The organism is Microvirga alba, assembly GCF_015694465.1.
Taxonomy (GTDB): domain Bacteria; phylum Pseudomonadota; class Alphaproteobacteria; order Rhizobiales; family Beijerinckiaceae; genus Microvirga; species Microvirga alba.
Window position 1 is genome coordinate 57,672 of record NZ_JADQDO010000009.1, and the last position, 114,813, is coordinate 172,484.

The 114,813-nt window shown below is 61.8% G+C and carries 96 protein-coding genes, 3 tRNA genes and 2 pseudogenes (2 of these 101 running past the window's edge); 51 read left to right on the plus strand and 50 right to left on the minus strand.

Annotated elements, in window-relative coordinates; all coding sequences use genetic code 11:
- Positions 1 to 56, minus strand: the start of a protein-coding gene (locus tag I2H38_RS16405; RefSeq protein ID WP_196272952.1) for an FUSC family protein. It extends 1,072 nt beyond the left edge of the window; the window shows 56 of its 1,128 coding nt (coding positions 1–56); its start codon is at positions 54 to 56; its stop codon lies off the left edge, out of view.
- A gap of 188 nt (positions 57 to 244) precedes the next feature.
- Between I2H38_RS16405 and I2H38_RS16410 the strand changes: the two genes are divergently transcribed.
- A complete protein-coding gene (locus I2H38_RS16410) occupies positions 245 to 625 on the plus strand; it encodes a hypothetical protein (RefSeq protein WP_196272953.1) in 381 nt (126 codons plus the stop codon).
- Positions 626 to 1,045: 420 nt separating this feature from the next.
- Here I2H38_RS16410 and groL read toward each other — a convergent pair whose 3' ends face one another.
- The 3 genes from groL to I2H38_RS16425 all read right to left on the minus strand — a co-directional run bounded on the left by groL (position 1,046) and on the right by I2H38_RS16425 (position 4,095).
- The gene (gene groL, locus I2H38_RS16415; protein ID WP_196272954.1) at positions 1,046 to 2,680 is read right to left on the minus strand and encodes a chaperonin GroEL; all 1,635 of its coding nucleotides are present in this window, start codon (positions 2,678 to 2,680) and stop codon (positions 1,046 to 1,048) included.
- Positions 2,681 to 2,735: 55 nt separating this feature from the next.
- Positions 2,736 to 3,026 carry a co-chaperone GroES gene (gene groES, locus I2H38_RS16420; RefSeq protein ID WP_167673971.1) on the minus strand — a complete coding sequence of 97 codons (291 nt, stop codon included), beginning with the start codon at positions 3,024 to 3,026 and terminating at the stop codon, positions 2,736 to 2,738.
- Positions 3,027 to 3,249: 223 nt separating this feature from the next.
- A complete protein-coding gene (locus tag I2H38_RS16425; protein WP_196272955.1) occupies positions 3,250 to 4,095 on the minus strand; it encodes a DMT family transporter in 846 nt (281 codons plus the stop codon).
- Between the two features lie 211 nt (positions 4,096 to 4,306).
- On the opposite strand from I2H38_RS16425, the gene I2H38_RS16430 reads away from it, so the two are divergent.
- Complete coding sequence (locus tag I2H38_RS16430; RefSeq protein WP_229426755.1) at positions 4,307 to 5,113, plus strand: L,D-transpeptidase; 807 nt, start codon at positions 4,307 to 4,309, stop codon at positions 5,111 to 5,113.
- A 372-nt stretch (positions 5,114 to 5,485) separates the two neighbouring features.
- Complete coding sequence (locus I2H38_RS16435) at positions 5,486 to 5,815, plus strand: DMT family transporter (protein ID WP_196273067.1); 330 nt, start codon at positions 5,486 to 5,488, stop codon at positions 5,813 to 5,815.
- Positions 5,816 to 5,859: 44 nt separating this feature from the next.
- On the opposite strand, the gene I2H38_RS16440 is transcribed toward I2H38_RS16435, so the two are convergent.
- A complete protein-coding gene (locus I2H38_RS16440; protein WP_196272956.1) occupies positions 5,860 to 6,579 on the minus strand; it encodes a DUF2076 domain-containing protein in 720 nt (239 codons plus the stop codon).
- Positions 6,580 to 6,787: 208 nt separating this feature from the next.
- Entirely contained in the window at positions 6,788 to 7,369 is a 582-nt protein-coding gene (locus I2H38_RS16445; protein WP_196272957.1) for an NUDIX hydrolase, read from the minus strand.
- 169 nt (positions 7,370 to 7,538) lie between these two features.
- On the opposite strand from I2H38_RS16445, the gene I2H38_RS16450 reads away from it, so the two are divergent.
- Both I2H38_RS16450 and I2H38_RS16455 read left to right on the plus strand, forming a co-directional pair.
- Positions 7,539 to 7,898: an ArsR/SmtB family transcription factor gene (locus I2H38_RS16450; protein WP_196272958.1), complete on the plus strand. Its 360-nt coding sequence runs from the start codon at positions 7,539 to 7,541 to the stop codon at positions 7,896 to 7,898.
- Positions 7,891 to 8,430, plus strand: a complete 540-nt coding sequence (locus I2H38_RS16455; RefSeq protein ID WP_196272959.1) for an SRPBCC family protein — start codon at positions 7,891 to 7,893, stop codon at positions 8,428 to 8,430. Before I2H38_RS16450 ends, I2H38_RS16455 begins: the two co-directional genes overlap by 8 nt.
- A gap of 167 nt (positions 8,431 to 8,597) precedes the next feature.
- On the opposite strand, the gene I2H38_RS16460 is transcribed toward I2H38_RS16455, so the two are convergent.
- The 5 genes from I2H38_RS16460 to I2H38_RS16480 all read right to left on the minus strand — a co-directional run bounded on the left by I2H38_RS16460 (position 8,598) and on the right by I2H38_RS16480 (position 14,799).
- A complete protein-coding gene (locus tag I2H38_RS16460; protein ID WP_196272960.1) occupies positions 8,598 to 10,097 on the minus strand; it encodes a chromosome partitioning protein ParA in 1,500 nt (499 codons plus the stop codon).
- Positions 10,098 to 10,200: 103 nt separating this feature from the next.
- Positions 10,201 to 11,556, minus strand: a complete 1,356-nt coding sequence (gene glcF, locus I2H38_RS16465) for a glycolate oxidase subunit GlcF (protein WP_196272961.1) — start codon at positions 11,554 to 11,556, stop codon at positions 10,201 to 10,203.
- A 9-nt stretch (positions 11,557 to 11,565) separates the two neighbouring features.
- Positions 11,566 to 12,126 (minus strand): DUF2585 family protein, encoded by a 561-nt coding sequence (locus tag I2H38_RS16470; protein ID WP_407664098.1) that lies wholly within the window; start codon positions 12,124 to 12,126, stop codon positions 11,566 to 11,568.
- Between the two features lie 58 nt (positions 12,127 to 12,184).
- Positions 12,185 to 13,369, minus strand: a complete 1,185-nt coding sequence (locus I2H38_RS16475; RefSeq protein ID WP_196272963.1) for an FAD-binding protein — start codon at positions 13,367 to 13,369, stop codon at positions 12,185 to 12,187.
- Positions 13,366 to 14,799 carry an FAD-linked oxidase C-terminal domain-containing protein gene (locus I2H38_RS16480; RefSeq protein WP_196272964.1) on the minus strand — a complete coding sequence of 478 codons (1,434 nt, stop codon included), beginning with the start codon at positions 14,797 to 14,799 and terminating at the stop codon, positions 13,366 to 13,368. Before I2H38_RS16480 ends, I2H38_RS16475 begins: the two co-directional genes overlap by 4 nt.
- Before the next feature lie 239 nt (positions 14,800 to 15,038).
- Here I2H38_RS16480 and I2H38_RS16485 point away from each other — a divergent pair, with 239 nt between their 5' ends.
- The 8 genes from I2H38_RS16485 (at position 15,039) to I2H38_RS16520 (ending at position 21,019) form a co-directional block, all read left to right on the plus strand.
- A complete protein-coding gene (locus tag I2H38_RS16485) occupies positions 15,039 to 15,437 on the plus strand; it encodes a c-type cytochrome (protein ID WP_196272965.1) in 399 nt (132 codons plus the stop codon).
- A 162-nt stretch (positions 15,438 to 15,599) separates the two neighbouring features.
- Positions 15,600 to 16,187 (plus strand): calcium-binding protein, encoded by a 588-nt coding sequence (locus tag I2H38_RS16490; protein WP_196272966.1) that lies wholly within the window; start codon positions 15,600 to 15,602, stop codon positions 16,185 to 16,187.
- A 252-nt stretch (positions 16,188 to 16,439) separates the two neighbouring features.
- Complete coding sequence (locus tag I2H38_RS16495; RefSeq protein ID WP_324617421.1) at positions 16,440 to 17,219, plus strand: (Fe-S)-binding protein; 780 nt, start codon at positions 16,440 to 16,442, stop codon at positions 17,217 to 17,219.
- A 10-nt stretch (positions 17,220 to 17,229) separates the two neighbouring features.
- Positions 17,230 to 18,663: a LutB/LldF family L-lactate oxidation iron-sulfur protein gene (locus I2H38_RS16500; RefSeq protein ID WP_196272967.1), complete on the plus strand. Its 1,434-nt coding sequence runs from the start codon at positions 17,230 to 17,232 to the stop codon at positions 18,661 to 18,663.
- On the plus strand, positions 18,660 to 19,331 hold the full coding sequence (locus tag I2H38_RS16505; RefSeq protein WP_196272968.1) for a LutC/YkgG family protein: 672 nt from the start codon (positions 18,660 to 18,662) through the stop codon (positions 19,329 to 19,331). Before I2H38_RS16500 ends, I2H38_RS16505 begins: the two co-directional genes overlap by 4 nt.
- 118 nt (positions 19,332 to 19,449) lie before the next feature.
- Positions 19,450 to 19,707, plus strand: a complete 258-nt coding sequence (locus I2H38_RS16510; protein ID WP_196272969.1) for a (2Fe-2S)-binding protein — start codon at positions 19,450 to 19,452, stop codon at positions 19,705 to 19,707.
- A gap of 170 nt (positions 19,708 to 19,877) precedes the next feature.
- Positions 19,878 to 20,369, plus strand: coding sequence for a bacterioferritin (gene bfr, locus I2H38_RS16515; protein ID WP_196272970.1), 492 nt, complete (start codon positions 19,878 to 19,880; stop codon positions 20,367 to 20,369).
- Between the two features lie 116 nt (positions 20,370 to 20,485).
- A complete protein-coding gene (locus I2H38_RS16520) occupies positions 20,486 to 21,019 on the plus strand; it encodes a DUF3828 domain-containing protein (RefSeq protein ID WP_196272971.1) in 534 nt (177 codons plus the stop codon).
- Between the two features lie 115 nt (positions 21,020 to 21,134).
- On the opposite strand, the gene I2H38_RS16525 is transcribed toward I2H38_RS16520, so the two are convergent.
- Positions 21,135 to 23,858, minus strand: a complete 2,724-nt coding sequence (locus tag I2H38_RS16525) for a bifunctional acetate--CoA ligase family protein/GNAT family N-acetyltransferase (protein WP_196272972.1) — start codon at positions 23,856 to 23,858, stop codon at positions 21,135 to 21,137.
- 98 nt (positions 23,859 to 23,956) lie between these two features.
- Positions 23,957 to 26,662 carry a PAS domain-containing sensor histidine kinase gene (locus I2H38_RS16530; RefSeq protein WP_196272973.1) on the minus strand — a complete coding sequence of 902 codons (2,706 nt, stop codon included), beginning with the start codon at positions 26,660 to 26,662 and terminating at the stop codon, positions 23,957 to 23,959.
- A gap of 195 nt (positions 26,663 to 26,857) precedes the next feature.
- Here I2H38_RS16530 and I2H38_RS16535 point away from each other — a divergent pair.
- The 7 genes and pseudogenes from I2H38_RS16535 to I2H38_RS16565 form a co-directional block, all read left to right on the plus strand.
- A pseudogene (locus I2H38_RS16535) lies at positions 26,858 to 27,220 on the plus strand (phasin); the annotation flags it as partial.
- A gap of 51 nt (positions 27,221 to 27,271) precedes the next feature.
- Positions 27,272 to 27,742, plus strand: coding sequence for a phasin family protein (locus I2H38_RS16540; protein ID WP_196272975.1), 471 nt, complete (start codon positions 27,272 to 27,274; stop codon positions 27,740 to 27,742).
- 43 nt (positions 27,743 to 27,785) lie between these two features.
- Complete coding sequence (locus I2H38_RS16545) at positions 27,786 to 28,250, plus strand: NUDIX hydrolase (RefSeq protein WP_196272976.1); 465 nt, start codon at positions 27,786 to 27,788, stop codon at positions 28,248 to 28,250.
- A gap of 311 nt (positions 28,251 to 28,561) precedes the next feature.
- The gene (locus I2H38_RS16550; protein WP_196272977.1) at positions 28,562 to 29,269 is read left to right on the plus strand and encodes an outer membrane protein; all 708 of its coding nucleotides are present in this window, start codon (positions 28,562 to 28,564) and stop codon (positions 29,267 to 29,269) included.
- A 368-nt stretch (positions 29,270 to 29,637) separates the two neighbouring features.
- The gene (locus I2H38_RS16555; protein ID WP_196272978.1) at positions 29,638 to 32,145 is read left to right on the plus strand and encodes a sensor domain-containing protein; all 2,508 of its coding nucleotides are present in this window, start codon (positions 29,638 to 29,640) and stop codon (positions 32,143 to 32,145) included.
- Between the two features lie 212 nt (positions 32,146 to 32,357).
- On the plus strand, positions 32,358 to 33,458 hold the full coding sequence (locus I2H38_RS16560; RefSeq protein ID WP_196272979.1) for a hypothetical protein: 1,101 nt from the start codon (positions 32,358 to 32,360) through the stop codon (positions 33,456 to 33,458).
- Positions 33,459 to 33,590: 132 nt separating this feature from the next.
- Positions 33,591 to 34,568 carry a DUF5996 family protein gene (locus I2H38_RS16565; protein WP_196273069.1) on the plus strand — a complete coding sequence of 326 codons (978 nt, stop codon included), beginning with the start codon at positions 33,591 to 33,593 and terminating at the stop codon, positions 34,566 to 34,568.
- 698 nt (positions 34,569 to 35,266) lie between these two features.
- Here the strand turns inward: I2H38_RS16565 and I2H38_RS16570 are convergent.
- The 4 genes from I2H38_RS16570 to I2H38_RS16585 form a co-directional block, all read right to left on the minus strand.
- Positions 35,267 to 35,343, minus strand: a tRNA-His gene (locus I2H38_RS16570).
- Between the two features lie 122 nt (positions 35,344 to 35,465).
- A complete protein-coding gene (locus I2H38_RS16575; protein WP_196272980.1) occupies positions 35,466 to 36,434 on the minus strand; it encodes a tripartite tricarboxylate transporter substrate-binding protein in 969 nt (322 codons plus the stop codon).
- A 61-nt stretch (positions 36,435 to 36,495) separates the two neighbouring features.
- Complete coding sequence (locus I2H38_RS16580; RefSeq protein ID WP_196272981.1) at positions 36,496 to 37,998, minus strand: tripartite tricarboxylate transporter permease; 1,503 nt, start codon at positions 37,996 to 37,998, stop codon at positions 36,496 to 36,498.
- A complete protein-coding gene (locus I2H38_RS16585; RefSeq protein ID WP_196272982.1) occupies positions 37,998 to 38,660 on the minus strand; it encodes a tripartite tricarboxylate transporter TctB family protein in 663 nt (220 codons plus the stop codon). The genes I2H38_RS16580 and I2H38_RS16585 overlap by 1 nt, the downstream gene beginning before the upstream one ends.
- Positions 38,661 to 38,927: 267 nt before the next feature.
- Between I2H38_RS16585 and I2H38_RS16590 the strand changes: the two genes are divergently transcribed.
- The 3 genes from I2H38_RS16590 to I2H38_RS16600 all read left to right on the plus strand — a co-directional run bounded on the left by I2H38_RS16590 (position 38,928) and on the right by I2H38_RS16600 (position 40,766).
- Complete coding sequence (locus I2H38_RS16590) at positions 38,928 to 39,671, plus strand: TerC family protein (protein WP_196272983.1); 744 nt, start codon at positions 38,928 to 38,930, stop codon at positions 39,669 to 39,671.
- 73 nt (positions 39,672 to 39,744) lie between these two features.
- Complete coding sequence (locus I2H38_RS16595; RefSeq protein ID WP_229426756.1) at positions 39,745 to 40,443, plus strand: AzlC family ABC transporter permease; 699 nt, start codon at positions 39,745 to 39,747, stop codon at positions 40,441 to 40,443.
- Positions 40,440 to 40,766, plus strand: a complete 327-nt coding sequence (locus tag I2H38_RS16600) for an AzlD family protein (RefSeq protein WP_196272984.1) — start codon at positions 40,440 to 40,442, stop codon at positions 40,764 to 40,766. Before I2H38_RS16595 ends, I2H38_RS16600 begins: the two co-directional genes overlap by 4 nt.
- Here I2H38_RS16600 and I2H38_RS16605 read toward each other — a convergent pair.
- The 4 genes from I2H38_RS16605 to I2H38_RS16620 are packed head-to-tail and all read right to left on the minus strand — an operon-like array spanning position 40,740 to position 43,446.
- Positions 40,740 to 41,213 carry an arsenate-mycothiol transferase ArsC gene (locus I2H38_RS16605; protein ID WP_324617422.1) on the minus strand — a complete coding sequence of 158 codons (474 nt, stop codon included), beginning with the start codon at positions 41,211 to 41,213 and terminating at the stop codon, positions 40,740 to 40,742. The two genes, I2H38_RS16600 and I2H38_RS16605, sit on opposite strands and share 27 nt — an antisense overlap.
- 3 nt (positions 41,214 to 41,216) lie before the next feature.
- On the minus strand, positions 41,217 to 41,699 hold the full coding sequence (locus I2H38_RS16610; RefSeq protein WP_196272985.1) for a UPF0262 family protein: 483 nt from the start codon (positions 41,697 to 41,699) through the stop codon (positions 41,217 to 41,219).
- Between the two features lie 14 nt (positions 41,700 to 41,713).
- Positions 41,714 to 43,006, minus strand: coding sequence for a histidinol dehydrogenase (hisD, locus tag I2H38_RS16615; RefSeq protein ID WP_196272986.1), 1,293 nt, complete (start codon positions 43,004 to 43,006; stop codon positions 41,714 to 41,716).
- On the minus strand, positions 43,006 to 43,446 hold the full coding sequence (locus I2H38_RS16620; RefSeq protein ID WP_196272987.1) for a DUF2948 family protein: 441 nt from the start codon (positions 43,444 to 43,446) through the stop codon (positions 43,006 to 43,008). Before I2H38_RS16620 ends, hisD begins: the two co-directional genes overlap by 1 nt.
- Before the next feature lie 126 nt (positions 43,447 to 43,572).
- Between I2H38_RS16620 and I2H38_RS16625 the strand changes: the two genes are divergently transcribed.
- Positions 43,573 to 43,899 (plus strand): hypothetical protein, encoded by a 327-nt coding sequence (locus I2H38_RS16625; RefSeq protein WP_196272988.1) that lies wholly within the window; start codon positions 43,573 to 43,575, stop codon positions 43,897 to 43,899.
- A gap of 40 nt (positions 43,900 to 43,939) precedes the next feature.
- On the opposite strand, the gene murA is transcribed toward I2H38_RS16625, so the two are convergent.
- Positions 43,940 to 45,229 (minus strand): UDP-N-acetylglucosamine 1-carboxyvinyltransferase, encoded by a 1,290-nt coding sequence (murA, locus tag I2H38_RS16630; protein ID WP_196272989.1) that lies wholly within the window; start codon positions 45,227 to 45,229, stop codon positions 43,940 to 43,942.
- Between the two features lie 376 nt (positions 45,230 to 45,605).
- Here murA and hemA point away from each other — a divergent pair, with 376 nt between their 5' ends.
- The 3 genes from hemA (at position 45,606) to I2H38_RS16645 (ending at position 48,078) form a co-directional block, all read left to right on the plus strand.
- Complete coding sequence (gene hemA / locus I2H38_RS16635) at positions 45,606 to 46,832, plus strand: 5-aminolevulinate synthase (protein WP_196273072.1); 1,227 nt, start codon at positions 45,606 to 45,608, stop codon at positions 46,830 to 46,832.
- A 65-nt stretch (positions 46,833 to 46,897) separates the two neighbouring features.
- Positions 46,898 to 46,972, plus strand: a tRNA-Thr gene (locus tag I2H38_RS16640).
- A 104-nt stretch (positions 46,973 to 47,076) separates the two neighbouring features.
- Entirely contained in the window at positions 47,077 to 48,078 is a 1,002-nt protein-coding gene (locus I2H38_RS16645) for a tyrosine-type recombinase/integrase (protein WP_196272990.1), read from the plus strand.
- Between the two features lie 26 nt (positions 48,079 to 48,104).
- Here the strand turns inward: I2H38_RS16645 and I2H38_RS21060 are convergent.
- A pseudogene (locus I2H38_RS21060) lies at positions 48,105 to 49,151 on the minus strand (YaaC family protein).
- Positions 49,152 to 49,309: 158 nt separating this feature from the next.
- On the opposite strand from I2H38_RS21060, the gene I2H38_RS16660 reads away from it, so the two are divergent.
- From I2H38_RS16660 to I2H38_RS16670, 3 genes are read left to right on the plus strand one after another with little or no spacing between them, the layout of a single operon-like run.
- A complete protein-coding gene (locus I2H38_RS16660) occupies positions 49,310 to 49,822 on the plus strand; it encodes a DUF488 domain-containing protein (RefSeq protein ID WP_196272992.1) in 513 nt (170 codons plus the stop codon).
- Positions 49,761 to 50,525, plus strand: a complete 765-nt coding sequence (locus I2H38_RS16665; protein WP_210324838.1) for a hypothetical protein — start codon at positions 49,761 to 49,763, stop codon at positions 50,523 to 50,525. The genes I2H38_RS16660 and I2H38_RS16665 overlap by 62 nt, the downstream gene beginning before the upstream one ends.
- Positions 50,526 to 50,530: 5 nt before the next feature.
- On the plus strand, positions 50,531 to 51,187 hold the full coding sequence (locus tag I2H38_RS16670; protein WP_196272993.1) for a DUF2971 domain-containing protein: 657 nt from the start codon (positions 50,531 to 50,533) through the stop codon (positions 51,185 to 51,187).
- Positions 51,188 to 51,581: 394 nt separating this feature from the next.
- Here the strand turns inward: I2H38_RS16670 and I2H38_RS16675 are convergent, their stop codons facing one another.
- Positions 51,582 to 51,827 (minus strand): DUF6894 family protein, encoded by a 246-nt coding sequence (locus I2H38_RS16675; protein ID WP_196272994.1) that lies wholly within the window; start codon positions 51,825 to 51,827, stop codon positions 51,582 to 51,584.
- 533 nt (positions 51,828 to 52,360) lie between these two features.
- On the opposite strand from I2H38_RS16675, the gene I2H38_RS16680 reads away from it, so the two are divergent.
- The 4 genes from I2H38_RS16680 to I2H38_RS16695 all read left to right on the plus strand — a co-directional run bounded on the left by I2H38_RS16680 (position 52,361) and on the right by I2H38_RS16695 (position 56,236).
- Positions 52,361 to 52,906: a recombinase family protein gene (locus I2H38_RS16680; protein ID WP_196273075.1), complete on the plus strand. Its 546-nt coding sequence runs from the start codon at positions 52,361 to 52,363 to the stop codon at positions 52,904 to 52,906.
- 289 nt (positions 52,907 to 53,195) lie between these two features.
- Positions 53,196 to 55,055, plus strand: coding sequence for a hypothetical protein (locus I2H38_RS16685; protein WP_196272995.1), 1,860 nt, complete (start codon positions 53,196 to 53,198; stop codon positions 55,053 to 55,055).
- A 454-nt stretch (positions 55,056 to 55,509) separates the two neighbouring features.
- Positions 55,510 to 55,584: transfer RNA gene (locus I2H38_RS16690), tRNA-Thr, on the plus strand.
- 349 nt (positions 55,585 to 55,933) lie between these two features.
- The gene (locus I2H38_RS16695) at positions 55,934 to 56,236 is read left to right on the plus strand and encodes a hypothetical protein (RefSeq protein WP_196272996.1); all 303 of its coding nucleotides are present in this window, start codon (positions 55,934 to 55,936) and stop codon (positions 56,234 to 56,236) included.
- A 139-nt stretch (positions 56,237 to 56,375) separates the two neighbouring features.
- Here I2H38_RS16695 and I2H38_RS16700 read toward each other — a convergent pair whose 3' ends face one another.
- The 3 genes from I2H38_RS16700 to I2H38_RS16710 form a co-directional block, all read right to left on the minus strand.
- Positions 56,376 to 57,665: an NAD(P)/FAD-dependent oxidoreductase gene (locus I2H38_RS16700; protein WP_196272997.1), complete on the minus strand. Its 1,290-nt coding sequence runs from the start codon at positions 57,663 to 57,665 to the stop codon at positions 56,376 to 56,378.
- A gap of 52 nt (positions 57,666 to 57,717) precedes the next feature.
- Positions 57,718 to 59,835, minus strand: coding sequence for an adenylate/guanylate cyclase domain-containing protein (locus tag I2H38_RS16705; protein ID WP_196272998.1), 2,118 nt, complete (start codon positions 59,833 to 59,835; stop codon positions 57,718 to 57,720).
- Between the two features lie 116 nt (positions 59,836 to 59,951).
- Positions 59,952 to 60,458: a GAF domain-containing protein gene (locus I2H38_RS16710; protein ID WP_196272999.1), complete on the minus strand. Its 507-nt coding sequence runs from the start codon at positions 60,456 to 60,458 to the stop codon at positions 59,952 to 59,954.
- A 169-nt stretch (positions 60,459 to 60,627) separates the two neighbouring features.
- On the opposite strand from I2H38_RS16710, the gene I2H38_RS16715 reads away from it, so the two are divergent.
- Positions 60,628 to 61,344: a Crp/Fnr family transcriptional regulator gene (locus I2H38_RS16715; RefSeq protein WP_196273000.1), complete on the plus strand. Its 717-nt coding sequence runs from the start codon at positions 60,628 to 60,630 to the stop codon at positions 61,342 to 61,344.
- Here the strand turns inward: I2H38_RS16715 and cydC are convergent.
- Both cydC and cydD read right to left on the minus strand, forming a co-directional pair.
- Positions 61,331 to 62,995, minus strand: coding sequence for a thiol reductant ABC exporter subunit CydC (gene cydC, locus I2H38_RS16720; RefSeq protein WP_196273001.1), 1,665 nt, complete (start codon positions 62,993 to 62,995; stop codon positions 61,331 to 61,333). The two genes, I2H38_RS16715 and cydC, sit on opposite strands and share 14 nt — an antisense overlap.
- Positions 62,992 to 64,746: a thiol reductant ABC exporter subunit CydD gene (cydD, locus tag I2H38_RS16725; protein WP_210324839.1), complete on the minus strand. Its 1,755-nt coding sequence runs from the start codon at positions 64,744 to 64,746 to the stop codon at positions 62,992 to 62,994. The genes cydC and cydD overlap by 4 nt, the downstream gene beginning before the upstream one ends.
- A 145-nt stretch (positions 64,747 to 64,891) precedes the next feature.
- Here cydD and I2H38_RS16730 point away from each other — a divergent pair, with 145 nt between their 5' ends.
- From I2H38_RS16730 to hemN, 4 genes are read left to right on the plus strand one after another with little or no spacing between them, the layout of a single operon-like run.
- Entirely contained in the window at positions 64,892 to 66,481 is a 1,590-nt protein-coding gene (locus I2H38_RS16730) for a cytochrome ubiquinol oxidase subunit I (protein WP_196273002.1), read from the plus strand.
- Positions 66,482 to 66,505: 24 nt separating this feature from the next.
- A complete protein-coding gene (gene cydB / locus I2H38_RS16735; protein WP_210324840.1) occupies positions 66,506 to 67,657 on the plus strand; it encodes a cytochrome d ubiquinol oxidase subunit II in 1,152 nt (383 codons plus the stop codon).
- An 11-nt stretch (positions 67,658 to 67,668) separates the two neighbouring features.
- Positions 67,669 to 67,785, plus strand: a complete 117-nt coding sequence (gene cydX, locus I2H38_RS16740) for a cytochrome bd-I oxidase subunit CydX (RefSeq protein ID WP_196273003.1) — start codon at positions 67,669 to 67,671, stop codon at positions 67,783 to 67,785.
- The gene (gene hemN / locus I2H38_RS16745; RefSeq protein WP_196273004.1) at positions 67,785 to 69,122 is read left to right on the plus strand and encodes an oxygen-independent coproporphyrinogen III oxidase; all 1,338 of its coding nucleotides are present in this window, start codon (positions 67,785 to 67,787) and stop codon (positions 69,120 to 69,122) included. Before cydX ends, hemN begins: the two co-directional genes overlap by 1 nt.
- Positions 69,123 to 69,217: 95 nt before the next feature.
- Here the strand turns inward: hemN and I2H38_RS16750 are convergent, their stop codons facing one another.
- The 4 genes from I2H38_RS16750 to I2H38_RS16765 form a co-directional block, all read right to left on the minus strand.
- Positions 69,218 to 69,547 carry a PsiF family protein gene (locus I2H38_RS16750; RefSeq protein WP_196273005.1) on the minus strand — a complete coding sequence of 110 codons (330 nt, stop codon included), beginning with the start codon at positions 69,545 to 69,547 and terminating at the stop codon, positions 69,218 to 69,220.
- A gap of 168 nt (positions 69,548 to 69,715) precedes the next feature.
- Positions 69,716 to 76,666 (minus strand): calcium-binding protein, encoded by a 6,951-nt coding sequence (locus I2H38_RS16755; RefSeq protein WP_196273006.1) that lies wholly within the window; start codon positions 76,664 to 76,666, stop codon positions 69,716 to 69,718.
- A 258-nt stretch (positions 76,667 to 76,924) separates the two neighbouring features.
- Positions 76,925 to 79,027 carry a penicillin-binding protein 1C gene (gene pbpC, locus I2H38_RS16760; RefSeq protein ID WP_196273007.1) on the minus strand — a complete coding sequence of 701 codons (2,103 nt, stop codon included), beginning with the start codon at positions 79,025 to 79,027 and terminating at the stop codon, positions 76,925 to 76,927.
- Positions 79,024 to 84,270, minus strand: a complete 5,247-nt coding sequence (locus I2H38_RS16765; RefSeq protein WP_196273008.1) for an alpha-2-macroglobulin — start codon at positions 84,268 to 84,270, stop codon at positions 79,024 to 79,026. The genes pbpC and I2H38_RS16765 overlap by 4 nt, the downstream gene beginning before the upstream one ends.
- Positions 84,271 to 84,439: 169 nt before the next feature.
- Here I2H38_RS16765 and I2H38_RS16770 point away from each other — a divergent pair, with 169 nt between their 5' ends.
- On the plus strand, positions 84,440 to 85,846 hold the full coding sequence (locus tag I2H38_RS16770; protein ID WP_196273009.1) for a peptidoglycan-binding protein: 1,407 nt from the start codon (positions 84,440 to 84,442) through the stop codon (positions 85,844 to 85,846).
- A gap of 21 nt (positions 85,847 to 85,867) precedes the next feature.
- On the opposite strand, the gene I2H38_RS21430 is transcribed toward I2H38_RS16770, so the two are convergent.
- Both I2H38_RS21430 and I2H38_RS16780 read right to left on the minus strand, forming a co-directional pair.
- Positions 85,868 to 88,042: a calcium-binding protein gene (locus tag I2H38_RS21430; protein WP_196273010.1), complete on the minus strand. Its 2,175-nt coding sequence runs from the start codon at positions 88,040 to 88,042 to the stop codon at positions 85,868 to 85,870.
- A 203-nt stretch (positions 88,043 to 88,245) separates the two neighbouring features.
- Positions 88,246 to 90,057, minus strand: coding sequence for an ABC transporter ATP-binding protein (locus tag I2H38_RS16780; protein WP_196273011.1), 1,812 nt, complete (start codon positions 90,055 to 90,057; stop codon positions 88,246 to 88,248).
- A gap of 384 nt (positions 90,058 to 90,441) precedes the next feature.
- On the opposite strand from I2H38_RS16780, the gene I2H38_RS16785 reads away from it, so the two are divergent.
- Positions 90,442 to 90,744, plus strand: a complete 303-nt coding sequence (locus I2H38_RS16785; protein ID WP_196273012.1) for a putative quinol monooxygenase — start codon at positions 90,442 to 90,444, stop codon at positions 90,742 to 90,744.
- 20 nt (positions 90,745 to 90,764) lie between these two features.
- On the opposite strand, the gene I2H38_RS16790 is transcribed toward I2H38_RS16785, so the two are convergent.
- The 4 genes from I2H38_RS16790 to I2H38_RS16805 form a co-directional block, all read right to left on the minus strand.
- Entirely contained in the window at positions 90,765 to 91,304 is a 540-nt protein-coding gene (locus I2H38_RS16790; protein ID WP_196273013.1) for an MOSC domain-containing protein, read from the minus strand.
- A gap of 27 nt (positions 91,305 to 91,331) precedes the next feature.
- A complete protein-coding gene (locus I2H38_RS16795; protein ID WP_196273014.1) occupies positions 91,332 to 91,850 on the minus strand; it encodes a DUF488 domain-containing protein in 519 nt (172 codons plus the stop codon).
- Between the two features lie 15 nt (positions 91,851 to 91,865).
- The gene (locus tag I2H38_RS16800; protein ID WP_196273015.1) at positions 91,866 to 92,327 is read right to left on the minus strand and encodes a hypothetical protein; all 462 of its coding nucleotides are present in this window, start codon (positions 92,325 to 92,327) and stop codon (positions 91,866 to 91,868) included.
- A 146-nt stretch (positions 92,328 to 92,473) separates the two neighbouring features.
- Complete coding sequence (locus tag I2H38_RS16805; protein WP_196273016.1) at positions 92,474 to 92,899, minus strand: NUDIX hydrolase; 426 nt, start codon at positions 92,897 to 92,899, stop codon at positions 92,474 to 92,476.
- Between the two features lie 195 nt (positions 92,900 to 93,094).
- Between I2H38_RS16805 and I2H38_RS16810 the strand changes: the two genes are divergently transcribed.
- The 5 genes from I2H38_RS16810 to I2H38_RS16830 all read left to right on the plus strand — a co-directional run bounded on the left by I2H38_RS16810 (position 93,095) and on the right by I2H38_RS16830 (position 99,449).
- A complete protein-coding gene (locus I2H38_RS16810) occupies positions 93,095 to 93,889 on the plus strand; it encodes an inositol monophosphatase family protein (protein ID WP_196273017.1) in 795 nt (264 codons plus the stop codon).
- 237 nt (positions 93,890 to 94,126) lie between these two features.
- On the plus strand, positions 94,127 to 95,173 hold the full coding sequence (locus tag I2H38_RS16815) for an ABC transporter substrate-binding protein (RefSeq protein ID WP_196273018.1): 1,047 nt from the start codon (positions 94,127 to 94,129) through the stop codon (positions 95,171 to 95,173).
- A gap of 181 nt (positions 95,174 to 95,354) precedes the next feature.
- Complete coding sequence (locus I2H38_RS16820; RefSeq protein WP_196273019.1) at positions 95,355 to 97,547, plus strand: ABC transporter permease; 2,193 nt, start codon at positions 95,355 to 95,357, stop codon at positions 97,545 to 97,547.
- A gap of 5 nt (positions 97,548 to 97,552) precedes the next feature.
- Positions 97,553 to 98,659, plus strand: coding sequence for an ABC transporter ATP-binding protein (locus I2H38_RS16825; RefSeq protein ID WP_196273078.1), 1,107 nt, complete (start codon positions 97,553 to 97,555; stop codon positions 98,657 to 98,659).
- 130 nt (positions 98,660 to 98,789) lie between these two features.
- The gene (locus I2H38_RS16830) at positions 98,790 to 99,449 is read left to right on the plus strand and encodes an HAD family hydrolase (protein WP_196273020.1); all 660 of its coding nucleotides are present in this window, start codon (positions 98,790 to 98,792) and stop codon (positions 99,447 to 99,449) included.
- Between the two features lie 16 nt (positions 99,450 to 99,465).
- Here I2H38_RS16830 and I2H38_RS16835 read toward each other — a convergent pair whose 3' ends face one another.
- On the minus strand, positions 99,466 to 99,873 hold the full coding sequence (locus I2H38_RS16835) for a winged helix-turn-helix transcriptional regulator (protein ID WP_196273021.1): 408 nt from the start codon (positions 99,871 to 99,873) through the stop codon (positions 99,466 to 99,468).
- A gap of 112 nt (positions 99,874 to 99,985) precedes the next feature.
- On the opposite strand from I2H38_RS16835, the gene I2H38_RS16840 reads away from it, so the two are divergent.
- The 3 genes from I2H38_RS16840 (at position 99,986) to I2H38_RS16850 (ending at position 102,398) form a co-directional block, all read left to right on the plus strand.
- Positions 99,986 to 100,561, plus strand: a complete 576-nt coding sequence (locus tag I2H38_RS16840) for an NADPH-dependent FMN reductase (protein WP_196273022.1) — start codon at positions 99,986 to 99,988, stop codon at positions 100,559 to 100,561.
- A gap of 395 nt (positions 100,562 to 100,956) precedes the next feature.
- Positions 100,957 to 101,235: a metal-sensing transcriptional repressor gene (locus I2H38_RS16845; RefSeq protein ID WP_196273023.1), complete on the plus strand. Its 279-nt coding sequence runs from the start codon at positions 100,957 to 100,959 to the stop codon at positions 101,233 to 101,235.
- Positions 101,236 to 101,249: 14 nt separating this feature from the next.
- Entirely contained in the window at positions 101,250 to 102,398 is a 1,149-nt protein-coding gene (locus I2H38_RS16850) for a nickel/cobalt efflux transporter (protein WP_196273024.1), read from the plus strand.
- A 76-nt stretch (positions 102,399 to 102,474) separates the two neighbouring features.
- On the opposite strand, the gene I2H38_RS16855 is transcribed toward I2H38_RS16850, so the two are convergent.
- From I2H38_RS16855 to I2H38_RS16875, 5 genes are all read right to left on the minus strand, one after another.
- A complete protein-coding gene (locus I2H38_RS16855) occupies positions 102,475 to 103,638 on the minus strand; it encodes an iron-containing alcohol dehydrogenase (protein ID WP_196273025.1) in 1,164 nt (387 codons plus the stop codon).
- A gap of 11 nt (positions 103,639 to 103,649) precedes the next feature.
- Complete coding sequence (locus I2H38_RS16860; protein ID WP_196273026.1) at positions 103,650 to 105,041, minus strand: aldehyde dehydrogenase family protein; 1,392 nt, start codon at positions 105,039 to 105,041, stop codon at positions 103,650 to 103,652.
- A 107-nt stretch (positions 105,042 to 105,148) separates the two neighbouring features.
- Positions 105,149 to 106,540: a glutamine synthetase family protein gene (locus I2H38_RS16865; RefSeq protein WP_229426757.1), complete on the minus strand. Its 1,392-nt coding sequence runs from the start codon at positions 106,538 to 106,540 to the stop codon at positions 105,149 to 105,151.
- 59 nt (positions 106,541 to 106,599) lie between these two features.
- Positions 106,600 to 108,132, minus strand: coding sequence for an amino acid permease (locus tag I2H38_RS16870; protein ID WP_196273027.1), 1,533 nt, complete (start codon positions 108,130 to 108,132; stop codon positions 106,600 to 106,602).
- 65 nt (positions 108,133 to 108,197) lie between these two features.
- Complete coding sequence (locus tag I2H38_RS16875) at positions 108,198 to 108,968, minus strand: N-formylglutamate amidohydrolase (RefSeq protein WP_407664099.1); 771 nt, start codon at positions 108,966 to 108,968, stop codon at positions 108,198 to 108,200.
- 156 nt (positions 108,969 to 109,124) lie between these two features.
- On the opposite strand from I2H38_RS16875, the gene I2H38_RS16880 reads away from it, so the two are divergent.
- Complete coding sequence (locus tag I2H38_RS16880) at positions 109,125 to 109,991, plus strand: MurR/RpiR family transcriptional regulator (RefSeq protein WP_196273029.1); 867 nt, start codon at positions 109,125 to 109,127, stop codon at positions 109,989 to 109,991.
- A gap of 87 nt (positions 109,992 to 110,078) precedes the next feature.
- Here the strand turns inward: I2H38_RS16880 and I2H38_RS16885 are convergent, their stop codons facing one another.
- From I2H38_RS16885 to I2H38_RS16905, 5 genes are all read right to left on the minus strand, one after another.
- Positions 110,079 to 111,113 carry an AbrB family transcriptional regulator gene (locus I2H38_RS16885; RefSeq protein WP_196273030.1) on the minus strand — a complete coding sequence of 345 codons (1,035 nt, stop codon included), beginning with the start codon at positions 111,111 to 111,113 and terminating at the stop codon, positions 110,079 to 110,081.
- 101 nt (positions 111,114 to 111,214) lie between these two features.
- Positions 111,215 to 112,417: a pyridoxal phosphate-dependent aminotransferase gene (locus I2H38_RS16890; RefSeq protein WP_196273031.1), complete on the minus strand. Its 1,203-nt coding sequence runs from the start codon at positions 112,415 to 112,417 to the stop codon at positions 111,215 to 111,217.
- Positions 112,418 to 112,524: 107 nt separating this feature from the next.
- A complete protein-coding gene (mscL, locus tag I2H38_RS16895; protein ID WP_196273032.1) occupies positions 112,525 to 112,950 on the minus strand; it encodes a large conductance mechanosensitive channel protein MscL in 426 nt (141 codons plus the stop codon).
- Between the two features lie 58 nt (positions 112,951 to 113,008).
- Positions 113,009 to 113,539 carry a VOC family protein gene (locus I2H38_RS16900; RefSeq protein WP_196273033.1) on the minus strand — a complete coding sequence of 177 codons (531 nt, stop codon included), beginning with the start codon at positions 113,537 to 113,539 and terminating at the stop codon, positions 113,009 to 113,011.
- Between the two features lie 10 nt (positions 113,540 to 113,549).
- Positions 113,550 to 113,984, minus strand: coding sequence for a DoxX family protein (locus I2H38_RS16905; protein WP_196273034.1), 435 nt, complete (start codon positions 113,982 to 113,984; stop codon positions 113,550 to 113,552).
- Positions 113,985 to 114,089: 105 nt separating this feature from the next.
- On the opposite strand from I2H38_RS16905, the gene I2H38_RS16910 reads away from it, so the two are divergent.
- Positions 114,090 to 114,813, plus strand: the 5' portion of a protein-coding gene (locus I2H38_RS16910; RefSeq protein ID WP_196273035.1) for a LysR family transcriptional regulator. 191 nt of this gene lie beyond the right edge of the window; only the first 724 of its 915 coding nucleotides appear in the window; its start codon is at positions 114,090 to 114,092; its stop codon lies beyond the right edge, outside the window.

Genomic DNA, 114,813 nt, shown 5'->3' on the forward strand with positions numbered 1-114,813 from the left:
TCGGCGCGGCGGTTAACCAGCCAGTCCCGAAGTTGCGATGCCGCCGGAAGTGTCACCCTCGTCTCCGCTCCCTCTTCGGATTGCGCGCAAGCGTGCCCGCACCCACCCATCAGTAATGGCTCCCCGAGCTGTCAAGACAAGCGGCGGCGGGGCGGTAAAGGGGCAATCAAGCCACTTGCGGGAAGGCTCCCCAGAAACCTCGGCGTTTGTTATCAATACATGAACAACCGAGGAGAGCGTCACTATGGCGACGAGAAAAGAGCATGTGGCCGCCGTCATTATGGGGCTGTGCGCAGTCGCGGCCCTGAGCGCCTTCGTCTCGGCGATCCCGGCGGTCGGCACGGCGGCGGCGAGCGGCAAAATCGTCGAGGCGTGGCGATGCCTCGGCTTCTTTCTCTTCGCCGGCCTGTTCGCGCTCCTGGCCATCTATCCGCGACGATTGCCCGGCCTGTGGGAACTCGTGTTCCTGCACAAGGCGGGAATGGCGATCTTTGCCGTCTCCATCCTCGGAACCGCCGCTCTTGATGCACCGGTCACGGCCATCGCCGATGGAATCCTCGCCCTGCTGACCCTCGTCAGCTACGTCCTCGCGCGAGGCTATGAGGCGTGGCGGTTCAAGGCATGAGCAACTGAATAGGTCCACGAACGCTTCGGCCTGCAACGAAGCGTTCCCGGGTGCCCTTGCGCAGCCGTTCTGCCAGCCTGTGCGGACTTTCCAACAATCGCCCGAAAGTCCCATGCTCACTGACATCGATCTTACAGAAACCACGACTGCCTCAGCCCATCGGGTTATCACGCCGTCGGTGCTCTACTTTGGCACCCCTGTCGTGCTCGTCATGACGCTCAACCCGGATGGCACTCGCGCTCGCGAGCCGCGGCTAGGCGAATGTCCTGACGCATGACGCGCCAATAAAAAGGCCCCGGATCGCTCCGGGGCCTTTCTTGTTCAAGCTGTACGCTTGGAGTTGAAAGTCCATGCCGCCACTCAAGTCCGGCCTGCCGGACTTGAGCTTTCTTGAGTGGTGGGCGGCTTTTTAGGGGCTTCTTAGAAGTCCATGCCGCCCATGCCGCCGCCCGGCATTGCCGGAGCGGATTCCTTGCGCGGAAGCTCGGCGACCATGGCTTCGGTCGTCACGAGGAGACCAGCCACCGAAGCCGCGTCCTGCAGAGCCGTGCGCACGACCTTCGCCGGATCGACGATACCGGCCTGGAGCATGTCCACGAACTCTTCGGTCTGCGCGTTGAAGCCGTAGGTGGCCGACTTGTTGTCGTTGATCTTGCCAACGACGATCGAGCCTTCGACGCCCGCGTTCTCGGCGATCTGACGGATCGGAGCCTCGAGCGCGCGCAGGACGATGTTGATACCGGCCTGGACGTCGGGGTTGTCGGTCTTGAGCTTCGAAACCGCAGCCTTGGCGCGCAGCAGAGCCGTGCCACCGCCGGGAACGATGCCTTCTTCAACCGCAGCGCGGGTGGCGTTCAGAGCATCGTCAACGCGATCCTTCTTCTCCTTCACCTCGATCTCGGTCGCGCCGCCGACGCGGATCACCGCGACGCCGCCAGCGAGCTTGGCGAGACGCTCCTGGAGCTTCTCACGATCGTAGTCCGAAGTGGTCTCTTCGATCTGCGCCTTGATCTGAGCGACGCGACCTTCGATGTCCTTCTTCTTGCCGGCGCCGTCGATGATCGTGGTGTTTTCCTTCTCGATGCGAACGCGCTTGGCGCGGCCGAGCATCGGGAGGGTCACGGTCTCGAGCTTGATGCCGAGGTCTTCGGAGATCGTCTGGCCGGCGGTGAGGATCGCGATGTCCTCGAGCATGGCCTTGCGGCGGTCGCCGAAGCCCGGAGCCTTGACCGCAGCGATCTTGAGGCCGCCACGCAGCTTGTTGACGACGAGGGTCGCAAGAGCCTCGCCTTCCACGTCCTCAGCGATGATGAGGAGCGGCTTGCCGGTCTGCACCACGGCTTCCAGAATCGGGAGCAGCGACTGCAGCGAGGAGAGCTTCTTCTCGTGGATGAGGATGTAGGGGTCCTCGAGCTCGGCAACCATCTTCTCCGCGTTCGTGATGAAGTACGGGGAGAGGTAGCCGCGGTCGAACTGCATGCCTTCGACGACGTCGAGTTCGGTCTCGGCGGTCTTGGCTTCCTCGACGGTGATGACACCCTCGTTGCCGACCTTCTGCATGGCATGGGCGATCATCTCGCCGATGTCCTTGTCGCCGTTGGCGGAAATGGTGCCGACCTGGGCAACCTCATCCGACGACTTCACCTTCTTGGCGCGCGCCTGGATGTCCTTGACGGCTTCGGCGGCGGCGAGATCGATACCGCGCTTCAGGTCCATCGGGTTCATGCCGGCTGCAACCGACTTGGCGCCTTCGCGGACGATGGACTGAGCCAGAACCGTCGCGGTGGTGGTGCCGTCACCGGCGATGTCGTTGGTCTTCGAGGCGACCTCGCGGACCATCTGAGCGCCCATGTTCTCGAACTTGTCGGCAAGCTCGATTTCCTTGGCAACGGTCACACCGTCCTTGGTGATGCGCGGAGCGCCGAAGGACTTCTCGATCACGACGTTGCGGCCCTTCGGGCCGAGGGTGACCTTCACCGCGTCGGCGAGGATGTCGACACCGCGGAGCATCTTCTCGCGGGCTTCGCCGCCGAATTTCACGTCTTTAGCAGCCATAGGCTGAGCCTCCAGTTAGCTGAAAGGGATAAAGAGATTTGAAGACGGCGCGAAATTACTTCGCGATCACGCCCATGATGTCGGATTCCTTCATGATCAGGAGATCCTGGCCATCGATCTTCACTTCCGTGCCGGACCACTTGCCGAACAGAACGCGGTCGCCCTTCTTGACGTCGAGGGCAACGAGCTTGCCGCTCTCGTCACGAGCGCCGGAGCCGACGGCGACGACTTCGCCCTCTTGCGGCTTTTCCTTGGCGGTGTCCGGGATGATAATGCCGCCCTTGGTCTTCTCTTCGCTCTCAAGGCGGCGAACGACGACACGGTCGTGCAGCGGACGGAACTTCATGGAACTTCCTCTTCGACTGTTAGCGCAGCCCCCAATGGCCGCGTCCTGGTCTGTTGCTGTTAGCACTGTCGGGTGACGAGTGCTAATGATTTGCGAAATAAGTACGGCCCTGTCGGGAGTCAAGACGTCCTTCCCAATGAATAGGAGAGGCGGACGACGGGATGCCGGAAACGGCGGCTTTCTTTGACTTTCAGGGTTAACGCATGCCCTGGCAGAGGACGACCTAGCGCCGCGACGCCAAAAGGGCCGCCAGCACGATCAGCAATCCGCCGCCGAGGGTGGCCCAGGTCGGAATTTCGCTGAACACGCCGTAGCCGATGAGGGCCGCCCAGATCAGGGCGGTGTATTCGAGCGGCGCCAGACGGGCGGCCTCGGCCTTGGCATAGGCCGTCGCCATGAGGATATGGCCGATCACGCCCAACACGCCCATGACCATGAACCAGGCGAAGTGGACCGGCTCAACCGGCTGCCAGAAGAAAATCCCGAAGCCGGAAACCAGAAGGGCGGGTCCGATATTCTGGAACAGGACGATGTGCAGGAACTTGTCCCGTAACGCCCTCTGGCGCAGCAGGACGAGGCTGAAGGCATAGGCGATGGCCGACGCCAAGGCCGCCGCGACACCAGACCAGGAGCGCGTCGCCCCCGCCTGCTCCGTCTGTCCCAGCACGACGATAAGCGTGCCGCCAAAACCAACCGCGATCGCCATCAGGACACGGCTGTCGACCCTTTCCTTCAGCAGCAGCAGGCCGAACAGGGCAACGAACATGGGCGAAAGGAACGACAGCACGAGCGTTTCGGCGAGCGGTAATTGGCCGAGCGCGTAGAAGAAGCTGACCGCCGTCGTGACCGCGATGACCGAGCGCGCCATGTTCGCGACGACGGTTTCGCGGCTCGGCCAGCCGGGACGCATCGCGAGCACGACGCCGACCGCGATGATGGAGCCGCAGGCGAAGCGCAGGAAAGCGACCTGGAAGATCGGGTAGTGGGCGGCCATCGCCTTGATGACCGCGTCCATGATGGACAAAACCGCGATGCCCGCGGCGGCCCGTGAGGCGGGTCCGAATTGCATGATGTCTCGCCGATTTGGAGGGATTCCGGGATGGAATCCCTCTCGCGATGAAGGCCAGGGGCGTCTTACATCACTTTTTTGGGCACAACACCCCTGGTCTGCATCCTGCCTACAGAAAAGCCGGCTGAGGGACGCGCCCAACTTCAGTCCATCTTCCGGGCAAGAATTGAAGCGTTGGTCGTCGAATAAAGTCACCTGAAAGGATGCTTCGATGCGCGCTTGGCTTCCTTGCTCCACTCTCCTTCTCACCCTCGCGATCCCGACCACGAGCTTCGCACAGCCAGCCACCGTGCGGAGCCCCTATGGCGGCGCTCCGCGTGATGCCTATGGCAACTTGCTCGTGGTCCCCGGCTATGGCTATTATCCCTATGCCCAGACGCGCGACGGCTACGAGCCGGCTTATCCGCCCGCCGCCCGGTCATCCTCTCGCGCCCGCGCGTATTATCAGGCCGCGCCGGTCGATCCGATGACGGGTTCTCCGTATGAAGCCCGCCTCCCTTGGGGAAGAACCGCATCCCTGCCGCATGATTACGGGAATGGGTCGGGCTACGACACGACCCTCGGCTACGCGATTTCGCCGAAATTCCAGCGGCAGACCGTGGCCTATAACGGGAAGGAAAGCCCGGGCACCATCATCATCGATACGCCGTCGAGATTTCTCTACCTGATTCAGGACGGCGGCCGGGCGATCCGCTACGGCATCGGGGTCGGCCGTCCCGGTTTCGAGTGGGCCGGGCGCCATTTGGTCAGCGATAAACGGGAATGGCCGGATTGGCGTCCGCCCAAGGAGATGCTGAAGCGCCGCCCGGATCTGCCGGAACACATGGACGGCGGACCCGACAACCCGCTCGGCGCGCGCGCCCTCTATCTCGGCTCCACACTCTATCGCATCCACGGCACGAACGAGCCCGACACCATCGGCAAGGCCGTCTCTTCCGGTTGCATCCGCATGCTGAACAAGGACGTGATCGATCTCTACAACCGGGTCCCGGTCGGCGCTCAGGTGCTGGTGATCTGATTTTTTTTCTCGACGCTCGGCGCGGATCGACGTTCTCGCGGCGCTCATCCGCGCCCCTCGTCCCGGCGCAGCGCATATGCGCCGCGAGTTGTTCCCTTTTCGTTCGGATAGCGTGGGCTTTGATGGATATTGTTACAACTATTTGAGGCCAAATTCAGAACAAAACATCAATAATTCGGCAACAAAAATCTTATTTACAATAATATAGCGCAACATACTATTTAATTATATAGCTATATGACTAAATTAATTCTATCGCAACAACTTTTCAAAAGACCCTATACAAACGGATAGGATGATCGAATACGTTATCACGCAGGATGGCCCAGGCCGACCATGGCCCTCCACTCAATCCGGACGCACCGCGCCGCCATGAACTATGTCTATCTGTTTGCCGCCATCATCTGCGAAGTCGTCGCCACCTCGGCCCTGAAGGCGTCGGAGGGCTTTTCGCGTCTCTGGCCCACGATCATCGTCATCGTCGGCTATGGGCTCGCCTTCTATTTCCTGTCCCTCACTCTGCGGACGATCCCGGTCGGCATCGCCTACGCCCTGTGGTCCGGCTTCGGCATTGTCTTGATCGCGCTGGTGGGCTGGTTCGTCTATCGGCAGTCGCTCGATCTGCCCGCCGTCATCGGCATGGCGCTGATCCTTGCGGGCGTTCTGGTCATCAATCTGTTTTCCAAGACCGCCGGACATTAAAAAACGCCCGCCGATGGCGGGCGTTTCGAAACCGGGACAGCCACTTAAATCCAGTCGCCGTCATCCCCGTTGTCGCCACCCATGTCGGAGTAGTCGTCCTGCTCGTCCTGAGCCGTCTGCGGTGTCGGGTAAAGGGAATCGGTAATGCTGGCCTGATCGGAGGAGCCGCCCTTGTCGCCCCCGAGATCCGCGAAGGCGTTCTTTTCACCGACAGCCGCCTGACCACCGCCGCCGAAGGCGTGCGACAGCGCATTCGCGATCATCACGCCGCCCGCGACGCCCGCTGCGGTCGACAATGCGCCTTGCAGGAAGCCGCCGCCACCACCGCGTTGCTGCATCATGCCGCCGCCCCACGGTCCAGGCGCTCCACCCATCATGCCGCCCTGCGGGCCGCCATAGGGCTGCTGCGGCGGAGGTGGAGGATTGGGATTGCCCCACGGCGACGCCTGACGCGGAGGCTCACGGTAGTCCGGCTCCGGCGGGCGGGCCCCGCCGCCGAAGAGGCCGGACAGGAAGCCGCCCTGCGCCTGCGGTTGACGGCGTGCCTGTTCGAGCTCCGCGCGCAGTTGCTCGACCGTGGCCTGAAGGTTCTTCAGCGCCTGCTCCTGAACGAAAACCGCCTGCGCCATGGCATAGGGCGCGTAAGGTTGTTCACGCAGCTTATCGGCGATGAAGCGTTCGGCCTCGGGATCGCGCGGCTGGTTCGCCACTTGTTCGAGGCGGCGAAAAATATCGGAAATGACCTCGCGTTCCTGGTCGTTCATGAAAGAGCCTCCTTCGAACCTCGGATGTCGGAGACTGATGTAAGAACGGTCCCGTCATTTGTTAGAGCATGATCAGAATAAGTGGAAACCGGTTGTTCGCCCGGATCATGCGGCGATAAGGAATCTGCAGTTTGATCATGTTTCGAAGAGACATGATCAAACTCTAGGTGCGACGAAGCGCCCGGACGAGAGCTACGCGTCGCGCCCCTCACCCGCCGATCAGCCCGGCCTGGCGCAGATTGCGCAGCACGCACGGCGCGATTTCCCCCAGCGCCGTCAGGTCATGCCAAGCGGCGCCCTCCACTTCCGCGAAGTCGGGCCGCAGGCTTTCGCCCGCCTCGGCACGGACGACGTAGCGGATGTCATGATGCCAATGCTCCGGCTCGTCCCGCTCGGGGCTGGCGGGAATGAGGTGGCTGTCGATGTCGATGGGAAGGCCAGAGATCTCGTGCCAGGGATCGACAGCAAGGGTCGATAACCCGGTTTCCTCGACGGCCTCGCGCAACGCCGAGACCGCGAGTTCCTCAGGCGCTTCGTAATGGCCGCCCGGCTGCAGCCAGCGCCCGAGGGAACGGTGGCGGATCAGCAATGTCTGTCGCCCTTCCCCATCGAGGACAATGGCGGACGTGGTGATGTGGCCGGGAAAGGTCCGCCGGAGGTGGATGTCGTCGGCGCCTGCGATCTGGCCGCGCAGCACCGCGTGCCGTTCCGTCGGGACGTCAAAGGCCCGTGCATGACCATCGAGGACGGCCAGGACCTGATGCCGGAATGCGGCTGGGTCGAAACTCATGACAGGCGGCCCCCTCGGCTCTTCACATCAGAATCGGGACAAATTACCGCGCTGCCCGTCCCCTGTCGCGAACCGGAAAAATCGTTGCACAGCTTCCGGCGAGCACTCGGGGGATCAGTTGCTAAACTAATTGGTTGAATATCTATCGGACACTGCTATATTCAACCACATGGTTCAACATCAGACTCATCACCTCGACGCCGTATTCCACGCCCTCGCCGACCCGACCCGGCGGCACATGCTGCGCCGTCTCGCGGAGGGCGAGCAAAGCGTTGGCGAACTGGCTGCGCCGTTCCAGATGTCCTTCGCCGGGGCATCGAAACATGTGCGCACGCTTGAAAATGCCGGGCTGGTCCGCCGGACCGTCCGGGGACGAACCCACATCTGTCGCCTCGAGCCCGCACCGCTCGAAGCGGCCGATGAGTGGCTGCGCTTCTACGAGCGCTTCTGGGGCGAACGGCTCGACGCGTTGGAGCGCGAGCTGAAAAAGCCCGAAACGACGACCCCATCAGGAGGATGCGATGATTGACTACGGCACTGTCACCGAGCCCGGCACGATCCGCTTCGAGCGTGTGCTTCCCGGGCCGATCGAGCGGGTCTGGGCCTATCTCACGGATTCGGACAAGCGCGGGAAATGGCTCGCGTCTGGACCGATGGAACTCCGCGTCGGCGGCCCGGTCGCACTCCGCTTCCACAACACCGATTTGTCGCCGACGCCGGAAGTCGTCCCCGACAAGTACAAGAAGTTCGAGGACGAGGTGAATTTGACGGGCCGGGTCACTCGCTGCGAGCCGCCTCGGCTCCTCAGCCACAGCTGGGGTGGGGAGACTGAGGAAGCCTCGGAGGTCACCTTCGAGCTGACCCCGCGCGGCGATCAGGTTCTGCTGGTGCTGACCCATCGTCGGCTCGGCGACCGGGGGGCCATGCTCAACGTCGCGGGCGGCTGGCACACCCATCTCGGCATTCTCGCCGACTGCTTGAACGGCAAGGTTCCGCAGCCCTTCTGGGCGACGTTTGCGACGATGGAAGGCGAATACGACAAGCGCCTCGCGCGGGGCTGATGCCGTCGGCGTGAGGGACCTTCCCCTATGTCATCACCAGGCTTGTCCCGGTGATCTCGATGGGCGAGGCGCTCATCCGATCGAGATGGCCGGAGCAAGCCCGGCCATGACAGGAGTGAGGGGGCAGGAAACGAAAGCCCCGCCGATGGCGGGGCTTTGGAGATTGCTCACTCGGCGTCCGAGGATTTCAGCGGCCGGACATTCGTTTCGACCTCGTCCTCGTCGAAGAGGGTTGGATCCTCTTCCTGGGTGTCGAGGCGGGTCTTCTTGCGCAGGGACACATATTTCTTCTGGATCTTCACGCGGCTTTCGCGGGAAATCTCCAGAGCGCCCTGCACGAGGGAGCGCTCGGCGCGCTCGTTCTGAAGCTCTTCGGTGAGACGGCGATTGGCGGATTCCAGCGTGTTGCGCTCCTGTTCGAAGCGCTTGGTGACCTGATCGATACGCTCGGAAAGGCTCGCCACCTTGTTGTCGGAGCTTTCGATCTGGAAGTCCTTGGCCGCGATGGCCTTGTTGAGCATCTCGACGCGTTCCTGCAACTCGATGCGGGAGCGCTGCAGCTCGTTGACCATGGCGACCTGACGCTCGACCTCCTGCTGGGTAGCCTCGAACCGCCGATCGATGGTGTTCTTCTCGATGGTGGTCTCTTTCAGGCTGCGCTCGACGCCGCGAAGCGCCTCGTTCTTGTCGCGCAGCTGATCGCGGGTATGGGCCAGGATCTTATCGGTCGCGGCGAGGCGCGAGTTGAGCCCCTCGATCTTCATGTCGAGCGCCGACAGGTCCGTCTGGTGGGCCGAGCGTTCGGAATCGAGCTGGGTCTCGAGGCGCTGACGCGTCACCTGCTCGGACATCAGCTTGCTCTCAAGCTCGGAAGCCCGCTGGCGGGTGGATTCGAGCTGGGTTTCCAGCTCGCCATAGCGGTTCGTCAGGCTCGACAGGCGGTAATTCTGCTCTTCAGCCACCTTCTGCAGGCGCTTGACCTCGTGATCGAGAAGGCCGTTGCGCTCGCGGGTCTCGATCAGTTCGCGCTCCGCACGGGCGACCGTCTGGTCGGCTTCCTGGGCTTCGAGGCGAAGCGCCTGGTTTTCTTCCGTGATGTTGCGGGCGCGCTCGGTCTCGATGCTGAGTTGATTCTCAAGGTCGCCGACGATCGCTTCCTTGTCCTTCACGTTCAGCCGCAGGTCCTCGATGGCCGATTCCTGGTCACGGACCTTTGTCTCGGCCTTCCGAAGCTGGGACACGGTGGCGGACAGATCGTCCGTCATCCGGGCCTGCGCAGTGGTCAGGTCGCCGAGTTCCCGGCGCAGGGCGATGGTGGTCTCGGTCTCCTGCTTCAGCACCGCCTCGGTTTCGAGGAGGCGCGACTGGATCTGCGGATAGCTGCGGATCAGATCGTAAACCGGCTCGCTGAGCAGCGTGAAATCGTCCTTCAGGCTGCGGATTTCTTCCAGCCGGTCGATCAGGTTCGCGAAGCGGACCCGGATCAGCTCATTCTTCTGCCCGATGGAATCGAGTGCCCCGTTCGGGCGTACGGCGATGGGCTCGTCCTTGGCGGCGGGAGCTTGAGCGGGCTGGAGCGCGATATTCTGCTCCAACGGAAGGCTCGGGCCAGCCTCCTCCGCCTTTTTGCCGAAACGGTTTCTGAAAGACGTCCAACCGGAAGACATGGTGCCGCCCCCTTACGCATGAAATTGTCGCACTTTGGGCTTCTTTTAGCCCAGAGCGGCCAAGGTTGGAAACAGAATTTCGTGCACCCCCAATGTCACAAACTCATTCAGCCGCGATGGTTGGCACCGCAGAGCGGTTGGCTTGGATGCCCGCCTCCTCCAGCACCTCCGGCATGGGCCCCCCGGTCGCCCAGTCGAGGAGCTCGACCGTGTGGACGATGGGAATTCCCGTCCCTTTCCCGATCTGGGTCATGCAGCCGATATTGCCGGTGGCGATGAGATCGGGTTTCGTCCGCTCGATATTGGCCACTTTCCGCGCCCGCAGCTGCGCAGCGATCTCGGGCTGGAGCAGGTTGTAGGTTCCGGCCGACCCGCAGCAGATATGCCCTTCCGGAACGTCCTTGACGGTAAAGCCCGCCTGTTTGAGGAGGGCCTTCGGCTCCGTGCGGATCTGCTGCCCATGCTGCATGGAGCAGGCGGAATGATAGGCGACCACGAGATCGAGTTGCCGCACCGGCTCCATCAGGGTCAGGCTCGTCACATATTCCGTGATGTCCTTGGCGAGGCTCGAGACCCGGGCCGCCTTTTCGGCATAGGCCGGGTCCTCGCGGAACATGAAGCCGTAATCCTTGATCGTGGTGCCACAGCCCGACGCCGTGACGATGATGGCATCCAACCCCTCCCCGTCCATCTCCGCAATCCAGGCGTCGATGTTGCGCTTGGCGAAGATGTGGCCCTGCTCTTCCCGGCCCATGTGATGGACCAGCGCGCCGCAGCACCCCTCCCCCTTCGCCTGGATGACATCGACGCCGTGCCGGTTGAGAAGCCGGATCGCGGCCTCGTTGAATCCGGGTTTGAGCACCGGCTGGGCGCAGCCGGACAGGATCGCGACGCGGCCCCGCCGCGTTGTCTCCGTCTTGAACTCACCCGGCGCATCGAAAGGCGAGCGGGCGGGAATGCGCGACGGCGCGAGATCGACCATGGCTTCGAGCCGCTGCCCGAAGAGCGGCAGCTTTCCGATCAGCCCCTTCATCGGCCTTGCCAGCATGGCGGCCCCGATGGCGAGGCGGAACCGGCCCGGATAGGGCAAAACCTGCGCCAGGAGAGACCGCAGGAGCCTGTCATGCCAGGGGCGCTTATAGGTCTCTTCGATATAGGCGCGCGCATGGTCGACGAGGTGCATGTAATGCACGCCGGACGGGCAAGTGGTCATGCAGGACAGGCAGGAGAGGCAGCGGTCGATGTGCTTGACCACCTCCGGCGTGGCGGGCTTTCCGCCCTCCAGCATGTCCTTGATGAGGTAGATGCGCCCGCGCGGTGAATCGAGTTCGTCGCCGAGCAGCAGATAGGTCGGGCAGGTCGCCGTGCAGAAGCCGCAATGAACGCAGGTCCGGAGGATCTTCTCCGAACTCGCCATCGCCGGGTCCTGCAATCGGTCGGGAGTGAAATTGGTCTGCATGGTTACAACTCAGCTCCCCGCCTGCCATTGGTTGATGGCCTCGACCGGGTGGATCAGCATGATGACGTTGAGGGTGAGATTGTCGCGGATCCAGTACCCGACAATCAGCTCCATTGCGAGCGCGGCGACAACAGTCAACCCAACCGGCCAGATGCGCGCCAAAAAGAAGCCCACCGACATCATCAGAATGTCGGACATCGAATTGAGGACGCTGTCGCCGTAATAGTCGAGCGCGATGGTCGTGGCGCGATAGCGCTCGATGATCGTGCTGCTGTTCTCGGCGATCTCCCACGCGCATTCGACGCCAAGCGCCAGCAGGAACGCGACGCCGAGCGGCAGCGGCTTTCCCCTCAACAATCCGATGAGCCAGGCTCCCATGTAGAACAGGAAACCGTGGATGACGTGGGAGAACGAATACCAATCCGTGAGGTGCTGCGAATTGCCTGAATCGTTCACGACTCCATGCCACAGTTCGACCGCGCCGCATTTGCAGATCGGGGTGCGGCCCATGGCCAACAGGATGGCGGCTGTGACGGCGACAACGGCGATGGCGAGCCCTGCATGGAGCACGGGCCGGTTCGGCTTCGATTTCGCGTGGTCTGACGCGAGGGCGACGGATCCACTCACTCTAAACTCCTGCATACATCCGGCCGGGATTGAGAATTCCCGCTGGATCGAAAGAGGCCTTGATGCCGCGTGTGAGTTGCATCACCGCTTCGGATTGCGGCTCGAACACATCGAGGGCGGACCTGATTTCTGATGGCGCGGAGATCAGCGTCGCATGGCCGCCGAAAGCCTTGGTCGCCTCGCGGATTGCAGTGACACCCAGATCGCCGGCCATAGGCGTCGTAATCCAGAGCAATCCACCGCCCCAATCGTAGAACCACTGTGCATCCACCGCCCGACCGACATGGCTCGCGAAATCGGGGCCCTTTGTCGGGGCTGTCGAAATACGCCAGACCGACCGGCCGGCATGATCCTGCAGCACGGTCGCGTCCTTCACGGATTGCCAAAGCGCCTCCGCTCCCCGGCCTTCGAGAATGTCGCCGGTGCCGAAGCGTTTGAGCAGGCGGCGCAGTTCGCCGAGGCGGTAATCGACCGAGACCGAAAAGCCTTCAAGGCGGATCAGGGTGCGCGCACCCAGGGTGTCGGGCGCGGGCAGATGCGCTGCGCCGGTCACGTCGTAGGGCGAGCCGAGAGCCTGTGACAGCGCCTCGATGGCGCGCTTGTCGTCAAGGCCACGCAGCAGGAGCGTCGACATGCGCTCGTGCTTCGGCAGCACCTTGAAGGTCACTTCCGTCAGAAAGCCCAGCGTTCCCCAGGAGCCCGCCATAAGCTTGACGAGATCGAGGCCGGTGACATTCTTCATCACCCGCCCGCCCGACTTCACGACCTCGCCCTGCCCGTTGGCGAAGCGCACACCGATCAGGCTGTCGCGAGCCGCTCCCGCCATGATGCGGCGCGGCCCGGAAATATTCATCGCCGCCACCGCACCGATGGTGGGCTCGCCCTTGGTTCCCAGAAGCGGGCGGTAATCCATCGGCTCGAAGGGCAATTCTTGGCCCTTGTCTGCGAGCGTCCGCACGACCTCGGAGACAGGAGTTCCACTCAGCGCGGAGATCACCAATTCGGCGGGCTCATAGAGCGTGACGCCGCTCAATTCGCGTGAGGAAATACCGCTTTGCGCATCGACCGGCCGTCCCATGGCCGCCTTGGTGTCCCGGCCGGAGACACGGAGTTTCGCTCGTTTGGCTGCAGCCTCGCGGATGATGGCCGATGCGTCTTGCTCGTCGCGGGGAATATGAAGCGTCACGCGGCGAGCCTCCCTTCGAGGGGAAACACCTTGGCCGGATTGAGCAGCCATTGCGGATCGAACACACCGTGCACGCGCATTTGCTGCGCGAGATCTGTGGCGGTGAACTGATAGGTCATCAAATCTCGCTTCTCGATGCCGACGCCGTGCTCGCCGGTCAGGCAGCCGCCGACCTCGACGCAGAGCTTCAGGATTGCTTCGCCCACGGCTTCCGCCTTCTCCATCTCACCGGGTTTATTGGTGTCGAACATCACCAGCGGATGGAGGTTGCCGTCGCCCGCATGGAACACATTGGCAACCCCAAGCCCATAGGATTTCGCGATCTCGTCGATGCGCCGAAGGACATAAGGCAATTGCCCGGTCGGGATCGTGCCGTCCATGCAGATATAGTCGGCAACCCGGCCGGTCGCACCGAAGGCCGATTTGCGGCCCTTCCAGATCGCCGCGCTCTCGGCCTCCGATTGCGAGACCTTGATGGTTTTCGGGCGGAAGGGCTCGGCGATGGCGACGATGCGCCGGAGCATGTCGTCGATCTCCGCGTCAGAACCCTCGACCTCCACGATCAGCATGGCCTCCACATCGAGCGGATAACCTGCATGGGCGAAAGCCTCGCAAATCTGGATGGCCGGGCGGTCCATGTATTCGAGCGCCACGGGGATGATGCCTGCAGCGATGATGGCGGCGGTGCACGCGCCAGCATCCTCTACCCGCTCGAACCCGAAGAGCGCCGGGCGCGCGCCTTCCGCCGCGCGCAGAATGCGCACCACGGCCTCCGTCACGACGCCGAGCTGCCCCTCCGACCCGGTGATGAGGCCCAGAAAATCATAACCGCCGCTATCCAGATGCTCCCCGCCGAACGTCACCACGGTGCCGTCGAGGAGAACCATCGTCACGCCAAGCAGATTGTTGGTGGTGACTCCGTATTTCAGGCAATGGGCCCCGCCGGAATTCATGGCGATGTTGCCCGCAATCGTGCAGGCGAGCTGACTCGACGGATCGGGGGCGTAGAAGAACCCCTCATAGGCAACCGCCTGGCTGATGCCGAGATTGGTGATGCCCGCCTCGACCCGGGCGGTGCGGTTGGCAAAATCGACGTCGAGCACCCGGTTCATCTTGGCGATGCCGAGCACGATGGCGTCCTCCTGCGGGATCGCGCCGCCAGAGAGCGAGGTCCCGGCCCCGCGCGGCACCACCTTCACCCCGTTTTCCTGGCAGAACCGCATCACGGCGGAAACCTCCGCCGTCGAAGAAGGCAACACCACGGCCAGCGGTATCTGGCGATAGGCGGTCAAACCGTCCGTCTCGAAGGCCCGACGCTCATCCTCCGACGAAATCAGGGCCTCCGGCGCCACAAGCCTTGCAAGGCCCGCCAGGATCTCGTTTCTGCGAGACAGGATGGCCCCGTCGGGCTTCGGAAATGCAATCGACATGGCGCCTCTCCTGAAGGCGGAATCGCGTGACAATCGTCATCGCCTCCACCCGGTGTTCTTGTTGACGCAAGACCCTTGCAGGAACAGGGTTCCGCGGTTCCGGATCGTGCATTTCGCGGTTTATGGGCTATTTTATCCCCATGGCCGACTCTATCCCAAGGTAGCTGCTCTTCCGCAACTTTTCCAATAAGGTGGAACCCCTCTAAGATGGCGTGGTCATCCAAGAATAGGAGTTTTTGATGCGTTTGCCCGTTCTCCCCGCCGCCCTGGTCCTTGCAACCACCCTTGCAGGATTCAGTGCAGCCCAGGCTCAGGATGCCGCCGCCGGCGAGAAGGTCTTCACGCAATGCAAGGCCTGCCACCAGATCGGCGAGGGCGCGAAAAACGCCGTCGGACCCGTGCTGAACGGCGTCATCGGCCGCCCGGCGGGCACTTATGAGGGCTACAACTACTCCCCGGCCAACAAGAACTCCCACCTGACCTGGGACGAGACGACCTTCCGGGACTACATCAAGGACCCGCGCGCCAAGGTTCCCGGAACGAAAATGGTCTATGCCGGCGTCAAGGATGACAAGAAAGTCGACGACCTTTTGGCGTATCTGAAGCAGTTCGACGCCACGGGCAAAAAGGCCCAGTAAATCCCGCGCCATCGCGCATGGGATAGCCGCGATCCGCTCCAAGAAAACTCTAAGCCGTATCCTTGTCGTTCATTCAAGCTACGTTATAATGCAACATCACCAGTATTCTAAGCTGGAGTTATCAGCAACAGTTTGGTCATCAAGGTGGTGATTGTTATGAAGATGAACGACTACACTTATACGAAATACGGGCTCAGCTATCACGCGGATTGGCAGAGCAACCCCCATTTCCACTATTCTGGCGACAGCCGCCGCGATCGGATCGTCGGGGACGATACTGATAACCTCATCCAGGGCAAAAACGGCAACGACCACCTTATTGGTGGCGCGGGTAACGACGAACTCAATGGCGGAGCAGGACGCGATGTTCTGACGGGCGGCGCCGGAGCCGATGCGTTCATTTTCGACAGCAAGCTCGGCCGCAACAACGTCGACCGGATTACCGATTTCAACTCAAAGGAAGGCGATGTCATCGCCCTCTCGAGCCATATATTCAAAGGCCTGCCCTCTGAGAGCACGGGGGGCTTCACTCAGCTCAAGCCAAGCCATCCGGACGTTTTCCGCGCCGCTCTGGAGAAACATTTCCGTGTGGGCGACAAGGCGCTCGATGCCGACGACCACATTATCTACAATCAAGCTTCGGGTGCTCTCTACTACGACAGCGATGGGAACGGAGCCGGTGCCGCTGTGAAATTCGCACAGCTGAAACCGGGCACGGCTCTCCATTATTGGGATCTCATTGTCCTTTAGAGCAGTTCGGACGACCAAACCATCCAAGCCGTCGCGGCCTTCGGCAGCGGCGGCCTTTTCATGTCCCGCACTCTCCACGGAGTCTCTCGTGTCCGATCATGTCTCCTCGAAACATGATCGCGCCCTAAGCTTTTGATGCGGCATGATTTTATCAGAACGCCGGATTCCACTTTTCTGAATCATGCTCTAGTCTTGACCAACTCCCGTCTTGGATGATGTTGGTAGCATCCGTCCCGGAAAAGGTTTTCAGCGGTGAAGCAAGAACGCAAACCCCATATCGGCCTTTTCGTCACCTGCCTCGTCGACCTGATGCGCCCTTCCATCGGCTTCGCGGCGGTGAAACTGCTGGAGGATGCCGGTTGCAGTGTGGACGTGCCGGCGCAGACCTGCTGCGGCCAGCCTGCCTATAATTCGGGCGACCGGGGCACGACGCGGGACATCGCGGAGCAGGTCATGGCGGCGTTCGAACACTACGACTACGTGGTCGCGCCCTCCGGCTCCTGCGCTGGGATGATCAAGGCCCATTATCCGGAGCTCTTCGCGGACGATCCGAACCTGCTGCCGAAGGCCGAGGCCCTTGCGGACAAGACCTACGAGCTGACCAGCTTCCTTGTCGACGTGCTCGGCATTTCAAAGGTCGATGCGGCTTTCAGCGGCACAGTGACCTATCACGATTCATGCTCGGGCCTGCGCGAGCTTGGCGTCAAGACCCAGCCACGCAAGCTGCTCTCCAGCGTCGAGGGCCTGACGCTCGTCGAGATGAACGAAAGCGATGTCTGCTGCGGTTTCGGGGGCACCTTCGCCGTGAAATACAGCGACATTTCCGGCGCCATCGTCGGCGCAAAAGCCAGGAACATCGAGGAAGCCCACACCCGCACCCTGCTCGCGGGCGATCTCGGCTGTCTCATGAACATGGCGGGCAAGCTCTCCCGCGACGGCAAGACCATCGAAGTCCGTCACGTCGCGGAGATCCTCGCCGGGATGACGGACGAGCCTCCGATTGGCGCGCCGACAGCCAAGCCTGCGAAGTGAGAGCAAGGCCATGATCGTTCACACCACCTCACCCCAGTTCAAGCGGAATGCCGCGCGGGCGCTGGCCGACACGCAATTGCAGAAAGCCCTCGGCAACGTGAAGCAGGGCTTCATCGACAAGCGTCGAAAGGCAGCCGAGAAGCTGCCCGAATTCGAGGGCTTGCGGGATTCCGCGCGCGACATCAAGAACCACACGCTCGAACATCTCGACCTCTATCTCGAAGCCTATGAGGCCAAGGTGAAAGCATCCGGCGGGCATGTGCATTTCGCCCGCAACGCGGACGACGCCCGCGACATCATCCTCTCCATCTGCCGCGAGGCGGGTGCGAAGACGGTGACCAAGGGCAAGTCGATGATCGCCGAGGAAATCGAGATCAACGGCCACCTTCAGGCAAACGGCATCACGCCGGTTGAAACCGATCTCGGCGAGTACATCATCCAACTCCGCAACGAATTGCCGAGCCACATCATCGCGCCCGCCGTCCACCTCAACGCGACCCAGGTCGAACAGGATTTCCGACGCGTTCACAAGGACCTCGACCCGAAGCGCGACCTGTCGCAGCCGGTGCAGCTTTTGACAGAGGCCCGCGCGGTCTTGCGCGAGCGCTTCTTCGCTGCCGATGTCGGCATCACGGGCGCGAATTTTCTCGTGGCGGAAACCGGCACCTCCATCATCGTCACCAATGAGGGCAATGGCGATCTCACGCAGGTTCTGCCGAAGACGCATATCGTTCTGGCATCAATCGAAAAGCTCGTGCCGACGCTGGAAGATGCGAGCCAAATCCTGCGTGTGCTCGCCCGCTCCGCGACGGGCCAGGAAATGTCGGTCTACACCACCTTCTCCACCGGCCCGCGCCGCGCAAGCGATGCGGACGGGCCCGAGAATTATCACGTGGTGCTGCTCGATAACGGGCGCTCGGCCATGCTCGGCTCGGATTTCGAGGAGATGCTGCGCTGCATCCGCTGCGGCGCGTGCATGAACCATTGCCCAGTCTATCATGCAGTCGGCGGCCACGCTTATGGCTGGGTTTATCCCGGCCCGATGGGCGCGGTGTTGACCCCTTCGTTGATCGGCGTGGACAAGGCGGGTCACCTGCCCAACGCGACCACTTTCTGCGGCCGCTGCGAGAGTGTGTGCCCGGTGCGCATTCCGCTGCCGAAACTCATGCGCCATTGGCGCGAGCGCGAATTCGAGCGGCATCTGACGCCCGCGACCTTCCGCTCCGGGCTTGCTTTCTGGGGCTTCTTCGCCAAGCGCCCGGCTCTTTATCGGCTCGTGACGCGCGCCGCCATGGGCGCGCTCGGTTTCGCAGGCCGCCATCGCGGCCGTTTCAAATGGCTGCCGCTCGCCAAGGGCTGGACGAAGTATCGCGACTTCCCTGCGCCGCAGGGCGAAACGTTTCAGGCGCGCTGGAAACGCGAGCGTAAAGGAAAAGCCGCATGAGCGCCCGCGACGACGTTCTCGCCAATATCCGCCGCTCGCTCGGCGTCAAGGGAACCGAGACCATCAGGCGAAACATCGTGGCTGAGAGGCTGGAGCATGCGCCGAAGGGGCTCATCCCCGCGCGCGGCCAAGTTTCCGGCGAGGAGCGCCTTGCCCTGTTCAAGACGCAGGCCGAGGCAGCGCTCGCCACGGTGACGGAAGTGGCCTCCTCGGCCGATGTCCCGTTATCGATCGCCCTGTTCCTGCGCAGTCACAACCTGCCCGCCAGCCTCCGCATGGGCGACGATCTCCGCCTCAAGGCCATGCCCTGGACCGAGACCGCGCTCGACATCTCGCACGGACCGAGCGAAGGCCACGACCTCAATGCGGTCAGCCACGCTTTCGGTGGCGTGGCCGAGACAGGCTCTCTGGTGCTGGTCTCCGGACCGGAAAATCCCTCGACCCTCAACTTCCTGCCCGACAACCACATCATCGTCGTGGCGGCGAAGGACATTGCTGGCGATTACGAATCCGTGTGGAACCGGGTGCGATTCACTTTCGGCAAAGGCGGCATGCCGCGCACGGTGAACTGGATCACCGGCCCTTCGCGCTCGGGTGATATTGAGCAGACCATGCTTCTCGGCGCGCATGGGCCGAGGCGATTGCACGTCGTCGTGGTGAGCGAGTAACAACCGCGCAGGCCGCGACAACCGGGCGCGGCTTGCCATCATGGCGAACGACGCGTTTTACTTCTATGTAAGTCATTGAGAGAACAATAGTTTTTAAGAATTCCAAACTGGAATCTCAATGATCGTCTGCTCCTGCAACATTCTTTCCGACGGCGACGTGAAAGCCTGCCTCAAACCGGGACAGGACTGCCCGCGCACGCCGGCGCAGGTCTATCGCTGTTTGGGTTGCAGCCCCGATTGCGGGCGCTGCGTCCGGACCATCCGCGCGATCATGGACAAGGCTTTGGCCGAGGCCGGAGCCGAACCGCTCGCCGCATGCCGACGCGGATGCTGCCCCGCGAAGCTGGAACAGGCTGCGGCTGAGCCCACTCTTTGAATGATCGCTTGATCATGTTTCCCTGGAACATGATCAGATCCTAGCCTTTTGATGCCCCCTGATTTTATCGGAAGGCCGGATTCCACTTTTCTGAATCATGCTCTAATTCATAACTCTTCCGAGGTTTTCGCGGTCGGCGTGTTCCGGCACAGTTTCGACGAGAGGCGAGGATGAAGGGCGATCCGAAGGTAATCGAGTATCTCAATCGCGGCCTGCGCAGCGAATTGACCGCAGTGAACCAATATTGGCTGCACTTCCGGATCCTCGACAATTGGGGCTACAAGGATCTGGCCAAGGCGTGGCGCAAGGAATCCATCGAGGAGATGAACCACGCGGATCGCTTCATCGAGCGCATTCTCTTTCTCGACGGCTTCGCCAATCTACAAGTGCTCGACCCCTTACGCATCGGCCAGAACGTTCAGGAAATTCTGGAATGCGACCTCGCCGCCGAGTATGACGCGCGCAATCTTTACGGCGAGGCGGCAGAGTATTGTGACGGTGTCGGCGACCGCGTGTCGAAAATCCTGTTCGAGGATTTGATGAAGGACGAGGAAGGCCATATCGATTTCCTCGAAACCCAGCTCAACCTCGTCGAGCAACTCGGAATCGAACTCTACGCGCAAAAGCACGTCGGCGGCCTGATGAGCGACGAAGGCCACTAGAGTTTCTGAATCTTACGCGGTCTTGGATGTATTCGCGATGCAATGGCAGCATGCACACTTGCTTTCGCGGGCATGCTCGCTAGCATCGCTCTCGATCCAACATCGAAGAGACAGCCATGATCCGTGCCGTATGTAAGATCGTATCGCGAAAGAATTATCACCTGCTCGCGACAGCCATCGTCTTCCTGTTCGGCGCACTATGGTCGCCGTCTTACGCCGCGGATACGGGCGCGAAACAGTTTCTCGAGTCGATTTATAAGGCGTATGTCGGTACCGATGCCGATGCCATCGACTGGCGCGGATCGAAGACGCAGCAATATTTCGACGCCAGCCTGACGAAGCTTATCTTGCAGGATCTGCGGGAATCCGGAGGCGAAGTTGGGCGGATCGATTTCGACCCTTTCGTCTACGCCCAGGATTTCGACATCAAGGACCTCGACATCACGGTTGTGCCCAAGGGGGCGCAGCGGGCCGCTGGAATCGTGTCATTCACGAACGTGAGTTCTCCGACGAAGGTCACTTACGATCTCGCCAAAACCTCAAAGGGCTGGCGCATCGCGAATGTCTCCTGGGAAGGAGCGGAGGCCGGTGCCGGGAACATTCGCACTCTCCTGTCGCGGCCTCTGACGTCAAGCGCGCAGGCCGATTGAACCGGGTCTGACATCGCAGTCCCAGAGTTTGATCATGTCCCGTTGAAGCATGATCAAACTCTCAGTTCCGCATGATCCTGACGAACAAACGGTTTCGACTTGTCCTGATCATGCTCTAAGGCGGAACGAGCTCAGTCTCTCGCATAGATGCGATCGGCAGCGTCACGAGGCGCAGCTCCGCATCATGCGGATCGGCATGGATGGCGAAACCGAGGTTTCGGCACATGTCGAGCATGGTCGCGTTCTCGCGCAGCACCTGTCCCTCGACCTCGTGCAAACCCTCGACCTTCGCCCATTCGATCATAAGCCGCATCAGTTCCCAGCCGAGACCGATGCCTTTCAGATCAGAGCGCAGAAGGATGCCATATTCGCCGGTCTCGTGGTTTGCGTCAGCATGGATGCGGACCGCGCCCATCATCTCGCCGGTGTCGCTATCGAAGGCGACGAAGGCGATGGCGCGCGCGTAGTCGAGCTGTGTCAAACGCGCGAGGAAGGGGTGGCTGAAATCGCGCACCGGCGCGAAGAAGCGCAAGCGCAAATCTTCGGGGGTGACATGCTCGAAGAAGCGGCGAAACTCCTCCTCGTCCTCCGGCCGGACAGGACGCACGAAAGCGGTGCGTCCACTGCGCATCGTGATCGTACGCTCCCACTCCTTGGGGTATGGCCGCACCGCAAAGCGCGGATGCCCCCTGCCCTTTCGCGCCTCTGGTGCGGGCAGAACGGCCACGCGGGCGTCGATGACGATGACGCCGTCATGATCCGCGAGCAGCGGATTGATGTCGAGTTCATGCACCTCGGGGCAATCGGCCGAGAGCTGCGCCAGCTTCACCAGCACGAGCGCGATGGCTTGCGTGTCGGCGGCCGGAACGTCGCGATAGGACTTCAGGATACGCGACACGCGTGTGCGTGAGATCAGATCGTTCGCGAGTTTGAGATCGAGCGGCGGAAGCGCCAGCGCCTTGTCGTTGATGACCTCCACCGCCGTGCCGCCGCGACCGAAGAGAACCACTGGCCCGAAGGATGGATCATCCGCGAGGCCGACGATCAATTCACGCGCGTTCGGCCGCCGGATCATCGGCTGAATCGTGACTCCTGTGACCGACGCATCGGGCCTGAGCCGCGCAGCGCGCGCGAGAATGTCGGTTGCGGCATTCCGCACCGCGTCCTCCGTCGCGAGATCGAGCTTCACCCCGCCGATATCGGATTTGTGCACGATATCGGGCGAGAGGATTTTGACCGCGACCGTTCCGCCTGCTGCAAGCATCGGGCGTGCTGCCTCGGCCGCCTCGTCGGCGGTCTTGGCCAGAACCACTGCGGCGACGGGAATATCGTAAGCGCGCAGCAGCGCGTTGACCTCCAGCGGGTCGAGCCATTCCCTGCCCCGCGCCAAAACGCCTTCGATGATCCGCTGGGCGGCTGCGGTGTCGGGCGCGAAATCATGCGGCAGGCTGTCCGGCGTTTCCATGAGTTCGCTCTGCGCCTCGCGGTAGCGCACAAGCTGCAGGAAGCCGCGCACCGCATCCGCTTCGGTGGAATAATGCGGAATCTGCGCCTCCTCGAACACGCGCAAGGAATCCGGGTCTTCGCCGATCCAGGCGGCGAAGACAGGCTTTTGTCGCAAGCCTTTCTGGCGCTCGCGTTTCACCACACCAGCCACGGCGGCGGCTGCCTCTGGGGCACCTGTCACGGCGGTCGGCACGTTGAGGATGAGGATAGCGTCGTTCTCTGGATCGGCGATCAACGCTTCCAATGCGCCTTTATAGCGAGCGGGATCCGCGTCACCCACAATATCGACCGGGTTCGCATGAGACCAAGTGGGCGGCAGGATCGCGTCGAGCTTGGCCCGCGTGGCGTCCGAGATAGAAGCCAGCGTTCCGCCGAGATCGATCAGGCGATCGACCGCGAGAACGCCGACACCGCCGCCATTGGTGAGAATGGCGAGGCGGTTGCCTGGAAAAGGCTTCTGTCGCCCCAGCGTCTCGGCGGCGGCAAAGAGCTGATCGAGATCGAGCACGCGCAGCAACCCGGCGCGGCGGAACGCGGCGTCGTACACTGCATCGGACCCCGCCATCGCACCCGTATGGGTCGCGGCCGCTTTCGCCCCTTGTGCGTGGCGGCCGGCCTTGATCACCACGACAGGCTTGGTGCGTGCGGCGGCGCGGGCGGCCGACATGAATTTCTGCGCGTTATCGACGGATTCGATGTAGAGCAGGATCGCGCGGGTCGCGAGATCGGCGGAAAAGAAATCCATGCAGTCGCTGAAATCGACATCCACCTTGTCGCCAAGAGAGACGATGGCGGAAAACCCTACCTGACGCTGCGCGGCCCATTCGACGAGACCTGCCGCGACCGCGCCCGATTGCGAGACGAGCGCCAGATCGCCGGGTGCCGCGCCTCGTGCCGCGAAGCTTGCATTGAGCCGCGCACGCGGCGCGATGACGCCGATGCAATTGGGACCCACGAGACGCAGGCCGTAACGCCGAGCGGCGAGCCTGACCTTCTCGGCTTCGGAATTCTTCCCGTAGCCGAGCCCGGCAGTCGCGATGATCGCGGCTGCTACCCCTTTCTTCCCGGCTTCCTCGATCACCTCGAGAACGTTTCGGGGCGGCACCGCGACGATGATCAGGTCGGGGGGCTCAGGCAGCTTGCCGATGGACGCGTAACAGCGCTTTCCCTCGATCTGGCGGTGATGCGGATTGACGGGATAGAGCGCGCCTTCAAAGCCGCCCTCCATCAGGTTCTTCAGAAAGGTCAGGCCGAGCGAGCCCGGACGCGGGCTCGCGCCGACGACAGCGACGGAGTGGGGCGCAAAAAGCTTGTCGAGGCGATAGGTGGACATGGCAATCCCTCGTCTCGTGCGACTGACTTCGACTCAGGAAGCGTAGCGCCAATCTCGCCGGGATCAATCACCCGTCGACAGAAGACCAGCGTCCGATGTCACTCGGCCAGAACCCGTGTCGGCGGGAAGATCACTTCGACGAGCGTGCCATCGTTCGGGTGGCTCGAAATCTGCAAGGCGCCCCGGTTGGATTCAACGAGCGCTTTGGTCAGCGGCAGACCGAGACCCGTGCCGCCACGCTTGCGCGATGTGGCAAGCTGACGGAACGGTTCGAGGGCCGCCTCGATCTCATCCTCCGTCATGCCGATGCCGGTGTCGCGCACGCGGAACGCCATTTCGCCCCTGTCGGTCAGCGCGGTCGAGACGATGACCTGCCCGCCCGCATCCGTAAACTTGATCGCATTCGAAACGACGTTGAGCACGATCTGGCGCATGGAGCGCTCGTCCGCCACCACCGGCGGCAGCTTCACGGCGAAGCTTGTGCGCATGACGATGCGGTCGCGCGCCGCCTGCGGCTGAAGCAAGGCGACGCAGGACGAGACGAGATCATTGAGATTGACGCTCGTGAAGGTCAGTTCCAGCCGCCCGGCTTCAATCTTGGCGAGATCGAGCAGATCGTTCACCAAGCTGATGACATGCGCGCCGGAGGCGTGAACGTCCTTCAGATATTCCTTGTAGCGCTCATTGCCGATAGCGCCGAAACGCTCCTCCAGCATGACCTCGGCAAAGCCGATGATGGCGTTCAGCGGCGTGCGGATCTCGTGGCTGATCTTGGCCAGAAGATCGGATTTCTGGGCGCTGGCTTCCTCCGCCGCGCGCTTGGCGCCGACGAGTTCGCCCTCCGCCTTCTTGAACGGCGTGATGTCACGCAAGACGGCGCAGAATTTCCGGTCCGGCCCGTCGTTGACGTGGCCCATGGTCATGAAGAGCGGGATCGTGCCACCCTGGCGCACACGGCCGAAGACCTCGCGGCCATCGTTGAGCAGGCTCGCAACTCCCGGCGAGCGCAGGCCCTCGAGGTAGTCGAGCGCCACGATGTGGCTTTCCGGCGCGAGTAGAACCGTGATGGCCTTGCCCACCACTTCGCGCTGATCGTAACCGAACAGCGCCTCCGCCGAGCGGTTGAGGGAGAGGATGCGTCCGGTCTCATCGAACACGATGACGCCATCGGTCGCCGTATCGAGGATCGATTCCAGCTCGTGTACACGACTCTGGCGCTGATGCAGGTCCAGCTCGGCGGCGCGCAAGCGCTGCGCGGAATCCGCGTCCGGCACCTTGCGGATCAACATGAGACTTGCCGGCTCGCCATCCCACTCGGCTACAGCGAGGCGTACATCGACGGCAATGTTTTCGTTGTGCCGGTTGGTGAGCGCAAATGGCGAGCCGTTCTCATCCGAGCCCTGCAGAACGGGGCTGCCACGAAACAGGCGCACGAGACCGCCCTCCTCCATGACCTGGCCGATATGGTCATAGCCGGTCAGTTCGAGCAGGAAGCGGTTGGCGAAGAGAACGCGTTCGCCGCGATGGACGAGGATGCCGATGGGCAGACGATCGAGCACCTTGTCGCCGTTGAAGACCGGAGCGGGGGCCGGAGCGGCAATCTCGACAGCGATGGGTGTCGGGGCGGGTGTCTCTGCTTTCTCTTCAACCGCTGGCCCCTCTTCGACCGGAGGAGCCTCAGGCTCCGCACGCGCGCCGAGAGCCCGCGCGATCTCGCGGAAGGCGTTGCGCTCCGCATTGGACAAACCCGATTGAGAAAGACTCGGTGCGGGAGTACTCGCAGGTCGTTCGACGACAACCGTCGGCTCGCTCGGGATCTGCTCTCTCTCAACGGGTTCCGGCTCGGCGGGTTTCGCACCCGAGAGGGCCTCGGCCACCCGGTCGCGCAGATGCGCGAACCAGTTTTCCTCATCGGCAACGGCGGCGTCAGAGATCGCCTCGTCCTCCGCCTCTGCCTCCGCGAAAGGTTCGCCGGGGTTTACCGGGGCCAGCTGTTCCGGCTCGCGGGCAGCGTCCATCCGCAAAAGGCCGAAGCCCCGAAAACCGATAAGCTCACGGCCTTCGCCGAAGATCGGCATGCCGGCCCAGTCGACCGGTACCTGTTGGAATGAATTATCGATGCTCCAAAAGATGGGGCGCCCGCTCCAGGTTTCGCGGCGCGCGAACAGGGAAGCGATGGCTCCCTCCGGATCTTGGACCACGGACCGGGTGACCTCACCCCAGGTCCGCCCGATGACATCGGCCGCCATAGGCCCGACCGCCTCCGCGAGGTTCGGCGACACGTGTATAAAGCGCGCATCGGCATCCGCCTGCCAGACGACCCGGATCGTGTCCGCAGGTTTGGTCTCAGGGAGCGGCGGCTCGCTGGCCTCCGCGACGGGGGCCGCCTCAGCGGCTCGCGCGGGGCGGGAGCGAGGCATGATCTTGGGAACGGGGCCGACGATCGCGGTCACCAGAACGGTCTGCCCGGTCGGAAGTTCGGCCAAGCGGCAGGCGCAGGTGATCGGCAGCCAGGCGCGGGTCGGGTCGAGCCGGAGGCGCTCCAGCCGCATCCCTTGTTTTGGCGCGAGACCTTCCGCCAGCGCCTTCAGGCGGTCCAGAGCCCGCAGATCAGGAAGGACACGACCGGCCTCGTCGGCGAATATTTCGCGAAGCCCCTCGGCCGGGGGCGAGACCCAGAGCAGTCTTTCGATGGCGAGATCCCACACGAGCACGCCGGTCCCAGGCTTCGCCATGCTGGCCATGCCCGAGTCCGCGGACAGCCGCGCGATCATCGCTTCATAGGGGTTCGGAGCATCCGTCATGAACGGCTTCGACCTTAAAACTGCTTGCAAGGCACCTCTTACAACGCTTCTACCTTAATATCCGCGATCTCGACCATGTGGCAAACCTCTCAAGCCGCTTTACTTTGTGGTAACCTTAATCTTGAGGTCTTGAATTGATTTTGCAGTGCACAATGTGATATTGCACTGCACAATGCCCTCACAAAGGAGTGATCGATGGCAACGAACCAGACCCCCGGTTACGAAATTCCAGCCGAAATGCGCGATTTTGCTGAAAAGAGCGTCGAGCAGGCCCGCAAGGCCGTCGACGGCTTCCTGGGCGCCGCCCAGAAGACCGTCGATACATTCGAAGGCTCGGCGAACACGGTCCAGGCCAGCACCAAGGACGTGACCCGCAAGACCTTCACCTATGCCGAGCAGAACATCTCCGCCGCGTTCGACCTGGCGCAGAAGATGGTCCGCGCGAAGGACGTGCAGGAGGCCATGCAATACCAGGCCGAATTCGTTCGCTCGCAATTCGAAGCGATGCAAACTCAGATGAAAGAGTTCGGCGCCCTGGCTCAGGCGGCGGTGAAGCAGCCCGGCTCCAAGAAGTAAGCCCCGACCCCGACGCTTCGCGAGGAGAGATGCATGGCCGACGCTAAGAAGGCAGGAGCCAAGACCAGTACCAAGAGTGTGCAAAAGTCGAAGACCGTTCCGAAGCCGCCCGTGACCGTCGAGAAGACGGAAACGGTCATCGCGGCCGAGGCGGTCGGGCAGCCTCCTGTCGCGCCTATCGAGGCCGTTCAGCCCTCCTCAACACCGCAGGACACGAGCGACGCCCTGCGCCAGAGCGTGAGCGAAGCGGCGCGTGGGGCTCTCGAGGTCAACGACAAGATCCTCGACGCCCTGCAGGCCCAGAGCGACGCGGCTCTCGACCTATGGCGCAGCACGCTTCGCGCTCATCACTTCTCGGACGCGATCCTGGCGCAAACGAGCAGCACCCGCGAAGCCTATGAGAACGCGTCCGCTCATTGGAAGGATATCGCCGAGACGACCGCGCGGTGGTTCCACAAAAGCCTCGAACCGCTTCAATCGGCCCTGCACCGTCAGGACCGCTGAAGGCCGCCTATCGGAAACAGGCTTCTTGCGATAAGGCTTGGCCATGTTCGGCCAAGCCTCCGTACCCGTCCAAGCCTCCCTCCCCGTTCCCGCCGTCATCGCCGTGATCGTTCACGAGGGCCAGACGCTGCTTGTGCGACGCGCCAATCCGCCCGATGCGGGCTTGTGGGGTTTCCCGGGCGGCAAGATCGAATACGGCGAGACCGTCGAGGAAGCCGCTTTGCGCGAGCTTTTCGAGGAGACGGCCGTCGAAGCGGATGCGCAAGGTGTCATCACCACGCTCGACATTCTGGACCGCTCTGACGATGGTGCGTTGCGCCAGCATTTCATTCTCATCGCCGTGCGGTGCCGATGGCTTTCCGGTCAACCCGAGGCCGGAGACGATGCGCTGGAAGCGCGCTGGTTTCCCATCGCGGACCTTCATCCCGGCCGACGCGACATGAGTGCGGATGTGGACGTGATCGCCCGGCACGCGCAGCACCTCGCATTGAACGATCCCAAGCCCTGACCCGCGAGCGAGACTGACATGAAATCTCGGAACGAAAAGACCCTGCTTTTTGAGCAGGGCCAAGTTTCGGTTGTCTCTCGCCCTTGCTCTGGAGGCCAAAGTGAGGACCTGATCTCGACATATGAGCAGCTTTCAGGTCAACCGAGCGGCATCTTTATTGGTTTATGAAAAGTAAACATTCATAAATTATCAATCATATATCCATCACGTTATAGCAATCATATTGCATCACTTGCTCCGCTTTTCTAAATACAATCGGGACAGGCACTTGAAGCCTTGGGCTATTAAGTCCTTAAGAACGGAAAATAGTTATGCGTATCTCTCTTCTCGGACTGCTCGCTGGAACCGCAGCTCTCGCCGTCGCAGCTTCGACCGCACAGGCGGCCGATCTCCCCTCGCGCCGCAGCCCTGCGCCGATCTACAACGCGATGCCGGCGTTCACCTGGACGGGTTTCTATGTCGGCGCCAACGCCGGCTACGGCTGGAGCACGGGCACGAGCCGCTACTATGATCCGGCCTTCGGTTATGTCGGCAGCAACAGCAACGGCGGCTTCGTCGGCGGCGGTCAGATCGGCTACAACTACCAGCTCGGCATGTTCGTGATCGGCGCCGAGACCGACATCCAGTATGCGGCAGTCGGCAACAAGGGCGCTTCCTACGGCACCACCTACTATCGCGGCAACTCGGACGGCTACTATGGCACGATCCGCGCCCGCCTCGGCGTCGCTTTCGACCGCGCCCTCGTATTCGGCACCGGTGGCTACGCCTACGGCGATGTCGGCGGCAACAATGCCTATGACACGGTGCTCGGCTATCACCGCGGCAACAACACCAATGGCGGCTGGACCCTCGGCGGTGGCGTCGAATACGCGGTCACCGACAACATTACCGCGAAGGTCGAAGGTTCGTACGTGAACCTCGATACCCGCAGCAACTATGTCATCGACACGTCGCGCGTCACTCGCCGCGACTCCGAGTTCGGTGTCGTCCGTGCAGGCGTGAACTACAAGTTCAACTAACAACAACATTGTTGCATCAAATATGAAAGGCCCGGTGGCAACACCGGGCCTTTTTTCATGCACCGCGAGGCTCACGATAAGACGCCACCGGCGACCGCTCGAAGTTGTGACGAAGGGGGGGACCACATTTGTTCACCGACTACCCTCTATCTTCCCATACGGCATGCTCTATTTCTTAGAGTATGCCATCGATTCGAAAGGATCTGTTGGCGATGACGCCGTTCCGTCAGTAACATCGACAATTGCCGTGGGAGCAGCAGTGCGTATTTCCCGCCCAACCTGGTCGCCCCCAACTCTTCGCCTCTTCCGGGAAGAAGCCCCTCCGATCCATCGCTCGCCCAGACAGCGGGCCCCGGATGGAGGCGATCTTGCACGCTCGTAACGAGGTCGGCCCGTCCGACAGCGATGAGCTGCATAAGCTTTCGCGTCATCTCTGGGCCTTTCTGGAAGGGACGACTGATTGCGTCGTCTTCCTCGACCGACAGTGGCGTTTCACTTTTCTGAACAACCGGGCTGCCAGCGAGCTTCGCGGCGGGTTCGATCTGATCGGGAAAAATCTCTGGGAGGCCTTGCCGGAGGTCGTGGATTCACCGTTCTGGGAGCACTGCCAACGCGCCGTGACAGAACGTACGACGGAGTTCTTCGAGATCTACTACGCGCCGCTATCGACCCGGTACGAGGTGCACGCGGTCCCGGTCGAAGATGGCCTGACGATCTTCTTTCGTAATTTCAATGAACGCTTCGCGGCTGCTGAAGCGATCCGCGAACGGGAACGTCATCTCGCGACCGTCTTCGGTCAGACGATGGTCGGCATTATCCACCGGGACATGAACGACCGCGTGCTGATGGTCAATCAACGCTTCTGCGATCTCGTGGGCCGGACCAGGGAGGAGTTGGACGGGCTCCCGATCGGGAGTTCGATCCACCCCGACGATGCCGTGTGGAACATCCCGCTGTTTCGGGAAAACGCCGCGAAGGGCGAACCTTTCCAGGTCGAAAAGCGTTACGTGCGTCCCGACGGTTCCGTGATCTGGTGCGCGGTCAACGTGTCTTTCGTGCGCGACGAGGCCGGCACCGTTGTTTCCATGGTGACGGTTGCCGAAGACATCAATGATCGCAAGGTGGCGGAGGCAAAGGTCCGCGAAAGCGAGCGCCAGCTTGCAACACTCATCGATAACCTGCCCGGTTTGGTCTATCGATGCGAGGTCGCACCGCCTTGGCGGTTCAGTATCATGAGCGTAGGTGCGGAGCCGACCACCGGGTACCAAGCAACAGACTTCACCGAGCGAGGACTGCGTTGGATGGACATTGTTCATCCCGACGATCTCGACAATCTTGAGAAGGCTGTTGCCGATGCCGTCGAGCAACAACGCCCCTTTGCGGAAACATACCGAATCGTCACGCGATCCGGTGATATACGGTGGGTCATGGAGCGGGGCCAATGCGTCTATAGCTCCTCAGGGACCCCCAGGTTCCTCGAAGGCACCGTCAACGACGTGACGAATCAAAGGCATGCAGAAGAACGACTGCGTTGGGTCGCGCATCATGACTCTCTGACGCTTGTCCCGAACCGGGTTCTCTTCCTCGAACGCCTGGAGCAGATCATCACGCGGTCTCGAAACAGCGGCCAAAAAGTTGGCCTGCTTCTTCTCGACCTCGATCATCTGAAGGAAGTCAACGACTCGCTCGGGCACGATGGCGGCGACGCCCTTCTGCGAACGGTGGCGGAGCGATTGAGCGGCTCGATCCGCAGCATAGACACCATCGCGCGCAACGGGGGCGACGAATTCGGCATTATCCTGCCCGATCTCGCGGACGCCTCGGACATCGAAACAATTATCCGGCCGATCCTCGACCGGCTTCACCAACCATTCTCCTTTGGTGGTCGCGTCATCGACTGCCGCGCGAGCATCGGGGCGACTCTCTGGCCGGACCATGCGCAGGACGTGGATGACCTTCTGAAACAGGCCGACCTCGCCCTCTACTCCGCGAAAGCGGCAGGCCGCGGCAAGCTGATGGTCTTCGAGCCCTCAATGCGCGCCAAGGCACAACATCGGGTGCGGATGCGCAGCGACGCGCGCGAAGCCGTCGATGCCAGTCGCATCGAACCGTTCTACCAGCCCAAGGTGCGGCTCGGTTCAGGCAAGCTCGCTGGCTTCGAGGCCTTGCTGCGATGGCGCAACCCACGCGGTGGCCTGGAGCCGCCCGGAGCCATCGAGGCGGCCTTCGACGATCCTCACCTCGCCGTGGAAATCGGCCAACAAATGCAGGAACTCGTATTCCGCGACATGCGCCAATGGCTCGACGCCGGCCTCGAAATCGGTCACGTCGCGATCAATGCAGCCGCCGCCGAGTTTCGTGGAAACGATTTCGCCGAACAATTGCTGGAGCGCCTGCGCGCAGCCGACATTCCTACGCGCCATCTGATCCTGGAAGTGACCGAAACCGTATTCCTCGGCCGTGGTGCGGAGCATGTCGAGCGCGCGCTCCGGACCCTCGATGCGGAAGGGGTCAGAATCGCGCTCGATGATTTCGGTACCGGCTACGCATCGCTCTCGCATCTCAAACAATTCCCGGTCGCCATCATGAAGATCGACCGCTCCTTCGTTCGCGATCTCGCCAGCAACCCGGACGATACCGCCATCCTCCAAGCGATTCTGCAGTTGGGCCGGAGCCTGGGGATCACGACGATCGCGGAAGGAATCGAGACCGATATCCAAGCCGATTATCTGCGGATGCAGGGCTGCGATCTCGGCCAGGGGTATCTCTTCGGCGAGGCCGCTCCGAAGGACCGCATTCCCGCCATCGTATCGTCATGGACGGCGCGTCATCGTCGAGGCCCCGGCGAGCCGTTTACCCTCCCGCCTCCTCGCTGAACCGGCATCGGCCCGCACGACCCAACGCCTTTGTCCGCCGGTCGCCGGTCGCCGGTCGCCGGTCGCCCGATGATGTAATGATGTTTTAGTTTTTCGAGCGTTTATTGTGAGGCAGCCCGGAAGAAGCTGCCAGCTCGACACGCGTTGCCGCGCTACGAGCACACTTTCATTAAATGGTGGATTGAATGACTGGAAATGTTCGGCCTTCAAACTTGAAACGCTGGTCCATCCTCTGCGCGGCAGCGCTCACATTGGGAATGGTGTCGAGTTCCGAAGCGCTTGCCTATGTCGCGCGCCGCTCCGCCACCATTGGCGCGAACCTCTCGCCAAGTGCACAAGAGAGCGTCAAGAAGTCGATCGACGGACAGCTGGCCGCAGCCGACAAAGCCGAAGGCCGCCCCTCAAACGCTCTCGCAACCGATTGCCTGTTCGCGGCCGAAATGGTGAAGCAAGGCGACAAGCGCTTCACGCCCTATTTGCAGGCGCGCGTCGATGCCTTGCTGAAGCTCGCCGCCCAAGATGAGAACGGCAGTCTCACATGGAGCCGGCGAAAGCAGGACAACGACCCGAAGCGTTGTTCCAACGGCGGCTTCGACGCTTTCGGAGACGGCACGTGCGATGCGCCGGGCACACCTTACGCGTTCCAAAGCGGCTTGGCGCTCGCCTGCCTTGGACGCGCGGCGGACGTGCTCAAGAAGCCGGATTTGCTTCGGCTTGGAAGTGGGGGAGTGTCCTACTGGTCAAAGCACGCCGCGATTTTGCCGGCTTGCGGAAATTGCGTCTATTTCTGGTCGAGCGGGAATGCCAATGACAGCATCCGCTTCATCAGAAACACCAATATCTATCTGAGCCTCGGCACGGCGGCGGTGGCCCAAACGGATCGGGACTGGATGCTCGTCAAGCGCAGCATCGCATCGGAAACATTCGAGCGGCGCAACGGCAATCAAGGCTACCTCAGTGCCCTGGATCCGGAGTGGCAGCAGAAGCCGACGGAGCGGGCGCGGACCGAAAATCACATGGCGGGAATGGCCGCTGCCCTGCTCGCGATTCATAACTTGCGCGGCGACCCCGAAGCGCTTGACCTCGCACGATGGAACTACAAGACTTGGGCAGGTTGCAACAGCAGCGACTGCGCCTCGAACAACTGCAGCTTCTGGTCGGGCAATCCCACGCAGTGCAGGACGAGCACGACCTTCGTGCATTGCACTTTCCGCCAGGTCGATCCGGCCGCGAAGGGACTTTGCGAACTCGCGATCTCGAAGGGCAGCACGCTCACCTCTAGCGACCTCCTCTTTGTCGTCTCGGGCGACTAGCGCGCCCCATTCGACGCTCACGCGTTCGCACGGCGTGAGCGCCTTTCGCGCTTGATGCCGACGGCGCCTGCCCCATCTCCTTGAGGCCATGCCCGTTCCTCAGTGAACAGCATGTCAACGAGGGCCATGCGCATGAGCGGCGACAAGACATCATCCGTCAAGCGTCAGCAGACGAGTCAGCTTTGGCCGGCCCTGGATTATGAAACGTGGCGCGACACCGCGACCACGCTTCAGCTCTGGACCCAGATCGTCGGCAAGATACGCCTGGCGACGACACCGTGGCTCAATCACTCCTGGCACGTCACGCTCTATGTCTCGACTGTGGGACTGACGACGTCGCCGATCTATATCGACGGACACGCTCTCGAAATCGAGTTCGACTTCATCACACAGGTCCTGCGCATCCGCACGAGCCGCGGCGACAAGAGGGATCTTCCGCTGATCGCGCAACCTGTCAGCGCTTTCTATCGGACACTCTTTGCGGCCCTCGATGACCTCGGGATGTCCGTCGACATCAACGTCATTCCCAATGAGATCGCGCAAGCCATTCCGTTTCCCGAGGACGACATTCACGCCGCCTATGATCCGGAGGCGGCACGTCGTTTCTGGCGTGCTCTGGTTCAGGCCGACCGGGTCTTCAAACTCTTCCGCACCGGCTTTATCGGCAAATGCAGCCCGGTCCACTTCTTCTGGGGCAGCTTCGACCTCGCCGTGACACGCTTCTCCGGACGCCCCGCCCCCCTCCATCCGGGCGGCGTTCCGCATCTGCCTACCATTGTCGCGCGGGAGGCTTATTCGCACGAGGTGAGCAGCGCCGGATTCTGGCCGGGAAACGACGCCTTTCCGCAGGCCGCCTTCTACTCCTACGCCTATCCCGAGCCGCCGGGATTTCGCAATCGTCCGATCCGTCCCGCGATCGCCTCGTTCAACAGCCAGCTTGGCGAATTCATCCTGCCGTATGACGCGGTCCGGCTCAGCGCGACCCCGGATGAAACCCTGCTGGCTTTTCTCCAATCAACCTACGACGCCGCCGCCGATACGGCCGGATGGGATCGCCACGCACTGGAATGCGCTTTGGGCTCCCCCAGACATTGCCGACCGGTCGAATAATTAAGCCTGGCGCGGAGCTTCAAGGGGAGGCGTAGCCTCCCCTCTGCGGATCGCCCGCTTCCCTGGAATGCTTTCAATCCCTTGCAGCCGCCATAGGCCCACTGGGTAAGGAGCCTTGCTTCTATTCACTGCCCCCGGAGGCATAGGTCAGCGCTGGTTGCTCGGCCTTGCGGGTGCGGTAGCGGCGCAACAGCGCATATCCACCGGCCACGAGGAGAAAGGGCAGGCCGGCTCCAGCTATCGGCCCTGGCGCCCCTCGGCTCCCACCACAGGAGTTGCCCTGACACTGGTTGCCTACCCCGTTGTTACCATTGGCGCCACCAGCAAGGGCAGGCAACGTGAAAGTTGCTGCCACAAGCAATGCGGCTAGGCTGGCATGCTTCAACATAATCCCTCTCCAAGTGAAGATCATTGGCAGCTGATAGTCGCCTCTCAAGGTCGATAAACAACAGCCCTTTCGGATCAGGGCAAAGTGCATTGGGAGTAATGGCGTCATTGAGAGCGCATCGCCGTCGCGATCGAATAGAGATTACACACGCGCTCAGTGCCCCCAAAGGCTAGCTTGGCGCATTGGAATATAGCGCCCCAAGGTGGCGCGTTCGATCATACGAGAGGGGGCAATTTCTGCGTTCTGCTTACCGAAGCTCTGACCGGCTCGCAAAGGGCGGCTCAAAATCGGCTCAACCCCTTATTCTAAATGGTACAGCCGCCCCGGCTCGAACGGGGGACCCCCAGATCCACAATCTGGTGCTCTAACCAACTGAGCTACGGCTGCACACGCGGCAGGGTGTAATCGTCTGAGCGATCAATTTCAAGGCTTCTTTGTCGTCGCAGACGCCCAAAAACGAACGGCGGGCCAGAAGCCCGCCGTTCTTCAAGGAAAAGCTAGGAAAAAGCTTACTCCGCCGTCGCTCCTGCGGCCTTCAAAACCGGGGTCCAGCGGGCTACTTCGCTCTCGACCAATTTCTGCAGGGCTTCCGGGGAACGCTCGGCTCCGCTCGGAATCACGCCGCCGAGATCGAGCAGGCGCTTGCGGGTCGACTCGTCGTCGAGGGCCTTCACGAGGGCGTCGCTGAGCTTTTTCGCGATTTCGGGCGAGGTGCCCTTGGGCGCGAAGACTGCGTTCCAGGCGCTGACCTCGAAGCCGTCGAGACCGGCTTCCTTGGTGGTCGGCAGGTTCGGCAGGGCCGGCGAGCGCTCGGCCGTCGCGATGGCGAAGGCCTTGATGTTGCCGCCCTGGATCTGCGGCGCGACGTTGACGATCTGGTCGGTCATGTAGTCGACCGTGTTCGCCATCAGGTCGTTCAGCGCCGGCCCGGTGCCGCGATAGGCGACCATCGTCGGCTTGGTCTTGACAACCGCATTGAAGAAGATGCCGGTCATATGCGAGACCGATCCCACGCCCGCATGGGCCATGTTCACCTTCTCGCCGTTGGTCTTCATGTAATCGACGAAGCCCTTCAGGTCGTTGGCCGGAAAGTCCTTCTTCGCCACGATGACGATGGGAGTGCCGGCGGCGAGGCCGATGGGCGCGAAATCCTTCGTCGGGTCATATTTCAGATTCGGATAGAGAGCGGGCGCGGCACCGTGGGTGCCCATATGGCCCATCATGATGGTGTAGCCATCCGCTTGAGCCTGCGCCGCGCGCGTAATGCCGGTGGTGCCGCCGGCGCCAGCCACGTTCTCGATCACGATCTGCTGGCCAAGCGTGCGGGACATGTGGTCGCCGACGATGCGGGCGATCACGTCCGTCGGGCCGCCTGCCGCGAAGGGCACGATCATGGTGATCGGGCGCTGCGGATAGGTCTGCGCCTGCGCGGCCGTAGCCAGGCCGATAGCGGCGAGGGTCAGTGCGATCTTTTTCATTGGTTTCTCCCTGGAAGATTTTCTTGCGTTAGAATGTGCGGAAGGCGTTTCCGAAGACAAGCTACTCGGTGAAGACCTCGTCCCTGCCCTTCCGGATCGAGGGGAGAAGCGCCAGCACCAGGAGGACCAGCGCCACGGCCAGCAGGCCGGCGCTGACCGGGCGTTCGATGAAGGTCGCGAGCGAGCCGCGCGAAATGATGAGCGCGCGCCTCAGGTTTTCCTCCATCAGCTTGCCCAGTACGAAGCCGAGCAGCATCGGCGCGGGCTCGAAGCCGAGCTTGATCAAGAGGTAGCCGACGAGGCCGAAGAGCGCGATGAACATCACGTCCGTCGGCAGCGAGTTGATGGAATAGATGCCGATGGCGCAGAACATCAGGATCGCCGGGAACATCAGGCGATAAGGCACCTTCAAGAGGCGCACCCACATGCCGACCATCGGCAGGTTGATGACGAGCAGCATCAGGTTGCCGACCCACATGGAGGCGATCATGCCCCAGAACAGGTTCGGATTGCGGGTCATGACCTGCGGCCCCGGCACGATGCCGTGGATCGTCATGGCGCCGACCATCAGCGCCATCACCGCGTTCGGCGGAATGCCGAGGGTGAGAAGCGGGATGAAGGAGGTCTGCGCGCCGGCGTTGTTGGCGGATTCGGGGCCCGCGACACCCTCGATCGCGCCGCGGCCGAAGCGGCGCGGGTCCTTCGCGAGCTTCTTTTCCACCGTGTAGGAGGCAAACGGTCCCAACACCGCGCCGTTGCCCGGCAGAATGCCGAGGATCGAGCCGATTACGGTGCCACGAATGACGGACGCATAGGATTGCTTGAAATCCTCCTTGTTCGGCAGAAGGCGGCCAATGGCCTTATGCACGATGTCACGCGCTTCCGTGTTGTCGAGATTGCGCATCACCTCGGCGATACCGAAGATGCCCATGGCGAGAACGGCGAAATCGATGCCATCCGACAGGAAGGACAGGCCAAAGGTCATGCGCTCCTGGCCGGTCTCGAGGTCCGTGCCGACAGTGGAGAGCAGCACGCCCACAAGGATCATCGCGATCGCCTTGAGGATCGACCCGCGCGCCAGCACGACCGCAAAGACGAGGCCCATGACCATGAGCGAGAAATATTCCGCCGGGCCGAAGATCAACGCGAGCTTGGTGAGCGGCGCGCCCAGCGCGGCGATGACCAGGGTCGCGACAGTGCCGGCAAAGAAGGAGCCTATGGCGGCGATGCCGAGCGCCACGCCGGCGCGGCCCTGCCGGGCCATCTGGTGGCCGTCGAGCGCGGTGACGACGGAGGTCGCCTCGCCTGGAATGTTGACGAGGATGGCGGTCGTCGAGCCGCCGTATTGCGCGCCGTAATAGATACCCGCGAGCATGATCAGCGCGCCGACCGGATCGAGCCCGAAGGTGATCGGCAGGAGCATGGCAATGGTCGCGATGGGGCCGACACCCGGCAGAACGCCGATCAGCGTGCCGACGAGGCAACCGAGGAACGCGAGGCCGAGATTTTGCAACGACAGCGCGACGCCGAAGCCGAGGCTCAGATTGGAAAAGAAATCACCCATCAACCCCTCCCGCCCTGAACAGCGACATCGACCTGATCAGCCTTGTGGCCACGACCGAGGAAAAACACGGCTGCCGCGCCGACGATCATGAGAGCCGCGGTTGCTCGCAAGACGGCCTTTTGCGACCAGTCGGCGGGGAACAGGCCGGTAAGGCTCTGTGGGAAGATCGGGATCGGGAGGTTCAGGAGATCGCCGAAGAGCAGCATGCAGAACGGCGTCAGGCCGAGGGCAAGGATCACGAGTTCCCGCAAGCGAGCCTCGGGCGTCGCAAAACCGCTGACGATGATCGCGAGCGGACCGGCCACCGCAAGGCCGAGACCCGGGATCGCGATGGGGCCGAGAGCAAAGGGCCTGATCGTCACGGCAAAGCCGACGATCGCGAGAAGGATGAAGAACACGCCCCGCAGGCTCCAACGCTCCAGCGCCTCACCAGGCTTGAACGAAGACGCGACGAGCGCAAGGCCAGCGAGACCGACGCCGATGGCGAGCCAATCCGGCAGCATGGCCGGCCCCATGGAGCGCAGTGTGCCCCGGGGGAGATCGCTCATCAGCCACAACGCGAGGGCAGCCAAGGCAATCAATGAAATTCCGCCAGCAAAATTTTGCGGCGCACGGATGGACCAGCGACGCTCCGGACTGGAGCGTTCGTGAGAAGTAGGCATAAGCGGCCTCCCGACCGGGCACGTTCATCACGCCCGAGACTTTTTCTGTTCGAGTTGTGCCCAAGGCAATCTGTGGGATCAAGCAAGTGAAATGCGATTTAAACCCATTCGCCGCGAAAACATGAATTCAGGGCCTACGACCTTTGTCGAAGTCTGGCGCGCGCGATTAACTTTCGTCGCAAGATACAGCGGTCTGCGGTTGAATTCGGGCAGGCAATATATACTTAAGCTCGACTCTTACCCTGACCTGAAACTCCTAAGGCCGTCATGGACTATATTCTCTCGACTACATTTCTCGTATCGCTGCTTCAGGTCATCTGGCTCGACATTCTCCTTTCCGGCGACAATGCGGTGGTCATCGCCATGGCGTGCCGCTCCTTGCCGCAGAACCAGCGCAAGCTCGGCATCATGCTCGGCGCGGGCACCGCGGTAGCGCTGCGAATCGTCTTCGCCTTCCTCGTTTCCGAGCTTCTCGGCCTCCCGTTCCTGCGCATCGTCGGCGGCCTGCTGCTGTTCTGGATCGCGGTCAAACTGATCCAGGGCGAAGACGATGAGGCTCACGGCAACATCGAGGCCAGCACCAGCCTCTGGAAGGCCGTGCGCACCATCGCCATCGCCGATGCGGTGATGAGCCTCGACAACGTGGTTGCCATCGCCGCCGCCTCGCGCGGCCATCCGGAACTCTTCGTTTTCGGTCTTCTGCTGTCGATTCCGCTCATCATGGTGGGCGCGTCGATCATCACGAACCTGATCACGCGGTTCCCGATCTTCGTCTGGGCCGGTGCGGCGCTGCTCGGCTACATCGCGGCGGAAATGATCGTCACCGACCCGGCCGTGCTCGGTTGGCTGTCGAGCCACTATCCGCAATTCGTGATGCCCGACCCGGGTCATCCGCCGCTCGACATCAAGCCTGTCAGCGCGATTCTCTACGGCGCTGCGGCCATCGGCGCGCTCTTCGTCATCGCCACCGGCTATGGCCTGTCGCGCAAAACGAGCCGCAATGCGGCGTAAATCTTAAAGATGGCAGCCGCGCGCCGAAGCGCGGTTGACGCATCAGCGCAGGGCGGGCACAGAGCACGACCTGATGCCCAACCTGCGCCCCCATTTCACTCTCGCCGGTCTCAGCCACGGCGCTCGCGCCGCGCTGCCTGCTTTTCCCGGCTTCATCATGTTCTCCATGGCCTTCGGCACTGCCGCCTCCCAGAAGGGGCTGTCGCTTGCCGAAGCCTTCGGCCTGAGCGCCTTCGTCTATGCCGGCGCATCGCAGATGGTCGGCCTTGAGATCTGGCAGAAGGTCTGGTCGCCCACCACGATCCTGACCATCATGACCGTCACCGCCGTCGTGAACGCGCGCATGATCCTGCTCGGGGCAACGCTTCATCCCTGGCTGAAGGACGAACCAAAGCTGCGCACCGCGCTCAATCTCTTCCTCATCACCGACTCGGGCTGGCTCATCAACACCCGCTATTACAGCGAGGGCGGACGCGATGTGGGAATTCTGCTGGGTTCAGGTCTCGCGCTCTGGGCGGTGTGGCTCATCGCGACGTTCGCGGGTTTCTTTGCCGGTGCGCTCGTGCCCGAGCCGACGCGCTTCGGTCTCGATCTCGTCATGCCGATCTTCTTCGGCGCCATGCTCGTCCCCTTGTGGAAAGGGCCGAAACCGGCGCTTCCATGGCTCGTAGCGGGCGCGGTCTCGCTCGCCTTTCATACGCTCGTCCCTGGCTACCTCTTCATCCTCGCCGGAGCCGTCGCGGGCGTGATCGCGGGAATGTTGATCGAATGACCGCCATCGACACCCTGATCGCCGGCCCCTGGGGCGCGACCTTCGCCATTGCCGCGATGACGGTGGCAACCTTTCTGTGCCGCATTGCGGGCATGGTCGTCATGAGCCGTGTGCGGATCACGCCGCGCGTGGAGCGGGGCCTGCGCGCCCTGCCCGGATCGATCATCCTGGCGACGATCCTGCCCGTGGTGCTCGACAACGGCGTCCCGGCCATTCTCGCCTTGTCAGCGACGATCCTTGCCATGGTCCTGACGCGGCTCGAGCTTGTCGGCCTCGCGGCCGGTCTCGGCACGCTGTCAATCATCCGCCTGTTTGGATGGTGATCCAACTTTGAGCCGGTCGAGGATGCGCGACACCAATCCGTCGCGGACATGGCGATAGGCGTCGAGAACCTGTTCGCGCGCCCCTTGCACGAGGGTCGGATCCGGCGTCGGCCAATATTCCACTTCCGCCGCAACGGTTCGCGTCAATTCGAGCGCGGCGTGGTGGGCTTCCGGCGAGAGTGAAATGATGAGGTCGAAATTGAGCCCCTCCCACTCTTCCAGCTCACCCAACGTGCGCGGCTTGTGTTTGGAAACATCGATGCCGATTTCATCGAGGATCGAGACGATGAATCCGTTTGGCTCGCTCGGACGAACGCCGGCGGATTGCACATAGATCGACTTGCCGAAATAATGCCGCGCGATGGCCTCGGCCATCGGCGAGCGCACTGCGTTCATGGCGCAGACGAACAGAACCGATTGGATCCGTTTCGCGCGGGCGATCTCCACCCGTCAGCCCCGCCAGTGAAGTGCGAAGATGAGCGTGAAGATGCGCCGCGCCGTGTCGAAATCGACCAGGATCTTGCCTTCGAGGCGCTCCATTAAAAGCTCCGCAGCCTCGTTGTGCATGCCGCGCCGTCCCATGTCGATGGCCTCGATCTGAGAGGGCGAGCCGGAGCGGATCGCCTGATAATAGCTGTCGCAGATCAGTTCATAGTCGCGGATTGCCTTGCGAAAGGGCGAGAGCGAGAGCTGATGCGTCACGAGCGGCGCGCCGCTTTCCGTGCGAACCTCGAAGCACAGGCGCTTCTCGATGAGGGCGATGTGCAGCGCATAAGGCCCGCCGTCATAGTTGGGCAGCGCGAAGGAGTTCGCCTCGACGATGTCGTAAATGGCGATGGCCCGCTCGTGCTCCTGATCGGGGTTGCCGCGACCGATGGAGGCCTCGTCGAGCGTGACGGCGACCAGTCTGCTTCGCTTCGGTTCGCTCGCCATGCGACGTCACAATTCTAGAGGTTCAGGCGGATTGCCACCGATCGCGCATGCCCTTCCAAGCCCTCGGATCGCCCGAGGGCGATAGCCGCAGGGCCGAGCGCCCGTAGGGCATCCGCGTCGCATTTCAGGATCGAGGTTCGCTTCATGAAGTCAAGCACCCCGAGACCGGACGAAAAGCGGGCCGAGCGGGCCGTCGGCAGAACGTGGTTCGGGCCGCCGACATAGTCGCCAATGGCTTCGGGCGTATGGCTGCCGAGGAAGATCGCGCCCGCATTGCGCACTTTCGCCGCTAATTCGTCGGCATTCTCGGTCTCGATTTCCAGGTGCTCCGGCGCAAGGCGGTCGACCAGCGGAATGGCGTCATCGAGGCGCTCGACCAGGATGATCGCGCCGTAATCCTGCCAGCTCGCCCGCGCGATTTCCGCCTTGGGCAGGGTTTCGAGCTGACGCTCGACAGCCTTCTCGACCGCATCGGCGAGACCGGCGCTGTCCGTCACCAGGATCGCCTGTGCAACGGGGTCATGCTCGGCCTGGGCCAGAAGGTCGGCCGCGATCCAATCGGGATTGGCGTGACCATCCGCGATCACAAGTACTTCGGAGGGCCCGGCAATCATGTCGATACCGACCTGCCCGAAGACCCGGCGTTTTGCGGCGGCCACATAGGCATTGCCCGGCCCGACGATCTTCGCCACAGGCTTCACGGAGGCCGTGCCATAGGCCAACGCGGCCACAGCTTGCGCGCCGCCGATGCGGAAAACCTCATCGACGCCTGCGAGCCGCGCGGCGGCAAGCACGAGCGGGTTCGTCTCACCACGCGGGGTCGGCACGACCATGGTCACGCGCGGCACGCCCGCGACTTTCGCTGGCACCGCGTTCATGAGGACGGAGGACGGATAGCTCGCCCGCCCGCCCGGCACATAGATGCCGACCGATTCCAGCGCGGTCCAGCGCCAGCCGAGCGTCACGCCGAGCGCATCTGTCGACATGGAATCCTGCGGGCGCTGCGCCCGGTGATAGACCTCGATGCGCTCCTTCGCGAGCGCAAGGGCGTTGAGCGCCTCCTTCGGGCATCGGGCTTCAGCCGCATCGATCTCGGCGTCGGAAATTTGCAACGTCCCCGCGTCGAGTTCCAGTGCATCGAAACGGCGCGTATAGTCGATCAGGGCCTGGTCGCCGCGCGCCACCACATCGTCGATGATCGCGCGGACGGCCTGGTCCACATCTTCCGAAATCTCACGCTTCGCGGACAGAAGTTCGGCGAAAGCCTGCGGGAACGAGGCATCCCGCGCGTCGAGCCGCTGCGCCATCAGCCGCGCTCCGACGGCTGGTTGTCGTGCGCAGGACGGCTCTCGGCGGCCCAGACCGGGCCGAGGTCTTTCATCTGCATTTCGATGCACTCCAGATCGACCTGAATGGCCCCGCCTTCTGCGAAGATCAAGGTCACCGTGCCGGATGGAGCATCGCGCTCCTCGAAAGAAATCGCGAGAAGGTTGAGCACGGCGTCCCTGTTGCTCTGGTCGATGCCGCGAACGCGCACGCCCGTGACGTGCTCGAAATGCATGCATGTCAGGCGGCGTTGGGGGGCGTCCGACTTCGCCTCCCAGTCGAAACGACGAGCTTCTATGGCGAAGCGGTGCTCTTTCGGCAGATAGACGATATCTCCCACGCGAAGGACCGCATCCTGGAGATGCGCTGACACAACGGCGAGATCATCCGAGTCGAGGGCGACGAGTTTCAGGAGGTCCATGGGACTACCAACCTGTTGTTAAGCGTTGAAAGCTAGGTAGAGAGCCCCCGTCGGAAGCGCAACCTTTGCGCTCAGGACCGGTTCATCTTTCAAGGTCGACCCTGGTCGCAGTCTTAAGGAAACGTGATGAAACCCATCGCTCTTGCCATTCTCGCGGCCCTTACCGTGGCTGCGCCGGCTTCGGCCCAATATTACCCAAACCCCTATTCGCCGCCGCCCGAGCCGGAATGGGGCGGCCCGCGCCCGGGCTATCGACATGGTCCGCCGCCCCCGCCTCCGGGTTACGGCCCGCCGCCGCACGAATCGCGACGACCCGCGCAGCGTCAGCGCGTCGGCAATGTCTGCTACACCTCGCGGGGCAGCTGCGAGTATCCGCAATATTTCCCGCTCAATACGCCATGCCGCTGCGACATACCCGGCTTTGGCCAGAAGCGCGGCGCGATCCTTTATTGAGGCGGAATAGCGGAGGCCGTAGCCTCCGCTCCCAGTCGGCTCAGCCCCTCAGCCGCTCGATTTCAGCGCCGCAGCGGGCGAGCTTCGCCTCCAGGGCCTCGAAGCCGCGATCCAGGTGATAGACCCGGTTGATCGTGGTTTCGCCGTCCGCGACGAGTCCCGCGATGACCAGCGAGACGGAAGCGCGCAGGTCCGTCGCCATGACGGGCGCGCCCTTCAGCCCCGCGACGCCCTCCACATAGGCGCTGTCGCCATCGAGGCGGATCTTGGCGCCGAGGCGGGCAAGCTCCTGAACGTGCATGAAGCGGTTCTCGAAGATCGTCTCGCGGATGCGCGAGGTGCCGTTCGCCCGCGTCATGAGTGCCATGAACTGGGCCTGGAGGTCGGTCGGGAAGCCGGGGAACGGATCGGTTGTCACGTCGACGGACTGGATGCCATTGCCGTTGCGGCGAACCCGGATGCCGCCAGGAGTCGTCAAAACCTCCGTGCCCGTCTGGCCCAGCACGTCGAGAGCGAATTGCAGGAGTTCGGGTCGCGTATGCTCGAGCGTCACATCACCGCCGGCCATCGCGACGGCCATGGCGTAGGTTCCGGTCTCGATGCGGTCCGGCAGAACGTCGTGGGAGGTCCCGCCAAGGCGGGCAACGCCCTCCACCACGATCTCAGAGGTGCCGGCGCCCTGAATTTTCGCGCCCATCTTGATGAGGCAATCGGCGAGGTCCGTCACCTCCGGTTCGCGGGCCGCATTGCGAATCACGGTGGTGCCCCGGGCGAGTGTCGCGGCCATCAGCGCCACATGGGTGCCACCAACCGTGACCTTGGGGAAGTCGATTTCCGCCCCGTGCAAGCCGTTCGGAGCCGTCGCGACCACATAGCCGCCGTCGATCTCAATGGTCGCGCCGAACTTAGCCAGTGCCATGAGAAGCAGGTCCACGGGGCGGGTGCCGATGGCGCAACCACCCGGCATGGAGACCCTGGCCTCCCCGAAACGGGCCAAAAGCGGCGCGATGACCCAGAAGCTCGCCCGCATGGTCGAGACGAGTTCATAGGGCGCGCAGGTATCGATAATCGATCGGGCGGTCAGGCGAATCGTCTGTCCGGTTTCGGCGGTCTGCCCGGGCCGGCGGCCCGCGATGGAATGATCGACACCGAAATTGCTCATGATTCGCAGAAGCGAGGAGATGTCCGCCAGCCTCGGCACATTGCCGAGTTCCAGGGTCTCATCCGTCAAGAGGCTCGCGATCATCAGAGGCAGGGCCGCATTCTTGGCGCCTGAAATCGGAATCAAACCGTTGAGAGGCGCGCCGCCCCGGATGCGAATGCGATCCATGAGTTTCCCTTTACAATCATGATGCGAGCTATGCCGCCCTTATGCCCTCTCGGGCTAGTCGGACGGCTTGTCGCGCTCGCCGGAAACGCTCGGCTCATCGGCTTCCGACCTCACGGATCTGGCAGCCTGCCGTCCACGAGCTTGAGCCTTACGCCTCTTAAGATTTTCTTTCAGCGCCGCCTTGAGGCGGTCCGCTTTTTCTTGCGATTTCACGTCAGACATGGTTCACGCGACCCATCGTCGCCATGATCAATTAAAGGCTTCGCAATCGGCTCTCAACCAGAATATCTGTGATCCAGGCCTTGAGCAGGATCAATGTCCTTTGGCAACGGATGCCCTAGATCCCGGGCATCGCGCTGCCGCACCCGGTGAGATGATGGAATATCAAGACTTTTTCACGTCGGCCCTTGAGCGTCTCCAGGCAGAGCGCCGTTATCGCGTCTTTGCGGATATCGAGCGCCTGGCGGGTCGGTTCCCGGATGCGATCTGGCATAGCCCAGAGGGCAAGAGGCCCATCACCGTGTGGTGCTCCAACGACTATCTCGGCATGGGCCAGAACCGCGATGTCACCCGCGCCATGGCCGAGACCGCGTGGCGCCTCGGCACCGGCGCCGGCGGCACGCGCAACATTTCCGGCAACAGCCATCCGATGGTCGAACTGGAGGCCGAACTCGCCGATCTGCACGGCAAGGAAGCCGGGCTCGTCTTCACCTCTGGCTACGTCTCGAATCAGACCGGCATCGCGACCCTCGCCAAACTCATCCCGAACTGCCTCATCCTGTCCGACGCCCTGAACCATAATTCGATGATCGAGGGCGTGCGCCAGTCGGGCTGCGACAAGGTCATTTTCCGCCATAACGACCTCGCCCACCTGGAGGAATTGCTCCAGGCGGCGGGCGAGAGGCCCAAGCTCATCGTGTTCGAGAGCGTCTACTCAATGGACGGGGACATCTCCCCGCTTCACGCGATTTGCGATCTGGCCGAGCGCTACAACGCCATGACCTATCTCGACGAGGTCCACGCGGTCGGCATGTACGGCGCCCGCGGCGGCGGCATCGCCGAGCGCGAGGGGGCCATGCACCGGGTCGACGTGATCGAGGGCACGCTGGGCAAGGCCTTCGGCGTGATGGGCGGCTACATCACGGGTACACGCGCGGTGACGGATGCGGTGCGCAGCTTCGCGCCGGGTTTCATCTTCACCACCGCCCTGCCCCCGGCCATCGCCGCCGCCGCCACGGCCTCGATTCGCCATCTGAAAGCCTCGGATGCGGAGCGGCAGAAGCAGCAGCGCCAGGTCGCCCGGACCAAGGCGGTCCTGACCGGCGCGGGCCTGCCGGTCCTCGAGACGGCGACGCATATCATCCCGGTCATGGTCGGCGACGCGGAAGCCTGCAAAGCAGCCTGCGACCGCCTTATGGACAAACACAGCATCTATATCCAGCCAATCAATTACCCCACGGTGCCCAAGGGCACGGAGCGCCTGCGGGTCACCGCCGGGCCTTTCCACACCGATGCCCATATCGATGCCCTCGCCGCCGCTCTGGTGGAAGTTTGGACCGCTCTCGGGCTCCCTCTGCAACCAAAAGCGCAGGCAGCTGAATAAAGATCGATTTCAAATCTTGCGTCGAGGTCCGCCCTGTGGCAGTAAGCGGCCCTCTTCGTTGGCGCGCTGCCGTAGCTCAGTGGTAGAGCACTCCCTTGGTAAGGGAGAGGTCGAGAGTTCAATCCTCTCTGGCAGCACCATCGATCCAGCTTTGACTTCAATGTCTTAGCTGATGTGCCGGACCCTCAGAAATTCTCTTCAGACCACCGCTGTCACACCCTTGTCACAGCTAAGGTCATGAGTGATGGCAACAATCCGCAAACGCGGTGATAAATGGCAAGTTCAGGTGAGGCGCAACGGTAGCCCTTCCCTAAGCCGCTCTTTCTTCCACAAGGCAGATGCTCAGGCGTGGGCACGGCAGGTTGAGTTGGAGGCGGACCGGAGCGACCTAGGTCCTAATGCAGCCGTGTTAAATAACCTCACCGTTGGCGATCTAATCCGGCGCTATCTCAATGAGGTCGTACCGCGAAAGCGCAGTGCCAAGAACGAAACAGCCGTTCTCAAAGCGTTCCTTAGGCGCGACCTTGCCGATGTACCCCTGAGCAAGATCACCTCGGCTCAGTTCGCGTCGTATCGCGACGAGCGGTTGACAGTAGTGAAAGGGGCCACCGTGCGGCGTGAGTTCGTTATCCTCCGCCACTGCTTTGAAGTTGCGAAGAGAGAATGGAGCATTCCGCTAAGAGCCAATCCCCTGAAAGCGATCAAGCTTCCATCTGACTCCAGACCACGTGACCGTCGTTTGATGGTAAATGATGGTGAGGAACTGCTGAAGGCGCTGAGCACTCCCTCAGCTAGGTATCTCCGACCAATTCTCATGCTCGCCATTGAAACGGGTATGCGCCGTGGGGAACTCTTGTCGATCCGTTGGGAGGACGTGGACCTCGCCGCTCGGACGATCCGCATTATGAAGACCAAGAACGGTCATCCTCGGACGATCCCGCTTACCCCAAAGGCGGTCGAGATCCTGTCATCCATGGAGTGGACGGATGAGCGGGTCTTTCCAGTGACGGCCAATGCCGTTCGGTTGGCATGGGAGAGGCTACGGAAAAGAGCTGGTCTAGAAGACATCCGCCTTCACGATCTCAGGCACGAGGCCGTGTCCCGCTGCTTTGAGTATGGCCTCACTGTGCCTGAGGTTGCTCTGATCAGTGGGCACCGGGATCCACGAATGTTGAGCCGCTATACCCACCTGAGGCCCGAGAAGGTGGCTAAGAGGCTGGCAAGCTTAACAAAACCAACACTGTAGCTCTCAGTCACATGTCCAAATGTCTCTTATGAGCGGACACCCGGTAACCGAAATTCCAATCCGGTCATTTCACATGCCAACTCATCGACGAACTGCGAAGGAGCGAGTTCGATAAACTCAGTCAGAAGCCAGTTCTCTTTGCCGCTCAAGTGCGTTGCTAAACCTTGCGGGTCATAACGAGCCAACTCGCTTAGACGGTGCATTGCGGCAAGCATCAGCGTGAGGCCATACCGGTTCACGATCTTCGTTCCTGACACGGTACGTTTTAGATACCAAAGGTCCGTAGGAGCGGAGATGCAACATATGTCACACCTGATCTTCGCATGGTAATCGGCCAGTCCGCTAAGTATCGCCTCCCTGTCAGCCTTAGTGTTTCCACGACGATACCAAGCTATACGATCCTTCCGCTGAATGATGTACTTCTTGTGATGCTCACCATCAACGATATGGTAATCTGGTGAGAGATTTTGCAATCGTCTAAGATCAGCATTGCGTCCAGTTACCTCAGCCTGAAAAACAACCTCGTTGGTACTCGTATCCTTCATGTAAATTGGATTGCGTAATGGCATCAACATCTCTGAGGGAGTATTGTATGTTAGGCAATACGCTCGGTGAATGAACGCAAGATTTCCGAATATTTCTTTTAAGCTATGCTTTTAAGTTTGTTCAGGTTCTTTGAGGTACTTTGCTAGATCAGATACGATTCCTTTTGATTTCAATTCGGTAACTTCAGCCTCAAGAGATCGCTTAGAACCAGCCACCTGACCACTAACGCCGTGTCGGTCAGAGAAACTTACGCTCTTCGCTAAAAGAAGCGCCTTAGCGGCGTTCATAAAACAATAGTAAAGAGTAAGTGGCGCTGAGACAGGTGGAAGGCGCTTTGAGGCGGCGTGAAAATCCCTCGCTTGATACCAATAGACCAAGGCCTCTTGTTTTCGCTGTCGTTTGAGCCAGAGTTCGACATAGCTCCATGCATCTCTCGTGAGAATACTGGTCGTCGTGAATTTTGGGCTGGAGATAGACTTTCTGAAGTAGATGGTTCGGTTGGCGTGGTTTAGTTCAAATAAGGGCATACAGCGATCACCTCGAAGGGCTGGCAAAATCACTCGTGCCCACTTTATCACCCATAAACGGCCATAGAAGTATCCAGCATTAGTCTCCCTAGACTAAGCTTGGAAACTCATTAAAACCCTCGGTGGCGATCATCCGGCAAAGGAGCAAGGGCAACACAATGCCTGTAGTCTATACCATCGGTTATGAGGGAACCGACATCAGCCGCTTCGTCACCACTCTCAATGCGGTCGGCGTCGAAACTCTCGTCGACGTTCGAGCTGTTGCACTATCCCGCAAGAAGGGCTTCTCGAAGACGGCCCTTCGTCAGCACCTTGAAGCATCAGGTATCCGTTACGAGCACCTGATCGGTTTGGGCGACCCAAAAGATGGACGAGAGGCAGCTCGTGCTGGCCGTTACAAGATCTTCGAGCGCATCTACACCAATCATCTCAAGAGCGAACGGGCACAGGAGGCCCTAAGCACCTTGGAAGGTATTGTCCAAGATTCGGTTACTTGCCTGATGTGCTTTGAGCGCGATCCAAAGACCTGTCACCGTTCAATTGTAGTCGAATGTCTAACCAACAACCATCTTGTGTCCTTCGATCTCTATGGCGATGATCCGGATCGATATGTCCGGAACCGTCACCTCCTCCAGAGCCGTCATTCTCGTCAAAGCTCTTCCACAACCTAGCAAGACCTATGGTGAGACGGTCTGTTGCGCTGCCGTGACATCGGAACGGCAATGGAGGCGTCTTTTCCCGTTACGTTTTCGCCACCTCAGTGGAGAGGCGAGTTTCAAACGGTGGGATTGGGTGAGGTTCGACCATCATCGTCCAACAAAAGATAAGAGGGCCGAGAGCTGTCATGTCCATGAGGAGACGCTACTTGTAGATGGGCGGTTGTCGGAAGCGGAACGAACTCGCCTTCTTACTCCTATGATCATACCTTCAGGGAGGGCGGCGGAAGAGAGTGGAAAATCACTCGCTCTTATTCGCCCGAAGAACTCCAAGTTCTACTACAAGCGTCGGAACGCCTCAGACATCGAGGAGGCACAGGAAGCCTATCGTTATGCCGCTCGTCAAACATCAATGTTCGATAAGGAATTAGCCGAACTTCAGCCCTCTCCTTACGAGTTTCGGTTTAAATTCGAGGATGGTGCCGGAACTCACGATTATGAATGTGGCGATTGGGAGACCCACACCATGTTCTGGAACGGATGTCGTCGACAAAGTGAAACTGAGACTCTGAATTGGATGTCTCAAACATACAATGAGGAGTATCCGTCTAGAGGTATGGCTTTCGCTATTGGGAACATGGCTAAGCGTCCTCAGACTTGGCAGCTACTTGGCGTCATTCGCTTCAACGAAGCCGCTCAAGGCGAGTTACTGTTCTAACAATTATGTTGGTTTATCACTTCATCAACGCAGAGCATGGTCTTGCGAACTTGCGTCACCGCAGACTGAAGGTCTCTATTATAAACGAGTTGAACGACCCATTTGAGTTTCTAGCGGTTGATGCTGTCTATCCGGAACATCGTCGGGCCTTTCGGCAAGCCAAAAAACGTTTGTCCAGGGCATATGGAATGCTGTGCTTCAGCCGCAAGTGGCAAAATCCTGTCCAGTGGAGCCACTACGCTGATCGCCATAGAGGGTTGTGCTTAGGATTCGATGTGCCGGATATATACTTGGAGCCTATTTCATATCTATCCGAGCGGGTCATTTTTGAGCCTAAGATGCTGACGCATTCCGGTGATATAGCAGAGTCCTATGTTGTCAAACTTCTCACCACAAAGTTCAAACATTGGAGCTATGAAAACGAGATGCGCTCGTTTATTGAACTTAACAACCCGGACAAGAAGTCAGGTCTATACTTTACGCCCTTCTCCGAAGACATCGTACTAAAAAAGGTTATCGTCGGAGCCCGCTCTAGCATAAAGCGGCATGTATTGAACGAAGCGCTTGGATCGATAGCTTCTGAAGTTTCGGTCTTCAAGGCAAGGTTGGCCTACCACTCATTCAATGTCGTCAGACTAAAGAACGAAAGCCTCTGGACATAGTAGAACCTTCATCATCTCTCCAAGCTACTCCCAGTGTGAGCGCCTAAGCTATACCCAAAAAAGAATTCGATAGACAGACGGCCGACCAATACCAAGACGCTTCACAATTTCCGGTATGCCAAGGCCCTGATCTTCAGAGCAAGAACTTGGCTCACGTCGATTGAAGGCTTTCTTCCTTGATGTGTTTGTCTAGCTTTTCCCTTTTGGCGTACGCGGTCGCTGTTGGACTGAGTTTGCTTGACGGCGCTTTCACTGCTCCCTCAGGTCCAACAACACCAACAAGACCTTTAGCCTTCTTTTTGAAGATACCCCGGTCCCGTATCACCCTGGAGGGTCAATTTGGCTACGGGACTCCCAAGTGCCCGGACGTTCGTTGATCGAGTATGTGAGTGTCTCATTGCGGTCGCTGCGTGAACTGAAGAGTCTCCAGGAACGGAAACTCCAGGACAATCTCACTCGCGTAGTCTCTCACCTCGATATGGCAGGACGCCCAGTTAGCCGGCTGGGAGAACTCAGCGGCCATGAGATCCTGAGCCATTTCCTTGGCTGCCTCCCACGCCTCATCCGCATTGGAGAACTCTCCCTCAGGGTCGTTGATGAGGTGTTCACCGATATGTATGTTGAAGAAGTAGCGGGGCATGGCGTCACCTTGGGCCGTCGGTTTGCTGAGGGGCCAACCTAGTTATGAATGATGTGTTCCGGTCGTGGACAGGCTCCCGATCAACCTCACCAACCGGTCCACATTCATCAAAGCTCATGGGTGGCGCTGACCTACCGCACCTTAGCGAACCTAACTCTCAGGCGATCCTTCGGAGCGGGCACAGCCAGGATTCACAATGGTTGTTGGTTTCGGGATGAAGCGCCTCAGGGGCCCTCGCCATCGGATACCGAACCGGCTGCGGCTTGGCATATTGCTTCTCCGCAAGCAAAGCCGAACAGCCAGAACGTCCCCCAGATGAAGACTACATTCGGGAGGAAGCCGTGGGTAGGATTGAGATCCCTGCGGGTATAAAGCTATTGCGACACCGGTGTTCACACAGCCGATTGCCATTGAACCTTGGCCATGTGGCATGAGCCTCCGTCAACGATTTTGTCTGCCACAGAAGCCCCACTTGATTTTTGGCAGACACTATGCCGCTATGTTTGAGATTCTAATGGCGGACAAACATGACAATGCTGGTGGGCTACGGACGGACAAGCACCCTCGATCAGGTGGCGGGTTTAGAGGCACAAGAACGCGACCTGAAGGCTCTTGGGTGCGGGAAACTCTTCCTTGAACAAACTTCCTCCGTTGGCCCTAGGGAGTCGCTGGAGGCGGCCCTGGAGTATGTCCGTGAGGGAGACACCCTTGTGGTCACCAAACTGGATCGCCTTGCACGTTCAGTGGTTCATTTGGGACACATCATTGCCGCCCTGAAAGCCAAGAAGGTGGGCCTCCGCATCCTTGATCTTGGCATCGATACCAACACCCCAACCGGACGACTGATGCTCAATGTCCTCGGAAGCGTGGCTCAGTTTGAGCGTGAAATGATGCTTGAGCGGCAACGGGAGGGCATCGCCAAGGCCAAGGCAGAGAAGCGATACAAAGGGAGAGCCCCTACAGCCCGCGCCAAGACAGATGAGATCAGGGCTTTGGCCTCCCAAGGGGTCTCTAAGAGGGAGATAGCGAAGCGCCTAGGTGTGGGTGAGAGGTCCGTCTTTAGGGTCTTGGCCAACTAGGGGGATGCGGGGACCGTAGCTCTCCCAGAGCAAAGGACTCTTTTAATCCGATTGGCAGCTATCCCTTGCATCATAAACACGTACCCCAACAGCTCTCTTGTAAGGTGTAAACACCTAAACAATTCAACAGTTCAACAGTTCAACAGTTCAACCATCACACAAGTATAATTGTCATCTTGTAAGCACCAATGTTTAGCAATAATTGACTCATCAATAGAATCAGCATAATCAATCCCCTGCACTTTGGGATTTGTATTAAGATTTAATTGAGAAACAAAGAAACAACAACATGGAGAACGGCAAGGACAACGACAATGAGCCTGAAAATGTGGTAGAAAATCTATACAACTATAACAATATTACTACCACTTTGTGTACCCATGACCTCCTTGGCCAAAGGACACTCAACGGCCTCAAGGCCACCTTTGATCGCTATGGGTTATCTCCGACATCAGAAATGTGGACTAACTTGAGAGCAGCTATCCAGGTCATGGCTGACATGGCCCAAGGGAGCTGTGCTTCTGCCTACTATGTCAGCAGCCTTGATCCGGGTGTCGGAAAGACCACGGCCATGATCCACTTCGTAAGGGAGCTGGTTCAATCTGAGGATCACAAGAGCGTCTCAGCTCTGATCTGTCTTGGTCGCCTTGAACAGATTGGGACGATTGTTCGGGAGATTGGTCTTCAAGATCAGGACTTCGCCGTGCTGACGGGTAAGGACAATGTGCAACTCAACACCTTGGGATGTGGCTGTCCTGAGGAGGGTCGTGTCCTCTTCACAACCCATGCCATGGTTGAGAGCCGTTGTGCTGGCAAACCCTTCAGTGAGGTGAAGGCTCTCCAGTTCCGAGGCCATGTGAGGCAGGTCAGGATTTGGGATGAAGCTATCTTGCCGGGGCGTCCCATCGCCCTTCGGCGGGACAGTCTTGCGTCTCTCCTCTCTGTGCTGAGAAGTGCCTATCCTGAATTCACCGAGGCTCTGGAGGCATTCTTCGTCCAGTTCCATGGCCTTTCAGACAAGACGCTCATCAATGTCCCATCCCTGGATGTGACCTATGACGCTCAACTGCATGAGGTGTCTAAGCTCCTTGCTCACCACCCCGAGGAACTGCGCAAGGCTGTAGAGGATTTGTGGTTCCTCATGGGAGGCATGGCGATTGTGAGGGTCGATGGTCATGCCGGACCTACCCTTGTCGATTACCGACAGACCCTCCCCGATGGCCTCAAGCCGATCCTTGCTCTCGATGCGTCTGCAAGAGTGAGGGCAACCTATGACCTGTGGGAGAAGGAACGTGGCGACCTTGTCCGCCTTCCGTCCGCAATCAAACGGTATGGCAATCTCACCATCAATGTCTGGGATCAGGGAGGCGGCAAGTCTGCCTACAAGAACACCGGAGATGTGATTGTCAAAGGTGTCCTGAACGCTATTGCGATGAAGCCCCATGAGGAGTGGCTTATTGTTTATCACAAGCACAAGCCCGGCCGCCTGAACCTCCCTTTGGAAGTGAGTAAGGGACTGCCCCCGGACCACAAGGTCAGCTTCCTCAATTGGGGGGCTCACGACGGCACCAATGAGTTCAAGAATGTGCCTAATGTGATCTTGGCTGGAACCTTGTTCCCTCCGCTCTCGCACTATGAAGGGCTCACACGCCTGTCCTCAGGCCTTTCAGCGTCCAAGGGACTTCTGAATCCAGACATGGTGAAGGCTGTCACCCTTGGTGAACACGGTCATATGATCCTTCAAGCCCTGTGCCGGAGCAGTGTCAGGCAGAACCGGAACGGGGAGTGCCCTCCTGTCACCGCTTACCTGATCGCGAGTGAGTACAGCGGCATCAAGGGTCTCCTTCCCGAGTTGTTCCCAGAGGCTCAAATCGTCTCCTGGATGCCTGTCAAAAAACAAGCCCAAGGAAAGGTTGCCGATGCCGTGAGCTTTGTGTGTGATTGGTTTGAGGCCAACCCTGACGGAGCCTTGGCGTACAAAGACGTGCGGCGGGCTATCGGGATCAAGGATGCGTCCAACTTCAGAACCTACATTCGAGAACACAAGAAGTTCCGAGGCGCACTGGAGGAACTGGGTCTGGAGGAATGGGGAACCGGCAAGTACCTGACTCACCTCAGGAGAGTTCAGGGATTTGACGTCGCGGCATAGCGTACTCTGATTCACTCAGGGCGAGCGCCATGCCTTCCACACCAAGATGGGACCAACAAGCGGCCATCCAAATGCAGCGATCAGGATGTGTCTAAGGCGGACACCGTCCTCTTCTCTGATGGTTGTCGAGAGAATCAGTAGCGATATCGCGGTGCCCAAATAGGCGATTACCAAGCCCTTCACCGTCTCTCCCCTATGGACCACCTTGGATGCGTGCGCCCACACCGGCTAAAGGGGAGTTCTGGATGAGGCTATGTGGTGGGACGCCGCTCCATCCCTTTCCTGCCTCTGTCACACTCCTGTCACAGCGGAGATGATCGAGAGGAGCCTCAACCTCATCTTAGGCTCTTGCCCCCGCTAGGCCAGTTGCTGTAGTGACAACCCCGTAACAGCTTGGATTTAAGGGATTTCTAAGGTCCGCCCTGTGGCAGTAAGCGGCCCTCCTCGTTGGCGCGCTGCCGTAGCTCAGTGGTAGAGCACTCCCTTGGTAAGGGAGAGGTCGAGAGTTCAATCCTCTCTGGCAGCACCATCGACTTTCCTTGAAAATGCAAATTTTCAGCCCCCAGGCAGACCATGGGGTACTGTGCTTGTCCGCTCGCCGGCCGGCGGCAGCGGCTTTCACCATGCGGGCCCATCACGATCGGGCATCGACGCCGCCGTTACGTGACGATGCGAATCGGCCGGCTCTGTCCGTCACACTTTCCCCTGACACGAATCTGCCGCGTTTAGCCGATCTGGTGCCTCTCGAAAGTGCCCTTTGACACGGATCTTGGCATGTAGGAGTGTCATCCTAGCGGAACATAGGAGTTAGACTTGGCTTGAGAAAAACCCGCCATTGCGTCAATCTAGGCCAGCCCTACCAGGAGGGGGGGTATCAGATGAGGAAATTCAACGACGATTATGCAAGACGAGTCCGAGAAGGGTGTTTCAAGGCAATTCTTGACGCCTCGGTCGAAGAAGGCATGATTCGCCTTAATGAACATGAAATCTATGACGGAGTCGTGTGCGCAATCGCGATGATTCATTCAACGCAGGATCACACGCCGTCCGAAGAGCAAACCGCGATGCTGTCCGAAGCCATCGCGCGCCATTTTCGCGAGAGAGTCGCGGAGATGATCAGAGCTAAAGAAATCGACCAGCCGTCATTACGACGTGCCGGTGGGAAAAGAAGAACACACTAGCGCCCTCGGACAAACACCCAGAGTGTACGGACATGAGGTCCGACACGCTGCGGGTCACCGAATCGACTTGACTGCGCTCAAACACAGTTCACACATATCGACGATGGAAGAATGACTGTCCGAATGTCCGTCGGGCCCGTCAATGGGAATGCCGTTCCCTCACCGCATCAGCCGCCTGATAAGACCAATAGGTCAACTGGACCGCGGCACGTCCAAAGATCCCGCCATTCCAGGCAAGACCGAAGGGCTCGAAGAGCCTATAGCGATCACTCTCGCCGGTTATTCCTTCGGCAATTACCGTTCCACCGATCGCTGTCGTGTTCATGCCGTGGCCGCCGAAGGCCGTGCAGAACCAGACTCCCGGCTGCAATTGCCCGATCTGCGGCATCAGATGTCGCGCATAGGACATGAGACCGGACCACGCGACATCCACCTTCACGTCGGCCAGCTGCGGATAGGTCGTGACCATCTCGCGCCGTAGCAGCGCCGCGATGTCCGCGGGGTCCGTTGTCCGCGTGGTGATGCGGCCGCCCCAGAGGATGCGGTTGCCCCCATCGACAAGACGGTAGTAGTCGCCTGCCCGGCGATCATCGAGGACTGCCGCCGACGTGCGGATGGCGCTGCGAACGACATCCGGCGCATGCTCTGTCAGCAGCACGTAGGTCGCGATCGGCAAATAGGACTTTTTCAGCGCAGGCAGAATGCCGTCGGTGTAGCCACCGGTCGTGAACAGAACCTCTTGAGCCTCAATCACGGCATCCTTGGTCTTCAGCGTTTTGCGCGGCCCATCGAGACTGACCGATAGGACCGGCGAGTTCTCATGGATCGCAGCCCCGAGGCGAACGGCTTCGCGGGCGAGCGCACGGCCATAGTTCAGCGGATGGAAATGGAACGCGCCCTCATCGACGACCGCTTCGTGATACTTGGGCGATGCGAACAGCTCCCTCGTCTCCGCTCGCGGCAGGTAACGAAGCTGAAGACCGAAGTCGCGTTCCTGCTTGTCGCGCGCGGCGCGCAAGGCGCCTTTCGAGTCGTAGCGCAAGGCCTTGGCAATCCCGGGGACAGGATGGGCTTCCGCAATGCCGAGATCCGCGATATGGCGGCGGACGATCTCGACGCCTTCCATCGACAACCGATAAAGCTCCTTGGCCTGGTCCGGCCCCACCCGACGCTCGATGGAGGCCAGGCCCGTGGCATAGCCGGGGGAGACAAAGCCACCATTGCGGCCCGACGCACCCCAGGCAACGCGCTGCGCCTCGAGAAGCACGACCGACCGTCCTGATCGGACCAGTTTCAACGCGGCCGTCAGGCCCGCGAGGCCGCCGCCGACGATGCATACATCCGCCTGAATCCGACCTGTCGCGCTCGAATAGGTCTCCGGCGTCGCAAGGGTTCGGCTGTAGTAGCAATCGATGTAGGAGGGGGCCATGATCTCGGGTTCAGTGCTTGGTTGAAAGAGCGGATTGCTCGAAGCCGGATCGTCACGTGGCCTGAAGCGACCCGAGGTTAGCACGGCACCGTTCAAGATAAACACGAAACAACATATCGTCAGGCGCGATTGCGACTAATTTTTCGAGCAGCTCCGATGCGGAGTGCCAGTCACCGGTCTCGCAGTTTGCGCAAACCGCCTTCCAGATGTCCAAGGTGTCGACGCGCTCCGGGAATGGCGCGACCTCAGGCTCATCGGGACGGACGGAGCCGAGAAGCTCGTAAAGCGCCATGGGATGATGCGCGCCTTCCGGCACGGTCCGGTCAACGAAGCGGAAGAGATAATCCTTGCCCGCCGCCGCGCACACATCCTCGCTGACGAGGATTGTCGTGCCGTATCGCTTGTTCAGTTTTTCGAGACGCGAGGCCATGTTCACGGTGTGGCCGAGCACCGTATAGTTGACCCGGTCGGCCGAGCCGACATTGCCGACGACGGCGTCGCCCGTGTGCATGCCGAAACGGGTCCGCATCGGTGATCCGTCCTCGGCCATGAATTCCGCGTTGAGACGGTCGAGACGGCGTGATGCCCGCAATGCGCCGAGGCAGGCGATCGCGACATAATCCTCCCGCTCGTCGGGCGCATTCCAGAACGCCATGATGCTGTCGCCGATATATTTGTCGATCGTCGCGCCGGAGCGAACAAGCTCGCTTCCGAGCTCACTGAAATAACGCGAGGTCTTGGCCATGACCTCTTCGGGATCAAGCCCCTCCGCCATGGTGGTGAAACCGGCGACATCGGAAAAAAGCACCGTGACAGGCTGGCGCTTGCCGCCGAGATCGGAAGAAAACTTGCGTCCGATGATGCGGCGCACGAGGGCATTCGGCACGTAGCGCATGAAATTGCTCAAGGCGATTTCCAGCGTGTCGATGGCTCCGGACAATTCCTGCACCTCGACGACGCGGGATTGCGCTCTGCGCGCATGCCCGAACTCGAACTTCATGATGCGGCGGATGTCCTCGGTCGCATTCCTCAGCGGCAACGCCAAGCGCCGGGAGGCGAAGAGAACGATCAGGAGCGCGAGCAGAACCGAAGCGGCGCTGATGATGAGCAGCCCGGAGCGGATCTGCTGCACCGGGCCCACCATGGTCTCGTAGGGTATGGCAAGGCCGACGAACAGATTATCGATGCCCTCCCCGACCCGCTCAGTCCGACCAAAATACTCGTCGCCACCAACCGAGAAAGACACGCTGCGCCCTTGGTTGTCCTGATTTTGCTGGAAGGCTCGAAACATCCCGCTGAGCAGAGGCGAACCGGTATCGTCAACCGTCAGAAATTTTCCCTCCTGCGCGGCTTGCCGTTCAGAACGGTAAGTTCCCCCACGCGGATGGGCGATCAAAACGCCGGATTTGTCGAACACGAGCAGTTCGAGTTCCGGCGGGATACGCAACTTGTCGAGATAGAAATCCAGACTTGCAAGGGTCATGTCGATGCCGAAGACCGCACCCGCTTTCAGCCTCGCCTGGCGCGCCAGCGTGATGCCGACCTCGGGCACATTGGCGAAACGGTAGGGGGGCGTCACGATCATTCCGGAGCTGGACAGGCTCGGGCCATACCAGGGACGTCTGCGCGGATCGAACGTTGTCGGCCGGGGCGGAACGCGGCGCAATACCTGGCCGTTCTCGTCCGTCACGATCCACCGCGCCGTGTGCCCCGCCTCACCATCCTCGACGATCATGAAGGCGAAGGCAGCGCGGTCGATGTCCGTGCCGATTTCCACGGGCCATTTGCCGTTCAGGCTTTGAATCACCACGTGGCTTCCGTCGCCTCGTCCGACGAACAGCCCCATGGCCGCGGGGAGGACGCGATCCAGGTCTTTGAGCACGGAGGTCAGGAGCTTGGCGAGCTGTTCCGACGGCAGCTCGGGATCGATGGTCAGGGACGCGGTATCCAGAACCGATCCGGCGATGCGCATGCTGCCGGCGATTTCGTCCCGAACACTGTTCGTGATGCGCTGGAAGTCGTCCTCGGCATCCCGAACGGTGAGCTTTGTCAGTTGGTGATGATTGAACCCGATCAGGGCCCCGGAAATCGCCAGCACGATGAGCGTGAAGACGAGCGCGACGACCGCCTGCAGCGACCACAGGAAAGATTTCGGCCCTGCATGTTGCATTACCCTTCATCCATCCGATGGCATTTCACATTTCTTGGCCGGACCGGCTGGCCAACTCACCAATATCACGCAAACGCCACCTTACGGAAGGGACGTTCAGGATTGTTTGCCTTGGCTCAAGGCCCGTGCCCGGGGAATTCCGAAGCGTCGAGATAAATGCGGACAAGCGATTCGCAGCCCTCGCGGTCGGCGTCATCGAACCGGGAAGGGTTCGGACTGTCGAGGTCGAGAACACCCAGAACTCTCCCGTGCTTGATCAGCGGGACCACCAGTTCGGAGCGGGATGCGCTATCGCAGGCGATATGACCCGGAAATTCATGGACATCGGGCACCACGACGGAGGCCTTGCGCTCGACCGCCGTACCGCACACGCCCCGCCCGACCGGAATACGGACACAGGCCACTTTGCCCTGGAACGGCCCCAACACGAGTTCCGGACCGCGCAGGAAGTAGAACCCCGCCCAGTTCAGGTCGGGCAGCAGGCCATAGAGTAACGCCGACATGTTGGCGGCGTTGGCGATGGCATCGGGCTCACCATCCAGCAGCCCCGAAAGCTGCTGGGCGAGAGAAGCATAGACGTCCCGCTTGTTGCCGGACGTGGGAAGGGCGGTGGCTGTAAACATTCCCTTGATTTATGAAGCCTTCGGGGCCTTGTCCAGCAGAGGGCCACGAGCGCGCGGCCCGTCCGAGCCTCCCGCGGCACCTGCGATCATTTGTGCCAAGACAGGCGCGCACAAATATCGGAAAAGATACCTGTTCTTCCGTTCTGATTCCTGTGTGTCCGGCTGCTCCATGTCCTCTTTCTACCGTCCTCCCTGCAATGCCTGCCTCAACTGCGATGTCAGGCGCAAAGCGGTCTGTTCCGCGCTCAAGGATGACGAGGTCAGCGAACTCGAGCGCACCATGAGCTTCGTGAAGCTGGAAGCGAACCAGATGCTGCTCGAGGAGGGGGAGCCGCGCCGCCGGGTCTACAGCCTTACCTCCGGCATGCTGCGTCTGTCGCTTGCCCTTCCCGATGGCCGGCGCCAGATCACGGGCTTCCTGATGCCCGGCGACTTTCTCGGGCTTGCCGATGACGACACCTACGCCCAGACGGCCGAAGCGGTCATACCGTCCGGCCTCTGCTCCTTCTCCGTACGCGACATGGACCATCTGACGGATCGCTTCTCGCATCTGAAGGATCGGCTGCATCTGATGACACGGGCAGCACTCCGCCAGGCGCGGGAAACGCAGATGATCCTCGGGCGCCTTGCGCCATCGGAAAAGGTCGCCTCGTTCCTGCTCATCATGTCGAGCCGGGCCGCCGAGCACGGAATGCCGGAAAGCCCGGTGCATCTGCCGATGACCCGGACCGATATTGCGGATTATCTCGGCCTGACGATCGAAACCGTCAGCCGCACCTTCACGAAATTGAAGACGCAAGGGCTGATCCGCCTGCCCGATCCGCACTCGGTCGAGATTGCCGACAAGGGACGCCTCTCCGCTGTTGCCGGCATCATGATTCACTGAGCGCCAAGCGCCCCGCCTCCAACCGATAGACCCGGTCGACCATGCCGGGGGCGAGCCCTGCATGGGTCGCGAGCAGCACGGTCCTGCCACCCGTCGCAACTGACAGGTCCGACATGAAATCCCGCTCCGTCTCGGGATCGAGACCGCTCGTCGGCTCATCCAGGGCAATAACGCTTGCGGACGAGAGAAGAACCCGCGCGAGGCAAAGACGGCGCGCCTGCCCGGCGGACAATGTGCGGCCCGCCTCGCCGAGCCAGGTATCGAGCCCCTCGGGCAATCCACGCACGAAGGCATCGAGCCGCGCCGCTGTGAGCGCACGCCAGCACTCCGGCGTGTCCGCATCCGGCTTTCCGATCAAAAGATTGTCGCGGATGGTGCCCAGGAAGACGGGCGTATCCTGGCTGAGAAGCGCAACACGGCGATGCAGCTCGTCCTGCGCGACGTCGGCGATGTTCTCTCCCGCGACGCGCACCGTTCCGGCTTTGGTGTCTGCGAGCCGCAACAGGAGACTAAGGATCGTCGACTTGCCGCTCCCGCTCGAACCGATGAGGGCTATGCGTTCGCCAGACGCCACATGAAGACTCAGATCTTCGAGCACTGGACGGCGAGGATCGTAACCGAAGCACACATTCTCGAAAGAGACGCTGTTGCCGCACGGCAGAGGCAGCGGATTGGCGACATCCTGCACGGCAGGCGCTGTCGCGGACAACGCTTTCACCCGACGCGCTGCGGCCTGCGCCGCGCCCAATCGACCGGCGCTTCTGACGATGGACAGGGCGATTTCGAAACTTCCGAGCGACGCCAGCAACAAGCCCACCAGCACGGGACCGTCGAGCGATCCGGCGTGGTGGGCCTCAAGACCGATCCAGAGTAGACCGACAAGGGTCACTCCCGCCAAGGCCTGCACGAGCGCGTTGCCGAGAGCGCCGATGGTCGCTTGCCGCGTCCTCGCGCGCTGGAGCCGCGCGCTTGCGGCCGTGAAACCCTCCCGCGCCCAACCGGTGGCGCCGAGCGCACGCAGATCTGTGTGGCCTTCGATACCGTCGAGCACCGCCATGCGCAGATCGGCGGACGCTGCCATCGCGGTTTCGCCGGGAGTTCGGGCCGCAACGATCAGAACAGCAGGCAGCCCCAGGGCTGCGCCGAAAAATCCGAGTCCGTAAACAAGGCCAGCCCCTGGCAGGCACCATGCGAGCACGACGATCATCGCGGCACCGACCGCCAGTGCCGTCGCGATAGGTCCGAGGGCGGAGAGAAAAACCGTGTCGAGCGCATCGATATCGGCAGTGAGGCGCGAGACGAGATCGCCACGCCGCCATGTTCTTCCATCCAGGGGAACACGCGGAATCAGCCGGCGGAACTGCCAGCCACGCAAATCCGCGAGAAGACGCAAGGTCGCGTCATGCCCCACAAGCTTTTCACCGTAGCGCGAAACGATGCGCACAAAGGACAAGCCCCGCACCAGAGCCGAGGGGCCGAAGAGATTGAACGCGACGCCTGCACTGGTGAGCGCCGCGCCGGTCAGAAACCAACCCGACACGCCGAGCAAGCCCGCTCCGGCTGCAAGTGTCACGACGGCCAATCCCAACGCCATCAGAAACGCGCCGCCACGGCGAACGAAGAACGGTGCGAAGGAGAGAAGCGCTTTCATGCGGCGTCCTTCCGCGCGGTGGATCTTACCGGAACGACTTTTCCGTGAACGATGCGGAAGACGCGATCCATCGCGGATGCGACCTTCAAGGAGTGCGTCGCGACGATCAGCGTGCGTCCCGCAGCGAATTCGCGGATCGCCGTGATGACGCGCGCTTCCGTCGTCGCATCGAGATGCGCTGTCGGCTCATCGAGCAGAAGCAGACCGGGATCGCGCAGGAAGATGCGCGCCAGGGCGACTCGATGCGCCTCGCCGCCGGATAGTCCCACGCCGCCATCGCCGATCACGGTTTCGAGGCCATGCTCCAGCACATTCGCAAAGACCGAGACCTGCGCTTTCTCGGCAGCGGCGCGAACCTCATCATCCGATGCGTCGCGGCGCCCAAGGCGGATGTTGTCGGCGATGGAGCCCTGAAACAGGCGCGGCCGTTGACCGAGAAAGGCGACGCGACTTCGGAGATCAGACTCATCGAGATCGCGCAGATCCCATGCACCTAATTTGATATCGCCGTCGCAGGTGCGCAGGCGTGCGATCGCTTCGAGCAGGGTCGATTTGCCGATACCGCTTTCGCCGAGGATCGCGACATGCTCGCCGGGTGCAATCGTGAAACCTGCCTCGTCAAGCACGAGGCTTCGGCCGTCCGGCGTCTTCACCGTGAGATCGTTGACCGTGAGCGGCATCGCCGCCGCAGCCCCCCCACTGGGAACGGCAACGGCCGGCGCTTCTAATGTTGTGAGGTCCGGCAGGGTTTCGAATAAGACCGCCATTTCCGCAATGGCCGCCTTAGCCGCCGCGCGATCGTGATAATGCACCGCGAGCTGGCGCAGGGGGGAATAGACTTCAGGCGCCATGAGCAGGCAGAACAGGCCAGCCTGCAAGGTCAGCGCGGTCGACCGAAAATCGATGAGGCCGAGATAGGTCAGGCCCACATAGAGCGCGACGCCTGCGACGCCGAGGGCTGCGAAGAATTCCAGCACCGCCGAGGACAGGAACGCCACTTTCAAAACGCCGAGCGTCCGCCGCCGCAATTCATCGCTGGCCGCCTCAACCCGCGCAGCCTCGGCTTCGGCCCGACCGAAGAGTTTCAGCGTCACGATGCCGCGAAGCCGGTCCGCGAACAGGCCCGACAGACGGGCCATGGCCTGGACATGGTTGCGGCTCGCGGCCTCCGCGCCCCAGCCGACCAGGGCCATGAAGACCGGAATCAAGGGAGCGGTGACCAGAAAGAGAAGCCCGACCACCGGTTCGACCGGCAGCACCGTGATGGCGAAAGCGAGCGGCAGGATTGCTGCGGCGACCAGCGCCGGCATGTAGCGGGCAAAAAAGCCTTCCAGTGCCTCGACCTGATCGACGATCATGTTGGCCAGGGCCCCCGAGGAGCGCGACGCCGTCCAGGTCGGATCCTCGCCGACGAGGCGTCCGAAAAGTGCCTTCCGCAGCTTGGACTTGACGGCCTCCGCAGCGCGGACGCCCGCGCGCTCCCCGGCAAACGCCAGCAGCGAGCGCGCGCCGATGAGGCCCGCGATTGCCAAAATCGACGGCAGCAAGGCGTCGCGCGCCTCGCCCCCGACAATCGCGCCATGCAGCACATGGGCGAGCAGATAGGCCTGGACGACCAGAAGCGCGCCGGAGATCAGGGGTGCGGCAACGGAGACGGCCGCAAGGACGCGAACAAGCCGCCACAGCCCCATCATCCAGCGGGCCTGAGCCCGATCCCGATCGCCGGAGCCCTTTGCGGCGGCGGTTTCCATGCCTCTACACCCTTACAATTAGAACTCTATTTAGGGCGTGAAGAGACGATTTCCGCATTGATTGCGATCAAAGCGGGATGTGGAAGCGTGGCGTATGTCCTCTCGCGAGCCGGCTCGGCGCCGGTTTCGAACAAGGCGACCGATCATGATCGATTTCACAGTCGTGGACCTGTCGAGGCTGCAATTCGCGGCGACGGCCATGTACCATTTCCTCTTCGTGCCCCTGACGCTCGGATTATCCTTCCTGATGGCCATCATGGAAAGCGTCTATGTGATGACCGGCCGCGAGGTCTGGCGACGCATGACCCTGTTCTGGGGTACCTGCTTCGGCATCAACTTCGCCATGGGGGTCGCCACCGGCATCGTGATGGAATTCCAGTTCGGCACGAACTGGGCCTATTACAGCCACTACGTCGGAGACGTGTTCGGCGCTCCGCTCGCCATCGAGGGCCTGATGGCTTTCTTCCTCGAGGCGACGTTCATCGGCCTGTTCTTCTTCGGTTGGGATCGCCTGTCGAAAGTCAGCCACCTCGCGGTGACATGGCTCGTGGCGATCGGCGCGAATTTCTCGGCACTGTGGATCCTCATCGCCAATGGCTGGATGCAGAACCCGGTCGGATCGATCTTCAATCCGCAAACCATGCGCATGGAAGTCGTCGACTTCACGGCGGTGCTGTTCAACCCCGTGGCGCAGGCAAAGTTCGTGCACACGGTCAGCGCGGGCTATGTCACGGGCGCGATGTTCATGATGTCGATTAGCGCCTATTACATGCTGCGGGGACGCCATCTCGACATCGCCCGACGCTCAATGGCGGTGGCCGCGAGCTTCGGCCTTGCGTCGGCGCTCTCGGTCGTCGTGCTCGGCGATGAGAGCGGATACGTCACCACCGAGCATCAGAAGATGAAGCTCGCCGCCATGGAAGCCATGTGGCACACCGAGCCCGCTCCGGCAGGTTTCATGGCCTTCGCGGTTCCGAACGTGGAGAAGCGCGAAAACAGTTTTCAAGTTCAGATCCCCTACGCGCTCGGCCTCATCGCCACGCGTTCGTTGACACAGGAAGTGCCCGGCATCCTGCCGCTCGTCGATCATGCCAAGACGCGCATCAGAAACGGCGTTACCGCATACGAAGCGTTGCAGGCCGTCCGCGCGAACCCGCAGGATGAAGCAGCACGCAAGACCTTCAACGCCAACTGGCCCGATCTCGGATACTCGCTTCTTCTCAAGCGCTATCGCAATGACGTTGCACAGGCGACGGATGCGGAGATCGAGAAAGCCGCGTTCGACACGGTACCGAACGTGCCCGTGCTGTTCTGGACATTCCGGCTCATGGTCGGCATCGGTTTCTACCTCATCGCCTTCTTCGGGCTCTGGTTCTGGCTCGTATCCAAGCACAAGCTCGGTCAGAATCGCTTCCTGCTCTGGGTCGCGCTTTTCAGCCTGCCCTTGCCGTGGGTGGCCATCGAGGCCGGTTGGCTCCTTGCGGAATACGGCCGCCAGCCCTGGATCATCGAAGGCGTGTTGCCGACCTTCTACGCGGCTTCCGGCCTCACCCTCGTCGATCTCGCCATCAGTCTCGGCGTATTCCTCGCGATCTACACCATTCTCGCGATCATCGAGCTGATCCTGATGGTCCGGGTCATCAAGAAGGGCCCGTCGGATCGGTCGGTTCTCGAAGACAACGTCGCCGGAGGCGCCTACGCGCCCGCGGCAGCGCCCGCCAACGCGAACCGCTGACACGCGCTTTCAGGACAATTTCCCATGATAGACCTCATCCCCCTCTCCTATGAGATCCTCCGGATGATCTGGTGGCTCTTGCTCGGCATCATCCTGATCGGGTTCGCGCTCACCGACGGTTTCGATCTCGGCATCGGCACGCTTCTGCCCTTTGCCGCCAGAACGGACGCGGAGCGGCGCGTGCTCATCAACGTCGTCGGCCCGGTCTGGGAGGGCAATCAGGTGTGGCTCGTCCTCGGCGGTGGAGCGATCTTCGCCGCATGGCCGCCGCTCTACGCCGTGTCGTTCTCCGGTTTCTACCTCGCCATGCTCGTCATTCTCGTGGCGCTGATCCTGCGGCCCGTCGCCTTCAAGTTCCGCGGCAAGATCGATGATCCGCGCTGGCGCAATCTATGGGACTGGGCGCTTTTCATCGGCGGTGCAGTGCCCGCGCTGATCCTCGGCGTCGCGGTCGGCAACGTGCTGCTCGGCGTTCCCTTCGGTTTGGACGACACGTTGCGTCCGCGCTATGAAGGCAACTTCTTCGGCTTGCTGACACCCTTCGCCCTGCTCTGCGGGCTGGTGAGCCTGTCGATGATCGTCGCCCACGGCGCGGCTGTCATCGGTCTGCGCACCCAGGGCGCTCCGGCGGAGCGCGCGCGCCGCTATGGGCGGATTGCGGCGCTCACGGCGGCGATTCTGTTCGCGCTCGGTGGTCTTTGGGTCGCCTACGGGCTTGCCGGTTACACCGTGACGAGCGTGCAGAACCCGGCAGGTCCCTCGAACCCGCTCATGAAGACGGTCGCGCGGTCAGTCGGCGCGTGGCTCGCGGGATATTCGGCCCGGCCCTGGACGATGATCGCACCCATCCTCGGCTTTGCCGGCTGCTTGCTCGCCTGGCTTGGCATGACGGTGAAAAGCTGGAGAACCGCGCTCATCGGAACGAGCCTTGCCATCTTCGGCATCATCTCGACGGCCGGTCTCTCGCTCTTCCCGTTCCTGCTGCCGTCCTCGCTGCAACCCAATGCCAGCCTGACGGTGTGGGATGCTTCGTCGAGCCGCCTGACCCTTTGGACGATGCTGCTCGTCACGGGCATCCTGCTGCCCATCGTGCTCGCCTACACCGCCTGGGTCTATCGCGTGATGCGGGGAACCGTGACCACTGAGACCATCGGCCGGAACCCCAACGCTTATTGAGGAATGAAGCAATGTGGTATTTTTCCTGGATCCTCGGCGTCGGCCTTGCATGCGCCTTCGCGATTTTGAACGCCATGTGGTTCGAGATGCGTGAAGACCGCAGGCTGGAGAAGACGAGGGCGAAGTAATGTCCGACGATCTCGTCCGCCGCTATGGCAGCCTGCCGGTTCCGCGTTACACGTCCTATCCGACGGCCGCTGAGTTCACCTCGGCAGTCGGCCCATCCGATCACGCGGATTGGCTGCGTCGGCTCGACTTGCGCGACAGCGTGTCGGCCTACCTGCACGTGCCCTATTGCCGGCAGCTCTGCCACTATTGCGGCTGCCATACCAAAGTGGCGCGGCGGGATGAGGTAATCGAAGGCTATCGGGAGGTGCTGGAAGCCGAGATCGGTCTCGTCGCCCGGCATCTGCGGGGTCCCTTCAAGGTAGCGCGCCTGCATTGGGGCGGCGGAACGCCGAGCATCCTTGGGGCAGACGGCCTCGCCTCCGTCATGGACGCGCTCTCGGAGCACGCCTCTTTCGACGACGGGTTCGAGCACGCCATCGAGCTTGACCCGCGCTTTGTCGATGAAACGCTGACCCGAGGCCTCGTCTCCATCGGTGTCAACCGCGTCAGCCTGGGCGTGCAGGATCTCGATCCCGATGTTCAGGAGGCCATCGGGCGCGTGCAGCCGCTCGATGTGGTCGCAAGAGCGGCCGAGATGCTGCGCGCCTCCGGCATCAAGCGTCTGAATGTCGATCTGATGTACGGTCTGCCGCACCAGACCGTCACCTCGGTCGAGACAACATGCGCCAAGGTGCTTGCGCTGCGGCCCGACCGCATCGCCTGCTACGGCTATGCGCATATGCCCCAGCGCAAGGCTAACCAGCGGCTTATCGACGAGACAACGCTGCCCGCCCCGGGCGCACGCTTTCAGCAGGCACGCGTGGTCGCGGACGTGTTCACGCAAAACGGTTATGTCGCCATCGGCCTCGACCATTTCGGCCGCCCGGACGACCCGCTCGCCATCGCGAGCAGCTCGGGCCAGCTTCACCGGAACTTTCAAGGTTATACGGACGACGACCAGCAGACCCTGCTCGCGTTCGGCGCATCGGCGATTTCGCAGCTAGCCGACGGTTATGTGCAGAACGTGGCGGATATCGGCAGTTACATGCGCAGCATCGGCGATGGAAAGCTTGCCTCGACCCGCGGTTATCGCCTGAAGCCGGACGACAGAGTTCGCGCCTCGATTATCGAAGCACTCATGTGCAACTTCCGCATCGACCTGAGCGCCCTCGGCGACCGGGCAACCTACGCCGACGAGTTGGCATTGTTACGTCCTCTAATGGCAGATGGCCTGGTGACGCTCGACCACAACACTCTAGAAGTCACCGAGACGGGACGTCCCTTCGTGCGCCTGGCGGCCGCCGTGTTCGATCAGTTCCGCGCCGAAGACGTCGCGCGGTTCAGCCCGGCGATATAGCGATCGACCAAGAGGCGGTCGCGCCCGTTTTACGGGGCGCGACAGTCGCCCGAGGCCGGCCTAGCTGCCGTTCCGGGCACCTTCAACGCGTGGCGTCAGCCTTTGAGACAACTGCTCATGAAGTTCTTGCGGGCTTCACCTTTCATGCTGCTGGCCTGCGTGTTGCAGCTCTTCATCTTGGTCTGCTGAGGCGTGAGAGCATGGCCCGTGGAACCCGTCGCCTTGCCAGCGAGGCAATCGGACATGAAGGTCTTGCGGGCATCCCCGCCCAGATGCTTCGTTCCGGCCTCCGTGTTGCAGGTCTTCATGCGCTCCTGTTGCGGGGTCATCATGTGGCCAGCGGCAGGGGCGGCCGATGTCTGCGCCTGCGCGGTCAAGGTCGACAAAGCGAAGGCGACTGACGCGATTGCGAGGATCGTGCGCATAGGATTCTCCCATGACAAAAGCCCCCTTGTGGGGAGATAGGTTCGAAATGGGCGTGGTAAAGAAGTGGCGCATCGAGCGCATGAGCGCACCCGGCGCAACGGCATGAAAAAGGCCCCTTCCGAAGAGAAGGGGCCTCGATTTTCCGCGTTACGACCGACGGGAAGCGGCTAGATGACGAAGAATTCGGCGGCCGTCATCTTGAGGTTCTTCTTGAGGGTGGCGATTTCGACCGCCTTGCCGGCGCCGTCGCCATCGGCATCATAATAGAGGATGCCTTTCTTGGCGTTGTAGATGATGTAATCGTCCTTGTCCTTGGCGGCGTCACCAATCGTGAAGAAGCCCTTGGTCATCTTGACCGGCTTGTCAGGCGTGCCCTTCTTGCCGAGCTTCTTGAAGATCGCGTTGTCGAGATAGATGCTGTCATCCTTCACGACGTAGTCCGTGATCTTGTCGAAGTTGGTCTTCTTGTTCAACTTGGTGTCGAACACGAAGATGTCCTTACCCTTGCCACCAGTCAGGGTGTCGTTGCCGAGACCGCCTGAGAGCGTGTCGTTGCCGAGCTCACCCATCAGCTTGTTCTTACCGGCGTTGCCGATCAGCGTGTTGTCGAACGAATTGCCGGACAGAACGAGCGCCGTGACGTCGTCAGGGGACGAAGCCGCAAGCGTCTCGATGCCCGACGCGCCGGACAAGGTGTAGCTGACGCTGGTGAACACGATGTCCTTGCCCGACGTGTCGGTGATCGTATCGCCTGCCGAGTCGACATAATAAATGTCGTCCCCAGCCCCACCCGCCATGCTGTCCGCACCCGCCCCACCATCGAGCGTATTGGCCGCATCATTGCCGATGAGTGTGTTGACGAGCGCGTTGCCCGTCAGGCGGATCGCTGCGGTTCCCGTGGCGGTAATCGCCTCGATATCAGCGGAGGCCGCACTATAGCTCACGCTTGTCAGAACGGTGTCGTAACCCTGACCGGTGAGCTCCACCACCATGTCTGCTGCCTGATCGACATGATAGATGTCGTCGCCGGCACCGCCCTGCATGGTATCCGCCCCGGCGCCGCCGTCGAGCACGTTGGCTGCGTCGTTGCCGATCAGGACGTTGTTGAGCTCATTTCCGGTCAGCTTGAGCGCACCGGTCCCTGAGGCACGCAGGTTCTCCAATCCGGCTCCGAGGGTGTAGTCGACCGAGGCGACCACCGTGTCCGTGCCGGATGTGTCGATGATGGTGACGTTGGCGCTGTCGACGAAGTAGGTGTCGTCGCCCTTGCCGCCATTCAGCGTATCAGCACCGCCGCCGCCTCTCAGCGTATCGTCGCCGACGCCGCCGGTCAGGTTGTTGGCCCCGCTGTTGCCGATCAGTTCGACGCCCGTCGTGACCGAGTCCGCCACCGTAAGGTTCTCGACATTGGGGAAATCGTTGAGGTCGGCCTTAGCGGTGTACACGATGATCGTGTCGTTGCCGCCATCTGCCACTTCCTCGATCCTCACGCCCGCGCTGGTGAGCAGATAAGTGTCGTTGCCCTTGCCGCCGCGCAGCACATCGGCTCCGCCACCGCCATTGAGCACGTCCGCGCCGTCGCTCCCGACCAGCGTGTTCGCCAGCGCGTTGCCAGTCAACTTGATCCCGCTGACATCGTCCGCCGCCTTGAGGATTTCAATGCCTGCGCCAGCTGACAGCGTGTAGTCGAACCCGACGACCACCGTGTCCGTGCCGGAAAGATCCGTGATCTGGTCCTTCGCGCTGCGTACGAAATAGGTGTCGTTGCCCGCGCCGCCGGACAGGCTGTCGCCGCCGCCGCCGCCATCGAGCGTGTCGTCGAACCCGCCGCCGAGGAGCGTGTTCTCCAGACCGTTGCCGGTCAGGCGGATCGCCGAGGTTCCCGCACTCTTCAGCACCTCGATGAACTGGCTCGAACCGAGGGTGAAGTCCACCGACGCGACGACCGTGTCCGTGCCTCCACCGCCGTTAAGGGTCTCAACCACGACATACTTCGCGTCGTCCACGAAGTAGGTATCGTCGCCCTTACCGCCGCTCAGCGTATCCGCACCGCCACCGCCTCTCAGGGTGTCGTCGCCGACGCCGCCGGTCAGGCCGTTGGCCTCGCTGTTGCCGATCAGCTCAACGCCCGTCGTGACCGAAGCCGCCACCGTCAGATTCTCGACATTAGCGAAGCCGCTCAGATCGGCCTTCGCGGTGTACACGATCACCGTGTCGTTGCCGCCATCTGCCGCTTCCTCAATCGTCACGCCAGCGCTCTTGAGCTGGTAGGTGTCATCTCCCTTGCCGCCGCGCAACACATCGGGTCCGCCACCGCCCTCGAGCACATCCGCGCCGTCGCTACCGATCAGGGTGTTCGCCGACGTGTTGCCGGTCAGCTTGATCCCGCTCACGCCGTCAGCGGCTTTCAGAACCTCGATACCGGTGCCACCGGCCAGCGTGTAGTCGAACCCGACGACGACCGTATCGGCTGTGCCCGCGAGGTCCGTGATCTGGTCCTTCGCGCTGTGCACGATATAGGTGTCGTTGCCCGCGCCGCCGGACAGGCTGTCGCCGCCGCCGCCGCCATCGAGCGTGTCGTCGAACCCGCCGCCGAGGAGCGTGTTCGCCAGACCGTTGCCGGTCAGCCGGACCGCCGAGGTTCCCGCACTCTTCAGCACCTCGATGAACTGGCTCGAACCGAGGGTGAAGTCCACCGACGCGACGACCGTGTCCGTGCCTCCACCGCCGTTCATGGTCTCAACCACGGCACACTTCGCGTCGTCCACGAAGTAGGTATCGTCGCCCTTACCGCCGCTCAGCGTATCCGCACCGCCACCGCCTCTGAGGGTGTCGTCGCCGACGCCGCCGGTCAGGCCGTTGGCCTCGCTGTTACCGATCAGCTCAACGCCCGTCGTGACCGAAGCCGCCACCGCCAGGTTCTCGACATTGGCGAAGGTGCTCAGGTCGGCCTTGGCCGTGAACACGATCACCGTGTCGTTGCCGCCATCCGCGGCTTCCTCGATGGTCACGCCTGCACCAGTGAGGAGATAGGTATCGTCGCCCTTACCACCGCGCAGGACGTCGGGTCCGCCATTGCCGTCGAGCACATCCGCGCCGTCGCTACCGATCAGCGTGTTCGCCGACGTGTTGCCGGTCAGCTTGATCCCGCTCACGCCGTCAGCGGCTTTCAGAACCTCGATACCCGTGCCACCGGCCAGCGTGTAGTCGAACCCGACGACGACCGTGTCCGTGCCGGAAAGATCCGTGATCTGGTCTTTCGCGCTGTGCACGATATAGGTGTCGTTGCCCGCGCCGCCGGACAGGCTGTCGCCGCCGCCACCGCCATCGAGCGTGTCGTCGAACCCGCCGCCGAGGAGCGTGTTCGCCAGGCCGTTGCCGGCCAGTCGGACCGCCGACGTATCCGCACTCTTCAGCACTTCGATGAACTGGCTCGAACCGAGCGTGAAGTCCACCGATGTGATGACCGTGTCCGTGCCCCCCTCGCTGTTCAGCGTCTCGGATACGACATCGCCCAGGTCATCGACGATATAGGTGTCGTTACCCTTCCCGCCGATCAGGATATCCTGGCCAGCACCACCATCGAGCCGGTTGTTCCCCGAGTTGCCGACAAGCCGGTTGTTCCCGCCGTCGCCCGTGAGGTCGATATTGCCAGCAGCGCCGGCTATCTCGGCCGCCTCCAAGGCTTCCACATTGGCAATTTCGGCAAGCGTGATGCTCTTCGACACAATTGCCGTGTCGTAGCCTCCGGCCTCACCCGCCTCCTCCTTCACGGTAACGGAGGCATTGCCGATGATATAGGTGTCGTTGCCCGCACCGCCTTCGAGAACATCGGCACCGCCGCCGCCGTCGAGCGTATCGTTGCCGGCTCCACCAATGATCGTGTTGACGAGGTTGTTACCGGTCAGAGCGAGCCCAGCGGCGCTCCCTGCCTTCAGGATCTCCACCGACATGTCACGGCTTAGAGTAAACGAACCCTGCGCGATCGCCGTATCGACGCCGCCTTCCGCCGCTTCGAGAATGATGTCGCCTGTCCGTACAATATAGGTGTCGTCGCCCAAGCCGCCCTGAAGGATATCGCCGCCGCCGCCGCCATCCAGTGTATTGTCGCCGCTGTTGCCGATGATCGTATTGGCTCGGGCATTACCGGTCAGGCTGGGGACCGCGACGCCCTCCTTGGCCCGCAATTCCTCCACATAAACGTCGTTGTCGAGGACATAGGCAATTCCGGCGGTCACGACGATGACGTCTCGGCTGATGCCGCCTGGCACAGCTGCCTCGACGACCCGATCAGTTTGATCGTCGACGTAATAAACGTCGTCGCCGTCTCCACCCGCGAGATAGTCCGCCCCCTGTCCGCCATCAAGCGTATTGGCTAGCGCATTGCCTTTGATGACGTTGGCCGCGTTGTTGCCGGTCAGGGTCAGATTTTCGACGCCTGCCGCCGCCTCCAGCGTTTCGACATAGGTGCCATTTTTCAGCGTGTAGCTCGTGAAGGCGACGATTTTGTCCTCGCCTTCGTTGAGCCCCTCAACGACTACGTCGCCCTTGTGGCGCACGTAGTAAGTGTCGTCCCCATTACCGCCCTCGAGTTGATCGGCCCTGTCATCAAGGGCTCCGCCACCATCGAGCGTGTCGCTTCCAACAGCGCCCTTGATCGTATTGGCGAGATTGTTGCCCGTGAGCGCGAAGGCATTCGCCCCGCCGCTCGTGTCCGCCTTGATGATCTCAATCGAGACATCGGCATCCAACTCGAACTTCGCAGCCGACACGAGAGCCGTGTCGGTTCCCTGCCCGTCGAGTTCGACCAGCACATCGCCCTGATGGCGAATATAATAGGTGTCGTCTCCCTTTCCGCCCTTGAGCGTATCGACGACCGTATCGTTACCGCCATCAAGTCCATTGGCGCCATCGTTGCCGGTAATGATGTTGGCGCCACTATTACCGACGAGGGTGATGTCGCCAGCACTGTTGAGGGCCGTCAACGCCTCGATGTTTTCGAAGGCCGCGAGCCGATATGTGTGGTCGGCCGCAAAATCCGCGCCGATCACTACGGTGTCGAATCCTTGGTCGTCGCCAGCCGCTTCAACGACGACATCGCCCTCATCGTCGACGACATAGGTGTCGTTGCCGACACCACCTTCCATATAGTCAGCCCCGCCACCACCATCGAGCACGTTATCTGCGTTGTTGCCGACGAGCTTATTAGCAATGCCATTGCCCGTCAGATTGATTTTGGCGGCTCCGGCGACGGCTCTCAGCTCCTCAACTTCCGCATTAGCATCCAAAGCATAGCTGACGGATGCGATCACGACGTCGATGCCACCGCCGACCGCTTCCTCAACCTTGTCCTTCGCGTCGTCCACAAGATAAGTGTCGTTGCCGGCGCCACCGATCAGAGTGTCAACCCCCGTCCCGCCATCGAGTGAATCATTTCCCTTGCCGCCAAGCAGCGAATCGTTGCCACCGCCGCCCACCAAGGTGTCATTGCCGTCGCCGCCGTCGATGACATTCTCGCCGTTGTTCCCGGTCAGCTTATCGCCGAGTTTCGAGCCGATAAGATTTTCAATCGAGATGTAGGTATCGCCGGCGGCATCGCCGGAATTGGCGGCCGGCGACACCAAGTTCGCGACAACCTCGGCATCCGCGTCAGCGTAGGATGCCGTATCGCTTCCATCGCCTCCATCGAGGATGTCGGCTCCCTTCCCGCCGACGAGCGTATCATTCCCGCCAGCACCGCGGAGACGATCGTTGCCCTCCTTGCCGCTGAGAGAATCTGCAAAGTTGGTGCCGATGAAATCGTCGTCGAAATCCTTGCCGGTGAGGGTGATGCCTCTGTCGCGCGGATCGAGAATGCGGGCGTGAACGCCAAGCGGATCGTCGATCCGCTGCGAGTTAGTTTCGCTCCAGCTGAAGACCAAACGTCCATCGCTCAAAGCGGCCAGATTCGACCTCCAGTTATTGACTGGGCGAGCTCCGATCGGCAATTCGAAAATATAGTCGTCACCGGTGCGCTGGCCGGTGCCGTCGAAAGTCGCGATGCCATAGCTGTCAAAGATGTTGTAGTCTTTTCTGCCGTTGGTATAGGAAACAGCAAAGCCCCCGTCTGGAAGAGCAACGACGAATGCTCCCTCCTGATGTCCAATCGTCCTCGAGTTGATCAGGAACTCGCCGCGGTACATCGAGCCGTCCGCATTGTACATCTGGGCTTTGATACTGCCTTCCGAACCATCGCCCGCATCCGGTGACTGATGCTCCCAAACGACGACGAACTTGCCGTTCGTCAGGGCTGTCACCGACGGTGCCCCCTTCGGCCCTCGCGAACTCGGCGCCAGGAATTCAGGCGTGACCGGAGTGCCGTCCGGTTTGAAAATGCGCCCACGGACGGTCGGCATCACCGGATCGTCCGCGCTCTTGCTCAGGTCTTCCCAGAAGACCGCGTAGTTACCATTGTTCAGACCGACGACTGATGAGGAACGCTGAGGATTGGTCGTCGTCGTGTTGACGCTGACTTCACCACCGAGGGGCCTCCCGCTCGCGTCATAAGCTTGAGCCCTGATGTCGGGGTCCATACCAGGCGTGGTCGAATAGGTGATGACAAAGCCGCCATTAGCCAGCGGCGCAATGGACTCGGCGGCCTGCTTCCCCGTGAAGGGTAAATTGACGTGAAAATCGCCCACCGGGACGAGGGTACCATCCTGATTGTAACCGGGCGCAGGCGTTCCATCCGCGTTGTAAATTCTGGCTCGGACTCCCCCGCCGGGATCCAATACGGTGCCATCGACATAGTCGTTGCTATCCGACCAGGCTACGACGAACCGACCGTCGTTCAGGACCGCAATTTTTGCCTCGGATTGCACTCCTGTATAACGCATAGTGCCGGAGACCATGGTCCCGTTTACGAGAAATTCGGTGCCCTTCTTGGTGCCATCGGCGTAGAAGATCTGGCCACGAACGTCCCAGTCGCTCCCCCCGGCAGCCGCGATGCCACTCGCGTCATTCCAGATAACCACGAACGTGCCATCCGGGAGGCCCACCGATTGTGGTGCGCCCTGAGCCTTGTCGGTCGTGGTGTTGACGAGGAAGTCGCTCGTTCCCCAAAGGATCGGCGTGGCCATCGGTTAAGTCCCCCAGCTTTGCAGTTGCGGGCTCTTGCTTTCCCGCCTGCTATAACGTTTCGTAACACCTTACGCGTCGATACCGGGGGGGCAAGGGGTCCTGGAGCCGGCAAGCCAAGGAAGGGAGGCGGCCCTTGCAAACACGCAATACGACCCCGCGCAAACCCTTGATCTGTAATGCGTATAAATATTTTCCTACGTTATGACATTGCAATAACGCAAACGGAACCGGCACCCGTACCGTGCAAGCGACCTTCGCTACTCCACCCGCACGAGCACGCTGTCGGTTGCGCCCTTGGCGTCGATGATTGATAACCGCACGAAACCGGCTCCGCCCGGCCGCCAGGAAGCCTCGCGCCGCAAGGTGCCCGTCTCGACGGGTGCGCCGTCCACCATCCAGGTCAGGGGCGGGACGCCGCCGGAGGCTTTGAGGACGAGGCTGGCTTTTTCCTCGGCAACCTGCGCGAAACCGAGATCGACCCGGGATCCATCGAGCGGGAACGCGATCTTGAGCGGCGCCTGCACCGTGGAGGCAACCGTTTTCGGAACGTCCTTGCGCACATGGCGCAAAGGCGGCGGCAGGGTTGCGGTGGTGGCCTGGAGGGCGAAGGGCGGGATTGCCAACGCCTCCGGCTCGGTGCCGAGACGGCCATAGGCATCGAAGAGGATAGGCGCGGCGACGAGCCGACCGACGAGGCCCGGAACGGCGGAGCCGTCGGGCCGGCCGACCCAGACTCCGATCGTGAACTGCCGGTCGTAGCCGACAGCCCAGGCATCGCGATAACCGAAAGACGTGCCGGTCTTGAAGGCGATGCGTCCGGCAAGCGCGTTCTCGGGCGGCGGTGCGCCACGCAGGATGTCGAACACGTACCAGGCGGCGACCGGATCAGCGATCCGCCGCTCGGGCGCCTGCGCCGCACTCTCCCCGACGCGACGCACGAGACCCGGCATATCGCCCCCCCGCGCGAGACCCGCATAGAGCCGGGTGAGATCGGTCAACGTGATGCCGAGGCCGCCGAGGCCGACGGCAAGGCCGGGGGCTGCCTCCTTCGGCATGGCGATCGCCACATCGGCCTGACGTAAACGCGACAGGAGACGGGCAGGACCAAGCTCGCTCAACAATTCCACCGCCGGCACGTTGAGGGACAATTGCAGCGCCTTGCGCGCGGTGACCGTGCCCTGAAAGGCAAGATCGAAATTCTCCGGCTGGTAAGCGCCGTAACGCGAGGGCCGGTCATCCAAAAGCGTCTCGGGATGTGCAAGCCCGTTCTCGAAAGCGAGCGCGTAGATGAAGGGTTTCAGCGCGGAGCCCGGCGACCGCAGAGCGAGCGTCATATCAATGGCCCCCGCCCGTTCGCGGCTCATATAATCGGGGCTGCCCACCTGCGCCCGCACTTCGCCCGTGGCGTTGTCGATCACGAGAATGGCGAGGGAGAGTTTGGCATCGAGCCGCTCAATCCGCTCGCGCGCCAGCCGTTCGAGATTGGCTTGCAGACGCGCATCGATGGCAAGCCGATGCGTGCTCACGGAGGGCCGTTCCGCCAACGCAGCCTCGGCCGCGTGAGCGGCGAGCATCGGGAACGGACGGCGCGCGACCGGCACGGGCTCAGCCTTGGCGGTCTCCGCTTCCGCCGCTGTCAGGACTCCACGCTCATGCGCGCGGTCGAGCACGCGATTGCGCGCCTCCCGCGCCGCATGGGCGGAACGGTCAGGCCGGCGCGCTTCGGGCGATTGCGGCAAGGCGACCAAGAGCGCTGCCTCGGCGAAGGAGAGACGTTTCGGCTCACGCCCGAAATAGGACAGACTGGCGGCCCGCGCGCCTTCCAGATTGCCGCCATAGGGCGCAAGCGTCAGGTAAAGCCGCAGGATCTCGTCTTTCGAGAAGCGGCGCTCCAATTGGACGGCGCGCACCATCTGGCGCAGCTTCGCGCTCACGTTGCGGTCTTCGCGCGGCTCCAGGAGGCGCGCCACCTGCATGGTCAGCGTCGACCCGCCGGACACGACCGCGCCGCTGCGCACCCATTGCGCCGCCGCTCGCAACAAGGCGAGAGGATCGACGCCGCAATGGCGCTCGAACCGCGCATCCTCGTAGGCTTTCAGGATGGCGAGATAATGCGGGTCCACATCACTCGTGGCGATGGGAAGTCGCCAGCGCCCTTCCGGTGTTGCAAAGGGACGGAGCAATCGCCCATCGCGATCGAGCACCACCGTCGAGCGGCTTTCCACCATCGTCAGATCGAGCGGACCCAACGCATCGACGAAGCGCCATAGGCCAAGAGCCGGTAGAACGGCGACGCAAGCCGCGAGCATGAGGATGATCCCCCACGCCCTCGTCTTCCGTCTGTCGCCAGCGTCCATCATGGCTTCGCCTGTGTCACCTCGACCGTGCCAAACCCCGTGCGGCCATAGCGCTCGGGCCGATACATGTCTTCCACCTGCGCAGAGGGGTGGACATAGCGGCCCGGCGAAACAGCGCGGACCATATATGCAACGGTGAAGAACGCGGGCTGATCCGGCTCACGGTCGAAGGCGACGACGAAACGGTCGTCACGATATTCCGTGTGCACGGGCTCCACGTCGCGCTTGAGCCAGGAGAGACTGGCCACGTTGCCGCTGTCCACGAGTTTCGGGTTGTCGATCTCGAAACCCGCCGGCAGTCGATCAACGAGCAGCACGCGCGCCTGCCGCGCTTCTGTCTCGGTGACTTTCAGAACCACCACCAGCCGCTCGTTCTGCTGCACGGACGAGAGCTCCACCGGCTTGCCATCGAGCTTGTAGGCGCTGCGCTCGACCACATAACCGCGTGATGCGGCGGGCTCCGGCTCGATCGGGTTGCCTGTCACGGTCACGACCGCCTGCACCGCCGCCGGTCCCGCATTGGCAACGGTCACCGTGCCGTTTGCCAGCGCGGCGTCCCTGTAGCTGCGATAGAGCGCGCCTTTCTGCTCGGCACCGTTGACCGTCAAAACCATGGCTCCCGCATCGCGCGCGACGGCCTGCGCGGCCAGGACCAGCCATGCCTCTTCCTGCGTGCTCGTGCGCCGGTTGCCGCGCTCCTCATCAATCACTTTCGCGACAGGTTGAATGAGAGCCGGAACGTTGTCGGTCTCAGAGGCGAGGGTCAGGAGTCCCGCCCCGTCGCGCAGGCGCGAGCCATAATCCGCGCGGTAGTCGCCGCTGTCGCGCTCGCCTTTCAACTGCTCGACGGCGGATGCGAACGCCTTTTGCGCGCGAGCGCGATCCCCCAGCAACGCGAGCGCGGCGGCAAGCTGGCCACGCGAAAGGGGCGATGTAAACTCGCTTATCTTGGTATCGGCGAGATATCGCAAATCGCCCATCACAGGACGTCCGTTACGCGCCAGCACATAGGCCGCATAGGCGAGGTTCGCCGCGTTCTCCCCGACCTGCGTCGTATTGGCGACGAAATTGCGCAACCGGTCGAGGGCGACGTTGAACGCCACCTGCGGCACCGCAAAACCCCGCTCTCTGGCGCGGGTCAGGAAGTCCATGGTGTAAGCATCGAGCCAGAGATCATCTCCGCCGACCGACCAGAGACCAAAGGAGCCGTTGGAATCCTGGCGCGCCAGGACACGCTCGATGGCGCTGCGCACGCGCTCATCCGCTTTCTCGTCAAGGGAGAGCTTTTCCTCCTCCGCAAGGCGATTGACGTAGAGCAGCGGCAGCGCGCGGCTGACGACCTGCTCCGTGCAGCCATAGGGATAGCGGTCGAGGGATTGGAGCAGGCCGGGGACGTCGAGGCTGGCAAGCGGCGAGACGGACACCGAGACGGCACCTGTTCCGGCGAGAATATCCGCCACAAGATCTTTCGAGAGGCTGAGGCTTGCACCCGGTTCGAGCGGGCGCACGACGCGGCGTGCGAGCGCCCCGGTGCCGGGCTGGATTGCGACAGTGAAGCTCTGCGAAACCTCATCGAGGCCCCGCCCTTTCAGGGTCGCCTCGATGACGGCCGCACCTCGGCCGCCCGCAGTGACGGGGATCGTGATTCCGCTCTTTGCCTTGGCATCGAGCTTGATCATCGAACGCAAGCTGTCCGCCGGAACGACAATGGGGCCGCGAATGTCGAGATCGATCGTGTATTCGCCTGCGGGTCCTTCCACGTTGTCGATCTGCATGAAGAAGCGCGACTGGTCGCCGACGGAAAGAAAGCGCGGCAAGGTGCCGGCGAGCACCACCGGATCGCGGATGATGACATCCGCCGAGGCATTGCCGACGCGGTCTTTCGTCCAGGCGACGGCCATGACCCGCGCGGTGCCGTTGAACGCCGGGATGTCGAATTCGATGTTTGCCGTACCATCCGCCTCCACTTTGACTACGCCAGAGAAACGGGCGAGCGGCTCTTGCGTCGGCGGAATGCCGTCGAGCGGCTTCGGCTCCATGTCGCCGCCGGAGCGGATCGCGCCGCGCGTGCCCTGCATGCCGTCGATGAGAAAGCCGTAGAGATCTCGGATCTCGGACGAGAGTCGTTTCTGCCCGAAGAAATAGGCCATCGGGTTCGGGGCTTCATAACGCGTGAGGTTGAGAATACCGACATCAACCGCCGCAACGGTGATGCGCGCCTCCTCGCCCACTTTCAAACCGTCCACCTTTACCGGCAGCTTGAGGGTTCCGCGTGGCCGGATCTTGTCCGGCGCATTGAGACTGACCGCAAGCGCGCGCGCATCGCGATCGATTTCAAACCACGCGGTGCCGAGCGAGCGCCCCGGCATGCGCTTCGCCGCGCGGTCGAGCGGGCGATGGGCGAGGACGACCACATAAGCGCCAGGCCCCCATTCCGCACGCACCGGCAGGCTCACATTCGTGCCGGAGGCAGTGACATCAACCACGCGAATGTCATGCACACGGTCGCTCACCACGGCGAGGGTCGCCTTGCCATCGAAACGCGGATTGAGACGAAGCTGCATGGTCTCGCCGGCGCGATAGCTCGCCTTGTCGAGTGTCATGTCGAGCAGGTCCGGCGTGTTAGCCGTTTGATCGCCCGACCAGCCGACCGTGAAGGACAGGCTTGTCTGCGCCGTCTCGCCGAGATCGGGCGCGCTCACGTCGAGCCGATATGTTCCCCATTCCACGGGAGCGGAAATGCGAGCCGCCGCATTCGCCACCACATCGACGCGCCCATCCGCGACGCGGCGGGTGTTCTTGACCGGCTCATAGCCCCAGCGACCGTCGGAATTGTACCATTGGTAGCGGCGCTCGATCTTGTAGAGGCTCCATGAAACATTGCGGCTCGCAAGGCGCGTGCCGGTTGGGTCGGACACAACCACATCGAACGTGGCGTTCGCGCCCTCGCCGAGCTGGCCGCTGAAATTCTTCCGCACGGCGACGACCGGGCCCTTCGGCAGGATCGGCAGCGTCACGCTGCGCTCGACGGCGCGTCCTCCAGCCTCGGCCACCCGCAAGGTGATGCGCGCCTCCGTTGGACGCGGCGCAGCGACACTCTGCACAGGGATCTGCAAGGCCGCGCGGCCTTGCGCATCCGTGGTCGCGGCCTGTTCGATTTCAACGCTCGAAGCCTCGACCGATTCATCATCAAGGCCGATCGTGTAACCTTCGAGCCCCTTGATGCCGTTGACAGAAGATGCCGCAACCGCGACCTCGCCGGTGACATCGAGGCCGGAACCCGGCGCGCCATACAGATAGCGCGCCGACAGATCGATGGACGCCAACTGGCCGGGCCGCAGAGCCTCCACTTTCGGCACGAGATTCACTTCCAACCGTTCGGGGACATAGTCTTCGACGAGGAAGCTTGCGTCGCCGATGGAGGGACCCTTGGGGTCGGTATAGGCGGCCACGCGCCATGTTCCGCGCAACGAACCGGGCAGGATCGGAAGGGACAAGGCGCGCCCGCCGAGACCCTGATCCTCCACCAGCGCGCGGCGATATTCGACGCCATCGGGGCGGCGCACCACGAGGGTCAGCGGCACGCCTGGCACGACGATGCCCCTGGCATCCCGCAGCAACGCCGTCAGCGCCACGGTCTCGCCCGTGCGATAGACGCCGCGCTCGGTGTAGAGGTAGGCGTCGACCGCGCTCGAGACCGTGCGCCCTTTCACGCCCCGGTCAGTGAGGTCGAAAGCGGCGGCGCCGAGGTCGAGAAAGCCGTAATCGGCCCCTTCCGTCGCCACCACGAGACCGGGCGCGAGGCCCCCTTCTCCGCGCGCGAGGCCGGGATCGAACTGCGCGACGCCGGTCTTGTCGGTCTTCTTGGTCGCCAGCACTTCATTATTGCGTGCAACGAGCCTGATCTCCACGTCAGCGCGCGGCTCTGCGCTCGCGAGTGAGCGCACGAAAACCTGCACGCCGCCCTTGCCGGTAAAGGCCGTCAGGCCGAGATCCGACACCACGAACCATTGCGTGGCGATCGCACCGTAACTGTCGTGATCCTCATTGCTCGTGGCGTCGCCATTGCCATGCGCTTTCGCGGTCATGACATAGATGCCGGGTTCCAGCTTGCCGACCGCCTCCATGACGGGGAACGCCGTGATCACGTCGCGGTTGAGATCGGAGGCGGTATCGAGCGTGCCGTTCCAGATTTTCACGCCCTTTTCGCGGGCAATCTCGCCCGCTGAATAGCGTGTGAGCTGTCCGAGAAAGTCCTCGGACCGAATGGCCGGCAGAAGATTGCGGTCGCCGATGCGGTAGACCTCCGCATCCACCTTCGACGTGTTCACCGAGACGACCGGAATGCCCTCCTGCCCCGTGCTCGGCAACACGTAATTGCGGCCCGTGAAGCGAGCGCTCGGCGCCCGGTCACGGACATAGATTTCATAATCCGCCGCCTTGAGAAGGCTCTCGCCGACGGAGGATGGCAGCCCCTGCCGCAACACGATGGCATAGCGCTCGCTATGCTTCAGCCCATCGACGCAAAGCTGCGAGCCCTCGGCGGAGACGGCCGCATTGGCGTTTCCCGACACTGCGACATAAGGCGAGAAATCCACCTTGCCCATGACCAGCGGATCGGAGAACTGAAAGCAGACGCGAGGCGAGGCGGCATTCGAATCCACCTTGAAGTCGGTCACGCGAAAGCCGTGCTCTTCGCGCATCTGCTCGTAGGTGGAGCGCACGCGCGGATCATCCTTTAGCTTCAGGCTCGCGGCATAGGCGTTCAAGGCGGGACGCCAGGCCTGCTGCGCGGCATAAACCTGGCCGAGCAATGCCAGCGCCGTCGCTTCATCCGCCGGCGTCGTCGCCTTTTGATAGGCGGTGTAGGCCGCTATCGCCTGACGTTCCTGCAGCTTGTAGCGCTCTTCCCAGTTGTTGCCGGGATCGACCGCAAGCGCCGCACGGGCATAGCCGGCCCAGTTCGCCCAATTGCCGGGCTCATTGGCGATGGTCGTGGTAAACAACCCCAAGGCTTGCCGCGCATTCCCGCGCGCCAGGGTTGTCTCCGCATCGCGACGCAGAACCTGAACAGGTTTGTCGAGCGCCGTTCGGCCGCCTTCCGTCTTGAGGCTCTGTTCCAGCCGAACGCCTTGGCTCGCCAGGTCTTCGCGAACGAAGGCTTTCTGGGCTTGCGCCGGGCTCGCAAGGAAGACGGCGTTCAAACCAATCGCGACGATGGCGCTCCGCAGCAACTGTCTGATCATCGTCACGCCCTCACGTTTTTCCCGTTTGCGGAATGGACCTTAGCACCGCGCAGCCAATCGACAAGGCAACGGGAGGTGCTTCAACACACCCACCGTCGGCTTTACAGGATGAAACGAGAGGTCTTAGCTTTCGCCGGAAGGCTGAATGGCTTGGCCGGGGGAGGAATCGATGGCGAACACAGTCCGGGCTCGGTGGTGCCTCACCCGCTTCGCCTTGGTCGGCAGCCTGATGGTTGCCGCGTTCCACCCCGCTATGGCGCAAGCCCCATCGCCCGCCGCGCGAAACGCCCCCGCTCTCGATGCCGCCCGCGCCGTTTTTGAAGCCCTGCCCGAGGCGGATCGCAAGGCGATCCAGGAAGGCCTCATCTGGATGGGCGACTATAGCGGCGCTGCCGATGGGACGTTCGGACGCCAGACCTATGACGCCATCGTCGCCTTCCAACAAGGCGCGAAGAAGCCCGCGAACGGCATCCTGAACCAAGCGGATCGCGCCTCCTTGCAAAACGCGACGCAGCAGGCAAGGAGCGCCAGCGGGTTTACCGTCATCGATGATCCGAGAAGCGGCGTCCGGCTCGGGATTCCCGCAAAAATTCTTCCGAAACAAGATACCAACCAGAGTGGCGGCAGCCGTTGGCAGAGCGTAGACGACAAGGTCACGCTCGACACGCGCGTCGCGCCGCCGGATGCGACATTGCAATCCCTCTACGACCGCAACATCGCGATCCAGACACCCGGCCGTCTCGTGACCTACAAAATCCTGCGGCCGGATTTCTTCGTCATCACCGGCGAGACGCCGACGGGGAAATTCTACACGCGCTATGCCGGCGGCACGCCCGGAATTCGCGGGTTCTCCATCGGCTACGACAAGGCCCTTGCACCACAGCTCGACCGGCTCGTGGTCGCCATCGCCAACTCCTTCACGCCATTCCCGACAGCTGGAACCGCGGTGAGCGCGAGCCAACCCGCGACGTCGACCCCACAATCGCCAGCTATGCCGCGAGGAACGGCCTTGCTCGGAACAGGCATTGTCGTCGCGCCCAATCAGGTGATGACGACGGCGCCGCTGGATTCCTGTTCCAACGTGCGGATCGGAGGCCTCAAAGCCCAACCCAGGAAGGGGCGGTTCTCCTGGCTCCTGACCGTCGCGGATTCCGCGAAGACGACCGCGCCCCTCGCGCGCGGCGCGATGACGGACCAATCCGCCCTGTTGATCGTCGCCTTTGCAGACAAGCCGTCCTCCCTTGCCGGGGAAGCGGCGGAAGCACTCGTTGTCGTTCCCGGCCTTGCCGAGAACGACGGGACATTCACGGCGGCGCTTCAACCTGGAGCAAGCGGTGCGCCTGTCCTCGACACATCGGGCGCTCTGGTCGGACTTGTCGGCCCCATGCCCTCCGCTCCGGTCAAGATCGCGGGCGTCGCAACAGCGACACGCTACAAGCTTGTTCCTTCTGCAAGTCTCGTCGAGGATTTCGCAGGTCTTCCGCCAGCAAAGGCGGAAGCCGCGCGAAAGCACAGCGCCGCCGACCTGGCCGCCGCGATGCGGGCCGTGACGGTTCCCATCCTGTGCGGACCATGAGGCGGTCGCCCAGAACCAATCCTAGATGACGAAAAAGTCCTTCTCCGACAGCGTCTTGAGGCCCTTCGGCAGGGTCGCGATCAGGATGGCGGCGGCTTTGCCGGAGCCGTCGGAATCGTAATAAAGCGCACCCTTCTTGAGGTCGTAGATGATCCGGTCGCTCTTGTCGTGCGCCTTCGCGCCGATCCAGAATGCGTCCTTCGACAGCTGAGCCGGCTTGGCGGGAGTGCCCTTCCTGCCGAGCGCCCTGAAGATTGCATCGTCCAGCCAGATGCTGTCGTCCTTGACGTTGAAATCGGAGATCACATCGACCTGAGTCTTGGTCTTGTCGATCTTGGTGTCGAACACGAAGATGTCCTTGCCCGCTCCACCGGTCAGCGTGTCGTTCCCGAGGCCGCCATAAAAGGTGTCATGGCCGGAACCGCCGGCGATCACATTGGCAAGGGCGTTGCCTTTTAACGTCAAGGCGCTCGCGCCCCCGTTGGTCAGGTTTTCGATCGTCGGCAGGTTCGCAAGCGAATAGCTGATGGAGGTGATGACCGTATCGATGCCGGAGGTGTCAACGATCTGATCGTCAAGGCTATCGACGACATAGGTGTCGTCCCCCGCGCCGCCGGCCAGCGTGTCGTTTCCGAGGTCGCCATAAAGGGTGTCATGACCGAAACCGCCGGTGATCACATTGGCAAGGGCGTTACCTTTCAACGCCAAGGCGCTCGCGCCCCCGTTGGTGAGGTTTTCGATCGTCGGAAGGTTCGCAAGCGAATAGCTTATGGAGGTAATGACCGTATCGATGCCAGAGCTGTCAACGATCTGATCGTCAAGGCTGTCGACGACATAGGTGTCGTCCCCCGCGCCACCATTGAGCACATCGGCGCCAGAACCGCCATCCAGGGTATCGTTACCCGCCTCGCCGGAGAGTTTGTCGTTGCCTGCGCCACCGCTGAGCTGGTCGTCGAAGATAGTCCCGATGTAACGATCGTCACCGGCCGTTCCGCTCAGTGAGATCGCTTTCGTGCGAGGATCGATGATCTGCGCGCGCACGTCACCGTCGCGATCCTCGGACGACTTTTCATAGTATTCCGACCACGCGAAGACGATACGGCCATCATCAAGAAGGGTGAGGCTCGGCTTTCCCGAAGAAACATCAATTCCATTTTCCGTCGACCGGATCACGACTTCTTCGCTTGTTGCCACCCCGTCGCTGTTGAAGGTGGCCAGACGATACCGGCCCGTGCCGCCATCGGTATCCTGAAAGGCGACAGCAAAACCGCCATCCGCGAGCGCGGTCACGACCGACGAATCCTGAGAGGAGTGCACTGTCGCGTTGATCAAGAACTCACCGCGATATTTCGTGCCGTCGGCATTGTAAATCTGCGCCTTGACGCAAGGCCCGTCGCCATCGCCGGATTCCGGCGCCGCGTGCGTCCATGTCACGACAAACCGGCCATTGGCGAGGAGCGCGATAGAAGGCGAGGTCTTGTCGCCCCAGGAGCTCGGCACGATGAACTCGTTGCCCAAAATCGGCGTAGCGCCGTTCAAGGTGACCACGCGTCCCCTGATGGTCTCACTCGGATCACTGGCATTGGTTTTGCTGCCGTCAGTATAGACGACGGCATATCCGCTACCGAGCCGAATGACCGAGGGATGGTTTTGGCTGCCCGTCGTGACCCCGTTGATCGCGACTTCACCGCCCCATTTTTCGCCCGTGATACCGAAGGCCTGTGCCTTGACTTCGATCCCCTTGGTCGCATCCGAAGCATCCGTGTACGTGACCACGAACCCACCATTCGCCAGGGACGCGATGGAGGGTAGTCGCTGCGGCAAGGCCTTGTCCGTGACAGTAATCGCCCCTCCTCCGGTCACCGCCGTGCCCGATGTAAAGATGCGGGCCAGGATGTCGGAGTTGCCGTTTGTATAATCGCCCCAGGTCACCACGAAGCGGCCATCGTCGAGCGTTGCGATGGCCGGGTTCATTTTCACCGCCTCCGAGGGGGCGGCAACAAGGAACTCGCCTCCTTTTCGGGTGCCGTCAGCGTAGAAAACCTGGCCGTGCAAAGAGTATTCACCGCCCTCGGCAGTCATCCAGACGCCCACGAAGGTTCCATCCTTCAGCTTTGTCAGCTTAGCGTCCTGCTGGTACCCGGCGGCAGGCCTGTTCACGATGAAATCTGTTCCCAAAAGGATCGGCGTGGACATCGAAAAGCTCCAGGATGATTTTGAACAAGTGATTGCATGCTCGATATAACATTTCTGTGCTTTTCGACACCTCTCCTGACCGCCCGCGTTGAGGAAAGTCTGATCTTTCCTCAACGCGAAGCCGAAAGGCGGAGGCTCCCCGGCATCAGTTTACCTTGCTGAATGCCGGCGCCGACAGCCGGGAAGACCGAGGCCGCCGCCCCCTACTCGACCGATTCCGAGCGCGTCGCACGATCCCGGAATTCCAGCCCTTGGTGATCGCACAGACGGCGGTAGAGGCCGCCTTTGCGATAGAGACCCGCGTGGGTCCCCTCCTCCACGATGCGCCCCTGGTCGAAGACCAAAATCCGGTCGAGGGCGCTCACCGTGGAGAGCCGGTGGGCGATGACGATGGACGTGCGCCCCTCCATCAGCCTCTCCATCGCCTGCTGGATCAGGACCTCCGATTCCGAGTCCAATGCGGAGGTCGCCTCGTCCAGGATGAGGATGGGCGTATCGGCCAGGAAGGCGCGCGCGATGGCGACGCGCTGACGTTCGCCACCCGACAGCTTGACGCCGCGTTCACCGACGAGGGTCGCGTACGCTTTCGGCAAACGCATGATGAAGTCGTGGGCGTTCGCAAGGTGCGCCGCGCGCTCGATCTCAACCATGGTCGCACCCGGCCGTCCGTAGGCGATGTTCTCCGCAAGCGTGCGGTGAAACAGGATCGGCTCCTGCTGCACGATGGCGATTTGCGCTCGCAACGAGGATTGGCGCGCATCCGCGATGTCCTGGCCATCGATGATGATGCGCCCGCTCGTCAGGTCATAGAGCCGCTGGATGAGCTTGACGAGCGTCGTCTTGCCCGACCCCGACGGCCCGACGAGACCCACGCGCTCGCCCGCGCGAACCGTCAGCGACAGATCGCGGTAGAGTGCCGTTGCATGCCCGGCATAGTGGAAATCCACGCGGTCGAACGCGATCTCGCCCCGCGCGATGCGGATCGGCTGGGCGCTCGGGCGGTCCTTCACGCCCACCGGTTCGCGATGCATGCCAACCAGTTCCTCCATGTCGTTCACGGAGCGGCGCAGGTTGTTGATGTGCATGCCCACATCGCGCAAGTAGCCGTGGATCACGAAATACGTGGTGAGAACATAAGCGAGGTCGCCAGGCGTCGCCTGGCCGTTCCACCAGAGCCACAAGGCCGTGCCGATGATGGCGGCGCGGATGCCGAGAAGCGCGACAAGCTGCGTCGTGCCGCTCTTGGTACCGCGCTTCCACAGGCGACGGGTGCGGCTTTGCCATTTCATCAAGACGCGCAAAAGACGCTCGTCCTCGCGCGCCTCCGCGCCGAACGCCTTCACCACCGCATTGCAGCCCATGGAATCGGCAAGCGTTCCGCCGACCTTCGTATCCCAAGCATTTGCCAGCCGCGCTGCCGGCGCGACATATCGCGTCGCGAGAAGCGCCGTCATCGTAATGAAGGTGACCGTGCCGAGGAAAATGACGAATCCCATCACCGGCCAACGCAAGCCGAGCACGATCATCGAGCCGAGAAGCACCACGAGCGAGGGAAGCAGCGCCAGCAGGAGCGTATCGTTCAAGAGATCGAGCGCCCACATGCCGCGCGTGACCTTGCGCACGGTCGATCCGGCGAAACTGTTGGCGTGCCATTCCGTGGAAAAACGCTGAACGCGCGCAAAAGCATCCTGGGCCACGCGCGCCATCACGCGCAGCGTCAGCTCGACGATGCCGTAGAACGCGGCGTGTCGCAGGCCTACCATCACGAGACCAAGCCCCGTCATGGCCGCGAATGCCGTGAGCGCCGCCCGCAAGGCCGCATCCCGGTCGGACGCGCCGAGCGTGATGGCATCGACAAGCTGCCCGGCAAAGACAGGCATGAATACGTCGGCAAGCGTAGACGCCATCATGGCGGCCATGATCAAAACGACATAGCGCGGCTGTTCGCGCCAATGCCGGAAAGTGAATTTCAACACGTCGCGGGTCGCATCCCCGCGCTTGGTCTGCTGGTTCATGGGACGAACAGGCCGCGCGAAGGCGGACCACTCCTGGAATTATTGAGGAAGCGAATTGGAACGGACAGTCCTGAGACAGGTCCGGAATCGCTCGAAAGTCTGTGGTGATGGAAGGTCTGGGGCGCGGGACTGTGTCGTCCCGCTTCGTTCAGCCTAGCGTTTGAACGCGGGAGGAACGATCAGCAAACGTGAAAATACCATGCAGTCCTCCCTCTCTGAAATTAAACCTATGGGAGATTTACCGTATACGATGCGATTTGGCAACAACCCTGAAGCTCGCCGCGATCAAGACCGCTGATTATCCAAGACGAGTACTCTGCACGTTGAGTCTCTTGTGATAGGGTGAAAAGGCTTGGGGGCTGTCGAGCACAAGCGAGCGATCCGATGCCAAAATATGCTCTTTACGTCGCTCTGGAAGCGAAACCCGGCAAGGAAGAGGCGGTCGCGGACTTCCTCCGTCAGGGTCAGGCACTGGTCGAGGCGGAACCCGGCACGGTCGCTTGGTTCGGCGTGCGGCTCGGCCCGACAAGCTTCGCGATCTTCGACGCCTTTCCCACGCAGAGCGCGCGCGACGCGCACCTGTCCGGCAAGGTCGCCGCCGCGTTGATGGAGAAGGCAGCCGAATTATTCGCCGTTCCGCCTGCGATTCAAAGCGCGGATGTGCTTGCTTTCAGGCTACCGGGTTAGGCAAGGCCCGAGCACTGGCCCTAGACAGGCTGAAGTCGTTGATGCGGTTCAGGCGGAAGCATGACGCGGATCGTATCACCGGGCCTCACCTCACCGCCGGTGAGCACAATTCCCATAATCCCGGCCTTGCGGATGAGGTTGCTCTGTTCGTAGCGATCCAGGACCGCGTTCATCATGCCCGCCTGGAAATGGTCGATCTGGAGGCACGGGTTGCGCAGCCCCGTCACTGCGATCGCGGCATCGCCGATGAGCAACCGGGTCCCGGTCGGAAGGCCCAACAGATCGAGCCCGCGCGTCGTGATGTTCTCTCCCATGTCACCTGCGGAGACCGTGAAACCGGCCGCCTGCAATTCATCATGCAGCTCGGCATGGATGAGATGGACCTGACGCAAATTCGGCTGGCTCGGATCTTTCGCCACCCGCGAGCGATGCTTCACCGTCTCGCCAGAATGCGCGTCGCCTTCCACACCGAGACCCGCGAGGAGGCGAATGCCGGCCTGTCTCTGCTTGCTGAAACGATGCTCCGGGCTCGCACTCACCGCCGTTACAATTCCATCCATGCGCAGCCCAGCCCTCGATCATTCTCGTCAAGGTTTTATCAGGCGCGTCGCATCGAGCAAAGTCTTCGATGAATGGTGAGGTTTCCTCTCGTCTCGTTGCATCACGAAAAGATCGGTCACCTTCATGCCACGGGCAGCCAGGCGCTCCGCGATGATGTGGCGGTGGCAGTTCGTGGGGTCACGTTCAAAGCAGAGCAGGCAGATCGGCTGATGCTTCGCCAGCTCCGCGACTTCCTCGAGAGCCTCCTGCGCCGGTTTCGTCGAGAGCACCTCATCGCAATAAATCTTCCGCATGAGCGTGGCATCTCCGGCCCGCACGGCCTCTCGTCCGGATTTCGGCGTACCGAGCTGGATAAAGTGACGATAGCCGATGCCTTCATGAGCCAGCTCGTCACGCAGAAGGAATTTCGAAAACCCGCGCTTTCGCGATGAAGCGACGGCCCGCACGTCGACCAGCATCGCAACGCCCGCATCCTTCAGCGCGGAGGTGAAGTGATCGATATCAGCGCCCTCGTATCCGATGGTGAAGACGTGCGGCCTCGTCATAAATGAAACTCCCTTTCACATATTCGGGGTCTCGCGAAGCACAAACCGCCGGGGCGGCCAGCCGTCGCGCCGGCCATACCTTCGCCACCTCAGAGCTTTCGCGCAAAGAGCATCGATGATCGTGACGCCCGCGACCGCGCCGATCGCCAAGGCCACCCGGTCCCGCTCCGTGTTGATGTTCGTCAAACCTTTGCCGAGGACGAGAAGGTCCAGCGCATCTCCGGCCAACCGCGCCCGAATCCAAGGGGCGGGATCGTCTCGGGCGAGAACGCCTACACCGGTTGCGATCTGACGAATCCCGCACGCACGGAGAAGCGTTTCATTTCGTTCCATTCCAAGCCACCGCGCAGCTCGCCCTGCGGCGGCGAGTTCGGCAACACCGAGTGCAAGGCTAAACCAGCCGAGCCCGCGCGCCAGCGAGTCGGCGGATCTTGTCGCCTGACGACTTCGAGAGCGCCCCTCAACGACCTGAGCCATAGCAATACCGCAAGAGATTCGGACAAACCTTCATCGCAATCTTCGACCGAACAAACGTCCTGAAAGCCAAGCTTCGGCCTTCAGTCGTCCCGTCAGGGGAAGACTTCTTTATCGCCATTGCGTTCCATGTCAGGCTTTAAATCAGCTCAGAGATGGGCCGGGAGACTGCGGATCAGCTCGGCGAGAGCAGGTTCGAGCACTTGATGCGCGGCCTCTTCCACGTCGAACCATTGCGCGTCACGCTGCCCTTTTTCGCGCCAGGTTTCGAGTTGCTTGGAGACTTCGAGCGGGTAGACCTCGACCCGGCACAGGTCGAAATGTTTCGCGCGGCGCTTCCAGTAATCATAGGAACCGAGAGGCTCCTGCCTGATCTCGCCTCTCACGCCCGCTTCCTCGGCTGCTTCCTGAGCCGCCGCCTTGTGAGGTTTCTTGCCCTTCATCGGCCAGCCCTTCGGAATCAGCCACCGCCTCGTCTCGCGCGACGTCACGAGCAACACCTCGATCTTTCCGTCCTTGATCCGGAAAGGAAGCGCTGCAACCTGGCTGAATTCGTCTTTAAGCGTCCGGGGCATTCGATAAGATGGGGATTCCTGCTGCGTGGCATTGAAGCCTAGTTGATTGAAGCCGGCTAATAAAGGATCAATTGAAGCGCCTTGGGGGCATCTGCTCACTTTGAGAGAAGCATCCACCACATTTTAACAGACAAAGATGAATGTCTCGCGACAGACCGACGGGCATTCGCAACGCTGACAGGCGAAGGGGAGCCCATGACGCACGATGGTTTGGAAACGAGATTTGCGGCCGCTTGCGCCATTGCCCGGGAAGCCGGCGTTCTCGCGCGCAGGCGCTTTCTCGAACGTCCCCGTTCGCAGCGCCCCGATTTCAAAGGTCCTCAAGACTTTCTGACCGCGACCGACGCCGAGGTCGAGCAGCTGATCCGTCGCCGCCTGAACGAATTGTTGCCGAGCGACGCTTTCTTTGGCGAAGAGGGCGGCGGATCGTTCGAGCGTGATGTCTGGGTGGTCGATCCCATCGACGGCACCGCGAATTTCGCGCGCGGTATTCCGCATTTCGCGATTTCGATCGCCTTCGTGCGCAACAACCGCACCGAGATCGGCGTGGTCTACAACGTCATGCATGACGAACTCTACACCGCCCAGCGCGGCCGCGGCGCCGCCGTTAACGGCGAGCCGATCCGCGTGAGCGGTCTTGCCGACATGCGGCAAGCGACCGTGGAAGCGGGCTGGTCCTCGCGTCTGCCGCGCGACCCCTACGTGGCCCTCGTCGACCGCCTGAAGGCAGCGGGCGTCAATGTGCGTCGCGCGGGCTCGGGAACGCTCGGCCTCGCTTACGTCGCCGATGGACGCATCGACGCCTACTGCGAATTGCACATCAATTCATGGGATGTTCTGGCGGGCCTGCTCATCATCGAAGAAGCAGGCGGCTGGACCAACAACTTCCTGGCGAAGGATGGATTGCGGACAGGCAACCCCGTGCTTGCGTGCACGCCCGAACTCGCCGAAGTCGTGATCGCCGCGACCGGAATTGCCAAAGAACCCTAAGCAGGATGGAACGCGATGGAACGCCATCGCTCGAATTATGGAACGAGATGGAACGTCCTTCGCCCGACCATCGGACCCTCGCGTGGGCGCTCCTATCCACAAGCACGTTGACCGAAATCCCTTTATTTTCAGGTCAAAATCCGAAATTTTCGCAAATCTCTTGACCGGCGGGCGCAATGGATAGAGCTTAGCCGACCAAACAAAAGAAACTTCATAATGTGCACTGGGAGGATACGCATGAAACTTCGCACGAACTTTGTTGCCGCCACGATGTTGGCGGGCGCCGTGAGCGCCTTCTCGTTCCTGTCCGCTGGAGCGGCGCAGGCGCAGGGCGCGCTCGTTGTATATTGCGGCGTGCAGGAAGAATGGTGCCGCGGCATGGTCAACGCCTTCGAGCGCGAGACCGGCATCAAGGTCTCGATGACCCGCAAGAGCGCCGGCGAGGTCTACGCCCAGGTGAAGGCCGAGGCAGCCAACCCCCGCGCCGACATCTGGTGGGGTGGCACCGGCGATCCGCACATGCAGGCGGCCGAAGAAGGCCTGACGGTCGAATACAAGTCGCCGAAGATGGGCGAGTTGCAGGATTGGGCCGTGCGCCAGTGGGAGCAGTCCAAAGGCAAGACAGTCGGCATCTACTCGGGCGCGCTGGGCTTCGGCTACAATACGGAACTCGTGAAGTCGAAGGGTATTCCGGAACCCAAATGCTGGGCCGACCTTCTCACGACCAAGCTGAAGGATGAGGTGCAGGTCGCCGATCCGAACTCGTCCGGCACGGCCTATACGCTGCTTGCCACCATCATTCAGTTGATGGGCGAGGAGAAGGGCTTCGACTACCTCAAGGCGGTGCACAAGAACATCAACCAGTACACCAAATCGGGCGCGGCGCCGGCCAAGGCCATGGCGCTGGGCGAAACCACGGTCGGTATTGCCTTCATGCACGACATCGTGACGATGGTCGTCGACAAGGCCCCGATCAAGGTCGTCGCCCCGTGCGAAGGCACTGGTTACGAGATCGGCTCCATGTCGCTCATCAAGGGCGCCAAGAACCTCGACAACGCGAAGAAGTTCTACGACTGGGCACTGACGCCCGCAGCGCAGAAGATCGGCGCTGAAACCAAGTCGTACCAGGTGCCGTCCAACAAGGCGACGCCGGTTCCGCCGGAAGCGCCGAAGCTCGCCGACATCAAGCTGATCAACTTCGACTTCGCAAAGTACGGCTCGTCCGACGAGCGGAAGCGCCTGCTGTCCAAGTGGGACAACGAAGTAAAGAACCTGCCGAAATAGTCGGCCCGACTGCATTGTTTCGGCGAACCGGGTTCCGATCCGGTTCGCCGTTCACTTTGTATCGATCACGACGAGCCTCATCCGGCGAGCCTCAGCTCCCTGAAGAAGGCTTCATTACAAGGTTCCCGCCAGAACGGGCTCAGCTTTGAAGACCCGCTCTGGCTCTCACGTGAGAATAGACATGTCACGAGCCACACTCGGCTGGGTCGTCTTGGGTTGGATCGGGTACGCCCTCCTCCCCTGGTACGGCTTCGATAGCGCCGCTATTCCCTCTTTCAGCGACTATGTTGTAGGAGGATCGGGACTTGTGCTCGGGTTGAGGGGCGGCGCCTGGTGGCTCCTGCCGATCATCGCGCCGCTGCTCATGGCGCTGCGACCGACCTTCGCCTCCTCGCGTCATTCCGACAGCGACTGGCTCGTCGCCTCCGGCGTTCTCGGCCTGGCTCTTGTGTTGTTGCAGGGCTTCACCATCGGCCTCAACGGGTGGACGTTGGATATTCTGAAGTCGCTGTTCGGAGAGCCGGGGCCGCACCAGGCCGGCATGGGCTACGGCGCGGCCTTGACATCGAGCGCGTTTCTCATCGTTCTCTGCCACGGCCTCGCGGCGCGCGGCTGGTGCCGCGGCGATGCTTTCGTGACATCGTCCATCGGCGTCGTGATGGCGCTCATCATCGTCTTCGTCTTCTTCCCCGTCAGCACCATTCTCGGAAGCGCATTCGCCGATAACAAGGGCAACTTCGCGCCGCTCGAATTCGTGACGAAATTCATGGATCGGTCGATTTGGGGGTTGGATTGCGTCACGAGCGACCTGCGTTGCGGCGTCGCGTGGAACACGCTGTTCCTTGGCGTTCTCGTTGCCTTCGGAACGACGCTTCTCGGTCTCGCCTTTGCACTGATCGCAACCCGCACCGGCTTCAAATACAAAAAGCTCCTGCGCGTGATGAGCGTTCTGCCCATCATCACGCCGCCCTTCGTGATCGGCCTTGCGCTGATCCTGCTTTTCGGCCGCTCCGGCGCGCTTTCCGCTGCCCTCTATGAATGGTTTGGCGTTCCACGCTCGCGCTGGATCTATGGGTTGCCGGGCGTCTTCATCGCACAGCTTCTCGCCTTCACGCCGATTGCCTTCCTCGTTCTCATCGGCGTCGTGCAGGGCATCAGCCCAACCCTGGAAGAAGCCTCGCAGACGCTTCGCGCCAAAAGCTGGACGACTTTTCTCACCGTGACGCTGCCATTGATGCGTCCCGGTCTCGCCAACGCCTTCCTCCTCGGTTTCGTGGAAAGTTTGGCGGATTTCGGCAATCCTCTCGTGCTCGGCGGCAACTATGAAGTGCTGTCGACCAAGATCTTCTTCGCCGTCGTCGGTGCACAGCAGGATCAAGGACGAGCGGCCGTGCTCTCCATCATCCTTCTCGCCTTCACGCTCGGCGCGTTCTGGCTGCAGCACGCCTGGCTCGGCAAGAAGGTCTACACCACCGTCACCGGCAAGGGCGACGCAGGCATTCCCCTGCCCTTGCCCCGTCGTGTCGCCGCCGCGTCCTACCTCACCGCGATCCCGTGGGCGCTGTTCACCGTCGCGGTCTATGCGATCATCGTGATCGGCGGCTTCGTGCGCTCCATGGGCCGCGACTACACGCCGACCCTCGATCACTACATCACCGCCTTTCGCATCGAGCAGGCCGATTGGGGCCTCTACTTCTCCGGCTCGGCCTGGAACTCGTTCTTCGCCACGGTGAAGGTGGCGGCCCTTTCGGCGCCGCTCACCGCCGCCATCGGCCTGCTGACGGCTTACCTCCTGACGCGCCAGCGCTTCTCCGGCCAGCGCGCCTTCGAGTTCGGTACGCTGCTCAGCTTCGCCATCCCCGGCACCGTGGTAGGCGTGTCGTACATCCTCGCCTTCAACGTGCCGCCCATCGAGATCACCGGCACCGGCTTTGTCCTGGTGATGTGCTTCGTGTTCCGCAACATGCCTGTCGGTGTGCGCTCGGGCATCGCCACGTTGAGCCAGATCGACAAGAGCCTCGACGAGGCCTCACTCACCCTCGGCGCACGTTCCTTCACCACGATGCGCCGAATCGTTCTGCCGCTCCTTCGCCCCGCCATCGTCGCCTCGCTGGTTTATTCCTTCGTGCGTGCGATGACCGCGGTCAGCGCCGTGATCTTCCTCGTGACCGCCGAGTACAACATGGCGACGACCTATATCGTCGGCCGTGTCGAGGCGGGTGAGTTCGGTCTCGCGATTGCCTATTCCACCGCGCTTATCTTCGTCATGCTGATCGCCATCGTCGCGATCCAGCTTGCCGTCGGCGAGCGGCGCCTCGGCCGCCGCAGCGCTAGCGCCCATACCTCCCCTGTCGCCGTCCAGGCCACGCCATGAACCAGATGAACACCGTGTCCACCCTCACCCGCCCCGGCGCATCCAAGAAACAGGCTGCCTCGGTCGAATTCCGCAACGTGACCAAGAACTATGGCGGCGTCACTGCCGTGGACAGCGTGTCCTTCACCATTGATGCCGGTCAGCTGGTGACGCTGCTCGGCCCTTCGGGTTGCGGCAAAACCACGACGCTACGCATGATCGCGGGCCTCGAAATGGCAAGCGCAGGTCAGATCCTGATCGGCGGCCGCGACGTGACAAACCTGTCCGCCGCGGATCGCGACGTCAGCATGGTGTTTCAGTCCTACGCGCTCTTCCCGCACATGTCGGTGCTGGAGAACGTGGCCTACGGGCCGTCCGTTCAGGGCGCGTCGCGGAAGGACGCGGAAGCGATGGCTGTGGAGAAGCTCTCCCTCGTGGGCTTGAGCGGGCTTGAACGGCGCGCCCCGTCCGAGCTCTCCGGTGGCCAGCAGCAGCGCGTCGCGGTCGCCCGCGCTCTCGTTCTGGAACCCCAGGTGCTGCTGTTCGACGAGCCCCTCTCGAACCTCGACGCCAAGCTGCGCCGCCGCGTGCGTGAAGACATCCGCGAATTGCAGCAGAGCCTCAACCTGACCGTCGCCTATGTGACGCACGACCAAGAGGAGGCGCTTGCCGTCTCCGATCGCATCATCGTCATGTCGAACGCCCGCATCGCCCAGACCGGCACGCCGCGCGAACTCTATGAGGAGCCGGCGGATCTGTTCGTGGCCGACTTCATCGGCGATGCGAACATCCTCGCCGGTACCCTGACCGGGGTCGAGGGCGCGAGCGCGGATGTGAAGATCGACGGCTTGAGCGTTCGCCTGCCCCATCGCGGCGCTAAACCCGGCGCGGTCAAGCTTGCCGTGCGCCCGGACGCCATTCTTCTTGGTGAGGGAGCCTCTCACGGCTCCGCCATCGCCGGACGTGTGAAGAAGGCCTCCTATCTCGGCACGCAGATTGAATACGACGTGGAAACTGCCACGGGCGATCTCTTTGTGGTTCAATACGGCCGCAAGGAGCCTATCGAGCCGGGCACATCGGTCAACGTGACGTTCGAGACGCATCGCGGCGTCGCCATCATCCCGGGCGCTTAACACGCGGCGATGCGCATGGCTGGGTTGAACGGAGCGGCGTAGACTCCGTTTGACGCTCAGGGTCCTTGTGCTTCAGACATAAGGCGCGGTCACGCGCGGCGAATAGCTGCGCTTCCTTCGAGACGGTACGATGCTGAAAGCCTTGATCTTCGACATGGACGGAACGCTGGTTCACAGCGATCCCGTTCACCTGCGCGCCTTCGCCGAAATCCTCGGGCCGGAGGGCATCGAGATCACTGACGAGCTTTATCGTTCCTCCATCATCGGCCACACTAACGAGTCGATCTTCGCCTCGCTCCTGCCGCATCTGCCTGTCGCGGAGCACGAGGCCTACGCGGATCGCAAGGAAGCCGCGTTCCGTCGCCTCGCGTTGGATCTCGAACCTTTGGAAGGTCTGATCGACTTGCTCGATTGGGCAGAGGCGCGCGACATCAAACTTGGCCTCGTCACCAACGCCCCGCTTCTCAACGCTACCCATATGCTGGATGTGCTGAACCTGACCGAGCGGTTTCAGGTCAAGGTCACCATCGACCAGGTCGAGCGCGGCAAGCCCGATCCGCTGCCCTACCTGACGGCGCTGGAGCGGTTCGGCATCCGCGCTGAAGAAGCCATCGCGTTTGAGGATTCCCCCTCCGGCATGAAGGCTGCGAAGGGCGCAGGTTTATTCTCCTTCGGAATCCTGACCGGGCTTTCCGCCGAGGAGATGCTGAATGTCGGCGCCGATCGCCCCGTCGACAACTTCCGCGATCGGGCCCTCTGGGAAGTCCTCGAGCAGCGGCTTGCCGCGTAGGGTGTGGCCTTAAGCCTCAGGCTGCGTCCGAGCGCCTTTCGTCCTGGCCGATTTCGGGCAAATTCGCCCCGTCGAAACGGCGGCGCGCTTCCAGAATCTCATCGCGGTTCTCGATCGCCCAGACCCCAAGCTCCCGCACAGTCTTGAGCAGAGAGCAACCCAGCCCTGTGAGTGCGTAATCGACGCGCGGCGGAATGGTCGGGTAGACGGTGCGCGTCACGAGGCCGTCGCGCTCCAAGCCCCGCAAGGTGAGAGTGAGCATCCGTTGCGAAATACCCTCGACGATGCGGCGCAATTCGTTGAATCGCTTGGGTCCGTTGCCGAGCTGCACGACGACCTGAACGCTCCACTTGTCACCGACGCGCGACAGAATTTCCGTCACGGTTCGGCAATGGTGAGGCACATGGATGTGACTGGGTGACAAGAAAGTGCCTCCTTGCGGCTCGACCCGAAAGTTACCTAATGAGCCTCGGTTACAAAGCGGAACTTAATTGCTGGTCCGCCCCAATGCAAATTCAGCGAATTCAGGAGACACGATGTCGCTCAAGCTTCACACCGTCATCGCCAGCACGCGCCCCGGCCGCATCGGCCCCGGCATCGCCAAGTGGTTCAACGAGTATGTTGGCGAGCACGGCGAGTTCGAGCCGGTTTTGGTGGACCTTGCGGATTTCAACCTGCCGATCCTCGATGAGCCCGCGCATCCCCGAGCTCAGAAATACACCAAGGACCACACCAAGGCCTGGTCCAATAGCGTGAAGTCGGCTGACGCCTTCGTGTTCGTGACGCCGGAATATAATTACGGTCCGCCGCCGTCGCTGGTGAACGCGCTGAACTACCTCGTCCTCGAATGGAATTATGCTCCCGTGGGCTTCGTCAGCTATGGCGGAATTTCCGGCGGCCTTCGCGCGGTTCAGGCCGCCAAGCCCCTGGTCAGCACCCTCAAGATGATGGCAATTCCCGAAGCTGTGCCGCTTCCGATGGTGTTCGGCCAGCTCGACGAGGACAAGAACTTCAAGGCGGAAGAAATCCACCGCACCTCCGCGAAGACGATGCTCGACGAGTTGCATCGCTGGGCCGAGGTGCTGCAGCCGTTGCGCGCGACGGTCCGCTAGACACTGCATTTGCCTCGCGCAGAACCGATTCCTCTTCAGCGGAACCCGCTCTAAGGCAAAAGCATCGCTCAACCGCTGCTTCCCGTCCCATCGCACGACCCCAGGGAATCGTGGGGACGGGAGGCCGGTATGGCGAATTTCATCAAGTCTGCTTCGAGCAATGTCACGCTGACGCCGTTCATCGTCGGCAGATTGCAGCGGTGATTTCTTTCGGCCGCCAATAGGGCTCTGAACCGCTTCGTCGCAATTCATACTGCCCGCCTTCCTCTCCCTCGCAGTCCGCCCCCCTTTCCTTCGCCCCCTTCGTGACGGCATGGCGCCTCCCACTGTTCAGGTTGCACGAAGGATGCCGCTCGCACGTTTGATTATCCCCTCCAGGGGGATAGGATCATGCAATGTCTGACAGCCACACACACCAAAGCCATCCCGAAATCGCCAAGCGGTTGAAGCGGGCGGAAGGCCATCTTCGCAGCGTCGTCGAGATGATTGAATCAGGCCGCCCCTGCCTCGACGTCGCGCAACAGCTCCATGCGGTCGAGAAGGCGATCGGGCAGGCTAAAAAGACGCTGATTCAGGATCACCTGGACCATTGCCTTGAAAGCACAATCGGCCAATTGCCGCGACACCAGCGCCAATCGATCGACGAGTTCAAGGCCATTACCAAATATCTTTAGAGAGGCTTGGACCGATGCCATCCTTTGCCGAACTGCTTCAGCAGGGCACCGCCCATGCCTGGCTGTTCATCCCAAGCGCCATCGCGCTGGGTGCTCTTCACGGTTTGGAGCCGGGCCATTCCAAGACCCTGATGGCGGCCTTCATCGTTGCCGTCCGGGGCACGGTCTGGCAGGCGGTTCTGCTCGGGCTCGCGGCGACGGTCTCCCATACGCTGGTCGTCTGGGGCATCGCGCTCGGCGGCATGTATCTCTGGCGCGACATGAACGCGGAAACAACGGAGCCCTATTTCCAGCTCGCGTCGGCTTTCTTTATCATCGGCATCGCGCTTTGGATGATCTGGCGGACGAGGCGGGACCGGAAATTCGCTGACGCCATGGACGGCCACCATCATCATGATCACGGCCACACGCATGACCATCATCACCACGATGACATCCGGCATGTCGACACAGGGCACGGCGTTCTTGCGCTCGAAATTTTCGAGAAAGGCGTACCGCCGCGCTGGCGCATTCGGCCGCTAAGCGGTCACGCATGGTCTGCGGCGAATGTGACGTTGGAAATCGAGCGCCCCGATGGCCAACGCCAAACCTTCGCCTTCGCGCAGCGCAACGGTTATCTCGAATCCGTTCAGGAAATTGCGGAGCCGCACGAATTCATGGCGCGGGTGAAGCTTTCACATGGCGATCATTCGCATGACTACGACGTGTCTTTCGTGGAGGGACACGGCCATGATCCGATGCATGAGGAAGTCGAGGGGCTGGAACTGACGACCGACGGCTACCAGGACGCGCACGAGCTGGCCCACGCCAACGACATCCGCCGCCGTTTCTCAGGCCGCAGCGTGACGACCTGGCAGATCGTTCTTTTCGGCCTGACCGGCGGCCTCATCCCCTGCCCCGCCGCGATCACGATTCTTTTGATCTGTCTGCAACTGAAGGAAATCACTCTCGGCGCGACGCTGGTGCTGTGCTTCAGCATCGGACTTGCGATCACCCTGGTCTCGGTCGGCGCGGCTGCGGCCTTGAGCGTCCGCCACGCATCGGAGCGCTGGTCCTGGTTCAACACCGCCGCACAGCGTGCACCCTATCTGTCCGGTGCACTGATCATCCTGGTCGGCCTTTATGTCGGCCTGCACGGGTGGTGGGGTTTGCAGACAGGGTAGATGATCGCCCTGGAACATTCGCAACAAAAAAGCGGCGGGATCAGGTCCCGCCGCTTTCGCATGAAAGATGGCGTAGTTAAACGACGCCAGCGAGCGCGTTATCAAAGAGCTTGCGCGCGCTTTCCTTATTGATCGGCACCGGGTTGCCGCCGGCGGTGGGATCGTTGGGAGCCATCTCCGACATTTCGTCGAAGCGGGCGTTGTCGACCTTCAGACCAGCGAGAGTGTGCGGCACGCCGAGATCCTTGCGCAGCTGCAGCACCCAGTCGAGGAAGGCCTGGAACGAGGGCTCAAGGCCGATATAGGCTGCAAGACGCTCGATCCTCTTCTCGATCGCCGCGCGGTTATAAACCAACACATACGGCATGAAGACCGCATTGGTGAGGCCGTGATGGGTGTCGTAGAGCGCGCCGGTCGGGTGCGAGAGCGCGTGGATCGCGCCCAGGCCCTTCTGGAACGCGGTGGCGCCCATGGCGGCGGCCGACATCATCTGCGCGCGGGCCTCAATGTCCGCGCCGTCCTTGTAAGCGCGCGGCAGGTATTCCTTCACGAGGCGGATGCCTTCCGCCGCGATGCCGTCGGCCATTGGGTGATAACCCGGCGCGCAATAAGCTTCGATGCAGTGCGCGAGCGCGTCGAGGCCCGTGCCCGCTGTGATGTGGGGGGGCATACCGACCGTCAGCTCCGGATCGCAGATCACGATCTTCGGCATCATGAGCGGATGGAAGATCACCTTCTTGGTGTGCGTCGCTTCCTGCGTGATGACGCCGGCGCGACCGACTTCCGAGCCCGTGCCGGCGGTCGTCGGCACGGCGATGATCGGCGCGATGCCCTTGGGGTCCGCGCGGGTCCACCAATCGCCGATATCCTCGAAATCCCACATGGGGCGCGTCTGGCCCTTCATGAAGGCGATGACCTTGCCAGCATCGAGCGCCGAGCCGCCGCCGAAGGCGACGACGCCATCGTGATTGCCCGCCTTCAATGCCTCGAGGCCCTTATAGACATTGGTCTCAACCGGGTTCGGCTTGATGTCGGAGAAAATGCCCGCCTTGAGACCAGCGGCCTTCAGCGCTTCAAGCGCATTCTTCGTCATCGGCTGCGTCGCGAGGAACGGGTCGGTGACGATCAGCGGCGCGCTCATGCCGACAGCCTTGCAGGCCTCGGCGAGTTCCGAGATGCGGCCTGCGCCGAAGCGGATCGGGGTAGGGTAGCTCCAGTTGGAACGAGGAGAAACGGTCATGTCAGTCACACTCAGATCTGGCGGAGGTGGAAGGATTTCGGACGGGTGAGAGATTCGTAGGCAAGCTTCGACAGGCTGGCGCCGCGGCCCGTATCCTTCACGCCGGTCCAGGCGAGAGCGGGATCGAGATAGTCGCAACGATTCATGAAGACGGTGCCGGTCTCGAGCTTGTCACCAATGGCTTCCGCCGCATCGATGTCGGAGGTCCAGATCGCGGCGGAGAGACCGTAGGGCGAGTCGTTCATGAGGCGGATCGCCTCTTCGTCGCCCTTCACCTTCATGATGCCGACGGTCGGCCCAAAGCTCTCTTCGCGCATGACGCTCATGGAGTGATCCACGTTGGTCAGTACCTGCGGTGCGAGGTAGGCGGTGTTGCCGACATCGGCGGCAAAACGCTTCGTGTCGATATGGGCTTTTGCGCCCTTCGCCACCGCTTCCGCATTTTGCTGGCGCACGAGATCGGCGAAGCGTTTATGCGCCATCGGGCCGAGGGTCGTGGCTTCATCGAGCGGGTTGCCGAGCACATACTTGTTCACGAGATCGACCGCGCCTTCGACGAAGCGGTCATAGTGACTCTCATGCACATAGATGCGCTCGATGCCGCAGCAGCATTGTCCCGAATTGAAGAACGCGCCGTCGACAAGGTTCTCGATGGCGTTCTCGATATTGGCGTCCGCCCGCACATAGGCCGGATCCTTGCCGCCGAGTTCGAGACCGAGCGAGGTGAAGGAACCCGCCGCCGCACGCTCGATGGACTTACCGCCGGAAACCGAGCCAGTGAAGTTGCAGTGATCGACGAGGCCCTGGCCGAGGATGCGACTCGTCTGGTCGTGGCTGAGAACGAAGGTCTGGAACAGACCTTTCGGCAGACCAGCGCGGTCCGCTGCCATCTGGAAGCGCTCGCCCGCGAGGATCGTCTGCGAGGCGTGCTTCAAGAGTACCGCATTGCCGGCCATGAGCGCGGGCGCGATGCTGTTGATGGCCGTGAGATACGGATAGTTCCAAGGCGCCACGACCAGCACGAGACCGACCGGCTCGCGCTTGATCATGCGGCGGAAGCCCTCCTTCGGATCGTCTGCCGGAATCGCCTTGAGGCTCTCTTCCGCAATGCGCACCATGTAGCGTGCGCGCTCCTCGACCCCGCGGAATTCGCCGCCGTAGCGGACCGGGCGGCCCATCTGCTGAGCGATTTCCGGCACCACCTCCTGATTCATGGCGACCAGCGCGTCGAGCATGCCGAGCACCTTGGCGGCGCGTTCTGCAAGCGGCACGTGACGCCACTTGGCTTGCGCCTCGCGCGCTGCCTTGATCGCGGCGTCGATGGCAGCCTCGGACATGATGGGACGACGGACAAGTTCGCGCCCGTCGATGGGGGAAATACAGACGATATCGGTCTCGGCCATGATGCTCTCTTGAACGACTATGATCCCTGATGGGACCATAGCTTTCTTCTCTTGAAATGCCTCAAAAAATCCGGGGAGGCCAATCGCCGCCTCCCCGGATGCAGCGGTTAAATGATCTCGAAATAGCGGGCGAGCTGCCAGTCGGTGATGGCTTTGCGGGCCTCTCTTTCTTCCCATTCGCGCGTCGCCGCGTAATGGTCAACGAAGGTGTCGCCGAAGAGCTGACGGGCCGGCTTCGAGGCTTTTAGACGTTCTGCCGCTTCGCCGAGCGAACGCGGCAGCGCCCGCTTCTTCGGATGTTTCACGGCATAGGCGTTGCCCTGAATCGGCTCACCCGGATCGACCTTGTTCTCGATACCCCACAGGCCGGATCCGATGGCGGCGGCAAGCGCAATATAGGGATTGATGTCCGCCGCGGCGACGCGGTACTCGACGCGCTGCGACTTTTCGGAGCCCGGAATGACGCGAAGCGCGGTGGTGCGGTTTTCCACGCCCCAGGCGGAATCGGTCGGTGCCCAATAGCCCGGGATGAGGCGCGTATAGCTGTTCACCGTGCACGCAACCATCGACAGGAATTCCGGCATCAGCTGCTGCTGACCGCCGACGAACCAGCGCATGGTATCGGACATGTTGTGCGGCTTCTTGGGATCGTAGAACGCGCCCTTGCCGGTCTTAGTGTCCTTCAACGACGCATGCAGATGGCCCGACTGGCCCGGCCAATCGCGCGACCACTTCGCCATGAAGGTCGCCATCAAACCGCGACGCTGAGCGAGGATCTTGGTGTAGGTCTTGAACAGAGCGGCCTTGTCGGCGGCCCTCAAAGCTTCGTCGACGCGGATCGCCGCTTCGAGAACGCCAGGGCCGGTCTCGGTATGAAGACCCTCGATCTCGAAATCCATTCGCGTTCCGAGATCCAGTAGCTCGTGATAGAATTCCGAGTGTACGCCGGAGCGCAGCACCGAGTAGCCGAAGAAGCCGGGCGTAAGGTTTTTCAGATCGCGATAGTTCTTCTCGCGCACCGAATGCGGTGTTTCCTCGAACATGAAAAATTCGAATTCCGCTGCCGCCGAGACGGCGAAGCCCATGTCGTCCGCCTTCTTCAACACGCGCCGCAGCAGACCGCGTGGGCAGGCTGCTTCCGCGTAGCCGTCGAACTCGGCCAGGAAGAACGGGAGGTCATTCTCAAAGGGGATGAGACGCATCGTTTCCGGCAGAATGCGCGCGGCTGCATCGGGATAGGCGGTGTGCCAACCGGTGAGCGTCGTGTTGTCATAGAGCTGGTCGTTCGAGTCCCAGCCGAGCACGACATCACACATGGCGAAGCCGCTTTGGAGGGCGGATTCGAACTTGTCGCGGGCCATGTATTTGCCACGCATGACGCCGTCGACATCGACGACGCCGATTTTCACGAAGGGCAGGTCACGGCTGCGCACATAAGCCGCGGCCTCGGCTGCCGTCTTGATCTTGGGAGTGTCCATACGGAGTGTGGGGGCGTTCATGCCGAAAACCTAACGGATATGAAGAAGGGAGGGAGCGCACGAATGCGCTCCCGGAACGGTCAATGGGACTTGTATTCGCTCTCACCTTTGGTGAGGGCGAACTCTTCCTCGGGGGAGAGAATGAGCTTGTGGCGACCCCAGATCAGGAAGTAGGCCATCATCACGGCGTAGTAGACGGCAACGCCGAGCACCCCTACCTGGAATACGGGATCCGTGAACTGGAAGTAGAGCGTGATCGCCGCGATGATCATGCAGACCACCGCGCCCGCGTTTCCGAACGGGCTCTTGTAGGGCCGGTTGATGTGCGGGAACTTCTTCTTCAGGGTGATGTAGGACATGCCCTGCATGAAGTAAGCCAGCATCGCACCCGCCACCGCCATGTTGAGCAGCGTGCCGCCGATGACGTTCGCACCGGCCTCGGCACCGACCGCGAACCAGATGATCAGCATCACCACAAGACCGATCACGGCACCTGCGATCAACGCCACGTGCGGCGTCTTACGGCTGCCGTGGGTGATGGACAGGAACCTCGGGAAATAGCCCGCCCGCGAGAGCGAGTAGATCTGCCGACCGAAGGCGAAGATGATGGTGTGGAACGAGGCGATGAGGCCGATCACCGCGATGGCGGCAAGAATCTTCGCGATATCCGAACCGAAGATGGTGCGGAAGCCGTCCAGCAGAGGCTCGCCCGATTTGGCAAGACCCGCCGCACCCGGCGCGATGCTCGTGTTCAGGAAGGTCACGAGAAAGGCCGAGACGATGAGCGTCATGATGCCTGCGATGATGCCCTTGGGCATATCATTCTGCGGATCGTGCGACTCTTCCGCCGCCAACGGCAACTGCTCGATGGCAAGGAACAGCCAGACCGCGAACGGCATGGTCATGAAAATGCCCTTGATGCCGAAAGGCAGGAACGGTCCGCCGCCCTTCGGCAGCTCCGCGCCATCAGCGCCGATGTTCAGCGCCCAGCGGGAAAAGTCGAGCTGACCCGAGAACAAGACTGACAGATAGAATGCGACGAGAACCGCGAGAGCCATCACGGTCACGGTCACAGTGACTTTGAACGAGAGTTCGACGCCGACGATGTTCAGACCTACGAACAAGGCGTAGGACAACACCCAGTAGACCGGCTGGAATTCGGGCGCCGTGCCGAAGATGGCCGAAAGATACGAGCTGATGAAGAATACGATCACGGCCGGTGTCAGCACGAATTCGATATTCTCGGCGATGCCGGTGATGTAGCCCGCCCACGGACCCATCGCGGTGCGTGCGAAAGAATAAGCGCCACCCGTGTGCGGAAGCGCCGGCGACATCTCGGCGAGCGAGAATGTCAGGCCCAGATACATCGTCGCGATGATGATGGTCGCGAAGAGCATCGAACCGTAGCCCTGCGCCAAGCCCAGATTCCATCCGGAATAGTGGCCCGAAACGACCGCGCCGACGCCGAGCGCCCACAATGACCAGACGCGGGCGTAACGTTTCAGACGCCGTGCCTCGAAATAACTGTCATCCACTTTAGTGTAGGTGATGCCGGCAGCGCCTTGCGCTCCGGCGGAGGCTTGCGCCCCCGTGCTCCCCCGTCCGACTGACATCGACTCTTCCTCCAAGAAGTAAGTCTGCCCTCTGAGCCACGGCACACCTCGCGCCATGGCCGTCGTCACAGCGTCTGCGCACCCTCCCTCAAGAGTGGCGCAAGACGATTAGACCACGACGCCTGTCCGTCTTCTGTGCGAATCAGGTCGTTGCGGATTTCGATCATCAGGGGCACGAGGCCGCGCCGCACTGCATGGCGGTCGAGGGTGTGGAACACCCGATCCGCCGGAGAATAGGGTTCGTTCATGCCGATGGTGAGCGCGGGATCGCGCTTCAGGCCGGCCTCGACATTGCGCGCGTAGCGCGCGTCCTCATCGAAGATCAGACCGATCTCCCAGGGGCGCTGGACGCCCTTGTAAACCGGTGTGAAGGAATGGATCGAGACGACCGCGGTGACCTGCCCCGCCGCCTTGCGCGCCTCGGCGAATTCATCCACGGCGCGGTGGAACGGCTCATAAACCTCCGCAACGCGGCGGGCGCGTTCTGTCGGGTCGAGGTCGAGATTGCCGGGAACGGTGGTGCGCTCGCTCAATGCCGTGATCGAGTCCGGCGCGGATGGAGCACGGTTGAGGTCGAGCACGAGGCGCGACACCGTTGCGTGAACCAAAGGCGCATCGAGCAGGCGCGACAAACCGCGCGCAACGCCCAACGCGCCGGGATCCCAGGCGATGTGGCTCTCGAGCTCAGCAGGCCCCAGGCCAAGCATGCCGTAACGAGATGGAAGATGCCTGGAAGCGTGCTCGCAGATCAGCAGAACAGGCGAGCGCCCCTGAGCATTCTCGACGCGAGCGACCGGCTCGCCGGCCTGCGCAGCAGACCGGGCATCGGCATCCATACGACTCGCATGCGTCATGCGGCCCTCCGTTGGCTCGTCATTGCGAGCCTCATTCCCTACGTTGAACGATTGATACGTTCATTCTTGTTTTTGCTATTTTGAAATTTCTGATACAGCTTTTCGAAGGCGTCAAGGAGGGGGACCGAACAATCTCACATGCGTGATGAAACTCTTGCCCCCGTTGCCGACCAGCCGAGTCTCGCGGAGCGCATCCGCCACGAGATGGATTCGTTCACGCCGAGCGAGAAGCGCGCCGCCCATCTCCTTCTGAGCCATTATCCGTTCGCCGGTCTCGACACCGTGGCAGGATTTGCCTCCCGGGCAGGAATCTCCGGGCCCTCGGCCTTGCGTTTCGTCACCCGGCTCGGTTTCAGCGGTTTTCCGGACTTCCAGAAGCATTTGCGCGAGGAGTTGGAGGCGCAACTTCTGTCGCCGCTCGCCAAGTCCGGTCCGATCGACACAGGACCAGGTGCCTCGGCACTCGCCTCGTTCGCCAACGCGGTGATCGGCAATCTCAAAGCAACGGTGGAAAACATCGCGCCGGCCGAATTCGATGCGGTCGTGACCCTGCTGAGTGATCCGCGACGGAACATCCATTTCACCGGTGGACGTTTCACCGGCGCGGTGGCGCGCTACGCCGAAAGCCACTTCCGAATCGTCCGCAGTCACGTCGATTTCATCGAAGGGCAGCCCGCCCTGTGGCGCGACCGGATGATCGAGATCGGCCGCAAGGACGTTATCGTCGCCTTCGACATCCGTCGTTATCAGGAGGACGTGACCGCCCTGTGCGAGACCGGGGCAAAGCAGGGCGCAACGATCGTCCTCCTCACCGACCCCTGGCTCTCGCCCATCGCCCGGGTGGCGCGCCATGTCCTGCCCGCCCACATCACCGCGCCCTCGAACTGGGATTCCTCGGCAGGTCTTCTCCTCCTGACCGAAGCGCTCGTCTCAGCGGTAACGAAGCGCCTGTGGGATACCGCGAAGCCGCGCATGGAGGCCGTGGAGCGGCTACGCAACAGATGATCGCAGGCTGTCAGAGGTTCGAGGCTCGAACCAGCACGGCTGGCTGATGCGCCCCGATGCCGAGGCCGCGCTTTTTTCGTCAGCCGATCATCGATCTCTCTGCAGCCATGCCACCACGAACGGCACGACAAGTCCGATGCTGAGGAAGCGCACGAGATGGTGGCTGCCCACGTAAAGCGGGTCGAGCCCCAAGATCAGGGCGAGAACGGTCATGGCCTCGAGACCACCCGGGGCGAAGGCGACGAGACCATTGGCGAAGCTCACCCCCGCCAGCCAGGCCGCAAGGATCGCGAACGCGACCGCCACCACCATGCCGATGGTCAGCGATCCGAGGGCGGCGAAAAGCGTCTTCTTCAAGGTCGAACGCTGCAGGTCACGGAAGCGTTCGGCGATGAAAATACCGATGAGAACAAGTCCGCCGGTGGCGATGACCGGCGGAATGACGCCCGTCACGAGTTCCGTGCCATGGCTGGCCGTGCTGACCAACGTCGCGCCGAGAAGGATGGGCGCAGCGACTTTGAGCCGATTGAAGAGCGCCCCGACAATCAGACTGCCGCCAAACACGAAAGCCATGCCGGCGGGCGTCTCCACGGGCAATCCTTGACCAAGCAGCGCAGCGCCGTTTCCGCCCTCTCCCACCATGACGACAGCGCTCGGCAACAGCGCGATCAGCACGAACAGGCGGACGTTCTGGACGATGGCGATGGAGGCGACCTCCGCCTTGCGATCGACGGCGATGGCGAGAACCGTGGAAAGTGCACCGGGCACGGAGGCCAGCACGGCATCGTCCGTGCGCCACCCCGAGACCCGCGTCAGCCAGAGCACGGAGGCGCAAGAGATCACCACGACAGCGACGATCAAGAGGATGAGGCTCGACGGATAGCGGCCCATCGCGGCGATCGCCTCAGGTGTCACGGCCGCGCCCATCGACGCGCCGGAAATCAGCATCGCGGCGTCGGCGAGCGCGCGGGGCATCGGCACGGCCCAGCGCGTCAGACCCCATAAAGTCATTGCAATGGCGGCGCCGGAGAGCCAGGCCGCAGGCACGCCGAGAACCTGAAAGAGCAGGCCGCCGAGACCGGCAATCAGAATTTGAGCAAGATGAGCGAAGATCAGACGCATGACCGGATAGCGGAGCCCCCTCTTCTTCGCTCCATGACCGCCTGAAGCTTTCAGGTCAATCGGTGTCGACGCGGGTGGGGCATGCGCCCCGTGCCTCGACCTTACGCGGCAAGCCGTGGCAGGGCCTCGGCTATGCGGCGGACCGCTTCTTCCACGTCCTCGGCCTTGCGGAGATAGCACAGGCGCAAATACCCCTCGCCCGCGTCGCCAAAGGCGGAGCCCGGCGCAAGGCCCACATTAGCTTCATCGATGAGCCGCATCGCGATGTCCTTCGCGTTCTTGGCTCCCCGGATCTTGAAAAAGGCATAGAAGGCTCCGCTCGGAGGCGGCAGTTCGACGAGACCCGACTCGGTCAGGCGCTGCACGATCGCCCGACCGGCCCGGGCCCGCGCGATTTGATCGGCCAGGAAGCTCTCACCCTCATCCAGCGCGGCGATGCCCGCGCGCTGGATGAAGACCGGCGTTCCGGAGGTTTGGTACTGGATCAGATTTTCAATGACGGGACCAAGCGGGGGCGGAGCCTCGAGCCAGCCGAGTCGCCAACCCGTCATGGCCCAATTCTTAGAAAAGGTCTGGATGAAGAGGACGCAGTCCTCGGGTGTCATCACATCCCGGAACGAGGGTGAACGTCCGCCGACGGTCAGTGTCGGGTCGTGAATGAAGCGGCCATAGATCTCGTCCGCGATGATCCAGAGACCGTGCCGCCGCGCGATATCGAGCAAAGCGCTCAGATCGTCATGGCTCGCCGTCCAGCCGGTCGGATTGGAGGGCGAGTTGATGACGAGGGCGCGGGTGCGGGGCGTAACCGCCTTTTCGAGCCGTTCGAGGTCGATGTTCCAACCGTGCGCGTCGATATTCATGGGAACTCCGACGGCCTGCGCGCCCGCGATGACTATCGCGCCGACGAAATTGGGCCACGCGGGTGTGGGGACCAGCACCTCATCGCCAGTTCCGGCGACCATGCGGATCGCGATCTGCAAGGCGGGCATGCCGCCCGAGTTCACGAAAAAGCGCTCCGGATCGGAAGCCTTTCCGTAGAGCCGCTCGTGATAGCGGGCGAGTGCCTCGCGCAGCTCCGGAATGCCGCTCTGATAGGTGTAGAAAGTCTCGCCTGTTGCCAGCGAGCGCGTTGCCGCTTCGCAAATGAAGGCCGGCGTCGGCAGATCGCCCTCGCCAACCCAAAGCGGTATGATGCCCGGACGTCCCCGGCCATAATTCGCCACATCGACGATCCCGCTGGCAGGAGCCTGCTCGGCCTCCGGGCGCAGTTTCGAAAGCGAAGGGATCGCAATGGATGAGTCCATGAAGACTTCCTTCAACAGGCAGACAACGGTGCCCCCTGTTTAAAGCAAGTCGCGATTCTCCATCCATGAAAAGAAAAAGGGTGACCGATCGAATCCGGTGATGGATCTCAAGCGGGCCGTTTGTCCTTCAGAAGGTCGCGGATTTCCGACAGGAGCTTCACGTCTTCGGGAGTTTCCGGAGCCTTCTCGGCCTTGGCCGCTTCGGTCCGTTGCAGCTTGTTCAACGCTCTCACCACCAGGAAGAGAACCCAGGCGATGATGATGAAGTTGATGGCGATGGTGAAGAAGTTGCCCCAGGCGAGCACCGCCCCCTGTTTCTTTGCTTCGACAAGCGATGTCGAAGTGACGTTGTGCGACAACGCCGTGAAGTAATTCGAGAAGTCGAGGCCGCCTGTGACCGCGCCGATAATCGGCATGAAGATGTCGCCGACGAGCGAGTCCACGATCCGTCCGAACGCCGCGCCGATGATGACGCCGATGGCAAGATCCACCACGTTGCCGCGCAAGGCGAATTTCTTGAACTCGTTCAACATGGTCGATCCCTCGTTCGTCAGCTCCACTAGGATTAAGCTGTCCGAACGAGGGATTTAGTCAAGCCTCCCGGCTGGCGAGAAGCCCCTGAAGGTCCAGGCGCTTTGTGAACATCTGGAGCGCGCCGTCGGGCGTCCGGGGCCATTCCTCCTTGGGGCGATCCCAATAGAGCTCGACGCCGTTCTTGTCGGGATCGCTGAGATAAAGAGCCTCGCTCACGCCGTGATCGCTCGCACCCTCAAGCGGGATACCCGCTTGCGCCAGCCGATAAAGCGCATCGGCCAGCGCCGCCCGCGTCGGGTAGAGAATGGCGGTATGGTAAAGCCCCGTCGTGCCGGGAGGCGGCGGCGAGCCGCCCAGGCTTTCCCAGGTGTTCAAGCCGATATGGTGGTGATAGCCCCCAGCCGAAATAAAGGCTGCCTGGGTGCCATAGCGTTGAATCAGCTCGAAGCCGAGGACGCCGCAATAGAAGGCGAGCGAACGGTTCAGATCGGCCACTTTCAGATGCACGTGGCCGATGCGGGTGCCCGGATGGATGGGACGTGCCGCCGGAGTTCCGGCGGTATCCGATGATGTGATCGTTGCACTCATGGTTCTTCCATTACGCTGAGCGAGCCGAAAGCGAGCCCGAAGTCTTTGCCGAGCCGGTGCTGAGGGCATAGGCTCCGTCACCGAGAAGGGCCTGGACGACAAGAGCCGCAATCCAGAACGCCAAATATTCCCAGCCGCCATTCGGATTGTTGAAGAAGAAGCCGGCCGGGCCATGCACGGTAAAGATCGCCCCGAGGAGGATCGGGATCAAGGCCAGAGCGGCCCAGCGGGTCAGGAAGCCGAGGATCAGAGCGACGCCGCCGGCGACCTCCGCGAGGATGGTCAGATAGGCGAGTGTCGGGGGAAGACCGAGGCTGCCGAAGAACTGCGCTGTGCCCGCAGGCGTGAAAACGAAGATCTTGAGGCCTGCATGGGCCAGGAAGAGAATGCCGAGCGTCACGCGGAGAACGAGGGCGGCATAAGGAGCGGTGCGGGTATCGATCATGATGATCTCCAGGGGAAACGTAGTATCCCTTATGACTTCAAACCGCCAATGTGATAATCATCGCCATGGAATATCAATTCACACCACGAGAGTGAGATAACCTCTATGCTCGACCGCGTAACCAGCATGCAGGTCTTCGTGCGCGTTGCTGCGCTCGGCAGCTTTTCCGCCGCCGCGCGGGCGCTTCATCTCTCGCAGACGATGGTGACGAAGCATGTGGCAGCGCTTGAAAACCGCCTCGGCGTCAAGCTTCTGAACCGCTCGACGCGGAGCCTTGTTCTGACCGAGGGCGGGCGCGACTATTTGGCCGCCTGCGAGCGCATCCTCGCCGAGATCGAGGAGGCCGAAGCCTCCGCGAGCCTTGATCGCATCGAGCCGCGAGGAACGTTGCGGCTCAACGTGCCGCTTACCTTCGGGTTTCGCCAGATCGTACCGGCGCTTGCTGAATTCAGCGGCCAGTATCCTGCTCTGACGGTGGATCTGGGCTTGGCCGACCGTTATGTGGACCTGATCGAGGAGGGGTGGGACCTCGCGATCCGGATTGGACGGCTGAAGGATTCAAGCCTCGTCGCCCGGCGCATCGCCCCTTGCCGCATCGCGGTCTGCGCCGCCCCATCCTACCTCAGGGCCCACGGCACGCCGAAGACTCTCGACGATCTCAGCGCGCACAATTGTCTCGGCTACACCCTCCCCAGCGCCGTGAACGCCGATCGCTGGCTGTTCGGCAAGGATGGGGACATGGCTGTTCCGGTCAAAGGCAATCTGCGCGCCAATAACGGAGATGCCTTGCTCGCGGCGGCGCTCGCCGGACAGGGGTTGATCTATCAGC

What these genes read in the sequence shown, in the direction of transcription:
- I2H38_RS16410 (WP_196272953.1), top strand. Translation starts at nt 245, where the DNA reads ATGGCGACGAGAAAAGAGCATGTGGCCGCCGTCATTATGGGGCTGTGC.
- groL (WP_196272954.1), bottom strand. Translation starts at nt 2,680, where the DNA reads ATGGCTGCTAAAGACGTGAAATTCGGCGGCGAAGCCCGCGAGAAGATG.
- groES (WP_167673971.1), bottom strand. Translation starts at nt 3,026, where the DNA reads ATGAAGTTCCGTCCGCTGCACGACCGTGTCGTCGTTCGCCGCCTTGAG.
- I2H38_RS16425 (WP_196272955.1), bottom strand. Translation starts at nt 4,095, where the DNA reads ATGCAATTCGGACCCGCCTCACGGGCCGCCGCGGGCATCGCGGTTTTG.
- I2H38_RS16430 (WP_229426755.1), top strand. Translation starts at nt 4,307, where the DNA reads ATGCGCGCTTGGCTTCCTTGCTCCACTCTCCTTCTCACCCTCGCGATC.
- I2H38_RS16435 (WP_196273067.1), top strand. Translation starts at nt 5,486, where the DNA reads ATGAACTATGTCTATCTGTTTGCCGCCATCATCTGCGAAGTCGTCGCC.
- I2H38_RS16440 (WP_196272956.1), bottom strand. Translation starts at nt 6,579, where the DNA reads ATGAACGACCAGGAACGCGAGGTCATTTCCGATATTTTTCGCCGCCTC.
- I2H38_RS16445 (WP_196272957.1), bottom strand. Translation starts at nt 7,369, where the DNA reads ATGAGTTTCGACCCAGCCGCATTCCGGCATCAGGTCCTGGCCGTCCTC.
- I2H38_RS16450 (WP_196272958.1), top strand. Translation starts at nt 7,539, where the DNA reads ATGGTTCAACATCAGACTCATCACCTCGACGCCGTATTCCACGCCCTC.
- I2H38_RS16455 (WP_196272959.1), top strand. Translation starts at nt 7,891, where the DNA reads ATGATTGACTACGGCACTGTCACCGAGCCCGGCACGATCCGCTTCGAG.
- I2H38_RS16460 (WP_196272960.1), bottom strand. Translation starts at nt 10,097, where the DNA reads ATGTCTTCCGGTTGGACGTCTTTCAGAAACCGTTTCGGCAAAAAGGCG.
- glcF (WP_196272961.1), bottom strand. Translation starts at nt 11,556, where the DNA reads ATGCAGACCAATTTCACTCCCGACCGATTGCAGGACCCGGCGATGGCG.
- I2H38_RS16480 (WP_196272964.1), bottom strand. Translation starts at nt 14,799, where the DNA reads ATGTCGATTGCATTTCCGAAGCCCGACGGGGCCATCCTGTCTCGCAGA.
- I2H38_RS16485 (WP_196272965.1), top strand. Translation starts at nt 15,039, where the DNA reads ATGCGTTTGCCCGTTCTCCCCGCCGCCCTGGTCCTTGCAACCACCCTT.
- I2H38_RS16490 (WP_196272966.1), top strand. Translation starts at nt 15,600, where the DNA reads ATGAACGACTACACTTATACGAAATACGGGCTCAGCTATCACGCGGAT.
- I2H38_RS16500 (WP_196272967.1), top strand. Translation starts at nt 17,230, where the DNA reads ATGATCGTTCACACCACCTCACCCCAGTTCAAGCGGAATGCCGCGCGG.
- I2H38_RS16505 (WP_196272968.1), top strand. Translation starts at nt 18,660, where the DNA reads ATGAGCGCCCGCGACGACGTTCTCGCCAATATCCGCCGCTCGCTCGGC.
- I2H38_RS16510 (WP_196272969.1), top strand. Translation starts at nt 19,450, where the DNA reads ATGATCGTCTGCTCCTGCAACATTCTTTCCGACGGCGACGTGAAAGCC.
- bfr (WP_196272970.1), top strand. Translation starts at nt 19,878, where the DNA reads ATGAAGGGCGATCCGAAGGTAATCGAGTATCTCAATCGCGGCCTGCGC.
- I2H38_RS16520 (WP_196272971.1), top strand. Translation starts at nt 20,486, where the DNA reads ATGATCCGTGCCGTATGTAAGATCGTATCGCGAAAGAATTATCACCTG.
- I2H38_RS16525 (WP_196272972.1), bottom strand. Translation starts at nt 23,858, where the DNA reads ATGTCCACCTATCGCCTCGACAAGCTTTTTGCGCCCCACTCCGTCGCT.
- I2H38_RS16530 (WP_196272973.1), bottom strand. Translation starts at nt 26,662, where the DNA reads ATGACGGATGCTCCGAACCCCTATGAAGCGATGATCGCGCGGCTGTCC.
- I2H38_RS16540 (WP_196272975.1), top strand. Translation starts at nt 27,272, where the DNA reads ATGGCCGACGCTAAGAAGGCAGGAGCCAAGACCAGTACCAAGAGTGTG.
- I2H38_RS16545 (WP_196272976.1), top strand. Translation starts at nt 27,786, where the DNA reads ATGTTCGGCCAAGCCTCCGTACCCGTCCAAGCCTCCCTCCCCGTTCCC.
- I2H38_RS16550 (WP_196272977.1), top strand. Translation starts at nt 28,562, where the DNA reads ATGCGTATCTCTCTTCTCGGACTGCTCGCTGGAACCGCAGCTCTCGCC.
- I2H38_RS16565 (WP_196273069.1), top strand. Translation starts at nt 33,591, where the DNA reads ATGAGCGGCGACAAGACATCATCCGTCAAGCGTCAGCAGACGAGTCAG.
- I2H38_RS16575 (WP_196272980.1), bottom strand. Translation starts at nt 36,434, where the DNA reads ATGAAAAAGATCGCACTGACCCTCGCCGCTATCGGCCTGGCTACGGCC.
- I2H38_RS16580 (WP_196272981.1), bottom strand. Translation starts at nt 37,998, where the DNA reads ATGGGTGATTTCTTTTCCAATCTGAGCCTCGGCTTCGGCGTCGCGCTG.
- I2H38_RS16585 (WP_196272982.1), bottom strand. Translation starts at nt 38,660, where the DNA reads ATGCCTACTTCTCACGAACGCTCCAGTCCGGAGCGTCGCTGGTCCATC.
- I2H38_RS16590 (WP_196272983.1), top strand. Translation starts at nt 38,928, where the DNA reads ATGGACTATATTCTCTCGACTACATTTCTCGTATCGCTGCTTCAGGTC.
- I2H38_RS16595 (WP_229426756.1), top strand. Translation starts at nt 39,745, where the DNA reads ATGCCCAACCTGCGCCCCCATTTCACTCTCGCCGGTCTCAGCCACGGC.
- I2H38_RS16600 (WP_196272984.1), top strand. Translation starts at nt 40,440, where the DNA reads ATGACCGCCATCGACACCCTGATCGCCGGCCCCTGGGGCGCGACCTTC.
- I2H38_RS16610 (WP_196272985.1), bottom strand. Translation starts at nt 41,699, where the DNA reads ATGGCGAGCGAACCGAAGCGAAGCAGACTGGTCGCCGTCACGCTCGAC.
- hisD (WP_196272986.1), bottom strand. Translation starts at nt 43,006, where the DNA reads ATGGCGCAGCGGCTCGACGCGCGGGATGCCTCGTTCCCGCAGGCTTTC.
- I2H38_RS16620 (WP_196272987.1), bottom strand. Translation starts at nt 43,446, where the DNA reads ATGGACCTCCTGAAACTCGTCGCCCTCGACTCGGATGATCTCGCCGTT.
- I2H38_RS16625 (WP_196272988.1), top strand. Translation starts at nt 43,573, where the DNA reads ATGAAACCCATCGCTCTTGCCATTCTCGCGGCCCTTACCGTGGCTGCG.
- murA (WP_196272989.1), bottom strand. Translation starts at nt 45,229, where the DNA reads ATGGATCGCATTCGCATCCGGGGCGGCGCGCCTCTCAACGGTTTGATT.
- hemA (WP_196273072.1), top strand. Translation starts at nt 45,606, where the DNA reads ATGGAATATCAAGACTTTTTCACGTCGGCCCTTGAGCGTCTCCAGGCA.
- I2H38_RS16645 (WP_196272990.1), top strand. Translation starts at nt 47,077, where the DNA reads ATGGCAACAATCCGCAAACGCGGTGATAAATGGCAAGTTCAGGTGAGG.
- I2H38_RS16660 (WP_196272992.1), top strand. Translation starts at nt 49,310, where the DNA reads ATGCCTGTAGTCTATACCATCGGTTATGAGGGAACCGACATCAGCCGC.
- I2H38_RS16665 (WP_210324838.1), top strand. Translation starts at nt 49,761, where the DNA reads ATGTCCGGAACCGTCACCTCCTCCAGAGCCGTCATTCTCGTCAAAGCT.
- I2H38_RS16670 (WP_196272993.1), top strand. Translation starts at nt 50,531, where the DNA reads ATGTTGGTTTATCACTTCATCAACGCAGAGCATGGTCTTGCGAACTTG.
- I2H38_RS16675 (WP_196272994.1), bottom strand. Translation starts at nt 51,827, where the DNA reads ATGCCCCGCTACTTCTTCAACATACATATCGGTGAACACCTCATCAAC.
- I2H38_RS16680 (WP_196273075.1), top strand. Translation starts at nt 52,361, where the DNA reads ATGCTGGTGGGCTACGGACGGACAAGCACCCTCGATCAGGTGGCGGGT.
- I2H38_RS16685 (WP_196272995.1), top strand. Translation starts at nt 53,196, where the DNA reads ATGGAGAACGGCAAGGACAACGACAATGAGCCTGAAAATGTGGTAGAA.
- I2H38_RS16695 (WP_196272996.1), top strand. Translation starts at nt 55,934, where the DNA reads ATGAGGAAATTCAACGACGATTATGCAAGACGAGTCCGAGAAGGGTGT.
- I2H38_RS16700 (WP_196272997.1), bottom strand. Translation starts at nt 57,665, where the DNA reads ATGGCCCCCTCCTACATCGATTGCTACTACAGCCGAACCCTTGCGACG.
- I2H38_RS16705 (WP_196272998.1), bottom strand. Translation starts at nt 59,835, where the DNA reads ATGCAACATGCAGGGCCGAAATCTTTCCTGTGGTCGCTGCAGGCGGTC.
- I2H38_RS16710 (WP_196272999.1), bottom strand. Translation starts at nt 60,458, where the DNA reads ATGTTTACAGCCACCGCCCTTCCCACGTCCGGCAACAAGCGGGACGTC.
- I2H38_RS16715 (WP_196273000.1), top strand. Translation starts at nt 60,628, where the DNA reads ATGTCCTCTTTCTACCGTCCTCCCTGCAATGCCTGCCTCAACTGCGAT.
- cydC (WP_196273001.1), bottom strand. Translation starts at nt 62,995, where the DNA reads ATGAAAGCGCTTCTCTCCTTCGCACCGTTCTTCGTTCGCCGTGGCGGC.
- cydD (WP_210324839.1), bottom strand. Translation starts at nt 64,746, where the DNA reads ATGGAAACCGCCGCCGCAAAGGGCTCCGGCGATCGGGATCGGGCTCAG.
- I2H38_RS16730 (WP_196273002.1), top strand. Translation starts at nt 64,892, where the DNA reads ATGATCGATTTCACAGTCGTGGACCTGTCGAGGCTGCAATTCGCGGCG.
- cydB (WP_210324840.1), top strand. Translation starts at nt 66,506, where the DNA reads ATGATAGACCTCATCCCCCTCTCCTATGAGATCCTCCGGATGATCTGG.
- cydX (WP_196273003.1), top strand. Translation starts at nt 67,669, where the DNA reads ATGTGGTATTTTTCCTGGATCCTCGGCGTCGGCCTTGCATGCGCCTTC.
- hemN (WP_196273004.1), top strand. Translation starts at nt 67,785, where the DNA reads ATGTCCGACGATCTCGTCCGCCGCTATGGCAGCCTGCCGGTTCCGCGT.
- I2H38_RS16750 (WP_196273005.1), bottom strand. Translation starts at nt 69,547, where the DNA reads ATGCGCACGATCCTCGCAATCGCGTCAGTCGCCTTCGCTTTGTCGACC.
- I2H38_RS16755 (WP_196273006.1), bottom strand. Translation starts at nt 76,666, where the DNA reads ATGGCCACGCCGATCCTTTGGGGAACGAGCGACTTCCTCGTCAACACC.
- pbpC (WP_196273007.1), bottom strand. Translation starts at nt 79,027, where the DNA reads ATGATGGACGCTGGCGACAGACGGAAGACGAGGGCGTGGGGGATCATC.
- I2H38_RS16765 (WP_196273008.1), bottom strand. Translation starts at nt 84,270, where the DNA reads ATGATCAGACAGTTGCTGCGGAGCGCCATCGTCGCGATTGGTTTGAAC.
- I2H38_RS16770 (WP_196273009.1), top strand. Translation starts at nt 84,440, where the DNA reads ATGGCGAACACAGTCCGGGCTCGGTGGTGCCTCACCCGCTTCGCCTTG.
- I2H38_RS21430 (WP_196273010.1), bottom strand. Translation starts at nt 88,042, where the DNA reads ATGTCCACGCCGATCCTTTTGGGAACAGATTTCATCGTGAACAGGCCT.
- I2H38_RS16780 (WP_196273011.1), bottom strand. Translation starts at nt 90,057, where the DNA reads ATGAACCAGCAGACCAAGCGCGGGGATGCGACCCGCGACGTGTTGAAA.
- I2H38_RS16785 (WP_196273012.1), top strand. Translation starts at nt 90,442, where the DNA reads ATGCCAAAATATGCTCTTTACGTCGCTCTGGAAGCGAAACCCGGCAAG.
- I2H38_RS16790 (WP_196273013.1), bottom strand. Translation starts at nt 91,304, where the DNA reads ATGGATGGAATTGTAACGGCGGTGAGTGCGAGCCCGGAGCATCGTTTC.
- I2H38_RS16795 (WP_196273014.1), bottom strand. Translation starts at nt 91,850, where the DNA reads ATGACGAGGCCGCACGTCTTCACCATCGGATACGAGGGCGCTGATATC.
- I2H38_RS16800 (WP_196273015.1), bottom strand. Translation starts at nt 92,327, where the DNA reads ATGGCTCAGGTCGTTGAGGGGCGCTCTCGAAGTCGTCAGGCGACAAGA.
- I2H38_RS16805 (WP_196273016.1), bottom strand. Translation starts at nt 92,899, where the DNA reads ATGCCCCGGACGCTTAAAGACGAATTCAGCCAGGTTGCAGCGCTTCCT.
- I2H38_RS16810 (WP_196273017.1), top strand. Translation starts at nt 93,095, where the DNA reads ATGACGCACGATGGTTTGGAAACGAGATTTGCGGCCGCTTGCGCCATT.
- I2H38_RS16815 (WP_196273018.1), top strand. Translation starts at nt 94,127, where the DNA reads ATGAAACTTCGCACGAACTTTGTTGCCGCCACGATGTTGGCGGGCGCC.
- I2H38_RS16820 (WP_196273019.1), top strand. Translation starts at nt 95,355, where the DNA reads ATGTCACGAGCCACACTCGGCTGGGTCGTCTTGGGTTGGATCGGGTAC.
- I2H38_RS16825 (WP_196273078.1), top strand. Translation starts at nt 97,553, where the DNA reads ATGAACACCGTGTCCACCCTCACCCGCCCCGGCGCATCCAAGAAACAG.
- I2H38_RS16830 (WP_196273020.1), top strand. Translation starts at nt 98,790, where the DNA reads ATGCTGAAAGCCTTGATCTTCGACATGGACGGAACGCTGGTTCACAGC.
- I2H38_RS16840 (WP_196273022.1), top strand. Translation starts at nt 99,986, where the DNA reads ATGTCGCTCAAGCTTCACACCGTCATCGCCAGCACGCGCCCCGGCCGC.
- I2H38_RS16845 (WP_196273023.1), top strand. Translation starts at nt 100,957, where the DNA reads ATGTCTGACAGCCACACACACCAAAGCCATCCCGAAATCGCCAAGCGG.
- I2H38_RS16850 (WP_196273024.1), top strand. Translation starts at nt 101,250, where the DNA reads ATGCCATCCTTTGCCGAACTGCTTCAGCAGGGCACCGCCCATGCCTGG.
- I2H38_RS16855 (WP_196273025.1), bottom strand. Translation starts at nt 103,638, where the DNA reads ATGACCGTTTCTCCTCGTTCCAACTGGAGCTACCCTACCCCGATCCGC.
- I2H38_RS16860 (WP_196273026.1), bottom strand. Translation starts at nt 105,041, where the DNA reads ATGGCCGAGACCGATATCGTCTGTATTTCCCCCATCGACGGGCGCGAA.
- I2H38_RS16865 (WP_229426757.1), bottom strand. Translation starts at nt 106,540, where the DNA reads ATGAACGCCCCCACACTCCGTATGGACACTCCCAAGATCAAGACGGCA.
- I2H38_RS16870 (WP_196273027.1), bottom strand. Translation starts at nt 108,132, where the DNA reads ATGTCAGTCGGACGGGGGAGCACGGGGGCGCAAGCCTCCGCCGGAGCG.
- I2H38_RS16875 (WP_407664099.1), bottom strand. Translation starts at nt 108,968, where the DNA reads ATGGATGCCGATGCCCGGTCTGCTGCGCAGGCCGGCGAGCCGGTCGCT.
- I2H38_RS16880 (WP_196273029.1), top strand. Translation starts at nt 109,125, where the DNA reads ATGCGTGATGAAACTCTTGCCCCCGTTGCCGACCAGCCGAGTCTCGCG.
- I2H38_RS16885 (WP_196273030.1), bottom strand. Translation starts at nt 111,113, where the DNA reads ATGCGTCTGATCTTCGCTCATCTTGCTCAAATTCTGATTGCCGGTCTC.
- I2H38_RS16890 (WP_196273031.1), bottom strand. Translation starts at nt 112,417, where the DNA reads ATGGACTCATCCATTGCGATCCCTTCGCTTTCGAAACTGCGCCCGGAG.
- mscL (WP_196273032.1), bottom strand. Translation starts at nt 112,950, where the DNA reads ATGTTGAACGAGTTCAAGAAATTCGCCTTGCGCGGCAACGTGGTGGAT.
- I2H38_RS16900 (WP_196273033.1), bottom strand. Translation starts at nt 113,539, where the DNA reads ATGAGTGCAACGATCACATCATCGGATACCGCCGGAACTCCGGCGGCA.
- I2H38_RS16905 (WP_196273034.1), bottom strand. Translation starts at nt 113,984, where the DNA reads ATGATCGATACCCGCACCGCTCCTTATGCCGCCCTCGTTCTCCGCGTG.